An 89,867-nucleotide genomic window follows, 5' to 3' on the forward strand; every position below is an offset into this window, starting at 1 on the left:
CAAGGGAGACCAAATATATATTACGTTAAGAATTTTATCTACAAAGATGAAGAAAGTGATTCCAGAGGTGCAAAAATTGCATCTCTGGAATGAGAAAGGGGAGAAGAAGCAAAATGAAATTTGAGTATTTTAACGGAAGGGAGCCGGCATCAAACTGCTATATGGTAATTCCCAAATGCTTTAATACTGATCCGGAATTGAACAAAATATCTGTGAATGCCAGATATGTGTATGGATTGATGTTGGATAGAATGAAGCTTTCTGCAGTGAACAATCTTGTTGATAAGGATGGAAAGACTTATATCTTCTACGATTGGGAGGATGTTCACGAAGCTACAGGCCTTAGCAAAAATACAGTTTATAAGCTCTTTGATGAACTTGATACAGACAAAGGAATTGGTCTTATTGAACGGGTGAAAATGGGGCAGGGCAGACCATCACGTATTTATGTCATGAGGATTGTTGAAGCTGAGCAAAATGTGAAATCAAATGGACGTGAAAACCAAAACTTGGAAAATGTTCAGAAATTCAAAATTAGGGATTCAAGTAAAAAAGAGAATAATTCTGAATACCAAAAATTGGATATCGATAGTGAAAATAGGGATTCAGGAGTCTCTGATCTTGGTGCTACAGAATACCAAGAATTGGGACGCATTAATAAAAATAATAATAATAAAAATAATTATAATAATAATCTCATCCGTATCTATCCCAGTAACACTATGTCGGTAAAGATTGATGCAATGAGATTGAGTGACGATGAAACAGCTTCAAGACTCTATGTCAGAGAAAACATTGGTACCGACTATCTCTGTGAATGCTTTCCGGCTGATGAGGGAAAAATACGAGGCATTGAGGATTTGCTGGTTGATGTACTGACTTCAAATAGGCCGACTATGAAGGTTGCTGGCGAGGACAGGCCCACAAATATGGTCAAGGGACGGCTTATGAGGCTTACTTCGTCCAAGTTAGAAACTGTCATTGGCAAATGGGGTGAGCTGACAAAACGCCCACACAATTCCAGGGCGTATCTTCTGGCTATGCTCTACAACGTCTCAATAACTGCCGATGCTGAGTTTGAAGCAAAGATCCAAGAGGATCAAGTCAGTAATTTTACAGTAACCAGAGATGATTTTGATGGATTGATGGAGGGATGAAAGATGATGTTATTAAAACTTTTGATGAAAGTAGTACTTTTCCCACTGTTTCTGATCATGTGCTTTATCAAGAGCTGGGTAGGTGTCCTGTCCAAGATAGGTTGCGTGATCTTAGGCCTGTTCTACCTGCTCATGCTGATAATAATCGTGATGTACATTAGCATGAAAATGTGGGATGCAGTGTTTATGGGGGTTGTATTCTCGTTTGCAGCATTTCTTCTGACATTTGGCGCGGTTGCAGTGGGTGTTGCGATAGAGGATATTACAGACAAACTCAGCAATATACTGGCTTCATGACGGAGAGGGGGGAATTGTGATGAACTTATGGGATGTTAAGGGAGTACCGCAAAAAGGTTGGAAATGTGTGGGAGTAATTGATGTTGGGGATGAAAACTCATCCAGTGATGAAATTGAATACGAGCAGTGTGAAATGTGCGGAAATGAGAAGATCCGATATGTGCATATCATGAAGCATGATAATTATTTCAGGGAACTGAGAGTAGGCTGTGTATGCGCAGAGAGGATGTCCGGGGATTATGAGAATCCAAGAAAGGCTGAGAATGCTTTGAAAAACAAGCTTCTTCGAAAGAAGAATTTTCTGAAGAAGCCCTGGAAGTATAATTCGTTAAAGGGCTCATATAGCAAGAAATATAAGGGAACATACATTACTCTTGTGAAAGGGAGATATGATAGTTGGGGGATATATTGTGATAAATACAGGTTATGGCAGGTCAGAGGCCAAAAGATAAAGGACTTCAAAGCTGCAGAAGCTCTGGCATTTGAACTATATGAACTCTGCTATAGGCGGCAGGAGACAATGGCTGCATAAAAGATTATGGCGTATATTCTTTATATGTATATTTTTGTATAGAGCGGTGTGCATTTATTTGCACATCGCTTTTGATAAAATGTGGATATATAAGCGATTGCGGGATGTCGGTTTTTCTAAAACTATTATTAAAATGGTTGGAATTTCAACAATTATTGTTCTGTTAGTAATAAAATAGTATATGTGGGATTATCCGATTTTCAAAATGAGAAAGGGGATAAATACATGGCAAATGATATTGATTTTGGAGCAATGGTTCAGCAAATGAGAGATGCAGGAGTGCGCATTCTTACAGATAAATCTGAACTGGAGCTGTCAGAGGCTTATGTAATCTTGGGAAGCAGATCATCGGTAAGATACCTGCAGGGAGAAGCTGATGGTATAAATGGATATGTTGTTCTGTGTGCTGAGGATGAGGTGGACATGAACCGCTTGTGTTCTGCATTGGATAAGCCATATTATGATACAGACGATGAAAAAAGGCCGTATAAAGTGCCTTTTGAGGTAGAAGAGCTCCAGAAGGTTATAAATATTCTTAAAATGAACTCTCTAAACGTGGCGAGTGTGGAGCGTTCAGTAAATAAAACTGATATAAGATTAACAGCGGAAAAGCATACGAGAGCGAGGATTCCTAAGAAAAGCGCTGAAGAGCGTGGACCTATGAAATGGGTAGTTTCTGCAAATGCAGGATTTGATACGATTCGGGCATTTGGCGAAATGAGAACGTTGGACTGGAAGCAGTATAACTGCAAATTTAAGGTAGATGACATTGTTTATATCTATTTTGGCTTGCCTGATCAAAAGATACGCTTGAAATGTAAAGTTGTAAAAGCTGATTTACCACATACAGAGATAGACGACAGAAAATATATTATTGGTATTGAAGATTATGAGCTTGAGTATGAATATGAGCCTTTTTATGAAACTACTATGCAGCTGACTGTTCTGGCAGAATTTGTAGAATCTGATTTATTTGGATTTGGAGCGTTAGCTGAACATGGAGTAAAAGGCACAATACGTTCTCCAAGGACTATTACAGGTAAAGTACTGGAGTATATTGATTCAATTGATGTTCCGGAAAATATAAAGAATAATTTTGAAGAGTAAATAATAACAGAGGTACTGTCATGGATGAGAAAAAAGAGGCTGCTCGTAAGAAATCTCTTGGAGAATTAGGAGAATTATTTGCTATAAAGGCACTCGTAGATGCTGAGTTTGATAAGATACGAAATCTAAATGATGTTCATATGAATGAAGCATTTGCAGACATTTACTGTGAAAAGGGTGCTAAGAAGTATGTCATTAGCGTGAAAGCCAGGAATAAGTACCAGCTTGACGGGAAACTTAATTCAAGGTATGGACTGGGAACTAATGCATATGAAAAGGCAGCTACCACAGCAAAAAAGTATGATGCTGAACCATATTGGATGGCTATTCAATTTGATGAGCATTCGTATTCGGTATATATGGGGTCTTTGGCTTGCCTTGATGGAGCAAATGCGATTCCAGTGAACAAGTGTGAAGCTGGTACGATTGGAGAAACGCTGGTTCATGATAAGAGACATTATTTTGATTTTGATTTTTATAAAAACAATCAGTGAATTACAGTTATTTATGAGGAAATAATTTATGAAGGAACTACAATTACAAGATATACAAGACAATCTGGTAATTATTAAAATAAACCAGTCATATAGAGTTGGGATGACCGCTCTTGAATTGTATGATGTTACACGAGGATCTTGGAAACGCAAGATTGACAGTGTGAAAGATGCGGAGTATGCGCTTGCTGTCAGTGATAGTAAGGTTGTTGAAGTTTACAGAATTGAGGAATGGCTTCCGTCTGAAGAAGTAATTAGGGAAACCATTCCCTATGATCCTGAAAAGGTTGCAGGAAGGATCACATTCAATGGTGAAGTTGCTGAAGAGGTAATCAGAACAAGATATATTGATTCGTCTGTGAAATCTCTGTTTAAGTGGGGAGAAGCGGATCCTGTAAAAATGATATACAAATACAATCCTGATAGTGAAAGCAGAGGGAAAATTGATATTTTAGATGCTTCACAGAATATAGAGTTTAAGTCGATTTTTGAAGCAATAAATGCCTGTGTAGGTACTAACTATACGGGGTGGATGAAAGCCTGTTATCCTTCCTCCAACGGAGACTTTAAGTTTAGGATGTGGTTTCCTAAGCTTGCAAGAATAAAGGATGGAGAAAAGATTTCGGCTGCGTTTGATTGCATAAATACCATTTCGGATGATTGGAATCAGGTAGTGTTTGAGGACTTAAAACGGAGCCCTGATTATGAAGAAGATCCTGAGAATATCTATAAGGGATATGATCTTATATTTGCTAAGGACGCAGATGGAGGATATCTGTTCAGAGGCGTGTTTGTTTATGATGAGGCTAATAGTAAAGGTAATAGATTTGTTTCTAAGAGAATTGCTACAAAAGTACGCTTGATTGGTGATCCTGCAGAGGATATTGAGCTGTTGGATAGAATTAGCGGAAAGGATATTAACATACCAAGGTCTCCAAAGAGAAAATCTGAAACGTCTGAAGGAATTAGGTATGTCTGCGCTAAATGTGGTTATAAGTTAAAGAAAGCTCCAAGATGTCCTAACTGTGGACAGCTTATTGATTATGGTAATGAATAAAGGGATGGATTATGAGTGAATCTAAAGCATATGAAGTGTTGAAAAATAGCGAAGAGCTACTTCCGGATAAACATGATGGAAGTTATGAGATGATGCGCTTGTTGATAGCTGAGTATGCGCGCTTGGATGATCCAGATGTATGCGACACTGATGATCTTAACGCGATCTATGCTATGGCTATAGGAACGTGGAAGTCTAATATTGAAAAGAAGAAAGATTATATTGATAAGACACATCTTTCTGATGAAGCTAAAGATAGAATGCATCAGGTACTTGATGAAGTGTGGGATAATGCGTGCTTTGACAAATATTCCAACGTTGACAGTGACGCAAAGGGTAATGTTAGTGTTGGAATGTTCGGGACCGCCTTTTTCGTATTTGCGGATACAAGTGGTGATAAGGCAAGAGAGTTTGTGAAGCTGTGTATTGATATATATAAAAAGGATGGGGGAGAGTTTGAGCGAGCAGAAACGCTTCTTTCTCAAGGAATCAAAGGAATGCAGGCAGCTTCTGCGTCAGTCATACTTCATTGTTTGAAGCCATATGTGTTCCCAATAATAAACAATAGAGATAGTAATACAAAGATTTATAAAGATTTAGGATTGGCACTTGAGAAGCCTGAGAGTCTTGTTACGTATATTTCAAATAGCAAAGTAATAGAGAAATTTCGAAATGAGAATTTTTCTTTTAAGAATTACAGAAGGATAGATTTAGTGGCAAACGAATTATTCGGAGAGTTCTGGCCGTCATTAAAGGAATATGATCCTGGAATTACTAAAGAAAAATATAAGGAAATGCTACGGGATCCAGAAGTGACAAATGATGCTAGGCGAGAAGTGATTTATAGATTCTATCAAGCTGGAGGACAGGCTACATGCAAACAACTTGCCAATATGTATGGCAAGACTCCTACATATTACAATTCAAATGCTACTAACCTCGCTAAGAATATCTTAAAGGAAACCAATTGTCCTATCTTACCAAGAGATGAAGAAAATAGCAGATATTGGCCAATATTGTTTGTTGGAAGAAGGACAACAGCAGAGGAAGTAGGCACATATCTGTGGAAGCTGAGAGAACCGCTTAGCGATGCGATTAAAGAACTTATTGATGAGGGCGTAATAGAGGAAAAAAACATGAATGTAAGTGCAAGAAATTCAGTGAAATCACTAAATACAATACTATATGGACCTCCCGGAACAGGAAAGACGTATTCTACAGCAAGCTATGCTGTATCTATTTGCGATGGAAAACCTATTGAAGAACTTGGCGATAGAGATGCTATCATGGCACGGTTCAATGAGCTTAAAGCTGAAAAAAGAATAGTATTTACCACTTTTCATCAATCCTATGGCTACGAAGAGTTTATTGAAGGAATTAAACCCCAACTTGATGGAGAAGATGGTGGAATAGGGTATGAATTAGCTGATGGCGTGTTTAAGGAATTCTGTAATGAAGCACGGGCAATAAAGGTACATACTAACGGCACAGCTCTAATAAAGGAACAGCCAAGAATATGGGGCATGATTCTGGGAGGAACTGGGAAAACAAAACTTAAAGCAGAGTGCTTTTTAAATAATGAGATACGTCTTGGATGGGATGAGGTGAAAGACAGCGATGTTGAAGGTGATTTCTATGGTGATGAAAACGCATCGTGGAATGGTAAACACATGGTTTTTGATTTCAAGAATACCATGGAAAAAGGCGATGTTGTTGTTGTCGAAAAGACCAACAAAAGTATTGATGCAATTGGAGTAGTTACAGGTGATTATGAATATGATGAATCACGAGATCATTATGCTAGAAGCAGAAAGGTGGAGTGGCTTGTTAAAGATATAGATCAGGATATGGTTAGTTTCCTTCCTAAAGGGAGAAAACAGCTGGCAAGATTTTCGCTTTTTGCCTTTGACTATATCGGTATGGACACTATATCTAAGATATTGGACAACTATCTTCAAGAGCCACTGGTTGAAGTGGAAAAAGAAGTTCAGCCGTATGTTTTCATAATTGACGAGATTAACAGAGGCAATATTTCTAAGATTTTTGGAGAACTTATTACTCTTATTGAGGATACAAAGCGAGAAGGTAATTCAGACGCGGCAAGTGCGTTTTTGCCATACTCAGGTGCTGAATTTAGTGTCCCAAGCAATGTGTATATTCTTGGAACAATGAATACAGCTGACAGATCTATAGCATTGCTTGATACAGCACTCCGAAGAAGATTCTCATTTATAGAAATGATGCCTAATGATTCGGTACTTGAAGAAATAAATACAATAAGTGGAGAGACACTGGATGTTTCACGAATGCTTAGGACAATTAATAAGAGGATAGAATTCCTTTATGACAGGGAGCATACAATTGGCCATGCATTCTTTATGGGATTAAAAGATACTCCTACTAAAGAAAAGCTGGCAACGATTTTTGAAAATTCAGTAATTCCTTTACTTCAAGAGTATTTTTATGAGGATTACCAGAAAATTCAGCTTGTACTGGGAGATAATGCAAAGACTGATGATAGCTTGAAGTTTATTGTTAATACAGAAGTGCATCTTGATCAGACATTTAAGGGGAATGTTGAGGAAATCGTAGATGAAAAGCCTATGGAGTATAAGATTAACAAAGACGCATTTACAAATATAGAAGCGTATAGGCAAATAATGTAAATATAGTAGGGCAATACCATGAATAAACCTTTTGAAGTACAAGAATTCGATTCAATTGTCGGAAATAAGGAATTTGAGCATAACAGCAAATATAAATATATGGACGAGGAAGCTTTTGCTGACCTCAATAAGTTCGTGCGCGAATTTACGGCAAATGAAGACAATGCGGATGTTTTGGATTTCATGAAGGTTGGGCTGAAGCGCAACGTTGGAGATGTCATAACCATCAAAAACTATGTTGGTTTGATTCAGATGAAAAATGGCTTTCAGGTTCAGATTTTACCCAAGATTTATTTTGATGAGACAGATGAAGGTAATAAAAGGACGAAGACTATTTTCCTAAATATGCTTAAGAGTATGAAGGATTTTCCTGGCAAGGCTTTCAATACTGCAAGTCTGAAAGTAGACAGGATGAATCTGTATGAGTTGTTTATCAATATGTATCTTCAGGAGGTAAGAAAACTTGTTAAGCATGGATTAAAATCAGCATATGTTGTTGTTGAAGACAATCTAAACTTCTATAAAGGGAAACTCATGGTCAACCAGCATATAAAGGCCAATCTTGCTCATAAAGAGAGATTTTATATGGCCCATGATGAGTTTTTGTTAGATAGACCGGAAAACAGGATAGTTAAGTCTACTTTACTCAAGCTTCAGGGATTAACTGGAAGTGCTGAAAACAGCAAGGAAATTCGCCAAGCTCTTTTGGCTTTTGAGCTTGTTGAGCCTTCAAAGAACTATGATGCTGATTTTGCCAAGATCACAATAGACAGAAATACAAAAGATTATGAATCATTGATGCCGTGGTCGAAAGTGTTTCTGATGAATAAGAGCTTTTCAACCTTCTCAGGCGAAACTACTTCACGCGCGTTACTTTTTCCAATGGAATCAGTATATGAAAGCTATGTCGCGCTGAAAATGAAGAAAGTTTTCGGCTCTGATGGTTGGCATGTTTCAAGTCAGGACAAAGGGAAACATCTTTTTGAGGAACCAAACAAAAAGTTTAAGCTAAGGCCTGACATAGTGATAAAAAAAGATAAAAGAATAATCATTCTGGACACAAAATGGAAAAAGCTTATCCCTGATCCGAGAGTGAATTATGGAATATCCCAGGCGGATATGTATCAGATGTATGCATATTCCAAGAAATATAATACCTCAGAGATATGGCTATTATATCCTCTCAATGCTGATATGAAAGGCAAGGATAATATATATTATCTGGCTAATGATGAAGAGAGTATTGTTACTAGAGTCAACGTGTTTTTTGTTGATGTTGCGAATATAGAGAGCAGCTTGTTGGAGCTTAGGAATCGTATAGGTTGAATCAAAAATGGGAATTACAAAAAGTGATTTCATGAGAGGTGTTCAATGTCCCAAGATGCTTTGGCTGGATAAGCATAAGCCAGGACTAAGAATAATATCTCCAGAAGTACAGAGACGGCTTGACGCAGGAAATGATTTTGGAGACAGAGCTATGGCTATGTTTGGCCCATATGAAGAAATGACGATTCTTAAGCCGGGCACTCAATTTCCAGACACGAAGGCTATGGTGGCAAAGACAGCAGACCACATCTCCAGAGGAACAAAAGTAATATGTGAGGCAGCCTTTTCTTATTACAACAATTACTGTGCGGTTGATATTCTGAGAAAAACTGAAAGTGGGTATGATTTCTATGAAGTGAAGAACTCGCCTGTGGTGAAGGACCAGTTTATCAAAGATACAGGCTTTCAGTACTATATTCTTAAAAAGTCAAAAATAAACGTTGGGAAGATATTTGTAGTAACGCATGGAAATGATGAAGAGAACCCTTTTGTTATCAATGAAGTGAGTGAAGAAGCAAAAGCATATTATAAGTGGATTGATGAAAATATTTGGGAGCTTAACCGAAAGCAAAAAGAAGCAGAAGAACTGATGGTAGAAGTAGGAGAACAGTGCAGTAATCCATATGAATGCTGGTACTATAATTACTGCCACAACCAATGAGGTGACAAACTATGTATGCTACCGGGAATAAGAAAATGCTCAACATGCTCATTCTTGAAATTCTTAGGCATTACACGGATGAGAATCATGCTTTGACACAGCAGGATATCATAAAGCTTTTAGATAAGAATTATGGTATGGCCTGTGACAGGCGCTCTGTTAAAGCAAATGTGCTCTCTCTTAAAGAGCTTGGGTATGATATTGATATGGAAGATGGATATCGGCTTTTAACAAGAGAATTTGATGATGCAGAGCTGAGAATCCTTATTGATAGTGTACTTTTCTCAAAGTCAATTTCTACTAAGCAGGCAAAAGATTTGATTAATAAGATCCAGGGACTTGCTAGCAACTACTTTAATGCAAAAGTATCTCATGTTAGTAATCTTCCAGAGCTTAATAGGACAATAAATAAGCAAGCTATGTATGGCCTTGATACGCTTAATGATGCGATTGCATCTAAGCATCAAGTGAGTTTTATGTACAACGATGTTGGAACAGACTTTAAGCTTCATCCTCGTTGGAATATGCATTACATAGTGAATCCTTATCAGATTGTTGCGTGCAATGGCAGATTCTATTTGATTGGAAACTATGATAAGTACGATAATGTTTCGCATTTTAGAATAGATAAGATGACAGATGTGAAGGAGCTTGACACAAAAATCAAGCCTATGAAGAAGGTTGAAGGGCTTGAACATGGGCTTAATCTACCAAAACACATGGCAGAACATGTATATATGTTCAGTGGTCCTGCAGTAGCTGTTAAGATTGAGACCATAGCAGGGATGTTTACGGATATTGTCGACTGGTTTGGAACAGATGTAAAAGTGCTTGAAGAAGATGAGGATAAGTTAGTTGTTAGAGTAAACTGCAATGAAGAGGCTATGAGATATTGGGCTATGCAGTATGGGACTTGCGTTGAAGTGCTTGAACCCGAATCGCTGCGAAATCAGATTATTGCTGACATAAAGGACATGCAAAAAAGGTATAGCGACTGATTGTATCAAGTATATCAGGCTTTATTAACATGTACAAAATAATGAACATCACTTTTGATATTGTAATGATACCAAAAGTGATGTTTTTTTGAGCTTTTTTTGGAAAAGAAGTAAGCCATTAAGGAGGGATAAGAACAATGGCAGAATGTTATGAGGCAGCGGGCGCTGTTGCAAAAAGAGTACTGGAGTCAATAAAGAGTTATCGAGATGGAGATTACAAAGATCAATATGTGATTCGGACAGGATATCAACAGATTGACGATATTATTGGCGGTTTCCATTCTGGAGAACTGGCAGTAATTGCTGGTCGTCCTTCAATGGGTAAAACTGCTCTTGCCTTGAATATAGTGAGAAAAATCGCTATTACTGGCGATGGTGCTGTTGGATATATATCACTGGAAGATGGGGAAGATGTTATTTTAGAAAAACTTCTTACCATGGATTCGATGATAGATTTTACAGTTATACGTACAAAAGATTTGTCTGAGAAGAATATGAAAGGACTTGAGGAGAGCGCAGATAGAATAAGTAAGTCAAAAATTTTTATAAGTGATTGCAGAAATGCAGATATCAACTCGGTTTGCTCGGTTTGTGATGCTATGAAAAAAGACAATGATATACAGATTGTATTCATTGATTATGCACAGCTTATAAAGGGAAAAAGCGATGGCTCAAGGGCATTGGAGATGGCAGAAATTCTTGATAATCTAAAAGAGTTGGCGTACAGCTTGCAAATTCCGGTTATTCTCATGTCTCAGCTCTCTCGTGAAGTAGATACACGCATGGACCATAGACCCACAATAACGGACTTTCCTGTGAAAGAAGTTGTTGAGTGCATGGCAGATACCATGTTGTTCCTATATAGGGATGATTACTATAACCGTGAGTCCGATATGAAAGGAATTGCTGAAGTTATAGTAGCCAAGCACTGCAATGATCGTGCGGGAACTGCTAAGTTGGTATGGAATCCAATAAACTACATGTTCTGCTAACTTGGGCTAACTTAGGAATCTTAGGAATCCATGTTCGAAAATATAGGTGTGATTATTGGACAGCTTAGTGATTAAGATATAGGTATCAGATGTAGGAACACCTTAGAGATGAAGGGACAGGAGCGGACTTCATCAGACAATTGTTGGGAACACATAGTTGGGGAGATGGCAGAAGCTGTCTTCCTTTTTGCTCAAATAAAGGAGTTGTCTTATGACTGAGATGCAGGCAAAACAGATCTTAAGAGAATACTATGAGAATGTGTCAGGCGGTGATGGATTCATGGTGGTAGAGGCGCTGGAATACCTGATTGAAACCACGAAAGATCCTAAATATATGCACGAACTGGCTTGGTATTACGCAACCATCAAGCGTGTCGATTTGGAAGAAAAATATCTGTTGATGGCTACGGAATATAACTATGGTATGTCATTCATGGAGCTGGGCTATATATACTACTATGGACAGAATGGTGTAGTTGATTACAAGAAAGCATATCAGAGCTTTAGTAAAGGAGCGAAGCTCTGTGAGGCGCCCGATAAGTATTGGTGCATGTATAAACTGGCTGACTTTTACCACAACGGGTACTATGTCAAGAAAAATGAGGATAAATACCGGAAGATGATAGAGGGATTATATTCCAAGATGCGTTTTCCTAAGTATTTATCAGAACCATTCCCAGAGGTTGTATATCGGCTTGCAAACATTCGTATAGAGGATAAAAAGATATCTGATGCGGTATATCTATTGGAGTGTGGCAAAGAGTTCATGCAGGAACGTCTTAGAGTTGAGCCATTCTGGGGGCATATCGAATTGATGGGATTGATAGTAAATACTCTTTATGGAGTAAGGAACTTTGATTATGACGACATTGTATTTTGGGATCTCTTTTACCTTGTAGACAGACACAAGGATATAAGCTTTAAGTATCAGGGAAATATCTACAAGATTGAAACTGACAACAGCCAGGCAGAAGTGGCTATAAAGTTTGGCGATGTCTGGTATAAATCAAAACAGGATTTCTTCGAGAAAGCCAGAATAGATGAGAAACTGTTGACCGCGATTTATGAGGATTTGTACAAGTTTGAGGTGGCGTGATGGATGAGATGTTCAGAATAAAAAAAGATTCCTATGAAATGTATGAAGAGTTGCTTTTGCAGCGCGATCAGTTAGAACGCGAAGCTTCTTCTATCCGGATTTCTTACATGAAGGAGTTTGGAGAACTGATTACAGAGGACTTTAACCTTAAGGTAGAGTGCATCAAGAAAAAAAAGACGATTGCATACTGTCAGCAAGCAATAAACAGAGGACAGATACTGGATATGCAGGTTATAAATGATGCGATTGCAGAAGATATGGAACTTTATTATATGGAGCTGGCTAAACTTTCCAATGAATGTGAACTAGCTAAAGATGCAAAGGTTTCTTCTTCCAGCAAGGCGGACAGGGCGAAAAAGATATATCGCAGAATTGCCAAAAGAATTCATCCTGATATTTATCCTCAAACAATGGAATATGATGAGCTGATAGATCTTTGGGAAAGGGCTTTTGTGGCTTATCACATGCTTGATGCTGATGAATTAGCTGATATAGAGGTTCTGGTAAATAAGTTCCTAAAGGAAATCGGGGAAGAATCATTTGAAATAGATATTCCTGACATGGAGGAGCGTATCGAAAGGCTTGAGGCAGAGATCAATGAAATTATAACAATAGAGCCGTATATCTATAAGGATATTCTTGAAGATGAGATTGCAGTTGCAGAAAAGAAAAGTGAACTAAAGGCAGAAATCATTGAATATAAGCGGTATTTGGAAGAATTGTCTGAAATACTGAACAATCTGTTGGCGGAAGGAGGCGCTACATTCATATGGAAAATGAACTGACTATTGGAAAAGAAAATGTTTTATCACTTGTAACAAAGAAGGGTGTTGGCGATCTGCTTAAGCCACTTTCAAAGGAAATATTCCTGTTTGATTCTTATGTTGCTGGTACAACGCATCTTAAGGACGAATCAGTCCTTGATGAAATCCAGGCCGGAGATAAGCTGACTCTGCAGCGTGAGAATAATAAGTTTGATGAGAATGCCATTCTGGTACTTACTTCTGAAAAGAAAAAGCTAGGGTATGTCCCAGAGAAGGATAATATTGTTTTTTCAAGACTGATGGATGCAGGAAAGCTTTTGGTAGCAAGGATTACGGGCATAGAGCAGAAAGGCACATTCAGACAGGTAAATATAGGAATATATCTTGTAGATTTCTGATGAGGTTTTAGGAATGAAGGATAATCCGAGAGAAGTACAGATATGGCAGACTATAAGAGGTGAGAGGCCTGATGATATAAACGATACAGGTGAAGAACTTTACTATGCAGGGTGGCAATATGAATATGGAATGAACGGATGCAAAGACTATGGTTTGGCGCTCAAGGCATATGAAATGTCTGTTTCAAAAGGTTATCTAAAAGCTATGACAGCTCTCGGAAATATATATCTAAAGACCGAGGATTATGATCAAGCATATAAGTGGTATCTGGAAGCAGCAATAGCATCGGAAGATAAGGAGGCTGTATTCAACATTGCTCTAATGTATCATGATGGAGATTATCTGAAACAGGACAGGGATAAAGCGCTGCGGATGTTCGAACATGCTTATGAAATGGGATGTGAGAGAGCCTCTTACTATCTTGGAATGTATTATGAGAATGGTATAGGCGTTTCAATAGATCAGCGCAAAGCGCTTGAATACTATATGGTGGGGGCTGATAAGTATGAAGAAGACTGTAGGGATGCGGTCAAGCGATTGAAAGGTGATGCCTATGGAAATCTTAGGAAATGAATTCGATATTATGGAGCTTATTAAAGAAGCTGAGAAAGGGGACAGTAGTGCGGTTGAAGCACTGACAATGGCCAGAGCTTTAAGTGATGAGCTGTCTTCTAATGCTGATTTTGAAAAGCTACTGCATAAATATTATAAGAGAATGGCGGCACGAGGGGACGGTAATGCACTTTTATATATTGCGCAGGATTATGAGAGAGGAAAGACTGTTCCTCAAAACATTCATAAGGCAATAGAGTACTGCGAGCTTGCAGTAGGACGTGGCAAAAGAACTGGTTATGAATTTATAGCTGAAATGTATATGAATGGAAAAAGTCTGCCAGTAAATTATAAAAAAGCTTATAAATATCTGATGAAATCTCTTTATTTTAAGGGGGAGAGAGGCAGCTTGACTTCAGATATTGGGTACTATCTGCTGGCAGAGCTGTACTTTTTTGGCCTATATGTGAATAAGGATCTTGAGCTGGCCAAGGAATACTATTCAGAAGTGGTGGCAATGGGATTTGATTATGGCGAGTCGTATTATTGGTGTTCTAACTACAGGATTGGACAGATTTATGAGCAGTTGGGAGATGACGTTAATGCGGAAAAGTACAAGAACAGAGGAATGGAGTTTTATAACTGGGAAGATGATTTGGACAGTGTTGCTATCGAAGATCTGTTGACCAGATATCCTTGAGATATTGAATGAGGGCTGTTTTATGTGGACAGGAAAAAAGCTTAATGCGGATTATCCAATACTCTACGAGATAGAAGTGTGCTGTGATACAGAAAAGTGCGATGTTATCAGCCGAAAATATCCAATTGACTACGTTGATGAATGGACTGTAAAGGTTGGAAGCGTTGAGTATTCTAGATTTGATATGGCTGCAGTTAAGGCGGTTAAAGTAACTGATAGGAATAGAATTCATGTAAAGATTATGTACCTTTCAGAAGATCAGACGCAAGAGTGCCTCGGGGATATACATTCATGGATTAAAAGGTATGGTTCTCCGGAAGTGATAGGCATTGCGAGTGGAACTGATTGTTTCAAGGGATTATAAGGTTGGACTATGCTTGAATTAAAAATTGGGAAAAACAGTTGGGAACCTCCAAAGCTTGATGATGAGGAGGTTATGCGGCTCATAATGAAGAAAGTTCCATTGACGAAAGAAAATCATGAGCAGCTGTTGATTCTTAGGGTGAGACCATATGTTGATGTGCTTTATGTGGATTATAATTACCGGGGTGATGAGGGAATAGGCAGAGCTGAACGCTTTGTTTTTCGAGAGAATTATGTGTGGTCATCAGAGCGGGAGCAGTTGTTTGTGGAACTGTGTTTGGATAACGTGAACTGCAGATACAAGTACGGTCTTATTGATGAAATATATGATTATTATAATGAACTGCATCCGGAGTGGAACTTGCGCAGATACTATACGGATTCTATCAGAGTTCTTGACCACATTTATCATTGTATGAGGAAAAACTCGGTAAAAGAGCTTCTTTATAAATGTAATTTGGATATGCTTGCGAAGCACTCAGATGATATCGATGATCTTAATTTGCTGGCTTCAAGCCCTTCAGAAGTATACGATGGTGTGCCAATGAAGATCCTTAGGACGCTTAACTGTGAAGTTGGCGGAGAGATGCTATGTTACGATGAGTATAGAAAATTGTTTAAGGCTCTAGGACGGAGTTATGGTGAAATATACTCTCAGCCATTGAATGATGCTCAGTGCGGATATATAAGGCATTTGCATGAAAGAGAGCTTACACCAAAGGAAATAGGCAGGATATATCTGAGCCGCAGGTCTGAGCTTTCGTATTTGTGGCATCCGAGGCAATTTAGGGATTTCCTATGCAAAGTTCAAGGAACGGAAACATTGTCTGATCTTGCAAAGATAGATCCGCTATACGGTAAGTGCTTAAGGATTGGGGAAGATGACAGCGAGATTTGCGAGATTCAGTTTTACCTACTGCAAGGTCGTGAAACATATAATCATAGTGTACGAGTATCAAACAGAAAGCGTGATTACGATTGGCAGGAACGCAACCACGGCTATGTTGTGAGATATCCGCAAACTATAAATGATTTTTGCAGAGAATCTGTATATATGGGCAACTGTTTATTGGGATATGTGGATGCGTTTATAAATAATGCTACAACCATAATGTTTATGAGAAGAGTCGATGATGTAAATACCCCTTTCATTACCATTGAAATATATGATGGCAAATTGGCTCAGGCTTATCACCGATTTAATGAGGATTGTACGCCGGAGGAGGCTCAGTGGATCAGAGATTATTGCAAGAGACATAACATAGGGCTTGGTCAGTTTGAGTTTAATAGAGAGCTGGATTTGGCAGAGTAGATGGAGAATGGATATGAGTAGACTAAAGGACATGATGTTTGAAGATTACGATGATTTGCCTGAAAAAACTGAGGATATAGAATCAGCTGATGAAGAATACCCCAAAAAGCTCTATGCTGATGGATAAGCGTAATGGCAGAATAGAAGAGTATTGTAAGTCGAATGGTATTTGATGAACATGACGATAAAATACACAATTAATGATTGGAATAGTATAATAATAGGCAGGAGTGGTTATTATGGCTTCTTAGAAGACAATAGATGAACATAAATGGAGGTTTGGCATGGGATTGTTTAGCAGAGCGCCGTCAGCTACTGAAAAGAAAGATATCAATGCGACTATTTCGAGAGTGGGAACTTGTTTTAAACGGTTAGAGTCGGTAGATTCGATAGATAAGTATTTTACTGAGTACGATAAGTTTATAAATGACTATAACACATTACGAACCTATGAAAGGCAAAGAATAAAATTTAAGGTGCCGCTTACTAAAATTTACAATGAGGTTGAGGCCGAAATACCTAGAATAGAAAAGGATGTAGTATCGAGAGGGTATGATAGGATGCAGCGTGATGCTGCAAAAGTGACTACAGAGAAAAGTAAGCAGAATAAGGCTAATAAATTCTTTGATGAACTTGAATATTATTATCCAAGACTGCGCCCTACAACTGTAGAGTATATAAAATCTCTTAAGGCAAATTGTGATTTGATTAAAGTGCAACCGCAAATGAGCGCACCGAGGACTCCTGTGGGGCATCATTTTTGCACACAATGTGGAGCAAAGCTGGAAGAAGGTGCAACTTTCTGTGGCAAATGTGGAACTAAGGTATAAGGAGGAATGCTATGTTCATTTCTTTATCCAAGACAATAGGAAGAGTTGGCGGTTTTAGGATTGGAGTGGGAAAGAGAATAACATCCAAGAATGCATGGTGGATGTTCCTGATACTTGCTGGCGTATATCTGTGCCAATTTTTCTGGTATATGATGGTTGTGATGTTTTGGCTAATGTATGCCATGCTATATGGGATGTGGTGGCTGATGAAAGCTATGGTTAAAGGTATTATTGCACTATTTGCAGGAGGTGCAGTGGTGGCTGGAAAAGCAGCTGAAAAAGCTGTTGAAGCAAAACGCATCAGCGATGCCAATACTATAGATACAGCTCGTATTGGCACGGCCGAAAGGCTTAATACATCGCCAGTATTAAATACTAATACGACATATACGCAGCCTATTACATATGGAGATGCTAATCAAGCTAATACAGCTGCTACAAATACGAAGAAGTTTTGCCCAGAATGTGGCAAACCAATAACTCCAGGAAATAAATTCTGTATAGGATGTGGTAAGCCAGTTTAATGATACGATTTGAAAAGGATGGAAGAAGGGAATGGGCTTATTTGATTTTCTAAAAAGTAATGTGGCTTCTAATATATCGTCGGCCATGGGTAAAAATTCTCCAAACGCATATGTTGATTCAAGTACAATATCACCGGATGAACGACCTTTTTATAAGCCCGACAATTATTATACTTTCTATTCATATCCTGGTACTTCGATGGCGGTGAGGGTTGTTCCGTTTGAAGAGCGAAAACAGACAACATATCCTTCTGCGAGAGGTTTATATGTTGCAGAAATATTGTTACTAGAGTACTGCAATGATGGGAAATATCCTAAGCCTAGCTCAGGGTATCCGGGCTTTTGGTGGTTTAAATATGGTATAAGAGATGTTGGTCATGCTCTAGAGTCTCTTGAAAAACGAGGATTTTTAAGATGGGCTCCTAAATATCATGGGCTGAATAATCTAAAAGCAGAGGAATTAAAAAAGATTTTAGATCAGGCTGGATTGGACACTAAGGGGAAGAAAGCAGATTTAATTGAGAGAATATCGTCTGAGATTCCAGAGGATAGATTGGCGATTCCTGAATATGTTCCCAAATATGAGCTTACTGAGCTTGGAAAAGCTGAATTAAACGACAATGGGTATGTCCCATATATGCACAATCATAACCATCTTACAACAGAGGATGGAAAATTTGGAGAGACATTCACTGTTTGGGATATAAATAAATACTTCCCTGACGGCAACGCCAAGGAATGGAGACATACTGTTGGAATAATTGAAAAGAAACGTTTTGGTGTTGATATGGCCAATGCAACTCCTGCGGAAAAGCCAGATAAAAAAGAAAAGGAGAAAGATTGCTCAGATCAACGTGATGAGATGAGAGCATATCTTGCGCAGCATCAAGGAGAAATAAGTAGGGGAATACAGTCCGGTAGTGATGGCTTTAAAGAAGAGTCACAGGGCCTTGATTATAAAGCAACTGGAAGAGATAAAGAAGCATTAGTTAAGCTTTATGTTGCAATTGGCAAAAGATTTGATGCTCCAGCGTTGTATAGAGAGACTGCTAAACTACTTCGAAAATATGCGATGTACGAAGAAGAATTGTCCGTATTGAATGTGGCTCTTGATGAAATAAAGGTTGAGGGACGACATAAAGAAGAGTTATCTAAACGCAGAGAAAAGGTGCTTGCCTTGATTAGCAAGAATAGCTGATTTTTGAAATGCAGATTGGTATGTTGTATGTGTGGTTCAGGCCACAATCCCATAAGTATCAATAAGCCTCCAGAAGTACGAACCACTTCTCTTTTCCTCATCAACGCTGATGTTGTTTCTGTGCCTCATCTGGTACTCATCATGACCGACAATATAGAGAACGGTATCGTAGAGAGTGCCAAGATCGGTCTGGTAGTGGTATTCCTCTTCGATATGATGCTTGTGGTAAAAGGTATAGCCGCCATATTCATATACAAGCTTCCAGCAGTGACCGGTATTGTTGGATTGAAGCTCCATGCTTTTGCCATCTCTGGATAATACAGTGAAATACTGCTTTTCAGGATCATAGTTGATTTTACCGGATTTGAGGTTGTGCTTTGAAAATGGGACAAAAAATGTGTACTGCATTGACTGCAGATCTTCGAATGTAAACATAGATATTCCTTTCGTGAAAATAGTAATAGTACTTGTGTGTTTGTGTGTAAGTGTGTGGAATGAAGATTATTACGATCGTAATAACCGCGTCTGTGAATTGACGCAGGAACTAATTTACCAAAAGAGAAATCTTATGTAAAGACTTTTTGGAGAAGAAATATTGGATTTTGAAATACTATTTCTAAGGAATCACAAATTCGGTGAAATGAAATTCTACAACCAGAAAATAACATATGATATTACCCTAAAAGTACCCGAATGGACACGAAAAGTACCCGATTAGACACTTTCAGACTCTTTTCATCGTTTTTTAGGCATGATATTATTATAATGCGCCAAGTGATACGGATTACAAAATGAAGTCCGAACCACGAGGCGTTTTTCTTTTGCAAAAGAATACAGTATTGCCCCGGCACTGTGTTGTGACGAATGAGTCATGACCAGTGCTTTTTTCGTGTCAAAAATTATTTGAAAAGAGAGAGGAAAACAACATGGATTTTGAAACATTTAAGGACAATCTGGTAAAGGACGTTAAGGAAGCACTTGATGCAAGAACTGGTGGCGACACACTGGTAGAGACCAGAACAGTAGATAAGATGAATGAGACCTACGATGCGATCACGGTAAAGCCTGAAGACAGCATCATCGGAGTAAATCTTAACGCAACAGCTCTTTACAAGGAGTATGAGGATGGAAGATCTTACGATTCTATTGTAGAGGGAGCTGCTGATGTGGCGGACAACGCTCTTAAGTCCAGACCTGAGTTTGATGTGGATGCATTCAGTGATTACAGCAAGATGAAGGATTCACTTGCCATGGAGGTTGTTTCGAAGGACAGAAACGCAGACCTGCTTGAGACTGTTCCTCATAAGGATATCGAGGACATGTCAGTGGTTTACCGCTTCGTGATCGGAGATACAGCCCAGGGCACAGGAACAATCCTTGTGACAAATCAAATGATCGATAATTACGGAATCACTGCAGACCAGCTTCATGAGGATGCTGTGAAGAATGCTCCTGAGATCAGACCTCTTGTTATCGAGGGCATGGCAGAAGTGCTTGCAAAGCAGATGGGTGTTGAGGACCTGGAGATGCTTGGTCTTAACATTCCACCTGAGCAGGAGCAGATGTTTGTCGCTTCCGTAGAAGGAAATGTTCACGGAGCCGGAGTTCTTGCATATGAGGACTTCATGGATAAGGCTTCTGAAAGAGTGGGTGGGCAGAGCTTCTTCATCTTACCAAGTTCTATCCACGAGCTTCTGATCATTCCTGATAATGGCAACTTCGACCTCAAGAGCCTTGAGAACATGGTGAAAGAGGTAAATGCCACAACTGTGGATCCTGCAGATCAGCTCACAGACAACGTATATCACTACGATGCTCAGGACAAGATTTTTGAGCTTGGTGGGAAGTTTGTAGAGCGCCAGGCTGAAAAGGAAACAAAGATCCACGAAGCTTCAGAGAAGAAATCACTCCTTGGAGACCTTAAGGCAGCTAAGGACGAGGCGGCAAAGACACCTCATAAGGAAGCTGCTGACATTGGAACCAAGACCAAGGGTGAAGCAGCACTCTGATAAAACCATTCCCTAATACGGGGATAGGATAACGGCGCTGGGCTAATGTGCACATTAGGCCTGGCGCTGTTTTAAAGACATTTTCTAAGAACGGGGAGAGAAGAAGATGAGTAAGCATAAAGGAAGAGAACGACAGAAGGCTAAGAAAAGATGGGTTGAGGAAAGGAAAGCGCTGAACAGTGCAAGGCTAAGCTGCAAGGATCTTAATCCGATTCCGCAGGGAGACATTAAACCTCAGAATTGCAGGACTCCCTGTCCTTATGGAAATGGAAGAACATTCTGCTTTCCATGTATGGCTAAGATCATGGATGAGCATAGAGAATCAAGAAAGGCGGCTTAAAAATGGAAGAGCTCAAGATAAAGATAGAACTGGATCCGGTTAATGACAGAATTATCCAGTTCCCCGGCAACAGAAGAGAAATAGAGAGTGATATCAGTAATCCGAAGGCCCTTGTGGTAGGAACAGACGGTAATTTCCGTACAGTGAACACCACGGAGCTTGACAGAATACTGGAGGATCTGGGAGATGATGGTCTGGCATATTCGCTCAGCAAAGATTATGTCATGGTATTTTCGAGCAGGGCTATAGTCCATACGGAGTTTGGAAATTATCTTGTGGGAAGTGCCGTGTTCATGAAAACAGGCAGGGATTCCAGGGTAAAGGAGCTTTCCGAGCTGGATGTAAATGTGATAAGGATGCTGTTTGAGAAATGTCTTGTAAATCTCAACTGCGCTGCAGTCATCTTTAAAGCATTTCCTCTGAATCATGACTATGGTGAAGCTGCGTGAGGTAACTGCCTATGAATAATGGTGAGACTTCAAAAGAAGCTGTAAGGTTTGTGATAAACGTTGCCAGAGTTTCTGGAAGTGGACTCATAAAGGGAATAAAAATCTATATGAGGAACCATGAAAAGAGACACAATGCTCCAAAAGAAGGTAAGCAGACAGTAAAGGAACTCATTAAACAGGGGCAGGGTGCTTCAAGCATGGAAGTAAGCGGTGAGAGCATCGGTACTTTCAAGAAGATTGCAAACAAATACGGAGTGGATTTTGCGATTGTAAAAGACAAGACAGCAGATCCGCCACGTTATATGTGCTTTTTCAAGGCTAAGGATATGGATGCTATTACAGCTGTGGTAAAAGAGTATTCTGCAGAGATTGTGAAAAGAGGACAGAAGAAAGAAAAGCCCAGTCTTGTGCAGCAACTCCGTAAGCTTAAGGAAGAAATTTCAAAGAAGCCCCGCAAGGAAAAAACGAGATTTAAGGAGAAAGTCAGATGAACAGAAAGCTGAAGAAGAAAATTATCCTTAATATCCCGTATGTTGCGGTGGGTCTTTTCTGTACCAACCTTGGCGAAGCATGGAGGATTGCCTGGGGAAGCAATATGTCTGAGAAAGTCCAGGGGCTAGTCCTGTATGGTGGCTTGAGTAAGGCATTTTCAAATATGCTTCCAAGTCTTCATCCGTTTGACCTTTGCGTTGGCATAGCTTTTGGAGCAGGACTGCGGCTTGCAGTCTATATCAAAAGCAAGAATGCCAAAAACTTTCGTCACGGAAAAGAGTATGGATCAGCACGATGGGGGAATCAGGAGGACATAGAGCCATTTGAGGACCCGGTGTTCGCCAATAATGTGATTCTTTCACAGACAGAGCGCATTACCATGAACAACAGACCCAAGGATCCAAAGCTTGCGAGGAACAAAAACGTCCTTGTGGTAGGTGGTTCCGGTTCTGGTAAGACAAGGTTTTTCATAAAGCCGAACCTCTTACAGTTCCACAGTTCCTATGTTTTGACTGATCCTAAGGGAACCGTCATCAATGAAGTTGGTAACGCTTTTGTACAGGCTGGCTACAGAATAAAAATATTCAATACTGTGAATTTCAAGAAGAGCATGCATTTCAATCCGTTCCAGTATATCCATTCGGAGTCTGACATATTGAAGCTCGTAACAACACTCATGGCAAATACCAAGGGTGAGGGCACTCCCGGAGATCCTTTCTGGGAGAAAGCCGAGAAGCTGCTTTATACAGCACTTATCGGCATGATCTATTATGAGGCTCCTGAGGAAGAGAGGAATTTTAATACACTTGTTGAAATGATCAATTCCATGGAGGTAAGGGAGGATGATGAATCATTCCAGAATGCAGTGGATATCCTGTTTTCAAGGCTTGAGAAAAAGAATCCTGATCACTTCGCAGTAAGGCAGTATAACAAATACAAATTAGCTGCCGGAAAGACCGCAAAATCCATTTTGGTTTCATGCGGTGCAAGGCTTGCCTGCTTTGACATTGAGCAGGTTCGTGAAGTTATGAGTTATGACGAGCTGGAGCTTGATACGCTTGGGGATAAGAAGACGATACTGTTCCTTATCATGTCAGATACGGACAGTACTTTTAATTTCCTTATCAGTATCATCTACAGCCAATTGTTCAACCTTCTTTGTGAAAAGGCCGATGATGTGTACGGTGGAAAGCTCCCTGTGCATGTACGCTGCCTCATTGATGAGGCGGCGAATATCGGCCAGATACCTAACCTGGAAAAGCTCATGGCTACCATACGAAGCCGTGAGATATCAGCAGCGCTGGTTCTGCAGGCAAAGTCACAGCTGAAGGCGATATACAAGGATAATGCAGAGACCATCTGTGCAAACTGCGATTCGCAGATATTCCTTGGCGGATCCGAGCAGTCAACGCTTAAAGATATAAACGCTACTCTCGGAAAAGAGACCATTGATATGTACAACACAGGTGAGTCAAGGGGAAGTCAGCCAAGTTACAACATGAATTATCAGAAGCTTGGACATGACCTTATGAGCATTGATGAGCTTTCCGTAATGGATGGCTCAAAATGTATCGTGCAGGTAAGGGGCGTAAGACCTTTCCTGTCAGATAAATATGATCTTACGCAGCATCCGAACTACAAGTACACAGCGGATGCAGACAAAAAGAACTGGTTTGATGTGGAGAAGTACCTTAGCCACAGAGTAGTTCTTAAACCTGATGATGAATATGAAGTCATCGAGGTAACAGATGAGGACTAAGATCCATTGCTGTGTCGATAAAGGGCATGGCTCTAAAGGTCTTTTCCTATAAAAGCCTTTAAACAGGCAGGTGTGGCCACACGCAGGAAATCAGTCGACGGATTTTCTGCAGCAACTATCAACCGGCACTCAAAAAGGAGAGTGTCGCTAACCAACAAAAAATATTGGAAGGAGGATGCCAGAAACGCAGTAATATAAAGCTATGCTGCGTTTTTGGTTTTCAAAATCATGGCATTTTTTCAGAGTTCAATCACAACATTGCAGACAATCGTAATTGCCCTTGGCGCAGGCCTTGGAGTATGGGGAGGTATTAACCTTCTTGAAGGTTATGGAAATGACAATCCCGGGGCTAAGTCACAGGGAATGAAGCAGCTTATACCCAGTTTGTTGGAACACTAAATACGAAAGGAAAAGCATAATCCAGATAGCCGTAGAAGTGTAGGTAAAATAATAGCTATTTTTGAAAAGTTCATACAGTAATTGCCGTGAGAACGGACTTTCAAAAAGTCTTAATGAAGAAGATTTCATTGAGGCTTTTTTATTTTGCATTGTTACGGCAGTTACCGAGGGGAAGTTTTCCTCCTCTTTTCTTCCCCTCCTTCCCTTTTCTTTCCTTCCTTCTTCCCCTAGAAAGAAGAGAAAAAGAAAGAACCAAAGAAAAAGAGAATAAAGATATACCCTATTTACTAACTAATCTTATCCTATCCATCCTATCTTATCTCTTCTTTTCGTTCTTTCCGTGCCGGAAACTACATAGCAGACCAAGAGGGCAGTCAGAAAGGAGCAAAAACATATGAGTAGCTTGACCAAGACGGAACAGGAGACAGTAATCAACTTCAATGTGGCAGAAACAGAGGCAGTTGTCTTTACCAGAGACAGAGCAGTTATGCGAAAACTTGACTCGTTAGTTACCGAGTTCCCAAGTGTGTATAGGTGCATAAAGGCAACAGATATCGACAAGACCTATGTTATGCCCAAGCAGTACGTTAGTTACCGTAAACCTAGACGCATATCAGCGGCTAGAAGGAAACAGATCCAGCAGCAAATGCAGGACATCAACAATGCAAAATGAACGGAGGTTATCTATGAGCGAGACAATCTATGGCTATGCAAGGGTTTCTACCCGTGAACAGAACGAAGACAGACAGATCCTTGCATTAATGGAGATGGGAGTGCCCCAGAGCAACATCTATCTAGACAAACTTTCAGGGAAGGACTTTGAGCGCCCGCAGTACAAGAAACTGCTTAAAAAGCTCAATGATAATTCTGTACTGTATATCAAATCCATCGATAGGCTAGGGCGTAACTATCATGATCTCAGTGATCAGTGGCGGATCATTACCAAGGAAAAGGGGGCTGATATTGTAGTTATTGATATGCCGCTTCTCGACACAAGGCGTGAAAAGAGCTTGTTGGGAACGTTTATCAGTGACCTTATTCTTGCCCTGTTGTCATACGTGGCAGAGACCGAGTACCAAACCATCCATCAGAGGCAGGCTGAAGGGATTGCTGCTGCAAAGGCAAGGGGAATAAAGTTTGGAAGGAAGCCTTCTCCGTTGCCACCAAATTTTCACGAGGTGTATCAGAGGTGGAAAATGGGGAAAATAACAGTTAAGCAGGCTGCATTTGAGTGTGGAATGCCACAAGCAACATTTTATTACAAAGCAAGGGGGTATCAGAAAGCCACCATTTTAAATGACTGATTATTTCTAAGAATGTGTACCTTCTTGGAATTTTATAGCAATTGCCTGCCTTCCATTAATATATCATATTTCGTATATTTCTTTTGTTAAAATTGTATAAACATGTCAACCATGCGGTTTACAAGTGAGTTGATTGTTGTGTCGGGATTATAAGAATCACCCATCCAAGAAGGTACACTTTATTAAACAAAAAATACTAAAAAACCAAATAAATACATAATGCTGTTTTGAGGCTTAGAAAGGAGAAATCTATGCCGGGATCGATATCAGAATACAAGTGCTTGTGCGCGGATAGAATAAAAAAAGTTGGAATAATAGTTCAAATAATTAATTCCATTGTCGGAGTGATTTTACTTTTTGCTCTATTTGATGATTGGAATATGATGTGGCTCTATGCTATTGTCAGTTGCGTCGCACTATGTGTTTCTGGTTATGTTACAAGAATTCTGTGTGACTGTCTGTCTGTAATTACAGAAAATCAATATTTAGATTACATGAATAGGAATATTCATTCTGACGTGGCAAAAAAGGATGCTTCTGAACAACTTCCTGAATTATAAAGGAGATGCTGTATGAGCGAAAGATTCCAAGAGTTAGGAAAAATACATAAAAATTTGTATTACGAAGGCAGCCCTGTGATAATTGAGGCTGGTGCGTTATATAAAGATGCTGAGAATTCTGAAGTCCTTGTACAGGTAAAGCTGAGAAATATTAGCGATAAGCATATTTCTTCATGCAAAATATTAGTTAGATCATTTGAAAATAACGGTCAACGATTAGGCGATGATATTGAACATTCTTTTTTGGATCTAGATATAGCAAATGGTGAGACTTTTGGTGAAAAGGTGCCTATATATCTCGCTGATTCAAATACAAGAATGATTTCTGTTGCCGTAAGTGAGATTGTTTTCAAGGATAAACAGATATGGAGTTCAGATGAAAAATCTGTTTGGAGTCCAGTTGAAGAACCGAAAAAACTAATAGATGAGCTAAAAGATGAAGAGTTAGTTCAACAATATAAAGTTGAAGTCGATATTGATGCTGAGTATGTCCCAGAAAAGCGTAGGGGATTATTTTTGTGTGCTTGTGGGGCAATTAATCTGGATAATGTAGGACAGTGTCATAACTGTGGTAAAAGTTATGAGATGTTACGTGAAAAGCTGAACATTGAGGAACTATCTAAAGCTTCTAAAGAACGATTAGCTAATATAAAAGTTGAAGAAGATTTAAAAAAGAAAAAAGAGCTCGAAGCAAAAGCAAAAACAAAAAAAGCTGTGATTATTTGTGCGGTTTTGCTGGCTATTATTTTCGTGGCATTTATCGGAATTGACTTTTCTAAGTATCAAAAAGGTGTAGGCTTACTTAAGGCCGAGAAGTATGACGAGGCTTTAGCTCAGTTCCAAAAAGTGAAAGTGATTGACACATCTTCACAAATAAAACAAATATATCAAGCTCAGAATTATGCTGAAGGCATTAAATGCATAGAATCACTGCAGTATTCTAGGGCGATAGAATATTTTTCTCTTTGTGGAGATTATAAAGATGCAAGGCAAAAAGCAGACGACATACGTCCGTACGTTGCTATTGAAGAAGCATCAAAAAAGATGATAGAAGGGGATTTGATAAAAGCCAGAGAATTATTGGAAGGTGTCCCAGAAAATATAAAAAGCGATGTGCCAGAAGTTTCACAGTATATTGGCTTGATTGATGAGGCAATAGGTTCTGGTTGGGGTGGAATATGGGAATTCCCTACTGGAGTAGGTGATCCGATTATGTATTATGTTGATTTAAAGATTATAGGTGGAGAGATATATGCTCAATTTACAAGTCATAATATTAAATTTGATCTTGATTTAGATATGGGAATGGGCAAAATCGAAGGGAACGTTGTAAATATACCAGGTAAGGATTATACACCAAGGCTTATTTCCAGCAAGAGGATGTCGGTTTATGGAGATGACGATACAGACGGAGAATTTTATAAAACAGAAACATTTGAGCAAATGTGGCAATTAAGAAATATGGATAAATAGATTATTTGAGGAGGCCTACTATGAAAAGGACAGTAGCATTGTGCATTTTTGTTATGTCACTTTTGGTTTCTGCATGTGGGAAAGATTACAATAAAAACGATTTTAGTTCTGTGATAAAAACTATCTCATGGAACATGACAATGGAGGATATAGTCTTATTAGAAGGGACACCAGATGACACACATGAATCTCTTGGGTCTACATTTGCCGAATACGAAGGCAAGCTTGATGGATATAAAGGTACATATATCTATAGGTTTGATGAAAATGGAACCTTAGATTTTATTAAATTCAGGTTTGAAGAAGGCTATGATGCAAATTCGTATATAAATGCTTTTATTGAAGAATATGGAGAGCCAGATAAGAAAAATGATTATTCTGATGATTGGTATGGGTTGGTGCAAGGTGAAAAAGCATTATTTGCATATACCAAGGACACCATGGTAGAAGTTGATAAAGTAGATTAAAAAGCATGAAGAGGCATACGCTGATAGTTTTTTGACAGATAGTCAAGAGAATTGGAGATATATACGATGAAAAAAAGCGTGACATATATAGATACTGAGACTGCTGCGGCTATCTTTGGCGTTACTAAAAATACTGTTACAAATTATTGTAGAAAAGATGAGATTAAAGGTTGTAAAAAAGATGATAAAGGTAGGTGGCTGATTCCGGTTGATTCAATTAAGCCACTGACAAAGAAAGAGAAGATAACAGCACTACAAGGAATACTGATTGTAAAAAACAATCCGAATGAACGTCCCCAATGGCTTGAAAATGAAACCAGTGTGAAAGGATTGGAATTATCTCTCAAGTACCTTTTTGATAACGGTTATATTTGTAATTATAAGCAAAAAAGAAAGAATGCGATATTAAAGATTGATAAAATACAATTAACTAATAAAGGGATGGATTTAGCTTTAGGTGGTGGGGGTAATAAAGCTCTAAACGTTGCTGTATCAACATTTAAAGAGTTGTTAAATCTGGTGACGCCGATTGCATCACTATATTTACAATATAAGTCATTGAGATAATGAATTAGTACGTAAAGTAGAATATAGAAAAGGAATGTGAAAGATGAATAAAATTGTCAAAATTAGAAAAATTATCGTAGTTGTAGCAACGATGTTGATAATGTGTAGTTGCGGTAGTTCCAATGAAAGTGGCATCGTAAAAGAATTTCAAAAGTCTCTGCTAAGACCTGAAACATTTACTATAAGAGATGCATGGACTTTAGATGGTTCGGTGCGAACAAAGGAGTTCTATGAGGATCTAAAATCTCTTTACAAAGATGAAAAGGCATATGAGCGGGATTATGCTGAACAGACAAGAGATTGCAATTTTATTTTACTGCATTGTACATATGAAAATGCAGGAGGTGTGATGGAAGAACATTATGTATTATACGATAAGGATACTGATAAATATACAGATTATTCAATGAGTGATATTACTGATATAGGTAGCAAAGTAGGTACAATACCAAGCGGAGAACAGTTTGTATTTGACGCAGCAGGCGATTACTTGGACAGTTATGATTACGGAAATAAGCTTACAACATGGACAGATAGTCAGATTGATAGTTTGAACAAAACTTTGAAGAAATAAATCTAAATCACTTCAGTATGAAGCAAAGAGGATTATTCCAAAACGGAATAGTCCTTTTTTCTTTGTTCTGCAGGACAAAAGATAAATTTTATTGAAGGGAGGCGATCTATATTGATAGATCCAACTGTAACAACTAACAAAGGCGTTGAGAACGCCGAGAAGAATCTCGAGCAGGCTAAGCATAGGCTTGCTACCGAGAAGAAGAAAGCTAATGACGCTCGTAGGAGAATTGAGAACCGTCACAAGTATATGATGGGTGGCGTTGTTCACAAATATTTTCCTGAGTGTTTCAGCTTTGAAGAGGGTGAGATGAATGAAATCCTCAAAGCAGCATTGGCAACACAGGAATGCAAATCTGTGATAAATGCCATCAAGTCCAGAGCAAGAAGTCAGGCTGTGAAATCAGCAGAAAGCGAGGTGAACTCATGATGACCCGAGTACCAACCATTCCCACCACTTCTCTTTCACCCAATTTATTGGGTGCGCACAGATGTACCATCTCCGATGGTACGTGCGCTCTACCGAGGGTCTCCTGCGGAGGGCGTTGCCCATGTTGCCCATGTGCAATAGGGGCAGCTGTGCTTCCCCTACAGCGCAGAGAGCAGCGCTTACCCCATCGTTCATCCTCTAGACGTCATAGCCATTCTACAAGTGGCTATGAGGTTACGAGGATAGTTCGCCTTTCAGAGCACTATGGGGAACGTGAACGCTTACGTTCTGCTCTGAAGGCTATGCGTGCGGCAGAAAGGAGGTTGGCTGATGCCAAAGTTTCTGAGCACACGCATATCAGTCGTTTCCCGAGGAGGAAGTAAGGGAGGCGGATCTGCTGTTGACGCTTCGGGTTATATTGATCGTGAGAAGCGTTACAGTGAATATGATGGGCACACCTATTATCCTGATGCAAAGGAAGATCTTGTTCACAAGGAGGTTGATATTCCCGAAAATGCACCAAGGGAATATCTTGATCCTTCCATTCTCTGGAACGAAGTTGAGAAGGTGGAGAAAGCCAAGAATGCTCAGCTTTGTAGGATGATGAAAGCCTCTTTGCCAAATGAATGGACTTATGAGCTTGCTGTGGAAGTTGTTAGAAAATATGTCATGGAGAACTTTGTTTCCAAAGGCATGTGTTGTGACTGGGCAATTCATGATTCAGTCAACAAACATGGACAGCGTAATCTGCATTTTCATTGTTTGATGACCATGAGATCCATGGATGAAAATGGCAAATGGCTGCCCAAGCAGCGTAAGATTTATATCCTTGATGAGCAAGGCAACAAAATCCGTCAGGGCAAGAACTATAAATGCAAGACAGAGCATGTTACCGATTGGGATGACAAGGGTAAAGCCAAGGAGTGGAGAAAGAATCTTAGCGACCTGATCAATCAGACCAATGAGGCTATTGGTGTTGGTGAGAAATGGGAGCACAGGTCTTTTAAAGAGCTTGGGCTTGATATCCTTCCTACGATTCATCTTGGAAGTGAAGCTAATGCGCTGGAAAATAAGGGAATCCATACAGAGCGTGGCGACTATAACCGCAAGGTCATGGAGCTTAGAGGCGTTGCCAAGTATATCAATGTCATGTCAGCGACAATTAACTCTATCAAGGATACTGCTAAGAGGCAGGCTGCAACAGTGAAAAATGAAATCACTGAACTTATTGATAAAGTAGTGAAACGTCATGGACGCATGCAGCTGCCAATCATAAGCGGTAAGTATCTAAGGAAGGTCTCTCATAGAGAAAAGCTTCAGGATCCGGATGTCATGAAAGGCTTTGCGGAGAAAAAAGGTATTACCACTTTTGATGAATTACAGGCATATATTGATGAGCATGGAGCTGTCTATGACAAACTTGCGGCAGATCATGACAAGGGTACTGCGAGAGTTGATGTTCTTAGTGCCAAGATATCAGCTTGGGAGAGATATAAAGGCTTCATGGAAGTTTATAACAAAAGCCAGAGCCTGAAAGGTCTAGCTAGGTTGAAGTTTGACAAGGAGAACAGGGCAACCCTGGACGCTATGCCTAAGGAATATGAAAGATTCCGAAAGGTAATCCCAAAGGGTGAGAAGATCACTCCTGATGCATGGCGAAAGGAGATAGATAAGATCATTGATGGACAGGATCCGATTTTGGAAAAAATGGTTGGCGAAGTCTATGATCTTGCTTATGCAGAAGTCATTGGGTACAACAGAGACAATGAACAGCGTGAGCATATGAATGAAGTCAAGCAGAAGGAAAGAGAGCAGGAGCGCTCACACAAGCCACAGAGAAAGCACAGTTATCAGGAAAGATGATTGTGTTTTTTATATTATTGTAAATGTATTTTCACTGTGTTATAGTCTAATAGACTTGAGGTCGCAGCCACTTGAGGTCGCAAATTGCGACCTCAAGTTTATGAAAGTTGGGAGATGCATTAGATGGCAGCTAAGAAGGTAAAAACACAGAAAGATACAGCTATTTCAACTCAGAACAATAATACCGAACTGAAAAGTAACACAGACATTCAGAACATGATTTATACTGTCAGGAATCAGCAGATCATGCTTGATAGCGATTTGGCAGACATGTATCAAGTTGAGACAAAGCGTCTTAATGAGCGTGTTAAGAGGAATATTGAAAGATTTCCGGAGACATTCTGTTTTCAGCTGACCAAAGAAGAATATGATAACTTGAGGTCGCAATTTGCGACCTCAAGTGAGGAGTATGGTGGACGTAGATATTTGCCTTACGTATTCACAGAACAGGGAATTGCTATGCTTTCAGCAGTTTTGAATAGTGAAGTAGCAATTAAAGTCAGTATACGAATCATGGAAGCATTTGTTGAAATGCGAAGGTTCATGGCAAATAACGCTATGCTTTTTGAAAGGATAAGTGCGGTAGAACTTAAGCAATTAGAGTTTCAGAAGAAAACCGAAGAGAAGCTTGATGAAGTATTTGAGTATATCGCGGATCATGCCGAATCAGAGCAGAAAATTTTCTATGACGGTCAGATTTATGATGCATTTAGCCTTATAGTTTCGCTTATAAAGAAGGCTGGTAAGACAATTGATCTTGTGGATGGCTATGTTGATGTTGTGACGTTAAACATTCTGGCAAAGAAAAAGAAAGGTGTTAACGTCAATGTTTATACTTTTCCAAAGACTAAGCTGAGCCAGACAGATATAAGCAATTTCAATGCTCAATATCCAAATCTTACAGTGAAATACACTAATGCATTTCATGACAGATTTCTTGTTGTTGATGGAAAGACCGTTTACCACATCGGTGCTTCAATAAAGGATGCCGGTAAGAAGTGTTTCGGAATTACATTGATACAGGATAATGATATGGCAAATGACCTTATCAACAGGCTCAAAAAAATAAAATAATTGCTAAATGCGCATGAAGCAGTAGATCAATAGAACGGTCTGCTGCTTTTTTGTGCCTTAAGAACACGATAATCCGATAAGAACAGTAGAACATACTGTTTATTTCTTTTACGTTAGGAGGTATTTCCATGTGTAAGACAAGTTTCAAAGTGACGGTTTTTTATGATGGCACGAGGACTGCCAAGGAAGTCCTCAATGATGCTATTGCAGCAAAGGTAAGAAGAAAAATTGATAACGATATAGAGATTCTAGAGGGAAAGGACTATAATCAAGATAATACTCAGGAAATAATTTATCCGAGTCTATCTGGATTATGCGGGTAAATGAGTATGAGAATGTCGAATGAACAAATGGAGGAACTCCTTGCACCAACTTACAGAGTGGGAGTGTATTGCAGGCTTTCCAAAGAGGATGATGATATCCGAGAGGGAGAAAGCCAAAGTATATCCCATCAGCGTGAGATCATAGAGGGGTTCTGCAAGAAGAAAGGGTGGCGAGTAGAGGACGTTTATACTGATGACGGCTATTCAGGTACAACTTCGAATAGACCGGATCTGCAGAGACTTTTGAAGGACATCGAGGACAAAAGAATAAATGTTGTTGTCACCAAGGACTACAGCCGTTTGGGAAGAGATAATCTTTTCACTGAGAACCTGCGTGAGATATGGTTTCCGAAGCATAATTGCCGCTATGTTGCTATCAACGATAACATTGATACCATGTACGAGGATGAGTATGCACCATTCAAGGCAGTTATCAATTCACAGTATTCCAAGGATATCTCCAAGAAGGTTCACTCATCATATATGAATCAGGCTGAAAAAGGCAGATACACAGGTGTTGTACCGCCCTTCGGATATCTAAAAGATCCAGAGGACACATATCATCTTGTGATTGATGAGGAAACAGCTCCTTATGTCAAACAGATATTTGATTGGGCGTTGGATGGGCATGGAACAGCTTATATCAAGCGCAGACTTGAAGCTAACAAAGTACCTTGCCCCACATGGTGGAACAGAAAGCGTGGTTTCCGTAACCATTTTACCAAGTGGGAGATCCAGGATCCTGAGAACGGCAAGTATGTATGGGATGACTCGGTAATTGGCGATATGTTAATAAACCCTGTTTACTATGGTGCAGTAGCATCACAGAAAAAGAACTATAAGTTCAAAGTCGGGGTAATTAACGAGAAAAAACCAGAGGAATGGATTATTGTTGAGAATACCCATGAGCCTATTGTGGATCAGGACTCTTTTGATATTATTCAGCAGAAGATCGAGTCAAGAAAATGCAGCCGTGGTGATGGTACGTATTCACTGTTTGCAGGACTTATCAAGTGCGGAGAATGTGGGAAGGCTCTTACAATCCGCAAGACTAATGCAAAATATCCACAGGATATATATGCATGTGTGACCTACAACAGACATGGCAAGAACCACTGCACACAGCACCGTGTTGAGTATGATACTCTTTACAACATTGTTTTTGACGAGATCAAGAGCCTTGCAAAGCAGACAGTTGATGCAGAAGAGGTAGCAAGAAGCCTTGCAGATGCCTATGAGCAGGAGCGTGAAGAACAGAAAGAACTGTTGGAGCGCAATATCGCCAAGGCTAAGAGCAGGATCGAGACCTTGGACCGCATGACATCTAAGCTGTATGAGGATCTTCTTTCAAGTAAGATATCCGAGAGCATTTTCGGATCCATGATTGAAAAGACCAAGACAGAGACCGAAGATCTTGAAAAGCAGATTGCAGCAGACGAGAAACGCCTTTCTACAAACGACAGTGAGAGCGGTAATGCAAGAAAATGGATAGACCTTATCAAGGACTATGCAGATATTACTGAGCTTGATGCCGACACCCTTAATCGTCTGGTTAAGCAGATAGTTGTTCACGAAGAAATAACAGAGGACGGAGATAGGAACATCTCAATGGAGATCCATTACAACTTCCGTCCAACAGATGAATCTAAGACCTATAATCTTTCTGAGGTAGCTGAGGCAAATTCTGATGCCAAGGCTATGCTAAGACAAATTCTATAAACTTCTACGGTACAGAGTAGCTATAATTCTAGCTACTTTGTACACCTTAATATTTCCATCAAATTTGGTATAACACAGCTGATGGCTGGTGGCGGTGTTGCTCTTATCGGAACAACAGTAGTTCCTCTTCTTGCAGGACTTCTTTGATTTAGATCCTGCAGGATAATTACAACTGAATATTGGAAAGTAACTTTTGTGGACTGGTCATATGGGAAATCCCATAGCCAGTCCTTTTTTGATTCAACAAACAATTAAAAGTCCAGCGGTAAGCTGGCAGAAGAAACAGGAGGGATATTTTGGAAAGAGTATGGCAGGAACTGGAAGAACATCTCAAAGAGTACATAATCCCTTCCCTTATGACGCTGTTCCAGACCATGTTTGGATATGTGAATGATGAAGTCAGTGGTATTGCTTCTGATGTTGCAATGACCCCATCGGCTTTTTCGCCATCGGTCTTTGGCATGGTAAGGAATGTTTCAGAAAATGTGATAATGCCGATTGCGGGCATAATACTGACGTTTGTTGCGTGTTATGAGCTGATACAGCTTATCATCAGTTACAACAATCTGGCGAACTTCGAGACATGGTTTATCTTCAAGTGGATATTCAAGACAGCAATTGCGGTAGAGATCATCACGCATACCTTTGATTTTGCAATGGCTGTATTTGATGTGGCTAATCATGTGATATCAAGCGCGGGTGGAGTCATAGCTGCTTCCACAGCAATAGATTCCTCTGCACTTTCATCACTGCAGTCCACGCTTGAAGCCATGAATATTTTTGAACTTTTCGGACTGTATTTTCAGGTGTCCATCATCTTCATAACAACCCTTATATTATCCAAGATAATATTCGTGATCATTTATGTGAGGATGATCGAGATCTATATGTACGTTTCCATGGCTCCAATCCCATTTGCAACATTCGGAAACAGGGAGCAGAGTGCTATGGGAATGAACTACGTGAAGAGTCTATTTGCCCTTGGTTTCCAGGGATTTTTAATCATGATATGTGTCGGTATCTACGCGGTACTTATACAGTCCATAGCATTTTCAGGAGATATAGTCGGATCCCTCTGGGGAGTTGTAGGCTATACGCTTCTGCTTGCATTGTCTCTGTTTAAGACAAACACAGTTGCAAAGTCGGTATTACAGTGTATTTAAAGGGAAGGAGTAATAATGGCAGCTTCGTACATAAGCGTGCCAAGAGACTTAACAAAGGTCAAAAGCAAGGTGTTCTTGAATCTGACCAAAAGACAGCTCATCTGCTTTTCAGTGGCGGCACTCATAGGAGTACCGTCATTTTTCCTGATAAAGAGTGTGGCTGCGGTCAATGTGGCAGTAATGGGAATGATGGTACTTATGATGCCGATATTCTTTTTTGCCATGTATGAAAAGAACGGAAGACCTTTGGAAGTTTATCTTGGCCATTTTATACAGGCCGTTTTCATAAGGCCAAAGAAACGTCCGTACAAAACGGATAACTATTATGCAGCACTGGAGAGATGTGCTGCTACGCAGAAGGAGGTGGAGAAAATTGTTCGTGCTTCCATGGAAGAAAAAAGATAATTCCAGGGAATTTAAAATGCCCGAAGGATTATCACGAAAACAACAGGAAGAAGTAAGAGTAATTATAAAAAATGCAAGGAAGGACGATGGGACTCCAAGATCAGCCCAGCAGACACTTCCTTTTGAGAGAATGTTCCCGGATGGTATCTGCAGAGTAGGAGGGGATTTCTACACAAAGACGATACAGTTCCAGGACATCAACTACCAGCTTGCACAGCAGGAGGATAAAACGGAGATATTTGAGGAATGGTGTGGATTTCTGAACTTCTTTGACAGTTCGGTGCAGTTCCAGCTTTCATTCATGAACTTCGCAACAGAGATAGGAGATTTTGAGAAAAAGATTGCTATTCCACATCAGGAAGACGGATTCAATGATGTAAGGGATGAGTATTCCGGAATACTCTTAAAGAACATGCAGGCCGGTAATAACGGACTTACCAAAGTAAAGTACATTACTTTTGGGATCCATGCGGATTCAATGAAGTCCGCGAAACCAAGGCTGATCCATATTGAAATGGATATCCTTAACAATTTCAAACGTCTGGGAGTAATAGCTGAGACTCTTAACGGAGCACAGCGACTTGAACTCATGCACAGACAGACTCATATGGGAGATAGTGCAAAGTTCCATTTCGACTGGAAGTATCTTGCTGGCAGCGGTCTTTCAGTAAAAGACTTTGTGGCTCCAAGCTCATTTGAGTTCCCTAATGGAAGATATTTCAAAATGGGGGATACATGGTGTGCCATGAGCTTTCTTTCAATCGATGCTTCCGATGTGAGCGACAGGATGCTTGCAGATTTCCTTGGAATGGAATCAAGTCAGATCGTCACAATGCATCTTAAGTCAGTAGACCAGAACGAGGCTATTAAGACTGTAAAGCACACAATCACTGAGCTTGACAGAAGCAAGATTGAGGAACAGAAAAAGGCAGTAAGAGCCGGATATGATATGGAAATCATACCAAGTGATCTTGCGACTTATGGAAAGGATGCAAAGGCACTCCTTAAGGAATTGCAGTCACAGAATGAGAGAATGTTCCTTCTGACTTTCCTTATCATGAATACAGGAAAGACAAAGGAAGAGCTGGATAACAACTTATTCCAGGCTTCATCCATAGCACAGAAGCATTCCTGCAATCTGATAAGACTTGATTTCCAGCAGGAGCAGGGCTTTGTAAGCACACTTCCTCTTGCATATAACGAAGTTGATATCCAGCGTGGTATGACAACTTCGAGCACAGCTATTTTCGTGCCTTTCACCACACAGGAGCTTTTCCAGGATCACAGGGGTGCTCTTTATTATGGACTTAATGCTCTTTCAAACAACCTTATCATGGTAGACAGAAAGATGCTTAAGAATCCTAACGGACTTATCCTTGGTACACCTGGTTCCGGTAAGTCTTTTGCTGCAAAGAGGGAGATTGTAAATTCCTTCCTTGTAACAGACGATGACATCATTATTTCGGATCCTGAGCAGGAGTACAAAGCCCTGGTGGATTACCTTGGCGGTCAGGTAATAAGGATCAGTCCAACATCAACGCAGTATGTAAATCCGATGGATATCAACATGAACTATTCTGATGATGATAACCCGGTCATGCTGAAGGTTGATTTCATCCTTTCACTAATGGAGCTTATCATGGGTTCAAGGGATGGTCTGCAGCCTACAGAAAGAACAGTCATCGACAGATGTACAAGGGCGGTTTACAGGAAGTATCTTGAAAATCCTGTGCCTGAGAATATCCCGATATTGGAAGACCTTTACAACGAGCTTTTAAAACAGGATGAGCCTGAAGCCAAGTATGTTGCAACTGCTCTTGAAATCTATGTAAGTGGTTCGCTTAGCGTGTTCAACCACAGGACAAACGTTGACATCAATAGCAGACTCGTTTGCTACGACATCAAGGATCTTGGTAAGCAGCTTAAGAAGATAGGAATGCTTATCATTCAGGACCAGGTATGGGGCAGGGTCTCAGCCAACAGAGAAATGGGAAGATCCACAAGGTACATCATGGATGAGATGCACTTGCTATTACGTGAGGAACAGACTGCAGCCTACACAGTGGAAATCTGGAAGAGATTCCGTAAGTGGGGCGGCATCCCGACAGGCGTTACGCAGAACGTCAAAGACTTCTTAGCAAGTGCTGAAGTTTCCAACATTTTTGAAAACTCAGACTTTATTATCATGCTTAATCAGGCTATTGGCGATAGACAGCTTCTTGCCAAGCAGCTCAATATAAGTCCGCACCAGCTTTCGTATGTAACACATTCGGGAGAAGGCGAAGGACTTATTTTTTATGGAAATGTCATTCTGCCATTTATAGACAGGTTCCCTAAGGACACCAAGATCTATAAGGCGATTTCCACCAAGTTCTCAGAATCTTCTGAGGATAAAGCTGCTTAAACAGACAGGAGATGAGTTATGGAAGAAGGATTATACACAAGGAATCCTCCGGGTGAGGAGGATTCTGCATCTCCGGAGGATAAAGCTCCGAGAGTGCATGGAAACAAATTAAAGAATAAGGATTCTGCCAGAAGATATTATGAACAGAAGCTCCGCACCGGTAAAGCTGATAACAGCATGACACCTGAGGAGAAACAGCACAGGGACAAGATAAAGAAGCAGACACAGAAGAAGGCTGCAGAGGTCGAAAAGACAAGGAAAGCTGAGGAAGCAAAGAAGAAGGACCGAAATGTGAGTAAAAGTTCGGGAAATCTATCGGATGCAGCATCGAAAACCGCAGCTGGAGTCGGAGTCATGTCTGATGTTGTGAATTCCACGGATGATGGTAAGAGCGAGAGTGCTGTTGCCGAGGAAGTATTTGATATTGGCGGATATGTTGCCAGCGGTGCAGTCAGTCACGTTACTTCGAAGGTAAAAAGCGGTAAGTACAGCAAGAAAGTACATGGGAAAAGAGAGCTTTCTGGCGGAAGTACAGATGCCGCAAAGGAAAGAGCCAGAAAAGAACTTCAGAGGAAAATGATACAGAAGCAGGCCAAGGCTGCAGAAGGCGGTGCCAAGTTTGGTGAAAAGGTAGGAGAAAAAACCAGGGATGTAGTAAGTGCAATCGGTGAGTGGATGAAGAACTTTGCCGAAGAGCATCCCGTAATCAGCATAATCGTGGTTCTGATACTTCTTGTAGTACTTGTGTGCGCTGGATTTCTTAATTCCTGTGCAGCAATCGGATCCGGAGTAGGCGATGTGACCATAGTAACCTCTTATACTGCAAAGGACGAGGATATCCTTGCGGTAGAAGATGATTACAAGGAACTGGAAGCAGGGCTTCAGGACGAGATAGATGAGATTGATACGGATGGATATGACGAAGTTAATTACTATCTTGATGAAGTAGGGCACAATCCATATCAGCTTGCAGCGATACTTACTGTGATTTTTGAGGCTTATACAAGGGATGAGGTCCAGGCTAAACTACAGGAAATCTTTGAACTACAGTATGAGATCACTACGGAAGAAGTTGTTGAGACCAGAGAAAGAGAGGTCGAAGACGTTAGGTGGGTTGAGGATGATTCCTACGAAGATGGTGGATATTGGGAAGAGTATACCTATACCGAAGAATATGAGTACTACATCTTGAATGTCTATCTTGTAAATCACACCCTTGATGAAGTGGTTGAAGAGCTTGGCTTCACTGATGATGAGATGGCACGTTACGAAGTGCTGCTTGAGACCTATGGTAACAAGAAGTATCTCTTTGGCGAGGAAGATTATTACAACATCCCCGATGATCATCCCGGAGACAGAGACGACTATCATGTGCCGGGGGAATACCTTACAGATGAGCAGTTTGCAAGGATGCTCCATGAAGCTGAGAGCCATCTTGGAACACCTTATGTCTGGGGCGGTTACAGTCCTTCGGGATTTGACTGCTCAGGATTTGTGAGCTGGGTAATAAATCACTGCGGTAACGGATGGAACTTTGGAAGACTTACTGCAAACGGACTCAGGGCAAGAACAGACTATGTTCCAGCTTCAGAAGCAAAGCCAGGAGATCTTATCTTTTTCCAGGGCACATATGATACAGCCGGGGCCAGTCATGTCGGAATATATGTCGGCAACGGAATGATGATCCATGCAGGTAATCCTGTGAAATACTCATCGATCAACACGCCATACTGGCAGAGCCATTTCCTTGAATTTGGCAGGATTGGCGGTTAAGGGAGGACAGATATGTTTGAGAAACTGAATAAACTAAGAACTGAGCATGAAAAGGCCAAGGCAAGGTTAGAAGAAGCCAAGGCAAAGTATGAGGAAGCAGAAGAAAAGCTAAATGCAGAGCTGGCTACAAGCATACTTGATGTGGTTGCACGAAAAGACTTCACACCGGAACAGCTTGCAGAGCACCTTGGTGTAGCTGACAAGGAAAAGGCAGCTTTATCCAAGAGTAAGAAGAAAGAAGCAAAACCTACGAAGGATGATGATGCCGAGCCACTGCCTTTTACAGATGATACAGATGCTCGTGATACTGAAAATGATGGAATTATGGAGGATATCTTAAATGAAAGTTTTTAAGTTAATAACTGCCAAGGCAAAGGTACTTGGCTGCTCAGTGGCTCTTATGGGGTCACTTTTTTGTTTTACACCGGTAACTGCATTTGCAGGTGGATATGACTGCACCTGTGAGACCAAGTGTACTGAGGATCATGTTGATGAAAACTGCAAACTTTGCAAAAAGGACTATCGTAACTGCGAGGGCAAGGAGCCTGAGATAGAGGAAAAGTGGGGACCACTTACTCCGGATGGAAACATGGAACTTGTTGATGATTACGGAAGTCTTGAAGCCGGTGGCAAGCAGTTCATTACTGTAATGACCAAGAACGGCAATTACTTTTACATCATTATTGACCGTGATGATGACGGTAATGAGAAGGTTCACTTCCTCAATATGGTTGATGAGTCAGATCTTTTATCTCTGATGGATGATGACCAGGTTAGTGAATATATCAAAGTTACAGGAATAGGTAAGGAAGAGGAAAAAGAGCCTGAGGTTGTAAAGCCAGAGCCACAACCTGAACCGGAGCCTGAACCCGAACCAGTGGAAGAAAAGCCTGAGAAAGAGCCTGTGAATGTGACAGGAATCATGGCAATCATTCTTATTATTGCACTTGGCGGTGTAGGCGGATTCATGTATTACACATCAACAAAGAATTCAAAGAAGAAGTCCAGCGGTGAGGATCCTGATCAGGACTATGAAGACGAGGACTATCTTAAGAGCATGAGTTCAGATGATGACGATGATGAGATCCAGCTTGATAACGAGCAGACTGATGAGTCTTCAGGTGACAGAGGTGATGAGTGATGGCAAGAAAGTCAAGATATGTTGCATATGCAAAGAAAGCAAAAAGTAGCGTGAAAGGGGTAAAGAAGCAGGAGCCGATAAAGGCTCCTGTTGGCGATAAGGGCGAAAGAAAGTAAGAGGACAAGCTTATGGATGAAAAAAGTGCAAAAAACGGCAGTGAATACCAGCGCCCATCCAATGAAGAAAAGCTGAAAGAGCTGACAGACAAGCTGCAGGATGGCGTAAAGGCAGTCCGTGACAGTGCAGAATACAAAAAGCTGCTTGCAACAATGGCAAAGTTTCCGCATTATTCCCTGAACAACTGCATGCTCATAGCGATGCAGAAGCCCGATGCAACTCTATGTCAGGGCTACAATGCCTGGAAAAAGATGGGGCGCTATGTAAGAAAAGGCGAGAAGGGCATTAAGGTCATAGCACCAAGTCCTTATACAATCCAAAAGGAAGTGGATGTGCTGGATTCAAAAGGTCGCCCTGTTCTTGATCAGGACGGGGAGCCTGTGAAGCAGACAAAGGAACTCAATCTCATGGGATTCAAGGCAGAGACAACCTTTGATATTTCACAGACGGAAGGAAAAGAGCTTCCGAGAGTCGGAGTTGATGAGCTTAAGGGCAGCATTGATAAGTATGAGGTCCTTATGGGAGTTCTTAAGGATATAAGTCCTGTTCCGATAGGCTTTGAGGACATCAAGAGTGGTGCCAAGGGATATTATCACATAGAAGATAAGAGGATCGCGGTTCAGCAGGGAATGAGTGAGCTGCAGACTCTTAAGACCTGTATTCATGAGATTACTCATGCGATGCTTCACGGAGATACAACTGAGAATATCAGCAAGAATCGCAAGGAACTTGAAGCTGAAGGTACAGCAAGTATTGTGTTATCTTTCATGGGCTATAACACAGATGATTACAGTTATCCGTATCTTTGTGGATATACATCTGATGCGGATATGAAAGAACTCAAGGCTTCGCTTGGAACAATCAGACAGACTTCATCCAGGATCATCAAGAAGATTGAGGATACGCTGGGAGAGATCTACAAGGAGAGAAATCCTGAGATTGTGCCGGATAACGAGCCGGAGAAAGATTCTTCCGGGAAGATGAGGGAGGTTGATGAAAAAGAAATCAGCACCAGCAATAAAAGTCCTATATCAAATGTTGCAACACTACCGAAAGAAAAGGAGATTGCAGAAAGAGCAGCCATACTTGTTACGGAACTAATGAAAGAACCGGGCGTGGATATAAAGCCCATTGAAGAAGTTACGAAATGTTATGGTATTGCTCAGACTAATGCCTGGTATGGTGGCCCTAAAGAGTTCCATTTTCTGTCTGAAAAGGGACAGATTGATTTCATTGGACACACCTATGAATGTGGATATGAAGATTTCAGTGCCACGACAACGATAATGGAAAATGGCAAAGTGCTGTTCGACCTTGATGGCGTATGCACAGGAGCATATAAGATCAGCGTTAGGAATGAAGGAAGCTTTAAAAGTGGAAGTGAGTGCATAAAGTATCTTGAGGAAAAATATAAGAATGAAAGCTTTATTGTGGTGGATAGAGATGGACAAATAATCCCAAAGAAAAAGACCATTGGAACAGTACGTATACTGCCCGATGGTGCCGGAGGAAAGAAACAGTCTCTTTTGGACTCGCTGAAAGTTGAAAAGGAAAAAATCAAAAATAGAATAACCGGAAATACCGGTAAGGATGAAAAGGGGGTGGCAATCTGATGGGAACAGTAGATGAAGGCTGGAAGGATGCGTCCGATTTTGCAGATGAGCTTCCTTTCGGAAATTTTGAAGATGGCAGTGGTACAACACAGGCTTATGAAGCGGATGATATTGTCGGTAACTGTCCTGTGTGTGGCACTCACGTTGTAGAACGTGAAAAGGGATTCTTCTGTAACAACATGGACTGCAACTTTGCACTCTGGAAGAATAACAGATTTTTCCAGGCTATAGGCAAGGAGATGACCAGAGAAGTTGCGGATGACCTTGTGAACGGTGGAACAGTCAAGCTCATTGACTGTAAGTCACAGAGAACAGGAAACACATTCAGTTGCTACGTTGACCTTACAACTGACGAGGAGGGAAAAGCTCATTTCGAGATCCGATTTCCCAAAGGCGGGCGCAGAAGGGAGTGATATTGTTATGGAAAGAAGAACAGGAACACCCATTGAAAAGTGGGATGATGTTAATGGTAAGACTACAGATGCAACGGCTGTTTCTGTAAATGACCTGTCACAGGGCGAGAGGTTTATCCAGCTCCGTGAGAGTACAGGAATGAACAGAACAGAGTTTGCAGATTATCTCGGTATTCCTTACAGAACAATGCAGGACTGGGAACGTGATGCACGTACCATGCCAAATTATGTTTTCGCTCTTATCGAGTATAAGGTTACAGCTGAGTTTGGCTTAAAAGTTCCCCAGGAACTTGATCCTAACACAATCGGTAATGTCAGAAGAAGCCTTGAGGACCAACTGGAGCAGAACGACAATATGATTGGCGATGGGGTGATCAACAATATTGCTCCGCAGAATCCTGTAGAGAACATTAAGGATGACAACGCCAACGGCATTCCTGATGAACAGGAGGAACTTGGTACGGTGGCATCACATGAAAAGAGCAAACCATTTCATGTAAGCGTGGCTGAGAAGGAAGAGAAGACATCTCTTCTGAAGGAGCTACGCGATTGCATCCCGGAACCTTCAGAACGTTCTCACAGGGCATTATCCCCTGAGCTGGTGCTGTGATATGGCAGTTAGTTATGGCGAGAGCATTCTTATCAAAATGACACCGGAGGACATCAAGGCTATAGAAGCCAAGATGGAACAGGCCGGAGTCAAGAACCGGAGTGCATATATCAGAAAGATGGCAAGGGATGGATATATCATCATGCTTGATCTGTCAGACCTTAAAGAGGTGCTTCGTCTGCTCCGTATTAACAGTAACAACCTAAATCAATATGCTAAGAAAGCAAACGAGTGTGGTGAAGTATATCGTGAGGACATGAAGGTGCTACAGTCGCAGCTTGATGAGATATGGGAAGCTGTAAGAGGAATACTTGAAAGATTGGCGAATATAAGCTGAGTTTTGCGGCCATGGGATTTATTCTCATGGCCGCTTTTCTGATTCTTCAAGAAATCTGTTCTTTATAGAAAATTCATTTGAGATTGGGGCTATGTAAATGATATTGTATCTTTATCTAGAATTAGACAGTGATTGTTCAGGATTTGTGATCGATGATACTATTTGATGATTTACCGTTGGACAAGGAAATATTGGATGCATTAGCTGAGCTGAAAATCAATTATGTATTTCAGCCTATTTTTCGTGCAGATGGAAAGACGATATTTGCAAGGGAAGCTCTCATGCGTCCTTTAGACATGTCAGTCATGGAACTGATTGAAGACTATACTAAAAAAGATAAGCTCCACATACTTGAGATCGCAACATTCTTTGGAGCTTTCCAAGAATATGAGCTTAGAGGATACACAGAACATATCTGCCTCAACTCTTTTCCTTCAGAATGCTTTTCACCATCTGAGACAAAAGCATTTGCAGACTATTATGGGGATCCAAGAGGTGTAGGAATTATTGAAATTCTTGAATATCCATACATCTCTGAGTTTGCCTGCAAGATGAAAAAGGGAGATACTAAGGGACAGCGACTAAAGATTGCAGTAGATGATTTCGGAACTGGCTTAAGCGACATGAACCTTGTAAATATGTACGAACCTGACATAGTAAAGCTTGACCGGGACCTGATTTCTGATATAGACAAGATTCCTGAAAAGCAGGAAAAAGTTAGGAACCTTTTACAGGAATTCCATTCGAGGAACATGCTTGTAGTAGCTGAAGGCATAGAGAGAAAAGAAGAATTTGATTATCTGGTAGATCTCGGGATAGATCTTTTCCAGGGATTTTACCTTGCAAGACCGTCATAATTACTTTATGTGACATTGAAATGAATATTTCAGATAAGAAAGTTTAAGTGTATCTCAGGTGAGATGCACTTATTTTTTATGGAGAAAAAACATGGCAGCAACAAGACTAATATCATTGCATATGAACAAGGGAAGGACTCTGGCGAAGTGTCTGAAGGACAGAACGGATTATGAAATGAACCCGGATAAAACAGAAAAAGGGAAATACATTTCATCTTATGCCTGTGATCCGAAGACTGTTGTGGAAGAGTTTCTTTTATCCAAAAGAGAATATGAGCAGAAGACCGGTAAGCATCCTAAGAATGATGTGATTGCATATCAGATTAGGCAGTCCTTCAAGCCTGGGGAGATAACACCGGAGAAAGCAAACAAGATTGGATATGAAACAGCCATGAGGTTTACCAAAGGCGATCATGCTTTTATGGTTTCAACTCACACGGACAAGGCTCATATTCATAATCATATTATCTTTAACTCAACTGCCCTCAGCGGTGACAGGAAGTTTAAGGATTTTCTTTTGTCGGGCATGGCACTTGGAAGACTTTCCAATTTAATCTGTATGGAGAACGGATTATCTGTTATTGCTCCACAACCTTATCACAGTAAAACAACATATATCCATGAAGAAAGAGGACCTACCTTCAGGGACAAGCTCAGGGAATCAATCGATGTGGCTCTTTCCAAAAGGCCAGGCTCTTTCGATGAGCTGTTATCTGAATTATCAAAACAGGGCTATGAGATAAAACGTGGCAAACATATTTCAGTTAGGGGAAACGGTCAGCAGAGATTTATCCGCTTCCGTTCTCTTGGAGATGGCTACACAGAAATAGATCTGCAGAAAAAGTTTGAAGGTATTGAGAAGGGAACAGCTCCGAAAGAAGAGACACCAAAGAAAACAGAGAAACCATTTTACAGGGATGAAAAGTTTGATCTTCTGATAAATATTCAGGACATCATTGCCCAGGGAAAAGGTCCTGGCTATGAGATGTGGGCGAAGAAGTTCAATGTAAAAAATGTCATGAAGGCAATTCTCTTTTTCCAGGAGAAGGGACTAAGGACTTATGCTGAGCTCGAAAAAATGGCAGGAGATACCTCTGATAGATTCTCTCAGCTCTCCGATGACATCAAAGGGTACGAGAGTAAGCTGAAGAAAATCTCAGAACAAAAGAAAGTCATAAAGGATTATTCAAGTACAAAAGAAATTTATCAGCAGTACAGGCAGTCGGGCTACAACAGAAAATTTTTTGAAGAGCATAAAGAAGAGATTATGACTCATAAAGCAGCGAAAGATGCTTTTGATAAATACCAGGGTAAGTTTCCGTCATACAAAGAACTCAGTGCTGAGTATGACAGAGTGCTTTCGAAAAAAAGAGCTGCCTATGCTGAGTATAAGGAAGTCAGAAAAGATATGCAGACATATCAGACTGCAAAGTATGACATTGATCAGATACTTGGTATTGGAAAAGAACAGGAACAGAATAAAAATCGTGAACGCTCACGATGATCTTTGGGGGACAGTCCATAGTGGCTGTCCCTTTCTACTAAATTAACAAACGTCATTTGCCATCTTCTTGGCGAGAATTCTTTCAGCTCCGGAAGGAGCGTAGTCAGATTTTAATCTGAGGCGAGGGGATTGGGGATGTGCCCCAACAAGTGAGTTTCGGGAAGGTATATACCGAAACCCCACTTGCCACTTTACTCTACCCCTTTGGGGATGGGGATGACGCGCGGGACTTTTGAGGGAGGAACAAATAAAAATGATCAGGGGAAAACAAAACGGAAGCCAAAAATACGAAGTTATATATGCGGATCCGCCATGGAGGTTTCGGGTCCGGACAGAAAAAGGAAAGGGAAGGAGTGCAGAGAATCATTACCCGACAATGAAGCTGGAGGATATCTGCAATCTTCCGGTTAAAGAAATTGCTGCAGACGATTCGATTCTTTTCATGTGGGCAACGTTTCCGAATCTGAAAGAGGCGTTTGATGTGATCGATGCCTGGGGATTCGATTACAAGACCGTGGCCTTCGTCTGGGTGAAACAAAATAAAAAATCGGATTCACTTTTCTGGGGCATGGGTTATTGGACAAGATCCAACACTGAGGTGTGCCTACTTGCAACCAAAGGTCATCCGAAGCGAATCAACTCAGCAGTCCATCAGGTTATCATCAGTCATATTGAAGAACATAGTAAGAAGCCAGCAGAGACAAGAGATCGGATCGTAAAACTTGTAGGTGATGTCCCTCGGGTGGAACTCTTCGCAAGACAAAAGACTCCAGGGTGGGACACCTGGGGGAATGAAGTTGAGAATGATCTGGAGCTGGTGGCATAAAAACGGAGAGCCTATATAAGCTCTCCGTGAATTAAAATCTATTTAAAGGTTACCTTGCGTTTCCGTAAGGCCATACGGTTTTGATTTGCTCAAGCAATGTTCCTAGACGATTGTCAATTGAGGCTTCGTTCCATTCGCCATATGAAGAAAAATCAAAAGTTTTCAATCCGAGAGCATATTTGTTATATCCATTATCGCCTGCAGCGCCAGATTTCTTTACATCAAATTCTCTGTTTTTAATGGATTTGTTGAGGCCTTTTGCTAATAGAGTCTTGTTTCCTAATAGACCGATATGATAAATTCTATCGTCTCGCTTTTCGGTTGAGTCTTCATCAAGTGGCCAATATGTATTCCAATCTTTTGGCATAATATGTTCCAGATCATAAGAATCGAGAGGGAGTACAGATGTACTTTCCATTCCAGGCTCTCTTAATCCGGTTTCTAATAGATATAACATACCTTTTGCCTGGGCATTAGTATGATCGTATGTGATTAGGTTCTCTAAATCATGATCTGTGGGTAATCTGTCTTCAGTTTCTGCACCATCCATAATATTTTTATATAAATCATCGAAAGTGACTATTTTGTTAGTTAGAAGAGTTTTAAATTTCTTGTTGTAATTCTTTGTCCAATCATGACAGAGCATTCTGCGTACTATATATGTCTCTAGATAGCCGAAGATTTTATCGGCTTCTTCTGGTTTTGCATTTTTCAAAACATATAAGCAATATGGTAAAAGAGTTGTTGTGTCTAATCCAAAGAATACGATATTCAATCTATCTATTGAGTTCTTGTTTGAGTTTAATACTTCGTTTTTAATATCGGGCTTGATAAACTGGCGGTAAATCATTGCGTAGGAAATAAGGTCATTAATAAAACCAGTTTTCATTGCTGGGTTGTTTATAGATGGCCCAAGATAGTCCTTGTATACGTTGAACAGAGATTTGTATCGTATGTCTTTATCAACATAAATATTGATGTATGAATAAAGAAATGTATCTAGGTTGCTATGCTTTTCTCTGCTTCCAACGATTGTATCCCAAAAGTCCTTTTCGGATTGGTCTTTTTCAAAGCATTTTTCCCAAGTATCTTTGAATAAGTCTAGCTCATCGTGGGAATATAGGGCATTTTTAAGTAGCTCAGCGGTAGTAAGCCTAACTCCTAGAGAGTTTATTGTATCGAATATTTGTTGCTCATCATCCTTGGCTTCCAGATCGATAGGGATAAAATAAACACATCTTAATAAGGTGTCGATGTCATAATCGTCTGGTATTATATTAGCTTGAAAATACTGATATGCTTGAAATACATTGTTGTTGGCGAAATCTTTTTTGATATTGTCTGTTAATTCCTCATGATTAACGAGAATATCGAAAATGGGTTTATCGGTATGGTTGTGGCATAGTAAGATTTCGTTTTGCCTGTTAAAGAAAATATCTTTAAAATCCTTGTCGTACTTATCATTTTTTAATGCCAAAACCAGAGAAAACAAGATTAACGTGGTAAATCTTTGTTGACCATCAATAACTGAGCGCAGATCACCATATCGGCTTCCACTTGGAGTGGGTTTTTGTTTCATTATATATGTACCCATAAAGTATTCTTTTTGATTGATGCATATTTCTCGAAAATCATCTAAAAAACGCTTCCAATTTTCTTCGTCCCAAACATAGCTTCTTTGGAAGTAGGGGATTTCTAATAGTGTGGATCCATTGAAGATCTGTTGAATCTTTTTCTTTTCCATTCTTAAACCTCTCGTGTTAATTAGATTGCTATGTATTCAAATGCGCCAGTGATGCCTAAGCGACTAAATAACCATTACATATATTTTAATACAAAAGGCATATTAATGGGTGCTTTTTCATTCAGAGGTGGGCGGATAATTGTAACTCGTGTTCAAACCGTGTTCAAACCGTGGATGGAGTCCTTTTTATTGGATAGGTTTAAGAGGCATAATAGTATTGTGGAATATGAGGCAGCTTACGATTGCACGCTTAAAAATCTGATAGGACACCATTAAAATCTGTCAGGAAACGATTGAATTTAGCGAACGCGTAATTGTTGGATGACTAAGTGAGTATAATATGATATCCTTATTAGTGGTTGATATGCATTTATGATAACGGTTCGGAGGAGACCAGAATGCAGATAAGTTATAAAAAATTATGGAAGCTTTTGATTGATAAGGATATGTTGAAAAAAGATTTGGCTGCAAAAGCAGATATCAGTTCTACTTCAATTGCAAAGCTTTCCAAGAATGAAAATGTAAATACAGAAATATTAAGAAAAATATGCACAGCTTTAGAATGTGACATTTCAGATATTTGTGAAATGATTGAAGAAAAATAAGACAGGAGAGTAAGGTTATGAAAGTAGTATCGTTTTTTAGCGGAATTGGGGGATTGGATAAAGGCTTTTCTGATGCTGGTTATGAAGTGGTATGGGCAAATGATTTTGATAAATATGCGGTAGAGACATACAAAGCAAATTACGACAATACTATTGTTCTCGGGGATATCAACGCCATAGACTTAGATGAAATACCAGATTGCGACGTAATAATCGGGGGATTCCCTTGCCAACCTTTCAGCATGATGGGAGAACAGCGAGGATTTGAAGATGCTCGTGGAACTTTATTCTTCAGAATCGCAGAGGTTATAAAAGATAAGATTGATAAAGGCCATAAACCCAAAGTTATTGTTCTTGAAAATGTAAAAGCGTTACGTACACATGATCATGGAAGAACATTTTCTACTATAAAGAGAATTTTGGAAGAGGATCTAGGATATAAAGTCTATGATGAGATTTTAAATTCTGCTGAACACGGTGTACCGCAAACAAGAAACAGGACATATATAGTTTGCTTTGCCAATGAAGATGTTGAGTTTTCTTTCCCGGAGAAGGAAGATCTTACTAAAACATTGCAGGATGTTTTGGAACAAGATGTGGATCCTAAGTATTTCCTTTCAGAGAAGATACTACCAACTATTCTGTCCAATGGGACAGGAGGCTATCATGCAAAGTCAGAGATAGATTTAAAAGTAGCAAGACCTTTGTGTGCAACTATGGCAAAAATGCACAGGGCATGTCAGGACAATTATGTAACGCAGAGAGGAAAGGTGAGAAGGCTTACTCCAAGAGAATGTGCACGTCTTCAAGGCTTCGATGATTCGTTTGTGATTCCTGTTTCGGATTGCCAGGCATATAAGCAATTTGGAAATGCTGTTACAGTTAATGTTTCAAAGGCAGTTGCGGAGTCGGTTAGGACAAGTCTTGAAAATGTGGGAGAGTGGGCATAAATATTATGAATTTCCAGAACGATGTTACTGAGATTGTTTCATTTATAAATAGTGGATTAGAGAATAGTGCTGACAGTTATGAAAACACTTTGAAAAAGTTTACTACTGAGACTGGAGAAAAGTATTTAGACGAAAGAGCAGCTTATATACTAGACAATATTGAATCAGATGATGAATTGAAACGGGCATTTCTTAGACTCGAGAAGTATTGTCAATGTGTGAATGAGTGTGAAAAGTGTGTTGTAAAGAAGTATTGCAATACCTTTATCAAGATGGTGAGACATGCAGCTGATTTAGATGCTTTGCAGATGGTCGATTTGTTCTGTGGAGCAGGAGGCCTTTCTCTGGGGTTCTCACAGGAAGGCTTCGTTACAGCCCTGGCAAATGATATAGAGGAGTGCTGCGTTGATACATATGCGCACAACCACCCTGAGACACCCAGAGACCATATAGTGCTTGGTGACATCAGGTTAGTAACTGATCATTTAGAAGAACTGCTGCAAGGGAAAAATGTGGATATAGTTGTTGGCGGACCACCATGTCAAGGATTTAGCATGGCAAATAGGCAGAGACTAATCGACGATCCCAGAAATCATTTATATAAAAGCTATGTCGAGATAGTTAAGCGTGTACAGCCCAAGTTCTTTGTCATGGAGAATGTTAAGGGCATGTTATCAGTTGCAAGCCAAGTAAAAGAGGATTTTAATAGCATTGGATATGAAGTTGAATATCATGTGCTTAATGCAAAAGACTTTGGAGTACCTCAGAATCGTGAAAGATTGATTTATATCGGAAACAGGATGGGCGTTGATAATGGGAAGATTTTTGATGACATTTTTGCATTATCGAACAGTATTCCGGATCATGTTCTTGGGGATGCCTTATATGGGCTGAGACCGTTAGAAGCATTAAGAATAAAAAATGCAACGGAACTGGATACTAAGGAGTCCGGCTATAAAATTGAGAAAAATCAAACGACAGATGTTAATGAATATGTTGATTACATAAATCAAGGAAGAGAGTGCGGAATCACTTTAAATCATAAGGCTCGTTATAACAATGATCGTGATATTGAAATCTTCGGAAGGATGTACCAAGGGGATAAATCCGATGATCCTAAAATTGCAGACATAATGCCATATAAAAGGCGGAATGGTATTTTTAAGGACAAGTATTTTAAGCTTGAAGAGAATAAAGTTAGTAAGACGATTACAGCACATATGAAATTTGACTGTAATATGTATATTCATCCTACGCAGGCTAGAGGACTAACTCCTAGAGAAGCTGCAAGGATACAATCGTATCCGGATGATTACTATTTTAGAGGTGCGTATACAAAGACATATATGCAGATAGGTAATTCTGTACCACCATTGTTAGGAAGGGCAATCGCAAGCTGTATCAAAAAATATATATAGGGGGCATGACTAAGGATGGCTAACCTGGGTTTGAAAGTATCAGATGTCATTAGCAAATTCTATGATGTAAGAGAAGACGATAACATTAGGGGCATGTATGAGGTGAGAAAAAAAGGTGATCCTAATGGAGATTTGCTATGGTATTTTTTCTCAAGTAATAATGCAACGTATCATAGTTCGGGAAATGACTGTGTAATCAGGGATATCAATCAGAGCAATTCTAAGTATATTGATCGCCTTATTGCGGCATTTGAGAAAGCAAAAAATAAGGAAAAAAAGATTTTCTGGTTAGTCCTTGTCTATGGAGAAGGAATTGGATTGGTTCCTCAAGAGATGGAGTGGATGGCATCTGTTGAAACAAAGGTGGATTTCAATTCAATAACAGCCAGCCTCAGAATGACAAAGTATCCTAAAGGAAAAGGGATTGCTGGCGAATGGGAGCCATGTTGCAAGCGTGTAGATCAGGATAAGTATTTTAATACGACCTTTATGAGCTGTAAGGATGAAGAAGGCGAATTTACTGATGCATATATGAAAGATTACTTTGAACTATATGATAATCGTCCTTATCGTGATCTGATTGAGGTCGAATACACTCCTGAAAATGATAACGAGGATATTTTTAAACATAACCTGTTTGGGATTCATATCACCGATAAAAATGATGCTCTTTCTGAGGATAATCCGCATGTATGTATTGGATGGTCAGACATGGGAGATATGTCTGGCATAAAAACAAGAGAAGGACTTGCTGCAGAGTTCGATAAACATTATTCGAAAAATGCTCGAGGAAAGGGGCAGGATGTTGGACAGCTTTGGAGATTTCTTAATGATGTAAAGGTCGGAGATTATATTATTTATGCTGAGAGCTCCGTCTTTCATATAGGTAGAATCGAATCAGATTACTATTATGAGGAAGTTTCTCGGGACGAACAGGATCCTGATTATACTAACAACAGAAAAGTTAAGTGGTTAAAGACAAATATTAGCAGAAAAGATATCTCAGAAAACTTCCACAAATCACTGATGACTGCTATGTCAATATTTTCTATCAATGATTATAAATCAGCAGTTTATGAATTATTACGAGGCACTTATAAGAAGGATGAATTGTCTGTAGAAGGTGAGAGGATGAAACCAAAGTATAAAACAAATGTACATGCTTCGATAGAAGATAGAAATAGAATAGTGTTTGGCGCGCCTGGAACAGGAAAGAGTTTTTTGTTAAATGAAGATAAGGATAAGCTTCTTGGTACGGATAACGACAATTATGAACGAGTTACTTTTCACCCTGACTATACCTATTCCCAGTTTGTCGGAGCATATAAGCCAATCATGGCTGCTGATGGTGAGTCTATAAAGTACTCCTTTGTCCCGGGCCCTTTTATGAGAGTATTTGTAAAAGCAATTCGAAGCGGGTTATCTGATAATCCTAAACCATTTTTGCTTCTTATCGAAGAAATAAATAGAGCGAAAGTTGCAGCAGTATTTGGGGATGTATTCCAGCTTCTTGACAGGGATTCTGACGGCGTTAGCGAATATGAAATACAAACTACAGAAGACATAAGAAGATATTTGGAAAAAGAATTTGAAGGTCAATCAGTTGATTTTGACAAGATAAGAATTCCGGACAATATGTTTATTTGGGCAACCATGAATAGCGCTGATCAGGGAGTTTATCCTATGGATACAGCTTTCAAGAGAAGATGGAATTTTGAATATCTTGGAATTGATGAGAAGGAAAAAGATATAGAGAATATAGGCAAAGTTAGTATTGCCAAATATGATGAGCCTGTTGTTTGGAACAGACTTCGCAAGGCAATTAATAATAAAATGTCTAGAGACTTTAATATCAATGAAGACAAACTTATGGGACCTTTCTTCCTTTCAAAGAAAGTATTAGATTCTGATGAAAATGGAATGATTAAAGATCCGGATAAGTTCAAGGATGCATTCAAGAGCAAGGTAATAATGTATCTTTATGAAGATGCGGTTAAGCAGAGCAAGAGAAAATTTTTTGATGGATGCGATAGCAGCAAGTATTCATCGGTATGTGAAGCTTTTGATGTGATAGGAATGAATATTTTTGGAGCAAATTTCATAAGCAGCTATTATGAGCAAAAAAGGGATGATGCCGAATGAGGATGATTTCCAGATTCGTCAGGGAACAGAGACGATATACAAAAGATGAATTAAAAAAGAGATTCGATTTTGACAGTGAAGAAGCGCTGGAAAGATTTATCCGTACACTAAAGACATTTGGTGTTCTTAAGAGTGTAAGAAATACCGATGTACAACAGGAAATGTCTGATATTGCCGATGAAGATATAGAGATAACTGATGGGTCTGAACAGAGCGGTGTTTGCTTGTATGTCTTTGTGTACGTTGGTGTAATCACATGTGGAAGAAGAGTAATAAAGGTATATCCCAAATATCTGCTATCAAAGTATTCTGAAGAAGAAAAAATAGATAAAATGCGCCGTATAGTAAAGGTTCTGGAACGGTACAGTAATTCAGAAGAACAGATAATAAACATATATAATGGGGATGGAGATAATAAAAGCTTTAATCTTCTTGCCGTTATACTCTTTCTGCTTAAAGATTATTTTGAGTATGGAGTATATACAAACAGTGAAGAAATTATTGAAGTAAATGGAGAAGGTGACATTCTATGGGGAAAAACTATAGATGAAAGCTTTGCATTGCTCTCTGAGAACAAGCCATATTACATGGAGTTGTATACGAGGAAGACAGTTGATGATGATATGGATTATTTCAAGCGCCTTCATGAATATGTTATTACAGAATGCTCAAAGCAGCTTAAGGAAGCTGAACTGACCGAACTGTTTGGGCTGGAAACTGCAGAAATATCCGATGCTGAAATGGATGATTTTGGCGACAAGGAATATATTCTTGAAAGGATCTTCAAAGAGCTCAATGTTCAGTACAATACTCGTAAACAGATTCTTTTAAAAACAATATACGCATACATATCCCAGGATAAGAAACTGTTTGATGATAATTCCGGATTTAGCATGTATGGCACTACTGCCTATCATGCTGTTTGGGAAAAAATGTGTGCAGAGATCTTTGACAATAAGCTGCATAAGACTTTGCGTCAGCTACAGCTGATTAAGCTGCATGCTACTCAACCAAGACCCAAGGTCGATTACATGATTGACGGTCAGTTGATTGAGGTTATAGGGAAACCCATCTGGGAAAATGAAGAAAAAGAAATAAGTGTTCCGGCACAGGAAACACTAATTCCAGATCTTATTACTTTTTATGAGAAGGATGGAGAAAAGCAGTTTATCATCTTCGATGCGAAGTACTACAACATAACGTTGGAAAAAAGACATGGAAGTGATGTGATCAAGGGAAATCCCGGAGTGGGTGATGTTACAAAACAGTATCTATATCATTTGGCATACAGAGAATTTATAGATGTATTTGGCTTTAATAAAGTAAGAAACTGTTTCCTTATGCCGACGGAAGGCGATGAGATCATAAAATATGGCAAGGTAAGAATGCCTATACTTGAGCAGATCGGACTGGAAAATATACAGATCAGGCTTCTTCCAGGAGATAAGGTTGCGGAAATGTATCTTGCTAATCAGAAAATGGATATAGGATTGCTGGAATTGTAATAATGCTTCGAAGCATATGTGTGAGGCTGACATGGCAGATGTTTTGACACCTGAGCAGCGCAGAAAAAACATGCAGCACATTAAAGGCAAGGACACTAAAATAGAGGTTATTCTGCGCAAAGAATTATGGAAAAGAGGATACCGGTATAGAAAGAATTATGATAGGCTTCCGGGACATCCAGATATCGTCATCACAAAGTATAAAATTGCTATTTTTTGTGATGGCGAATTTTTTCATGGGAAAGATTGGGAGATATTAAGACCAAGGCTTGAAAAGAGCAATAATAGTGAATTTTGGATCAGTAAGATCTCCAGAAACCGTGAGCGTGACAACGATATAAACAAGAGGCTTTTATTTGAGGGATGGACTGTCATTCGGTTTTGGGGAACGGATATTAAGAAAAAGCCTGAAGAATGTATAAAGGTTATAGAGGAAGCTATATTCGATAGCAGAATAGATGATATAGAAGAGTAATTTGTTTTTTTTTAGAGGTTTTGATGGATAAGACAGAATTAATACAACATTGGAATTATTTCTGCTCTTTAGCGGAGCGGTTGGATGAAACAAAACATTACATTGATCATGGACTAATTGAACATGATGGTGAAATCGAATTAGTACATGGAAAAGTCTATTCAGATGTTTTTAAGCAGATTATTGTATTGGCTGCATCTGAGTTTGAAATTATGAGCAAGGCATTATGTGTTTTGCATGGACAGCAAGTCAAAAAGATAGTAGATATTAGCGATGCTATACTGAATCAGTATCCTAAGATAATAACTTTTGAGGTTAGTACACCTTTTTGGATTAATACTCCTTTACAAGAATGGAGAGTAAGTGTTGTAAATAACGGGAATAATCGTAAAGTCCAGGGGCTTGATTGGTGGTTTGCGTATAATGCAATAAAGCATGATGAAGCTCTATCAATTCAATCAGCGACGCTTCAAAATGCCATAATGGCGCTGAGCTCTTTATATATTATTAATCTATATATTATGCATGAAATATTTGGGAATATGGAGATCATTTTTACTTTTCCTTGTGTGTATTTTAGATGCAAATATTTACCACATCCAATTAGTAGTGGAGATGGTTTATTGCCTGATTTTGGAGATTGTTCACCAAGCGAAAAGTTTAGGAGAGATTGCCCAGAGTTATTTAGATAAACTACATTTTAGTATTTTAGAAGGACAAGATAATGATTGATAAGGAAAGCGCACGTAAGATTTTGCAGGAGAAGCTTGCTGAAAATCTTGTTATAGTGGATTCCTTTGAGAGCCCGGATGCATGGTGTTTCGGGCTTGGACTTATTAATGATGATGGTAAGATTATGCCACTCATGGGAAACAGCACTATAAGGATCAGCAAAGAAACAGGGGAAATGGAGTAAGAAGAGTTTTGATGGGAAAGACAGCTATTGTGTACTACAGCAAGCATCATGGAAATACTAAAAAGGTACTTGATGCACTAAAAAAATATGATCAGGAGCTTGTGCTTATCGATGTTACAGAAAAGCATGAGGTTGACCTTACAGGTTATGGCAGGATTGGATGGGCTTCCGGCATTTACTATCTTAAGTTTGCGGAGCAGGTGCTGAACTTTGCCAGAGTGAACTTACCGCCTAATAAGGATGTCTTTTTCATTGCCACAGCCGGAAATCCTACTGGTGGTATTTTCAACGCAATCTCAGAAATAACAAAGGGTAAACATTGCAATGAACTTGGCAGATTTACTGCAAAAGGATTTGACACGTTTGGCCCTCTGAAAGTGATTGGTGGCATTCAGAAAGGCCATCCTACTGAGGAAGAGTGTCAGGCAGCAGTTGAGTTCTATAGGAATCTATAGTGATAACAGAAAGTTTATGAGGGAAACTATGAGTAGTGAACGAGATTTGACAAAGGATATGCTGGATGAGCTGAAGCGTAGCGGAATTGTTGCATCTTATAAAGATTTTGAGGCCAGGACACAGCGGCTGATAAGCCTAAATGATGGATTTGGAGAGATGCTGGATTTTATACCAGATTTTATAATGATAGATCTTTTAAAAGAATTCAAATGTGAATTACTAGGGCAGACATACAGCAATATGGATGAATTGGCAGATGGAATTCTTAATTATAAACATGGTAGCGTTCAGCTAATGAGGAAAATAGCTAGACATTTTTTTGTGTTCAATCCTAATACAAAGGAATTTGAGCTGGATAAAGACTTCGTGGGATTTACTCCAGCACAGCTAGAAAAAATGTCACAGTGGAGTAAGCAGGAGTTGATGGATGCCGATATAAATCCATCAATGACGGTTTATGAAATAGATGCTAGAGTCCGTGAAACCGGGAAAAGAAAGAGCATAAGAGTTACGGATGAAGAATATAGAATGATACATGCATATAGCGTTGCAGATGATGCGGTAAAGAATAAGGTAAGAGAATTACTAAGATTACAGTGAATATATAAAGATTTGTCAATTTGAAGTCAATGATAAGTGTCCAAAAGTATGCTCCAAATTAAAAAAGACAGCCGTTTGGCTCGGTTAGGGGATTTTATCTAGAATAGATCCCAGGCTCTCGACTGTCTGTGGATACTATATCAGATAATGGATGTTTTGAACAGTTCATATAAGAGACATTTTTGGATCATATAAGAAACTTTTTCAACGGAGGAAAATGAAATGAAGTATGTCGGGATAATGTTTTTTGCAATTGCCGTGTTAGTGCTGCTTATTGGTATGATTACTCCTGCAGGAATAGGGAGCTGTGCTATAGTTGCAGTAATACTTGCTGGCTTAGGAGCATTCATTGAAATTAAACGTCAACAAATACAGTAAACATGAAAGAGCGGTCTGCATTTGCAGGCCGCTCTAATAAATTATAAATCAACTGATCCATTGATGTCGCCATTGGCAACATAGTAAATCTTGCCTTCTTCAGGCTTTATGTAAATGCTGATGTCTTTTAGGTCGACACCCTTATTGGCTTTCTTGAATCCAGCCTGTGCTTTCTTTACGCAGGAAGCTTCTGTAAACTCGAGATCCTGATACTGGAAAACTGCTTTAACTTTTGGTTCTTTAGCAGGCTTTTTTGTTGCAGTCTTCTTGGTTGTAGAAGCTTTAGTAGCTGTTGTAGCTTTAGGAGCAGCGGCTTTCTTTTTTGTTGTAGTCTTAGGTGCTGCAGTTTTCTTTTCTGTAGCTGTCTTGGTTGTTGCAGTTTTCTTTGGTGCCATGAATACCTCCTCATAGAAACAATTAACATGTTCTTATGTGATAAATTATAAACGTTATTTTAAACAAAAGAAATAGCGTTATTATCATTCAAGCCTCTATTCTGAGGATTTTATCATTTTCAGTTTATCCAAATATAGAGTACATCAGCAATGATTATTTATCCCTGCTGCAGCCCCTCCGAAAATGGTGTCATCTTTATTGGACTAGACAAGTGCTATAACAGTGGTATAAGGGGAAAATATGCCTGGCATGATGACTGGACTGGAGGTGAGCTGACCGGCAGGAGGGATTCTTTGGATCTGGTATGAAATCAAGATTGACTTACGTAGAATCCTTAAGAATAGTCTTGCCTACATATTGTCGGACAAAAAGCCTTTTTCTTATCACCGGCCATTTCTACCATACTTATAGAGAGGGCTTATCAACGTGTACAACAACATATATAGCAGCGATTATACCTGGTTCTACGGAGCCAGGTATTTTTTTGCCCTTCAAGGAGGTGATGAGAGATATGGATGCAGTTTGAAACCCTGTGAGGGGGAAGTAGTACACCCTGTTAGTGCAAGTTATGACACCCTTACAGTGCAGTATAAGACTCTAAGGGTATTAAGGTTACGTGATTTAACGTGTACATTATTACGCAGAGGAAAAAAGTATGGCATATAAAAAAGCAATCAAAAGAAAGATTGTTGATAAGCGCCCGAACAATATGCGCGGAGAAAATTTTAAAAAGATAGTAGGGGATAATCTGACGATTCTGCAGGATACTCTTGGATGGACAAATTCACAGATGGCAGAACTTCTCGGAATGGCGGAGACAAGCTATGTGAAAATCAAGAGTGGTCTCAGAAGCCTCACACTTGAGAAGGCTGTAATTTTGTATTATTCGTTAGATGTAAATCTTCATAGGCTGGCAGCCAATGATAATTCATACAAGATGTTAATATCAGAAGATCCCAAAGCTCTTTCAGGAAAGAAACCTTTTGATTTTGAATCAGGGCTAAGTGACTTAATAGCAGATATTCAGAATTCAGACAGTTACTGGGAAAGAGCTGAGAAGATTCTGTATGTTTACAAATCTTTTGGAGATATGCTGGCAGTGTTAATGAGCCCGGATTACAAAAAGAATAAGGGCGAGATAGTAGATTAAGAGTTATTTGTTGTTGTATCGTATCAGAAGTTTAGGCAGTAAGAGTTAGTCATCAATTGAACCAGAGAGAACAAGAAGTAATACTCTTGGACTCTCTGGTTTTTCTTTGCATTAACATGGATGTTATTAGGGGGAATTGTAACAGTTGTTTTTCTTAGTTAAGGGAGGAATCAAAATGATGCACAGATTAACGGCACACCAGCTTGCCATTGAGATTTGCAGAAAGGAGAAGCTAGAATATTTTTCTGTACTGATGCTGGCAAAAATGTTACTTGAGAGGTACTGCTATGCTTATGGGCAACCATCAGATATGAGTCCTGAGGAGATAAAAAAGAACAAGCAGGAAATAAGAAGGAAGTACATAAATATCATAACGAAGAAAGGACGCTTTAAGAATGCGGACTATGGTGTTTTTATATGGGAAGTGGTAAAAGCACCATGGTTTAGGGAAAAGTCAGAGATGATCCTTGATGAGATAGAGAAACTTCTTGATGGAGCTATTTCAGAAGGGGATTATGATTACGAAAAAGATAAGGATCATGAGGGGAAAAGGCTACGTATCATTCTTAAAGAGAGATTTCTGCGTGGAAAGAACAATATAAAATCTGAGGAGAAAATAGGCACAATGATAGGAGTTTGCCGGGCAACTGTTTTCCGTAAAGAACCTGATGCCATTGTTTTATTTGGCGCGCTTATGTGGAGCTATGCTATGCGCAGGGAACTGGAGGATATCGATGCAGGGGTGATTTCATCTGAGGTTGAAGGGGATGAGCTAGCTGATACCTGTATTTCAGCAATGGAGCCTGTAACAGAATAATTTTTTTGATACCAGAGCAGCTATGGAGAAATCTGTAGCTGCTTTTTCAATGCGACTAAGATGCGACAAACATGAGACAACCATGAGACTGAGATGAGACTGGCATGCGACTAAGGTTAGACTCTGATTAGACAGTATTGCGACAAAGATTAGATTGAATTTAGATTTGGATGCGACTGAAACAGCCTTATTCTGTGGTATTATGCTCACTGTCAAAAAAAGAAGGAGGGAAAAGAATTGTTGGGACGAGTGATTATCAGCATTTGCGGTCCTCCATGAACGAGTTTCTTCTATTATATAAAGCACTTACTTTTGGAAAGGAATTTATCATGGAGAAATTGTATGGAAGAACCGTTGGAGAAAGGATAAGGATCCTAAGGGAAAGCGCTGGAATCCGGCAGGAAGATTTAGCTAAAGACTTTAAACTTGCTAACGCTGGAGTGGTTTCATTTTATGAAAATGATAGAAGACCGCTTCCAACAGATATAGTCGTTGCATACTCAGATAAGTTTGCAGTATCTACAGACTGGATCCTAAAGGGTGATGCATGTTAGCAGCATGTTTTCACACTATACAAATCTTATAAGTTTTATACAGATTGTAAAGTGACCTTTGATGCCGCAGGACTTACAATTAATAATGTAGAAAAAGTTCTGCGGTTTCAAAAGGGGGAAACAGTAATGGGAGCAAGAATGAACGCAAGTATTCTCGATAACTATAGGAAAGCTAATGATGAAAAAAGGATAAAGATAGTCCTTGATCATTATTCTAGTTTCATGCCATATGTAAATGCTTATGAAGCGGGGCTTATCAGAACTATAAAAGCAGAACGGGAATATAACAGACGAGTTGCCCTTGGGGATCCCGGTGTGAGAGTCCAGACTTCTAACATTGGAAACCCTACATCCAGCGAAGGTGATGAGGATATGATAGTTCGCCAGGCGGTCAGAGCTGGAGACTATATGACTGCACTTCGTGGTGCGGATAAGTTTGAAACACATAAGTGGGAGATTCTTTTGCTGAAGGACATGAGAGAGATCTACGGGCTTGTAGAAGAGCAAATTGGTTCTTTGGGTGATGAAAAAGATGTATTCAAAAGATACCTCAAACGTGAGTTCAAACTTGCTGCCATTGCTGGTACTGAGGGGGTCACTTCTGAGGCAATGAAGAAGAGATTTGGAACCTTAAGGAAAGACGTGGTAGATAACTCTCTTAAGTGGCTTAAGGAGCAGAGACCTTACTCATATTTGGAACAAAAAGGAGCATAAGGAAATGAGTAATCAGTTGGAGATGGTAAAGAGGACGCGTGGAAATACGAAACGTCTATATACATATGAAGAGATATCACATCTTATTGCAGGGGATAAGAGAACAATAAGAAAGATGGCTGAAGCGTGTGGTGCATACCACTATATAAACAGGGCTACAGTGTATATTGATTATCCAATATTAGAAGAATTTATTTTGTCACATAAGAATCGGTAACGTATGAATAAGACTTGGCAGATTCAGATTAGTTCTTGCTACAGCGCTCGAATAGAGTCATAATAATATTGTGCTGAAGTACTTTTCATGAATTACAGCCAAGTCTAATTTCATAAAACGTCTTTAACTTTGCAGAAAGGAATCAAATGGGCAATGACATTGCTACAGTAAAAGAGACTAAAGCAAAGGCGACAAGACTGATGCGACTCAAAGAAGCTTCGGAGTATTTTAAGGTCGGCAGAGCAACTATGAAAAAGTTGGCAGAAGCCTGCGGAGCTTATTATCCACATAGTAAGACGCTTGTTTTTGTGGATCCGGAACTTGTAGAGGAGTATTTACGTACCGCGAAAAAACGGTAGTTATGGAGGAAGAATGGCAAATTCAAGAAAAGACTTGAAAGGTAACACCCTCTTCCGCGGAGAACATCAGAGAAAATCAGACAAGCGTTATATGTATATCTACACCGATCCTATCGGCAGGAAGAAATACATATATGCAGATAATCTGTTAGAACTTAGACGGAAAGAGGATAAATTAAAAAAGGATCAGCTGGATGGACTAGATATCTATGCTGCAGGCCTTGCAACCATCAATTCTACATATGACAGATACATTTCAACAAGGATAGACCTGAAGGATTCGACACAGAGCAACTACGAATATACTTACGAGCGTTATGTCAGAGATGACTTCGGAAAAAAGAAACTTGTTGATGTAAAGTATTCCGATGTGTTGCAGTTCTACACCTTTTTACATTCGGAAAGGCATCTTTCATTTTCTACTATTGAATCTGTAGATGGATTGTTGCATCCAACATTCGAGTTGGCTGTAAGAGATGATATAATAAGAAAGAACCCGACCGAAGGAGCAAAGAGAGAACTTGCAAAGAGACTTCCTAAGACGGAAACGGAAAGGCAGGCACTTACTCCAGAGCAACAAAAAGCCTTTATGGAATATGTTGCTATGAGCCCGGTGTATTATCATTGGTGGCCGCTTTTTACTGTACTTCTTGGAACGGGAATGCGAATTGGAGAATGCACTGGCCTTCGGTGGCAGGACATCGATCTGAAAGAGGGATGGATAGATGTTAATCATACACTGTCGTACTACCCTCAGAAGGGTTCACGCACATCAAAGCTAAGGATTTCAACACCTAAGACCAAAGCAGGTTGTAGAATAATCCCTATGATGGATGCTGTTAAAGAAGCATTCCAATTTGAAAAGGAAAACCAACTTGCAGGCAAGGGGTACAATCAGACTGTAGTAGACGGATATTCGGGATTCATTTTCCAAAACAAGTATGGCTCAGTAATGAGTGCTGCCTCAGTTAATAAAGCAATTAAAAGAATCTACAATGATTACAATCATGAGGAAGAGATTGACGCTGTTAGGGAAGATAGGGAACCGATAATACTTCCGCATTTTACATGCCACTATCTGAGACGTACATTTGCTACAAGGCTCTGTGAGGTGGAAGACAATCCAAAAGTGATCCAGGCAGTGATGGGACACAGACAGATTTCTACTACATATGAAATCTATGCTGATTCGTCAGATCGGAGAAACAAAGAATCAATCAATAAGCTTGCAGCAAAGCTTAATGGCGTTTTCTAAAATGGTACTCCGAAAAGAATTTTTCTGACAAACCAAAATTGACAAAACAACATTCTGACAAACGAGCATAATTAGTCAAAGGAAAAGCGCAAAAGTCTACGGAAAGTATACGCTGAAACAAGTACGAAATATCGTGACTGATACAGCCTTTGACAAACAGCTGACAAATCTGTGGGGAAGTCAAATGAACGTAGATGTTCTCAAATGCATAACCCCAAAAGTACAGTAATGAAGATAGATGCTCGTATATGATCTCAAATGCTTCCAGATGCTTAAGCGGTCGAAAAAATCCCTACTTTAAAATCTTTAGATAAGTGATAAATAGTTATTTAGGACCCGTAGGGACCGCTTTCTTGAAAGAAAGCGGTCCTTTTTGCGTTATGAGACGTTTTGGCGAAAGGATTAAGATAATGCTAAGATAAAAAAATAATGACAAATCAAAACAAATCAGTGCAGAGTTGGCTGAAATCAGTGAAATTTCAGTCGGTTCTGTTTTTTGCTATATATTAAATGCAGATAAGCTAAGGAATGAATTAAAAACACTAAGATAATAAAAAGGGGGAGAGCAAATTGATCTCGATTAGTTTTTTACTGACAGCACTTGTTATCGTACTTATTCCGGGAACTGGTGTGATTTATACAATCAACACGGGTCTTACACAAAAAAAGAGAATTATGCTGGCTGCGGCTTTTGGTTGCACGCTAGGAATAATTCCTCATATTGTCGCATGTGTTTTGGGTTTGTCCGCAATCATGCACATGAGCGCGAAAATATTTTCGGTAATAAAATATGCCGGAGCCGTTTACCTCATGTATCTAGCATGGAAGACTTGGACATCCGCAGGACAGCTTGAACTTGATGAAAATAGATTTGCGACAACTTCACTAAAAACTGCTGCGCGGGGTGTTGTTTTGAATCTTCTGAATCCAAAACTGACTTTATTTTTCTTTTCGTTTCTGCCACAGTTCATTCCTTCAGATACCGTTGACAAAATTGATTGCATGATCGTGTTAAGTCTGGTTTTCATGCTTATGACTCTGATTGTTTTTATTATATACGGGCTGATCGCAGGTGCTTTGCGTGAGCTGATTCAAAGGCGTAAACCTATTATGAAGAACATCGAACGGGGATTTGCATTGTCTTTCGCCGGATTATCGATAAAACTTGCGCTGGAGGATTAATGAGAGATTTATTGATCATAATGAATTTGAAATCTGATTTTAATCTGATTTTAATCTTTCAAAAATCTTAAATTAATCTTGTATGCGTATCATTTCAGATGTCAAATGAACAAACAATATTTGAATATCTGAAAGGAAGGTAGTAAAAATGGAAAATTTTGAAAAGGTTGAAAAACTCAGAGAGAAGACAGGTGTATCTTACGAGGATGCAAAGAACGTTCTGGAGCAGAACAATTACGATATGCTTGATGCAATCATCGAGCTGGAGCACCAGGGTAAGGTAGCTGAGCCAAAGGCTGGCACATATATTTCCGGAGCTAGTCAGGAAAATGAATGTGTTAAGAAGTTTGAGCTCGCTCAGAGACAGTACGAAAATGACTGCAAGAACAGTCATATCAAGGAAGGATTCAGGAAGATTGCAGAGTCCTGCAAGACAGTACTAAAGAAGAGTCTTGAGATTGACTTCTGTATAAACAAGGACGGTGAGAAGATTACAGGTGTTCCGCTTCTTGTACTTATCCTTCTCTTAGTTGGATTTTTCTGGGTAACACTTCCACTGCTGATCATAAGTCTTTTCTTTGGAATAACCTACAATTTCACAGGTATGGACAAAGTGGTTGTAGATGTTAATGAAGTTTGCGACAAGGCATCTCAGACTGCTGAGATCATTAAAAACGAATTCAAAAAGGATGAAGAAGAAAACTGATGAGTAAAATTCTGATCGTAGAAGATGAAGCACAGCTGGCACGTTTTGTCGAGCTCGAGCTTATCCACGAGGGAAATACCGTGGATAAGGCCGAGGATGGAAGAGTCGGTCTTGATATGGCTCTTTCAAACGATTATGATCTGATTCTTTTAGACGTTATGCTACCCGGCATCAATGGCTTTGAGGTACTCAGGAGGGTCAGGGCAAAAAAGGAAACTCCTGTTATCCTTCTGACTGCAAGAGATGCAGTTATGGATAAGGTTTCGGGCCTTGATGCGGGAGCTGATGACTATATCACCAAACCTTTTGCTATTGAGGAGCTGCTCGCACGTATCAGAGTAGCTCTGAAAAGAAAAGGTGGTACATCCGCTGCTACAAGGCAGCTTTCAATAAATAACGTGATGATAGATCTGGACAGGCATGAAGTCAGTGCAGACGGAAATCCCGTTGAGCTTACCAACTACGAGTTTGAACTTCTCAGGATCCTTATGGAGAACTGCAACATAGTCTTGGACAGAGAGCGTCTTATAAACGAGATCTGGGGCTATGATTATGATGGTGAAACCAATGTTGTTGATGTATATGTAAGACATCTGCGCACAAAAATAGATGACAAATATGGCATCAAGCTTATCCAGACAGTCAGAGGTGTCGGATATGTTATAAAAGAAGGCTGACTATGAGTAATGTAAACAAACGTACATCATCAATCGCCAGAGGTATAAATGCATCGTTCTGGTTTAGTAAACTGAGCGCTTTTTTTACTGTGGATCTGCTTATCATTTTAGTATCTTTAGGCCTATTTGGTTACCGCAGCTGGAAGACGATTCCAGAAGATGAGGTTGTTCGGAGATTTTCATTAACCGGCCATAGCTACAAAGATGTTATGCTCAATTATTTTACTGACAGCTCGCAATATAGCTTTTCCATGAGCGAATACATCATATTTGTCGGGATCATACTTATCGCAGTAATTGCCTATCAGTGGCTTGATCTCATTATGTCTTTTTCCCATACTGCCAGGATCAGAAGGAAGCTAAGACCTCTGAACGAGCTGGCGCTGAAGGCGGAAGCTATCAGTGAAGTGCCGCTGGATACTACGAAATTTGAAGAGCTGGAAGAGGCTATTTTAAAGGTCCCAGCCGATAAAACCGGAGCAAAGATATCTACAGGTGATCAGGACCTTGCAAGCATAGAAGCTGCACTTAACAGTCTCCTTTACAGAATGCAGGAAGCAAGAATACAGCAGGCAAGGTTTGTTGACGATGCATCCCATGAGCTTAGGACTCCGATTGCGGTCATTCAGGGCTATGCCAACATGCTTGACCGCTGGGGAAAAGACGATCCAGCCGTTCTGGAGGAATCGATCACAGCTATCAAGAACGAATCCGAGAACATGAAAGAACTCATCGATCAACTGCTTTTCCTGGCAAGAGGTGACAACGGACGTCAGAAGTTGTCCATGGTTAAGATAGATCTCTCTGATGTTATGAGAGAGGTGTGGGAAGAATCTGCGATGATTGATCCTGACCACAAATATATATTTGAAGATAGTGAGAACTGCTTTATTACCGGAGACACGGCCATGATAAAGCAGTCCGTCAGAATATTTGTCCAGAATGCTGCCAAGTATTCGGATAAAGGTAATACTATCAAGCTTGCAGTTAATAAGTCGGGCGACAAGATTATTTATACTGTTCAGGACGAAGGAATCGGTATTGCAGGTGAAGAGCTAAGCCATATCTTTGAACGTTTCTACAGGTCCGACAAGGCCAGAAATTCGGCTACAGGCGGTTCCGGCCTTGGTCTTTCTATTGCGAAGTGGATCATCGATGCACATAATGGAAATGTAGAAGTCCTTTCACGCCAGGAGATTGGTACGAGGATCACAGTGTCTTTTGACAGCTATAGTGAGGAGACTTAAGGAAAGGTACTGATAAGTGTTTAGACTTAGTCCTGCCAGAGGAAAAGGGTAGGCAGTACGGTATTGCATAAAAATTAAGGCTCCGCTACAGTAATGTGGCGGAGCTTTTTCTGAAAATGGAGAATAAACCGTTAGTTTTTGCTCAAACAATCATGTATTCCCTTCCTCCAATTTCTTATACTGTATTTACCAAGTAAACGTGATTCTAAAAATGAGGAGGAGCGCCAATGAATACTTATATGAAATGGATTCTTTTCACATTGCTGATTGTGTATGTTGTTTCACCTGCAGATCTGATGCCAGGACCGGTAGACGACATTTTGGCTATACTGTTATATCTGGCTGGAAGTAAGAGCAAGCAACTGGCACTCGACAAGAGAGACAATGACCAGATCGAAGTAGTCGATACTGATGGAAAAGAGCTATAACAAAAAGGAAAACCATCTCCTACAATGATGTTTACATAGTACAGGGCTCCGGAGCGCAGGCGCTCCGGGGCTTTGTTTTATTATTGTGCTCTTGATACGAGGAAATGCTATTATAATAGTTAATGTGATTGTTAAGAAGGAAGCGTAGATGCGATATGTATATAGATTTTAAAAAGCTTATGAATTCCGAGGAATATGATTTCCTCAGGACCAACGAAAGACTTGGAAACAGAATAATGCTCCTTGGTCTTGGTGGGAGCTATGCATATGGAACCAATAATGATAACAGCGATATTGATTTCAGAGGTGTCACACTTCAGATGCCATCTGACCTTTTGGGACTGACGGAGTTTGAACAGTATGAAGATGACAAGACTGACACTGTGATCTATGGCTTCAACAAATTGGTGAAGCTTCTTTTGGAGTGCAATCCGAACACCTGTGAAATGCTTGGTCTTGACGAGGATCAATATCTTATTAAGTCAGAACTTGGTCAGGAGCTTATAGATAATACACATATCTTTTTATCAAAAAGAGCTATCAAGAGCTTCGGAGGTTATGCAGATTCACAGCTTCGCAGACTTCAGAATGCAATAGCCAGAGATACCCTAGCCCAGAGCGACAGGGAGAAGCATATCCTGAAATCTGTAATGCATGCTCTTGATGATGTGAACAGAAGATATTATGGGAAAACTGATGGCGGCTTAAAGCTATACATAGATAAGGCAGAGAATTCCGAACTTGATACTGAGATATTTATTGATGCCAATTACAAACACTTCCCACTTCGCGATTACGAAGATGTCTGGAGCGTCATGAGAAGTGTTGTCCGTGATTATGACAAGATTGGCAAACGCAATAAAAAGAAAGATGATAACCATCTTAATAAACATGCGATGCATTTAATAAGGCTCTTTATGATGGCAATAGACATTTTGGAAAAGGGCGAGATCATAACTCATAGAGCTCATGACCTTGACACACTTCTTGCCATCCGCAGAGGAGACTTCATGGAAGCAGATGGAACATTTTCTGCAGCCTTCTTTGAAATACTCGATGAGTATGAGAAGAAACTTGACGAGGCTGCAGCAAAGACCACTCTGCCTGATAATCCAGATATGGAAAAGGTTGAGAAATTCGTAGAGCGCATCAACAGATATGTAGTGACGGGAGAACTTGAATGAGAGATATTTTAAAAGAGATAGATGAAAAGCTAAATGAAATTGAAGAAAAAGAAAACGTGAAGATCCTTCATGCAGTGGAATCAGGAAGCAGAGCCTGGGGCTTTGCATCACCAGACAGTGACTATGACGTCAGATTCGTATATGTCAGAAAGAGGGATGATTATCTAAGGCTTGATGAGCCAAGAGATGTTATTGAATGGCAACTTGATGAAGTCCTTGATATAAATGGCTGGGATCTTAAAAAAGCTCTTAAGCAGTTTGCAAGAGGAAATGCCACATTGTTTGAGTGGAGTGGTTCACCGATAGTCTACCGAACAACACCAGAGTGGAAGAAAATAGCTGAAGTGTCAAAACAGTATTTTTCAGAAAAATCAGCTGTTTACCACTATTATGGAACAGCCAACGGGACTTTACATGATTATCTTATGGGAGAAACTGTCAGGTATAAGAAGTATTTCTATGCGTTAAGACCGCTGCTAGCTGCAATGTATATTGAGGAAAATCACGTAGCTCCTCCAGTTCTTTTTGATGAGCTGCTTAAAATGAACCTGCCCTTAGAGCTTAGAAGCGCCATCGACGAACTTCTTGAAATTAAGAAAAAGACTACTGAGAAGGAAGAGAATCCTCAGCTCCCGGTAATCAGAGAGTTCATAGAAACAGAAGTGACAAGACAGAAAGAGATAGCGGATAAACTTGAAGATGATCATAATCATGATTGGACTGCACTAAATGAGCTGTTTAGAGAGGTTGTAGGCTGCTAATACGTTTGCAAGATAATTTCTAAGCATTAGATAAAAGTATATTTAAAGTCCATTCTCAGAGTATACTTAACGTATTTGGGGAGAATAAGTTCGATAATTAAGTTCTCATTTTGGGACATGTTACATGCTAGATGAGGCTCAAATCTGGATTCTGGATTGTGAGATTATAAACATATACCGGTCTAAAAAAAAAAAGTTTAAAAAGCGAATGGAAGCAACCACGCTAAATGATAGCTTTAGCATGCTTATTCAGATGGTTGTCATCCTTTTTCTTGTTACGCTTTCCAATCTTGTCATAGTCACGGACAACACTTCTCATCACTCCCCAAGCATAGATGTTGTTTTGGGGTTTAATATCACTGAGATTTGCAGGATAGTAACATAAATATTGAACGATAACATAATTAATGTTACTATAAAAGAAAAATGTTATCGAGGTGATATTATGCTGGAAAACGCTTTAAAAAAAGCCTTTGGTATAAACTGTCATTTGGAAAAAATCAAACTAAAAGGGTTACCTTTATACATGGTGTCTGGAAGAGTCTTCTATAGTGCTGTAATGGGAGATGCATCATTTTTGATTGTCAAATTGTCAGACCGGGAGAAGTTTGGCGTTGTGGCATTCAAAAAGCAGCTTTCTCAGTATATGGAAAAGACAGGGCTTAATGTGGCATTTTGCTTTGATGACATCACAAGAGTACAAAGAGATGCGTTGATAGCAAAAGAGATTCCGTTTATTTCATTACCGGATCAGATTTTTTTGCCTTTCCTTGGGGTAATGCTTAGTAATAACTTAAAAAGAAAAATGATTGTGTCTACAGACAAAATGATGCCAGCAACGCAATGCCTTTTTCTTTATCTGTTATACAAAAGTGGAAATGACTTTTTCATAAAAAAGCAGGCTGCAGATGATCTTGGATTGACAAAAATGTCAATTACCAGAGCTTCAGAGCAACTTAAGCAGATGGACCTTATCAGAGAAGAACGTGTAGGAAAAGAGATAAGGATGGTTCCTAACTATAGAGGGCGTGAGCTATTTGAGGCAGCAAAGGATTATCTGATCAACCCTGTGCAGAAGATTGTCCATACAAAGATTACAAAAGAAGAAGGATTGTTCATCGCCGGAGAAACGATGCTAAGCAGACATAGCATGCTTGCTGCACCAAGCGAGGATGTATATGCTGTCGTTAAAGGCAGCGATATTGTGAGTGGCTTTGAAGAGATAGATACGAGATGGCAGGATGATATTACGACGAGTAGGGTAGAACTTTGGAAATATGATCCGGGACTATTTGCAAATAACGGCGAAGTAGATCCGGTATCACTTGCCATGAGCCTGTCAGACAATGCGGATGAACGTGTTGAAGGCGAATTACAAAGCTTTTTGGAGGAGTATAAATGGTAGCGGGAATTGATTCTTTTAGAGATAAATTCAGAGGATTTGAAGATTGCTACACAGTCATTGGAGGAGCAGCCTGCGATATTCTTATGTCGGAGGCTGATATTGATTTCAGGCTGACCAAAGATATTGATATGATTCTAATCTTAGAGGATAAAAAGGAAGAGTTTGCAAAAACCTTTTGGGAATATATCAAGGAAGGCAAATACAAATGCGGCTGGAAAAACAGTGATAAAATGCATTTTTACAGATTCACTGAGCCGATTGATGGATATCCTGTGATGATAGAACTGTTTTCAAGAAAGCCTGGGTACAATCTTGAAGTCGAAGAAGGGATTATACCAATTTATATAGATGATGATATTTCCAGTTTATCGGCAATTCTATTGAACGATGATTTTTATGATTTTATGTTAAAAGGGCGAAGAGTTGTTGAGGGTATCAGTGTTTTAGGTGCTGATTATATAATTCCTTTTAAAATGTATGCCTGGGATGATCTGAAGCGAAGAAAATCAAAAGGGGAACATGTTAATGAACGCGACTATAAAAAGCATAAGAACGATGTGTTCAGGCTTCTTCAGATAGTTGACCCTGAAGTAAACATAGAGACCGAAGGACTTGTTCGCGAGAGTATTGAAGCGTTTCTGACAGAAGTTGTATCAGAGCCTGTCAGGACGGAGCAGCTTGGATTACAGATATCTATGGAGGATGCTTTAGAAATCCTTCGTTCAAAGTACTTATAAGAACAATAAATAGATAAGTGTATTAGATTTATTTCTTTTTGCGATTAGATAAGAGTAGCCCTGCAAGCAGCGTACGAAAACAAAGAGGTATATGCTGCGATAGGCGACAGTGGAAACATTATCTATGTGAACAAAGAGAAGAACGTTTCTGTGGGTGTTACCTGAACATTTAAGCCTAAGCCACTGTCCACAGGGACTTGATATTCCGTATTTTATCTCTCTTTACAATGAGCACCTTCTCACAACTCAGGACGGCGGTATGGGCTTTATCGCGCCCATGGCTATTGCCGCAATCCCTGATGACAAGAGGCCTTCAGCGTGCCTTCACTGCCACAGCTGCGAGCAGGTTTGCCCACAGACTATCAAGATTTCCGACATGATGTCTGATTTCGTTGAAAAGATTGGATGAGCTTGGACGACTGGTTAGAAAAAATTAAAAGATTTAATAAAAAAGCTGTTGACTCTAACATTGTGTCAGACATTAAGGTAATAGTGAGCTCAGAAAATACATCCATGGAGGTAAGAAAAAAGTGCTAAAAATTGGAGATTTTTCAAAATTATCCAGAGTAAGCATCAGGATGTTGCGTCACTATGATGACATTGGATTGTTGAAACCTGCGGAAATAGATACTTTTACCGGGTATCGTTATTATCAGGAGGAGCAGCTTTTTACTATCGGAAGAATAACAGCGCTTAAAGATATGGGATTTTCCCTTGCTGATATCATCCGAATCCTTGAGAATTATGAAGATAAGGAGAAAATAGAGGCTTTTCTGTTAGAAAGACAAAAAGAGCTAAAGAAGCAATCCGAAGAGACACAATACAAACTGATGCTTCTGGAAACAGCCCAAAAGAGGCTGAGAAGGGAGCAAAGTATGAGTTATGATGTAACAGTAAAAACTATTCCAGAGAGATATGCAGCCACAGTGCGAATGATCATTCCAAGTTATGAGGATGAACAGAGGGCATGGAGCGTACTTCATTCGGAGTGCGGCGGAAAAGTGGTGCCAGCAGATCCGTGCCTTGCGGGCGCTGAGTTCTTCGACGATGAGTACAAAGAAGAAAATGTCGATGTTCGTATCTGGATGACAGTCAAAGGAACCTATGAGAACACAGAGCATGTAGAGTTTCAGACTCTTCCAGCGGTAAAGGTGGCAAGCTGCATCGTGAATGGAAGCTACACACAGCTTACAGATGCAACTGCTACAGCAATGGCTTGGATCAGAGATAATGGATATACAATGAATGGACCAATGTTTTGTATCTATCATGTAAGTCCAGCTCAAACATCAAACCCAGATGAACTGGTGACAGAAATCTGTTTTCCGGTAGCGTAAAAATCAAGGGTATCACTCGCTTGAACGCGAGTGATGCCCTTTCAATTTACGCTTCGTTGACAAGTTTTCCTGTCATGTGTTCAGGCGTAAGTTCTAGGCACTGAACCCGTGGCAGGGCGCTTGTTAGCTCTTTTTTAAGGTATTCCTCATCGTCTGTGAACTTCCTGCAAAGCTGGGTGCAGATTTCTCTTGCCTTTTCAGGGTCATCCACAAGTTTCATGCGGCCAAAGACAACAACGCTGTTGATATTAAGCGCCCACTCGCCATCTTTTCGATAACCCTGGTCGTAAACGCAGTAGCTGACCTTATCGCAGGCCTTGATGGCGTCAAGCTTGTGGCCCTCCTTGGCACCGTGGAAGTAGAGCTTGCCATCTTCCTCACAGTACCAGTGATCTAATGGGATTCCGTAGGGATATCCGTCATCGCCAAGGACTGAGAGAACCCCTCTTGGCTCGTTTTTTAGTATCTCGATGCACTTTTCATCAGGTATCTGCTGAGCAAATCTCCTCATTTTTCTGAACATAAATCTCACTCCTTCGCAAGTAGTTTCAAACCGATTATTCCGACCAGAATTAGGATAACACATATAACCTGGGGCACGGAGAGCTTTTCCTGAAAAAGAAATACTCCAAGCACCGTGGTTCCCACGATTCCCATGCCAGTCCACATGGCGTAGGCTGTGCCCAGGGGCAGCTGCTTGAGGGCAATGGACAGGAACACAGCGCTGGCGATGTATCCAACTGCTGTTATCACAGATGGCAAAAGAACTGTGAACCCATCAGAGTATTTCATGGCGATGGCCCATCCGATCTCAAACAGCCCTGCCAGTAACAAAATGATCCATTGCATAAATATAACCTCCATATTATCTGCAAAAAAATCGCCATTCCCCCATCTGCAAAGACCTAACGATGGAGAAATGACGTTGTTCCAGCTACTCGGTAGCAGCTGGCGTCGTTTGGATTTAGTTAATGTTTATTTTAAGGGAAAAGAAAGGTTTGTCAACCACGTGCTATAATGGAACAGTCAAATGCCAGAAAGCTTGAGAGTAAGGCAATATTTGATTGCGAATGAGTGAAGCAGGGGGAGAATTGAAACGTGGATGTTAAATATCTAAAATGGCTGAATCTGTTACCGCTTATCATGTTTTTCATAGTGGATAAGCTGAGAGGAACGCTGATCAGCAGATATCTACTTGTCACGATCATTTTACTTGGAGTTCTTAATATGTGCCTGGCAAAAGGCATGAAAGAGTATCTCTTTTTCTCGCTTTTGTTGGTTCTATCAACTGCCGGAGGAGTGGTTCTTTACACACTGTATTACTACAATTTTGTCAGCGCTGACTTTGAGACGCCGATTGTTGGTGTGTTTGTTATGCTGCTTTATGGTGTTTTAGCGGCTGTCGTTGCTGCGGTTGGAACGGTTGTGGTGGTGATCAAGGATAGGATAGCTGAGAAGAGGGTATCAAAAGGAGTGGGAGTGTGATTGGCACGATACTTTGCCATGACTATCACTTATTCGTATATAATAATATCAAAAGCATAGGAGGTGTTAGGATGGATAAGAATTCTAAGCTTACAGATGAAGAACTTAATAAAGTAAATGGCGGAATGAAGATTGTTGTCATAAAGGACATGAAGAACTTAAGCAAAATCCTTCCGTTCCTATTCCGCATAAAAAAGAAGGAACAGCCTTCCAATAAGGAGGGTTGAGATGACCAGTTGCTAAAAAGGCAATGGTTGTTTGAAATAATAAAACGAAGTCAGATGATTGAAGAGCTCTGAAGTGCAATGCTTTGGGGCTCTTTTGTATGATACAATACTTACTGGGGAGAATTAAAATTATGAGATCAGGGAAAAAGAACTGTGCCAATACCGTAAGTCAAATACTCTTCCCGACACTCAAGAGTTTGGATAAATAAGAACATAATAGACCACTTTCTTGAAAGAGATTTCAGGGAGGTGGTTTTTTATGCAGTTCCGTCATGGAACAAAGAATTTAAGATTCTTCTTGAAAACAATTTTTAATTCGATTAGTCTCTTCTTAGGACGTCCGAATCTTACCTAAGAGGAGGCTACAAATGAATAAAGAAGAACTACATAGTTATATTTCCGAGAGTAAGGGAAATGAGAGTAATATCTGCCAGATTTGTGCCATAAGAGATGAAGAAATAGTATATGAGGATAGCTGGCGAGGGTTTAAAGCAGACGATCCTGTAAATGTCAATTCTGTGACTAAAGGTGTTATGGCAATACTTGCAGGCATTGCAGCTGATACAGGAGCCATTAAGAGCCTTGATGAAAAGGTCATAAACTTTTTCCCGGATTATCAGGTCAAGAGAGGTGAAAAAACAATATACGATGTCACAATAAAACACCTTCTTACCATGACCGCTCCCTATAAGGGAAAGTCTGAACCCTGGAAGAAAGTGTGTACTTCCGAGGATTGGACTAAAGCAGCGCTGGATTTTCTTGGCGGACGCAGCGGAATAACCGGAGAATTCAAATATGCAACTCTTGGAATACAGATACTTGCCGGGATTATTGAGAGAGCAACAGGAGAGAAATGCATTGATTTTGCTAACAGGTATTTGTTCGTTCCGATGGGAATCCCGGAACACACCATCCATGGAGACAGCAGCAAAGAGGATCAGTTTGACTTCTTTATGAACAAGGGACCAAGGAAGAATGAGTGGTATTCGGATCCTCAGGATACTGTTACCGCAGGCTGGGGCCTTTGTGCATCGGGAAGAGACCTTGCAAAGATAGGGAGTATGGTCTTAAACGAAGGGGTATATGGCGGAACTCATATAGTATCAGCAGAATGGATAAGGCAGATGCTCACCCCTTATCAGAAGCTTGGTGAACGCTTTGGCTTTATGGAATACGGATATCTGTGGTATAAACCTTACGAAAACAAAGAGGTATATGCCGCGATAGGCGACAGTGGAAACATTATCTATGTGAACAAAGAGAAGAACGTTTCTGTGGGTGTTACCGGAACATTTAAGCCTAGGATATTTGACAGGGTGGAGTTCATAGAGAAAAAAGTACTTCCACTGATAGTGTGACATATTTACAATAGACAAGGATGTTTGGTTATCTACATAGCTAAATAAGATTGGAATGAAATATAATTCTGGTTCAGCCCGCCTCATCTGAAATAATAACTCAAAAACCGCATAAATACAGGCGTTTCCCGCCCATACTTTATTGAATCAGGTGATTCTTTGGCGTATCATAAATAACGCATAATAAAACGATTTTTAGTGAATCGAGGTGGGGTTAACATGAAAACAAGTCTAAAGAAAATCATCAGCGTATTATTAGCAGCTGCAATATGTTCTACAGTTTTTCTTGCAGCAAAGCCTTTAGAGGTTAAGGCCGCAGGCGAAATGACAATTGTAGGAACCATAGTTAAGACCAGGGACTACTATAATGTAAATGGACCTGTTGTTGTTTATGCATTTATTCCAGCAACTCTTACAGAAGTACAGATTGGCAAAAAGACTGTTGAGCTTACAGTGTGCGGAGCAGGAACAGATACAGCAACACTTGGAACCAACGATCTTAGCAGTTTTGTTGGCGTCACAAGAGCTTATACAGGCCAGTTTGGAACAAGCGGTACTGGACCATTCAAATATACATTTGCGATCAGTTCAGTAGCAGATACTCCTGCAGTAGATTATGTCACAATAATGACTAATCATCTCACAAGCCTTGGATATATCAATGTAACCTGTATCGAGTATGCTCCAGGCGAGGTGGCATGTACGGCTATGACTCCTGACTTCCGGGGTAACTTCTATTACTACATGCACAATGGCGTTTGGGGTGAACTCAATGCTGTTATAGCTAATGCTGATTTCACAGCAACGGATCTTGGATATGGCGTTGAGGGCTATGCTCAGGCTGGAAGCTTTGGAAAAGCCCAGAAGGTTGCAACAATCTTTGCTCAGTACCATTCAGGTGCGATCACTAAGGATGCAGCGCAAAAGAGCCTTAACGAACTTCAGTAATACTTACAAAAGAATAATCAGTTTTATTGCGGGCGCCGGTTTTCCGGTGCCTTTTATTTTCTCTCTTTTTATTTGGGAAAAGAGATTTTCCACTAAGGAAAATTTTTCACTCCTCAATTGGATAACTGTTATGTTACAATATAACTGGCTCCACGTTACAATTTACTCATAACAAACAAACTTTAATAAACGTGGAGAAAAGAGATGGCAGAGAAAACTACTGAAAAGAAGAATTATAAAGACCTGTTAAATGAAAAGGAGTACAGCAAACTCCTACTTTCAAACCTTGTAAATAGATTTGGAGATTCACTGGATGCCATCGCATTTACATGGCTCATCTATCACATCACCCAGAGCGCATCATGGGCAGTTCTGATCTTCGGACTCAATGTTCTTCCCAACATTATCGTGCAGCCTTTTGCTGGACCGATAATTGAGAAGATGGACAAAAAGAAGATCATTGTACTTACACATCTTGCAAGAGGAATCATCATTACCGGGTTCGTGCTGATCTATATGTACGGTAAGGCTAATCCCTTTATCATGGCGGGATTTACACTTCTCATCACAACTATTGAATCATTCAACCTTCCTGCAGCGGGAGCTTTTGTTCCAATGGTTGTTAAGAAAGAAAACCTCTCTCATGCAATGAGCCTGAACTCAAGCTTATCAAGCGCTGTTTCACTTGTAGGAACAGGGGCAGCAGGAATCATTATCGCGAAGTTTGGTGTGCAGTTCACCATGATGATCGATGCAGCTACATTCTTTATCGCCATGATCGGAATCCTTTCGATCAGGAACTATGAAGACAATAAGCCAGCTGCAGAAGAGGCTAAAAAAGAGCAGAAGGCAAAGAGCGATTTTTCATACAAAGCAATGCTCAAGGATGGATTCAAGTATGTCCTTGGAAACAAGCTCCTTGTAAACTTCGCAGTAATGGCAGTACTTATGAATTTCCTTCTTGTTCCGCTTAACGCACTTCAGGCGCCTGTTGCCGAGGATGTGTTTGGACTTGGAAGCGAGCTTTTGAGCGTTATGGGAATGGCAGCTTCTCTTGGAGCAATCATTGGTTCTGCGATCACTCCTGCTCTCATCGAGAGATTTAAAACCAAGAACATTCTCTTTTCCTGCGGCGTTTTAATGGGAAGCTTTATGACATGTGTAGCCCTTGGACAGTTTGTGTCAGGCATGATGATCGCAGGTTACATGATCGGAGGAATATGCTACTTTGTAATGTCAGGAGCTGCTTCCGTTCTTTGCGGAGTTGTCAGCATCCAGTTTGTAAATGTTTGCGATAGGGCTTATCTTGCAAGAGCTGGCGCGGTTATGGGAGCGCTGTCTGCAGCAGCAATGCCATTGGCATCAATCCTTGTGAGCTGCGTACTTGTTAAGCTCAGTCCACTTGTTCTGATCGTAGGATGCGGAGTGACAACCGTGGCTCTTATGATAATTGTAATGTTCAGCAAAATGGAATTCGATGCAAAGAAAATAGAGGTACCTAATGCAGCTTAAACTGGCGGAGAAGATCAAGAACTACAGAAAAGAGATGGAGCTGACCCAGGAGGGACTGGCTGAGGCGATAGGTGTAACTGTGGGCGCAGTGTCCAAGTGGGAGAACGGCAATAACGTTCCGGACATTTTGACGCTGATGCAGCTTGCAAATTTCTTTAACATCTCCATGGATGAACTGCTTGGACTTGAGCTGACATCCAAGAACGTTGATGATATGTGCGCCAAGGTTGAGGAACTTGCAAGAGACCATGAGTATGAACAGGCTGCCATAGAGGTCAATAATGCGCTGACGAGATTTCCAAACAACTTCAAGGTTTTGCTGACATGCGCAAATCTGTACTACTACAAGTACATGCACTGGATGGAGAAAAAGGACTCGGAGAAGGCCATATCATATTACGAGATGGCGCTGGATCGGATCAAGCAGAACACGGACCCTGACATCTCTGAGTATTCCATAAAGGGAAGGATTGCTTATCTGTACCGTGAGACTGACCCTGAAAAGGCCATCGAGCATTTGAAGCAGATAAACTACGGAGGAACCAACAATGTTTCAATCGCCATGATCCTTTTGGACCAGGGCAGAGTTGACGAGGCTTTCGAGTACTTCTCTTACGCCATCATAAAAAGCTTCACAGAGCAGTTAAACACGGTGTTCTATCTTGGCGGTGCTTTTTCTACAGTTGGGAAAAAAGCGGAAATAAGAAAAGCCCTTGAGATGCTAGATGTTGAGATCAAGTTTGTGGAGGGAAGCTTCATCGATGGCAAGGTTAGCTATTGCCATAAGACCAAGGCGCTTCTTTATATTGTAAAGGCGTGTCTTTATTCAAGGCTCGGCGAAACTGAGGAAATGAACAAATGCGTCAAGAAGGCATACAAGCTGGCCCGGGAGTATGACACCGCTTGCGATGTGGACGATCTAAATTCCAGTATCAAATTTCTTTTTACCAAGAGCAAGATCGTAACTCATGATACAACGGGAAAAGGAGCTATCGACAGCATCGACAATATTCTTCAGTACAGGTTCAGAGGGAATGACGGTAAGATCCCGAGGCAGATCGCTGCTGTAAAAAAAGCGTGGGACGCCCTAAAATCGTAAGACCCCCAAATATAGAATTTAAGCATAGTGTTTAGAAACTTTTTCTAAATACTATGTTTTTTTTATTGGATATTTATTTCCATTAATGCGTATAATTAATCAACAAAGACTGATAAATTCAGTCTATTTAACATATGGCAATTTAATTAACTGACAACAATAACGTTCCGGAGTAGACCCTATGGGAAAGAACCTGAAAAAGACCATCAACCTCACATTGTGCATGGCGCTCATAGCCAGTACCCTTGCGGGGTGTGGACTATTTGACAACATAGGTAAGAAAAACGATGCGTCTGTTGACCTTAACGAGGTCCAGAGCATTTCTTATGATGCCACCAAAGAATATGAAGAGGCGCTCCAGAAGTTCAACGCAGGGTGCGATGGCGCAGCGGTCATAAGAGATGACAGGAGCATAGAAGATAAGCAGATATCCCTGGTGCTCCTTGGAACAGAGGACACTGTCCTTACAGAAAGAGCCATGGAGCTCCTTGAAGATCACAAGTACAAGGCATCCTTTGCCCTCACTGCAATTGAGGCGGCAGAGGATGATGAAGTCATAAAGACCATCACGACGAAGGGCCACGAGATTCTGGACAACGGCCTTAACTCCACCGACGATCCAGAGAACCTCTCCGATGAGGACCTGATCTATCGTCTTGCAGCGTCCAAAAAAGTCTTCTCCACCCTGATGGAAATTGGCCCAAACAAGCTCTTTCTTAACACCACCTATTATCCGGATAACGTGAGAAAAGCCGCAAAAGCCTGCGGTTACGATAAGCTCATCTCCCCAACCTCCGGAAGATTCCTTAATGGCACCAGCTTTGCAGATAAGACCAAAGCCGAGGAGTACGTGGGAAGGCTCGAGAGCGGATCCATCGTGGTATTCAAGCTAAAGGGCGCAATCGACACCCTGGAGCTGTCTCCAAAGCTAGAGAGTAAGAACCCTGCTCTGGACAAGCAGCCTGACGCTGTCATCACCACCACAGAAGATAGTGATGAGAAGGACGTGATCACAGTCCTGTCATGGCTCCTTGATGCCCTGGACAAAGCAGAGTACAAGCTGGTTAAGCTCGACTCCTTTAAAGCCCTTACCGACGAAGAGTATGTGGCTTCACTTCTTGAAAACAACGGCGACCTAAAAGCCCAGGAATATACAAGCGTTCCAACCCTTGAAAACGTGGGTGCGCTGGCATTTAAGGGTGTGTGCGAAGATCCGGAAGACATGAAGGATCTTCTTAAAACCCTCTCAGACTCCAGGTTCAACGCCACATTTTTCCTAAACTCCGATGACATCGCCCAGCACCGCGAATCCGTAGACCTTGCAGTAGATGGCGGCTTCTCCATGGACCTTAGAACCGCCAACACTCAGGACTACAAGGGAAAAGAGATCTACGACATCTATGAGTCTCTTGGCGCAGACATCCGCACCATGCACAAAGAGCTGATGATAAAGCCCCGCTATCTCATGACAGAGGGCACCACTCCAGACAACCTAAGCTACGCCTGCAGCATTTCAGGTCTTGGCATCGTTCCATTTACAGAGGGCATGAAAAGAGATCCCGGCAGAATATCCTGCATCGACCTGTCCAAAAAAGAAAATGTCGCCAGAACCAAGACCTTCATCACAGAGTGCAAGAAAACCGGCTACAGCCTTGTGGACGTCACAGAGCTTATAAAGAAAGCCAACAAGATCCCTGAAATAGACGAGATCACCCTAAAGGCTCTTCGCGAAGAGAACGACGGCAGGAAAGCCGCCCAGAGAAACATGATCTACACCTCTGAAAAGGCCATGAGCATGATATTCTTTGGCGTAACCAACAAGGTTGTCCTTGAGGACGTCCTTGGGATCCTCAGATCCAGAGGCTACAAAGCTACATTCTTTGTAACACCAAACGAGCTTATTAACTGCGACCAGCAAATAAACATGATAATGGAAGATGGCTGCGAGATAGGTCTTGCCTATGTTTCCAAGGGCGAGGACAAGGACGACTTTAACACCGTCGCATCAAATATCCTTGGCGCGCAGCAGTACGCCACATGGAAATATGGCATAGAGCCCAATCTGGTGTTCCAGCCCTTCGGAACTCCTACAGATGAGGTAAAAGAGGCTATCTCTGCCGCAGGATGCACCTTCGTCGGCCACGAGTACGCCCTGGTGCAGTCCAAGTACCAGGATGCCACTGACGCCGCCAGCTTCTACGGCCAGGTGAGCTCCAAGATCGACGCTCACAGAGGCAGCATCGCCTACTTTAACATGAACTACTTCACTGCCGACAAGGACCTTGAGGAAGAGGGTGCAAACACCCTTCTTGGAAGCCTTCTTAAGCGCTTCATTAACGGCGAGATCAGATCCCTTACCTACACTGACGTCTACGGCGAAGTTGCAAAGAGCACCATCTACAAGGTCAAGACCTTCAGCGCCCTTGCCCATACTTCCTACTGCTATGCACCAGGCAGGACCCGCAACAACGAGATCGCAGACAACAAGAATGTTCTCGCAAATATGGCAAGCGCCCAGGAGCAGAACAGCTACATGGCATCAAGGTATATCGGAAACTCAGATGTCACCGTGATCCCGGGCTTTGCAGATTCGGACATGAAAATGTTTGATACCTCAGGTAAGATCACGGAGGATAAAGTTCTTTTCCTGACCTTCGATGACTGGGGCAATGAAAAAGACATTAACGAGCTCCTCTACGTTCTGGACAAATACGGAGTTAAGGCGAACTTCTTTGTAAGGACCAACAACGTCAAGGGCAATCCCAACGTCCTTAGAGCCATCGCAGTTGACGGACACCTCGTTGGTTCCCACTCTGACACCCACTTTGAAGCCTGGAACGTCGAGAAGGACGACGAGGGCAACTACAAGTATTCAACCCTCTCAGATGAAGACGCCGCCAAGCTCCGCAAGGAAGTGGTTGTCAGCTACAACACACTTAACAGATACTGTGGCGATGTTGTGGTAGATGGGAAAAGAGCTCTTTCCACAATCTACAGACCACCAACCCTGGCGGTGAGCCGCGAGGGAATGTACCAGCTCTTTGACGTTGGTTATTCGTATATAGTAAATGGAGATTTCAGTAGTAAAGACTACCAGATGAACTCAGTTGACGAGCTTGTCAGCGAGTTTCGATACGGCATGAAGACCTGGCATGGAAACGTTCCTGTAGAAAACGGAAGCTGCCTGATCATGCACATGTCGCCAACTGCCAAGTACACAGCAGAAGCACTGGATATCATGATACCTGAATGGCAGAGCCAGGGGTACAGCTTTGCAAGGATCGACGACTATTTAAGATAACGGGATCGCCTATGGAATTTCTAGACAAATTCAGAAAAAAAGAGAATATTCAGGACGTTCTTGTGACGGAAAAACAGGACAGGCGTCTTTTGTCCCATGTTCCGGATGCTACCCACAGGCGCAGCAACACTGACAGACGAGCCCACGACCCTGACAAAAAGATCGACCGCTACGAGGACTATATCCTCGAGCAGGAGTCCGGCATCAGGTACACCACGGGCTTTGAGGTGAGCCTTAAGACCCTCCTTAAGGACAAGGTAAAGAGGCGCTGCAAGGGACACGTGGTAGACATCTCTAATACAGGTATGCTCTTTGAGCTTCAAAAAGCGGACTACGAAGCCCTTGAAAATACCACGATGTTAAAGGCAAACTTCAGGGTTCTCCCTGGCAGCATGCCAGAGGGCAACGAGATGAGCGTAAGACAGAAGGTCAAGGTGGTAAGGCGCTTTGAGACCCCTGAGGGCAAGTGCATGTGCGCTGTTACCTTTACCAAGCACCTTCACAACTACGCCGCCGCCAACAAAGACAGATACATGCTGGCTGCATCCTCGCTCCTTATGGCATTTACCGTATCTTGCGTCCTTTTGATGAGGGCGGAGAGCATCATCTACTTTAAGTTCAACAAGATGCTCTACCTGTACAGTTTGATAACGGCAGTATTTCTTTTGAGCAGATATATCTTCGGCGCACTATACAGGCCAAAGAAGATCGATCCGGATTACACCCCGGGCGTTACGATCCTGGTGCCCTGCTTTAATGAGGAGCAGTGGATCCACAGGACCATCACCAGCTGCATGAACCAGGAATATCCGATCGACAAGCTTGAGGTTATCGTAATCGACGACCATTCCTCAGACCATTCCGTGGACAGGATCAAAGAGATCGTTGAGAGGATACAGGCCGAGGCGCCTGAGATCTATCACGCAGACGAGAGACTTTCCTACTTTGTACAGCCCAGAAATATGGGTAAAAGAGAAGCTCTCGTTGCCGGAGCTGAGAAGGCAAAACACGATCTTGTTGTGTTCGTGGATTCTGATTCCTTCCTTGACCCTTTCGCCATCAGAAACATCGTTCAGCCCTTCAAGGACCCCAAGATGGGCGGCGTTTCCGGACGAACTGACGTAGCCAACACCTACACCAACGCCCTGACCAAGATGCAGGCGGTTAGATACTACGTGGCTTTCCGAGTAATGAAGGCAGCAGAAGGAATCTTTGACTGCGTATCCTGCTTGTCAGGCCCTCTTGCCTGCTACAGGAAATCAATAATCCTGGGCAACAAGGATTCCTGGCTCAACCAGAAGTTCCTTGGGCAGAAAGCTACCTTTGGCGATGACAGAGCCATGACGAACTTTATCCTGCGTCACTACAGGACTACATATCAGGATACCGCTGTATGCCAGACCATCGTTCCAAACAGGCACAGCGTGTTCCTCAAACAGCAGATGAGATGGAAGAGATCCTGGCTTCGTGAATCCCTCATCGCTGCCACCTTTATGTGGAAAAAAGAGCCTTTCGCGGCGGTTACTTTCTACATGGGCCTGGTGGTTCCCATCGCCGCGCCAATTGTTGTTTTGTATAACCTAGTTTACGTTCCGATAACACAGCACATTTTCCCAACAGCTTTTTTGCTGGGACTGTTCCTCATGTCCATGATGATGAGTATGGCGCAGCTGCTCCTTAGAAAGAGCTCCACCTGGATCTATGGCATGATGTTCTGTATCTACTATGAGACTGTGCTCCTTTGGCAGATGCCTATCGCCTGGTTTACTTTCTGGAAGGCAACCTGGGGAACCAGAATGACCCCGGAGGATGTCATCGAGCAGGAGAAAAAGAAACAGAAGAAGGAAGCGAAAAAACAACGCAAAAAAGGCGGAAAGTAAATGTACAAGATAGAGAGCAAAAAAGATGTAAGAAAGTTAATAAGTTCTGCGCTGCAGCTACTGGTCCTTCTTGCACTGCTGGCATTTACCATAGGTCATCTGTTTACCTTTTCGACTTATGTTCCCTACAGAGCTGATGACAGCAAGGTGGTTTCAGGAAGTGACCACGGCTTTGTTGCGCTGTCATACTTTGGCGTTGACAGGCAGGATGCCTCATCAAGGATCTCTGAGGAGAAACTTGAGGAGCAGCTTAAGGCTCTTTACGATCTTGGCTACGTCACCATCACCCAGGACGACATAGAGCGCTACTATAAGGAAGGCAAGCCCCTGCCGGATAAAGCTCTTTTCCTGATGTTCGAAGACGGGCGCCACGACACATCGATCTACGCCCAGAAGATCATGGAAAAGTACAACTTCAAGGCCACCATGTTTGGCTACGCGGATAAGTTTACCAACAAGGATTCATTCTTCCTGATGCCTGAGGACCTTAAAAAGCTTGAGAATACCAGCTTTTGGGAGATCGGAAGTAACGGCTACAGGATCAGCTATATCAACGTTTTCGACAGGTACGGACGCTACCTTGGCGAGCTAAACAGCAAGCAGTATTCCTCAATGTCTGGCTACCTTGGCAGGGATTACAACCACTATCTCATGGACTTTATCAGGGACGCCAACGACATCCCCAAGGAGACCAACGCCCAGATGAAGGCTAGGATCCAGGGCGAGTACGAGCTCATGAAAAAGGAGTATAATGACGGCTTTGGCGAGGTTCCAAAGGCCTACATCCTGCTCCACTCCAACACCGGAAGCTTTGGCGAGAACGACAAGGTCAGCGCCGTGAACCAGGAAGCCATCATGAGCACCTTCGCCATGAATTTCAACCGCGAGGGCTACTCCCTGAACGTCAAGGACAGCAACATCTACGACCTGACAAGGCTCGAGCCCCAGGCCAGCTGGTACACCAACCACCTGCTTATGCGCATCCGCGATGACCTCCCTGAGGCTGACCAGGCAGGGATTACCTTTGTTGATGGCTACGCCCCTGAAAAAGAAAATTGGGAAACCCTAAAGGGTGCTGCAGAATACGACAAAGACAAGGAACTCATAGTTCTCACTTCTCTTCCTGAGGATACAGGTGCGCTTCGTCTTAAAAAAGAAACCCCTGGGGAAATCTCTTTTTCAGCAAGGCTTCTTGGAAATAAGCTGGGCTGCCAGTCTGTCTTTTTCGGAAGTGATGACGAGCTTACCAAGGGCATCGAAGTTCGCCTCATGAACAACGTGCTCTATCTCATAGAAGACGGCGAGGTTCTTGAGGAAGTTGACCTCTACGAATTTGATGGCAACCCCAAAATCTCAGTGGAAGAGGACAAAAGAGATTCTCTCGCCGGAGAGTACTCGGTGTTTGCAAGATATGCTGTAAGCCACGCCCAGTCAACAGAGTATAAAAAGCTATCGGACGCCGCAGCAAATACCAGCGTACGTTCAGTTGCAGAGGGCGCCGAGGAGTACAGGCCTGAAATGCAGATCAGTACCCGCGGAAACAGAAAGCTCGATGTGACATTGAAGGGAAACGAGATCACTGTTAAAATTGATAATGAGAACGTTTGGGAAAACCACAAATTAAGCCAAGAGCCTTCCGGCGGATTGTACCTTCGCGGCGCATGGACAGAGTATGGCTACAGCCAGAGGAACGCTTCTGATGACGTATATGACGCGGTTTTCCAGAGCGTAGAGATCAAAGATCCTACCACCAACGAAGTTCTGTATTCCAACAGGCTAAAGGGCTTTGATAAGTTCCTGCAGGCTGTAAGGAGCTTCTTTACAAAACTTGTGAACTGGTTTATCGACAATATCTGATGGGGTTAGTGAAAGGAGCAGGCGGCTTGGGCGCCGCCACGTGGTTGTATGAATAAAAAACTTATTGGAGCAGTTTTGGCAGTTGCTTCCTTTTATGGAATAATGGGCTGCGGAAGTCCCTCAGCAGATGGCGGAAGCGATGCGGCTTTCATCATAGAGGATAAGAGCGCCCATGTGGTGTCAGCCTACGAAGATACCAACGCTGATGCCGCTTCTACACAGGGCGCTTCTGACGGCGCAGGTTCAGAGGCCACATTCGTGAGTAATCCTGACTTTGGCGTGTGGTACCCCTACTGGGACTACGCTACCGCCACCCAGGAGCTCGATAACTATGGTAGTCGCGTAAACACCATCAGCTTCTTTGCAGCATATTTCGATGTAAATAGCAAAGCCTTTATCCCTGAGAATACCACGGAGACCTACAAGCAGCTTAAGAAGGCAGGCAAGCTAAAGGGCAAGACCACTTACCTTACCTTCGTTAACGACAAGCTTCTGGCGAAGGGCTCTTCGCTTAAAGATACACAGCTTCTGTACGATCTCATCGGAGATCCGGACAAGGCAGCAGCCCACGTTGACGAAGTTGTAGCTCTTAGCAGACAGCTTGGCTGCGATGGAATTGAGATCGACTACGAAGCCATAAAAAAAGACAACACGCTGTGGGGGCACTTCAACACCTTCGCTACCCTCCTGGCCCAGAGATGCCAGGCAGAGAGCATCCCACTTAGAATAGTATTTGAGCCATCTGCACCAATCGGCAATTACACCTGGCCATCAAACGCAGAGTACGTAATGATGTGTTACAACCTAAACGGCTACGGAACATCCGCAGGCCCCAAGGCAAACATGGAGTGGCTACAGACCCTCTGCAGTAAGATGAAGACACTTCCAGGCACCGTGAACATGGCACTTGCAACCGGTGGCTTCGACTTCTCCGCAACCGGCGAAGTCAAGCAGATTAACTACTGCGACGCTGTTACCCAGATGAAGGCAGCAGGCTCCACAGCCCAGCGTGATCCCGCCAGCGCAGACATGCACTTCTCCTACACCGATGCTAGCGGCATCTCCCACGAAGTCTGGTACGCCGACCAGGAGACCATCGAAACCTGGATTAAGACCATCAACACCTGCGGCATCAACCGCATCACCATCTGGCGTCTCGGCGGCAATATCGCCTGACACGCTGGCGCGCGGAGGCATTGCAGTTTCGGAATTCGCCTGCTATTACGGAAGGCACCACGCGCCTGTCATACGGTGGTATGATTCATGAATAGAATAGTGTATTATTCGGGCGCCGTTCGCGGCGCCCTTTTATTGCGCGATCACCAATCACTAGATGTCCGCGATGAGCTACGCCGCCATAATGGAAGGCGCGCCCCGCGCCTGTTCTGCGGTGGCTGTTCCAGCGATAAGCCGCGCCGCTGGCGGCGCACGTATTCTTGACTATTTGCGGCGTTCTTGCTACGATAGGCTCTGCACATTGTGTTGATGTGTGGGGATTTCTATTTTGACCGCCTCTGCGGTCACTGTGCATTGTTCTGATGCGCAGAAAATTCCATTTTATACCTTCAGAGAGAGAAATGTCGCGTGAAGGCATACTTTTTTGATGTTGGCGAATGACCTTCTGGGGAGAATATACCTTCAACAGCCAAAACCAGTCTCTGAGGGCATACTTTTTTGATGCCGGCGAATGACCTTCTGGGGAGAATATACCTTCAGCAGCCAAAATCACTCTCTGAGGGCATACTTTGAGATGGTCAAACCGACAAGCTCTCGAAAATGTATACCCTAAGAGAGAAAAACTCTGTCTGAAGGTATACTTTGCACTAGTCAAGTAAAAGTAGACACAGTTTCAAAAAAACTCCACACTTGTTTTTAAGCATAGTACTCCCTGTACTG

The 89,867-nt window shown here is 41.0% G+C and carries 95 protein-coding genes and 3 pseudogenes (1 of these 98 only partly in view); 92 read left to right on the top strand and 6 right to left on the bottom strand.

The genetic code is table 11. The features are described from left to right. The 22 genes from D6855_RS14175 to D6855_RS14275 all read left to right on the top strand — a co-directional run. A protein-coding gene (locus tag D6855_RS14175) for a replication initiator protein A (RefSeq protein ID WP_120742231.1) crosses the window boundary here: on the top strand, window positions 1–93 show its 3' end. The gene continues 303 nt to the left of window position 1, outside the view; only the last 93 of its 396 coding nucleotides appear in the window; its start codon lies off the left edge, out of view; its stop codon occupies window positions 91–93. Window positions 94–113: 20 nt separating this feature from the next. Further along, entirely contained in the window at window positions 114–1,157 is a 1,044-nt protein-coding gene (locus tag D6855_RS14180) for a DUF6017 domain-containing protein (RefSeq protein WP_158589548.1), read from the top strand. A gap of 3 nt (window positions 1,158–1,160) precedes the next feature. Further along, window positions 1,161–1,454, top strand: a complete 294-nt coding sequence (locus D6855_RS14185) for a hypothetical protein (protein ID WP_120742235.1) — start codon at window positions 1,161–1,163, stop codon at window positions 1,452–1,454. A 19-nt stretch (window positions 1,455–1,473) separates the two neighbouring features. Next, window positions 1,474–1,986, top strand: coding sequence for a hypothetical protein (locus tag D6855_RS16720; protein ID WP_158589549.1), 513 nt, complete (start codon window positions 1,474–1,476; stop codon window positions 1,984–1,986). Between the two features lie 225 nt (window positions 1,987–2,211). Next, on the top strand, window positions 2,212–3,093 hold the full coding sequence (locus tag D6855_RS14190) for a hypothetical protein (RefSeq protein WP_120742237.1): 882 nt from the start codon (window positions 2,212–2,214) through the stop codon (window positions 3,091–3,093). 20 nt (window positions 3,094–3,113) lie between these two features. After that, entirely contained in the window at window positions 3,114–3,587 is a 474-nt protein-coding gene (locus tag D6855_RS14195) for a hypothetical protein (protein ID WP_120742239.1), read from the top strand. A gap of 28 nt (window positions 3,588–3,615) precedes the next feature. Continuing rightward, window positions 3,616–4,644: a hypothetical protein gene (locus tag D6855_RS14200; RefSeq protein ID WP_120742241.1), complete on the top strand. Its 1,029-nt coding sequence runs from the start codon at window positions 3,616–3,618 to the stop codon at window positions 4,642–4,644. 11 nt (window positions 4,645–4,655) lie between these two features. Continuing rightward, complete coding sequence (locus tag D6855_RS16965; protein WP_120742243.1) at window positions 4,656–7,310, top strand: AAA family ATPase; 2,655 nt, start codon at window positions 4,656–4,658, stop codon at window positions 7,308–7,310. An 18-nt stretch (window positions 7,311–7,328) separates the two neighbouring features. After that, entirely contained in the window at window positions 7,329–8,636 is a 1,308-nt protein-coding gene (locus D6855_RS14210; protein ID WP_120742245.1) for an McrC family protein, read from the top strand. Between the two features lie 7 nt (window positions 8,637–8,643). Continuing rightward, a complete protein-coding gene (locus tag D6855_RS14215) occupies window positions 8,644–9,297 on the top strand; it encodes a hypothetical protein (protein ID WP_120742247.1) in 654 nt (217 codons plus the stop codon). 11 nt (window positions 9,298–9,308) lie between these two features. Continuing rightward, window positions 9,309–10,295 carry a helix-turn-helix transcriptional regulator gene (locus D6855_RS14220; protein WP_120742249.1) on the top strand — a complete coding sequence of 329 codons (987 nt, stop codon included), beginning with the start codon at window positions 9,309–9,311 and terminating at the stop codon, window positions 10,293–10,295. A 137-nt stretch (window positions 10,296–10,432) separates the two neighbouring features. After that, the gene (locus D6855_RS14225; RefSeq protein WP_120742251.1) at window positions 10,433–11,287 is read left to right on the top strand and encodes a DnaB-like helicase C-terminal domain-containing protein; all 855 of its coding nucleotides are present in this window, start codon (window positions 10,433–10,435) and stop codon (window positions 11,285–11,287) included. Window positions 11,288–11,498: 211 nt separating this feature from the next. Next, complete coding sequence (locus D6855_RS14230; RefSeq protein ID WP_120742252.1) at window positions 11,499–12,383, top strand: sel1 repeat family protein; 885 nt, start codon at window positions 11,499–11,501, stop codon at window positions 12,381–12,383. Further along, window positions 12,383–13,168, top strand: a complete 786-nt coding sequence (locus tag D6855_RS14235; protein ID WP_120742254.1) for a hypothetical protein — start codon at window positions 12,383–12,385, stop codon at window positions 13,166–13,168. Before D6855_RS14230 ends, D6855_RS14235 begins: the two co-directional genes overlap by 1 nt. After that, window positions 13,153–13,545, top strand: coding sequence for an HIRAN domain-containing protein (locus tag D6855_RS14240; protein ID WP_120742256.1), 393 nt, complete (start codon window positions 13,153–13,155; stop codon window positions 13,543–13,545). Before D6855_RS14235 ends, D6855_RS14240 begins: the two co-directional genes overlap by 16 nt. 13 nt (window positions 13,546–13,558) lie before the next feature. After that, window positions 13,559–14,119, top strand: a complete 561-nt coding sequence (locus D6855_RS14245; protein WP_120742258.1) for a tetratricopeptide repeat protein — start codon at window positions 13,559–13,561, stop codon at window positions 14,117–14,119. Next, window positions 14,100–14,798: a tetratricopeptide repeat protein gene (locus tag D6855_RS14250; RefSeq protein WP_158589550.1), complete on the top strand. Its 699-nt coding sequence runs from the start codon at window positions 14,100–14,102 to the stop codon at window positions 14,796–14,798. Before D6855_RS14245 ends, D6855_RS14250 begins: the two co-directional genes overlap by 20 nt. Window positions 14,799–14,820: 22 nt before the next feature. Beyond that, on the top strand, window positions 14,821–15,162 hold the full coding sequence (locus D6855_RS14255; protein WP_120742262.1) for a hypothetical protein: 342 nt from the start codon (window positions 14,821–14,823) through the stop codon (window positions 15,160–15,162). A 9-nt stretch (window positions 15,163–15,171) separates the two neighbouring features. Beyond that, the gene (locus tag D6855_RS14260) at window positions 15,172–16,473 is read left to right on the top strand and encodes a PcfJ domain-containing protein (protein ID WP_120742264.1); all 1,302 of its coding nucleotides are present in this window, start codon (window positions 15,172–15,174) and stop codon (window positions 16,471–16,473) included. Window positions 16,474–16,757: 284 nt separating this feature from the next. Next, the gene (locus D6855_RS14265; RefSeq protein WP_120742266.1) at window positions 16,758–17,303 is read left to right on the top strand and encodes a zinc ribbon domain-containing protein; all 546 of its coding nucleotides are present in this window, start codon (window positions 16,758–16,760) and stop codon (window positions 17,301–17,303) included. A gap of 11 nt (window positions 17,304–17,314) precedes the next feature. After that, entirely contained in the window at window positions 17,315–17,827 is a 513-nt protein-coding gene (locus tag D6855_RS14270; protein WP_120742268.1) for a zinc ribbon domain-containing protein, read from the top strand. A 31-nt stretch (window positions 17,828–17,858) separates the two neighbouring features. Continuing rightward, on the top strand, window positions 17,859–19,025 hold the full coding sequence (locus D6855_RS14275; RefSeq protein WP_120742270.1) for an SAP domain-containing protein: 1,167 nt from the start codon (window positions 17,859–17,861) through the stop codon (window positions 19,023–19,025). A 36-nt stretch (window positions 19,026–19,061) separates the two neighbouring features. Here D6855_RS14275 and D6855_RS14280 read toward each other — a convergent pair whose 3' ends face one another. Continuing rightward, a complete protein-coding gene (locus D6855_RS14280) occupies window positions 19,062–19,460 on the bottom strand; it encodes a hypothetical protein (protein ID WP_120742272.1) in 399 nt (132 codons plus the stop codon). A gap of 491 nt (window positions 19,461–19,951) precedes the next feature. Between D6855_RS14280 and D6855_RS14285 the strand changes: the two genes are divergently transcribed. From D6855_RS14285 to D6855_RS14440, 31 genes and pseudogenes are all read left to right on the top strand, one after another. Beyond that, window positions 19,952–21,034, top strand: a complete 1,083-nt coding sequence (locus D6855_RS14285; RefSeq protein ID WP_120742274.1) for a DUF5688 family protein — start codon at window positions 19,952–19,954, stop codon at window positions 21,032–21,034. A gap of 106 nt (window positions 21,035–21,140) precedes the next feature. Next, on the top strand, window positions 21,141–21,374 hold the full coding sequence (locus D6855_RS14290; protein WP_120742276.1) for a hypothetical protein: 234 nt from the start codon (window positions 21,141–21,143) through the stop codon (window positions 21,372–21,374). Window positions 21,375–21,376: 2 nt separating this feature from the next. Further along, complete coding sequence (locus tag D6855_RS14295; protein ID WP_120742278.1) at window positions 21,377–21,823, top strand: hypothetical protein; 447 nt, start codon at window positions 21,377–21,379, stop codon at window positions 21,821–21,823. 11 nt (window positions 21,824–21,834) lie between these two features. Then, window positions 21,835–22,314, top strand: a complete 480-nt coding sequence (locus D6855_RS14300) for a PcfB family protein (RefSeq protein ID WP_120742280.1) — start codon at window positions 21,835–21,837, stop codon at window positions 22,312–22,314. 167 nt (window positions 22,315–22,481) lie between these two features. Beyond that, window positions 22,482–24,074 (top strand): annotated as a pseudogene (locus D6855_RS14305) (VirD4-like conjugal transfer protein, CD1115 family); the annotation flags it as partial. A gap of 228 nt (window positions 24,075–24,302) precedes the next feature. After that, window positions 24,303–24,473: a Maff2 family mobile element protein gene (locus D6855_RS14310; RefSeq protein WP_120742418.1), complete on the top strand. Its 171-nt coding sequence runs from the start codon at window positions 24,303–24,305 to the stop codon at window positions 24,471–24,473. 394 nt (window positions 24,474–24,867) lie between these two features. Further along, window positions 24,868–25,146 (top strand): hypothetical protein, encoded by a 279-nt coding sequence (locus tag D6855_RS14315; RefSeq protein ID WP_120742284.1) that lies wholly within the window; start codon window positions 24,868–24,870, stop codon window positions 25,144–25,146. A 13-nt stretch (window positions 25,147–25,159) separates the two neighbouring features. Further along, on the top strand, window positions 25,160–25,777 hold the full coding sequence (locus D6855_RS14320) for a recombinase family protein (RefSeq protein ID WP_120742286.1): 618 nt from the start codon (window positions 25,160–25,162) through the stop codon (window positions 25,775–25,777). A gap of 572 nt (window positions 25,778–26,349) precedes the next feature. Beyond that, window positions 26,350–27,810 carry a hypothetical protein gene (locus D6855_RS14330; protein WP_120742290.1) on the top strand — a complete coding sequence of 487 codons (1,461 nt, stop codon included), beginning with the start codon at window positions 26,350–26,352 and terminating at the stop codon, window positions 27,808–27,810. Between the two features lie 20 nt (window positions 27,811–27,830). After that, window positions 27,831–28,277: a hypothetical protein gene (locus D6855_RS14335; RefSeq protein WP_120742292.1), complete on the top strand. Its 447-nt coding sequence runs from the start codon at window positions 27,831–27,833 to the stop codon at window positions 28,275–28,277. Between the two features lie 66 nt (window positions 28,278–28,343). After that, a complete protein-coding gene (locus tag D6855_RS14340) occupies window positions 28,344–28,844 on the top strand; it encodes a helix-turn-helix domain-containing protein (protein ID WP_120742294.1) in 501 nt (166 codons plus the stop codon). Between the two features lie 43 nt (window positions 28,845–28,887). Next, the gene (locus D6855_RS14345; protein ID WP_120742296.1) at window positions 28,888–29,418 is read left to right on the top strand and encodes a hypothetical protein; all 531 of its coding nucleotides are present in this window, start codon (window positions 28,888–28,890) and stop codon (window positions 29,416–29,418) included. A 111-nt stretch (window positions 29,419–29,529) separates the two neighbouring features. Then, complete coding sequence (locus tag D6855_RS14350; RefSeq protein WP_120742297.1) at window positions 29,530–29,847, top strand: hypothetical protein; 318 nt, start codon at window positions 29,530–29,532, stop codon at window positions 29,845–29,847. A 330-nt stretch (window positions 29,848–30,177) separates the two neighbouring features. Beyond that, entirely contained in the window at window positions 30,178–31,710 is a 1,533-nt protein-coding gene (locus tag D6855_RS14355) for a MobA/MobL family protein (RefSeq protein WP_120742299.1), read from the top strand. A 216-nt stretch (window positions 31,711–31,926) separates the two neighbouring features. Beyond that, window positions 31,927–32,784 carry an ORF6N domain-containing protein gene (locus D6855_RS14360; RefSeq protein ID WP_243111963.1) on the top strand — a complete coding sequence of 286 codons (858 nt, stop codon included), beginning with the start codon at window positions 31,927–31,929 and terminating at the stop codon, window positions 32,782–32,784. Between the two features lie 128 nt (window positions 32,785–32,912). Then, on the top strand, window positions 32,913–33,107 hold the full coding sequence (locus D6855_RS14365; protein WP_120742306.1) for a hypothetical protein: 195 nt from the start codon (window positions 32,913–32,915) through the stop codon (window positions 33,105–33,107). A gap of 6 nt (window positions 33,108–33,113) precedes the next feature. Next, window positions 33,114–34,826, top strand: coding sequence for a recombinase family protein (locus D6855_RS14370; protein ID WP_442861351.1), 1,713 nt, complete (start codon window positions 33,114–33,116; stop codon window positions 34,824–34,826). A 66-nt stretch (window positions 34,827–34,892) separates the two neighbouring features. Then, window positions 34,893–34,973: pseudogene (locus D6855_RS14375) on the top strand (Maff2 family mobile element protein); the annotation flags it as partial. Between the two features lie 149 nt (window positions 34,974–35,122). Continuing rightward, window positions 35,123–35,989 carry a VirB6/TrbL-like conjugal transfer protein, CD1112 family gene (locus D6855_RS14380; protein ID WP_120742308.1) on the top strand — a complete coding sequence of 289 codons (867 nt, stop codon included), beginning with the start codon at window positions 35,123–35,125 and terminating at the stop codon, window positions 35,987–35,989. 15 nt (window positions 35,990–36,004) lie between these two features. Then, on the top strand, window positions 36,005–36,394 hold the full coding sequence (locus D6855_RS14385; RefSeq protein ID WP_026495882.1) for a PrgI family protein: 390 nt from the start codon (window positions 36,005–36,007) through the stop codon (window positions 36,392–36,394). A 16-nt stretch (window positions 36,395–36,410) separates the two neighbouring features. Further along, window positions 36,411–38,798: a VirB4-like conjugal transfer ATPase, CD1110 family gene (locus tag D6855_RS14390; protein ID WP_120742424.1), complete on the top strand. Its 2,388-nt coding sequence runs from the start codon at window positions 36,411–36,413 to the stop codon at window positions 38,796–38,798. Window positions 38,799–38,816: 18 nt separating this feature from the next. Next, on the top strand, window positions 38,817–40,571 hold the full coding sequence (locus tag D6855_RS14395) for a C40 family peptidase (RefSeq protein ID WP_120742310.1): 1,755 nt from the start codon (window positions 38,817–38,819) through the stop codon (window positions 40,569–40,571). A 12-nt stretch (window positions 40,572–40,583) separates the two neighbouring features. After that, on the top strand, window positions 40,584–40,925 hold the full coding sequence (locus D6855_RS14400) for a DUF4315 family protein (protein WP_120742312.1): 342 nt from the start codon (window positions 40,584–40,586) through the stop codon (window positions 40,923–40,925). Next, a complete protein-coding gene (locus tag D6855_RS14405; RefSeq protein ID WP_158589551.1) occupies window positions 40,912–41,712 on the top strand; it encodes a DUF4366 domain-containing protein in 801 nt (266 codons plus the stop codon). Before D6855_RS14400 ends, D6855_RS14405 begins: the two co-directional genes overlap by 14 nt. Window positions 41,713–41,840: 128 nt before the next feature. Further along, window positions 41,841–43,442: an ArdC-like ssDNA-binding domain-containing protein gene (locus D6855_RS14410; protein ID WP_120742314.1), complete on the top strand. Its 1,602-nt coding sequence runs from the start codon at window positions 41,841–41,843 to the stop codon at window positions 43,440–43,442. Then, entirely contained in the window at window positions 43,442–43,855 is a 414-nt protein-coding gene (locus D6855_RS14415) for a hypothetical protein (protein ID WP_120742316.1), read from the top strand. Before D6855_RS14410 ends, D6855_RS14415 begins: the two co-directional genes overlap by 1 nt. 7 nt (window positions 43,856–43,862) lie before the next feature. After that, window positions 43,863–44,465 (top strand): helix-turn-helix domain-containing protein, encoded by a 603-nt coding sequence (locus D6855_RS17105; protein ID WP_330546980.1) that lies wholly within the window; start codon window positions 43,863–43,865, stop codon window positions 44,463–44,465. 1 nt (window position 44,466) lies between these two features. Beyond that, complete coding sequence (locus tag D6855_RS14425) at window positions 44,467–44,802, top strand: plasmid mobilization protein (RefSeq protein WP_120742318.1); 336 nt, start codon at window positions 44,467–44,469, stop codon at window positions 44,800–44,802. A gap of 152 nt (window positions 44,803–44,954) precedes the next feature. Further along, window positions 44,955–45,659, top strand: coding sequence for an EAL domain-containing protein (locus D6855_RS14430; RefSeq protein ID WP_120742320.1), 705 nt, complete (start codon window positions 44,955–44,957; stop codon window positions 45,657–45,659). 91 nt (window positions 45,660–45,750) lie between these two features. Further along, entirely contained in the window at window positions 45,751–47,163 is a 1,413-nt protein-coding gene (locus D6855_RS14435) for a relaxase/mobilization nuclease domain-containing protein (RefSeq protein ID WP_120742322.1), read from the top strand. Window positions 47,164–47,416: 253 nt separating this feature from the next. Beyond that, on the top strand, window positions 47,417–47,989 hold the full coding sequence (locus D6855_RS14440; RefSeq protein WP_120742324.1) for an MT-A70 family methyltransferase: 573 nt from the start codon (window positions 47,417–47,419) through the stop codon (window positions 47,987–47,989). A 49-nt stretch (window positions 47,990–48,038) separates the two neighbouring features. Here D6855_RS14440 and D6855_RS14445 read toward each other — a convergent pair whose 3' ends face one another. Further along, window positions 48,039–49,733 carry a DUF262 domain-containing protein gene (locus D6855_RS14445; RefSeq protein ID WP_120742326.1) on the bottom strand — a complete coding sequence of 565 codons (1,695 nt, stop codon included), beginning with the start codon at window positions 49,731–49,733 and terminating at the stop codon, window positions 48,039–48,041. A 398-nt stretch (window positions 49,734–50,131) separates the two neighbouring features. Between D6855_RS14445 and D6855_RS14450 the strand changes: the two genes are divergently transcribed. The 11 genes from D6855_RS14450 to D6855_RS16725 all read left to right on the top strand — a co-directional run bounded on the left by D6855_RS14450 (window position 50,132) and on the right by D6855_RS16725 (window position 59,178). Then, the gene (locus tag D6855_RS14450) at window positions 50,132–50,338 is read left to right on the top strand and encodes a helix-turn-helix domain-containing protein (protein ID WP_092046172.1); all 207 of its coding nucleotides are present in this window, start codon (window positions 50,132–50,134) and stop codon (window positions 50,336–50,338) included. A gap of 17 nt (window positions 50,339–50,355) precedes the next feature. Next, window positions 50,356–51,288, top strand: a complete 933-nt coding sequence (locus D6855_RS14455) for a DNA cytosine methyltransferase (protein ID WP_120742329.1) — start codon at window positions 50,356–50,358, stop codon at window positions 51,286–51,288. Window positions 51,289–51,293: 5 nt separating this feature from the next. Further along, entirely contained in the window at window positions 51,294–52,706 is a 1,413-nt protein-coding gene (locus D6855_RS14460; protein ID WP_120742331.1) for a DNA cytosine methyltransferase, read from the top strand. 15 nt (window positions 52,707–52,721) lie between these two features. Continuing rightward, complete coding sequence (locus D6855_RS14465; RefSeq protein WP_120742333.1) at window positions 52,722–54,848, top strand: McrB family protein; 2,127 nt, start codon at window positions 52,722–52,724, stop codon at window positions 54,846–54,848. Next, complete coding sequence (locus tag D6855_RS14470; protein ID WP_120742335.1) at window positions 54,845–56,353, top strand: LlaJI family restriction endonuclease; 1,509 nt, start codon at window positions 54,845–54,847, stop codon at window positions 56,351–56,353. Before D6855_RS14465 ends, D6855_RS14470 begins: the two co-directional genes overlap by 4 nt. A gap of 31 nt (window positions 56,354–56,384) precedes the next feature. Further along, entirely contained in the window at window positions 56,385–56,828 is a 444-nt protein-coding gene (locus D6855_RS14475) for a very short patch repair endonuclease (RefSeq protein ID WP_120742337.1), read from the top strand. Window positions 56,829–56,851: 23 nt separating this feature from the next. Continuing rightward, window positions 56,852–57,520: a hypothetical protein gene (locus tag D6855_RS14480; protein WP_120742339.1), complete on the top strand. Its 669-nt coding sequence runs from the start codon at window positions 56,852–56,854 to the stop codon at window positions 57,518–57,520. Between the two features lie 32 nt (window positions 57,521–57,552). Further along, window positions 57,553–57,744, top strand: a complete 192-nt coding sequence (locus D6855_RS14485; protein ID WP_120742341.1) for a hypothetical protein — start codon at window positions 57,553–57,555, stop codon at window positions 57,742–57,744. 11 nt (window positions 57,745–57,755) lie between these two features. Further along, a complete protein-coding gene (locus D6855_RS14490; protein ID WP_120742343.1) occupies window positions 57,756–58,199 on the top strand; it encodes a flavodoxin domain-containing protein in 444 nt (147 codons plus the stop codon). Between the two features lie 28 nt (window positions 58,200–58,227). Then, the gene (locus D6855_RS14495; protein WP_120742345.1) at window positions 58,228–58,800 is read left to right on the top strand and encodes a hypothetical protein; all 573 of its coding nucleotides are present in this window, start codon (window positions 58,228–58,230) and stop codon (window positions 58,798–58,800) included. Between the two features lie 222 nt (window positions 58,801–59,022). Continuing rightward, window positions 59,023–59,178 (top strand): hypothetical protein, encoded by a 156-nt coding sequence (locus D6855_RS16725; RefSeq protein WP_158589552.1) that lies wholly within the window; start codon window positions 59,023–59,025, stop codon window positions 59,176–59,178. Window positions 59,179–59,219: 41 nt separating this feature from the next. Here D6855_RS16725 and D6855_RS14500 read toward each other — a convergent pair whose 3' ends face one another. Then, on the bottom strand, window positions 59,220–59,573 hold the full coding sequence (locus tag D6855_RS14500) for a DUF6465 family protein (protein WP_120742346.1): 354 nt from the start codon (window positions 59,571–59,573) through the stop codon (window positions 59,220–59,222). A gap of 656 nt (window positions 59,574–60,229) precedes the next feature. Here D6855_RS14500 and D6855_RS14505 point away from each other — a divergent pair. The 14 genes from D6855_RS14505 (at window position 60,230) to D6855_RS14570 (ending at window position 70,825) form a co-directional block, all read left to right on the top strand. Beyond that, on the top strand, window positions 60,230–60,724 hold the full coding sequence (locus D6855_RS14505; protein WP_120742348.1) for a hypothetical protein: 495 nt from the start codon (window positions 60,230–60,232) through the stop codon (window positions 60,722–60,724). A gap of 175 nt (window positions 60,725–60,899) precedes the next feature. Then, window positions 60,900–61,541 (top strand): hypothetical protein, encoded by a 642-nt coding sequence (locus tag D6855_RS14510; RefSeq protein WP_120742350.1) that lies wholly within the window; start codon window positions 60,900–60,902, stop codon window positions 61,539–61,541. A 275-nt stretch (window positions 61,542–61,816) separates the two neighbouring features. Next, complete coding sequence (locus D6855_RS14515; protein ID WP_158589553.1) at window positions 61,817–62,095, top strand: helix-turn-helix domain-containing protein; 279 nt, start codon at window positions 61,817–61,819, stop codon at window positions 62,093–62,095. 126 nt (window positions 62,096–62,221) lie between these two features. After that, window positions 62,222–62,809 (top strand): hypothetical protein, encoded by a 588-nt coding sequence (locus tag D6855_RS14520; RefSeq protein WP_120742354.1) that lies wholly within the window; start codon window positions 62,222–62,224, stop codon window positions 62,807–62,809. Between the two features lie 4 nt (window positions 62,810–62,813). Continuing rightward, window positions 62,814–63,026, top strand: a complete 213-nt coding sequence (locus tag D6855_RS14525; protein ID WP_120742356.1) for a hypothetical protein — start codon at window positions 62,814–62,816, stop codon at window positions 63,024–63,026. 146 nt (window positions 63,027–63,172) lie between these two features. Continuing rightward, a complete protein-coding gene (locus D6855_RS16730; protein ID WP_026495897.1) occupies window positions 63,173–63,385 on the top strand; it encodes a DUF6462 family protein in 213 nt (70 codons plus the stop codon). A 13-nt stretch (window positions 63,386–63,398) separates the two neighbouring features. Further along, window positions 63,399–64,640 (top strand): site-specific integrase, encoded by a 1,242-nt coding sequence (locus tag D6855_RS14535; RefSeq protein ID WP_120742358.1) that lies wholly within the window; start codon window positions 63,399–63,401, stop codon window positions 64,638–64,640. Window positions 64,641–65,210: 570 nt separating this feature from the next. Further along, entirely contained in the window at window positions 65,211–65,822 is a 612-nt protein-coding gene (locus tag D6855_RS14540) for a LysE family translocator (RefSeq protein ID WP_120742360.1), read from the top strand. Between the two features lie 148 nt (window positions 65,823–65,970). Then, the gene (locus D6855_RS14545) at window positions 65,971–66,528 is read left to right on the top strand and encodes a UBA/TS-N domain protein (protein WP_120742362.1); all 558 of its coding nucleotides are present in this window, start codon (window positions 65,971–65,973) and stop codon (window positions 66,526–66,528) included. Further along, window positions 66,528–67,205 (top strand): response regulator transcription factor, encoded by a 678-nt coding sequence (locus D6855_RS14550; protein ID WP_120742363.1) that lies wholly within the window; start codon window positions 66,528–66,530, stop codon window positions 67,203–67,205. Before D6855_RS14545 ends, D6855_RS14550 begins: the two co-directional genes overlap by 1 nt. Before the next feature lie 2 nt (window positions 67,206–67,207). Further along, complete coding sequence (locus D6855_RS14555; RefSeq protein WP_120742365.1) at window positions 67,208–68,452, top strand: sensor histidine kinase; 1,245 nt, start codon at window positions 67,208–67,210, stop codon at window positions 68,450–68,452. A gap of 227 nt (window positions 68,453–68,679) precedes the next feature. Continuing rightward, complete coding sequence (locus D6855_RS14560) at window positions 68,680–68,880, top strand: hypothetical protein (RefSeq protein ID WP_120742367.1); 201 nt, start codon at window positions 68,680–68,682, stop codon at window positions 68,878–68,880. 155 nt (window positions 68,881–69,035) lie between these two features. Further along, a complete protein-coding gene (locus tag D6855_RS14565; RefSeq protein WP_120742369.1) occupies window positions 69,036–70,064 on the top strand; it encodes a nucleotidyltransferase domain-containing protein in 1,029 nt (342 codons plus the stop codon). Further along, entirely contained in the window at window positions 70,061–70,825 is a 765-nt protein-coding gene (locus D6855_RS14570) for a nucleotidyltransferase domain-containing protein (RefSeq protein ID WP_120742371.1), read from the top strand. The genes D6855_RS14565 and D6855_RS14570 overlap by 4 nt, the downstream gene beginning before the upstream one ends. A gap of 226 nt (window positions 70,826–71,051) precedes the next feature. Here D6855_RS14570 and D6855_RS17185 read toward each other — a convergent pair. Further along, a pseudogene (locus tag D6855_RS17185) lies at window positions 71,052–71,153 on the bottom strand (nucleotidyltransferase); the annotation flags it as partial. A gap of 117 nt (window positions 71,154–71,270) precedes the next feature. On the opposite strand from D6855_RS17185, the gene D6855_RS14575 reads away from it, so the two are divergent. The 4 genes from D6855_RS14575 to D6855_RS14590 all read left to right on the top strand — a co-directional run bounded on the left by D6855_RS14575 (window position 71,271) and on the right by D6855_RS14590 (window position 74,304). After that, window positions 71,271–72,230, top strand: a complete 960-nt coding sequence (locus D6855_RS14575) for a MarR family transcriptional regulator (protein ID WP_120742373.1) — start codon at window positions 71,271–71,273, stop codon at window positions 72,228–72,230. Further along, a complete protein-coding gene (locus tag D6855_RS14580) occupies window positions 72,224–72,967 on the top strand; it encodes a hypothetical protein (RefSeq protein WP_120742375.1) in 744 nt (247 codons plus the stop codon). Before D6855_RS14575 ends, D6855_RS14580 begins: the two co-directional genes overlap by 7 nt. A 154-nt stretch (window positions 72,968–73,121) precedes the next feature. Continuing rightward, the gene (locus D6855_RS14585; RefSeq protein ID WP_120742377.1) at window positions 73,122–73,376 is read left to right on the top strand and encodes a hypothetical protein; all 255 of its coding nucleotides are present in this window, start codon (window positions 73,122–73,124) and stop codon (window positions 73,374–73,376) included. Between the two features lie 121 nt (window positions 73,377–73,497). Beyond that, entirely contained in the window at window positions 73,498–74,304 is an 807-nt protein-coding gene (locus D6855_RS14590) for a MerR family transcriptional regulator (RefSeq protein ID WP_120742380.1), read from the top strand. Between the two features lie 46 nt (window positions 74,305–74,350). Here the strand turns inward: D6855_RS14590 and D6855_RS14595 are convergent, their stop codons facing one another. Together D6855_RS14595 and D6855_RS14600 are read right to left on the bottom strand one after the other, a co-directional pair. After that, complete coding sequence (locus tag D6855_RS14595) at window positions 74,351–74,827, bottom strand: pyridoxamine 5'-phosphate oxidase family protein (protein ID WP_120742381.1); 477 nt, start codon at window positions 74,825–74,827, stop codon at window positions 74,351–74,353. A 5-nt stretch (window positions 74,828–74,832) separates the two neighbouring features. Continuing rightward, window positions 74,833–75,153 (bottom strand): DMT family transporter, encoded by a 321-nt coding sequence (locus D6855_RS14600; RefSeq protein WP_120742383.1) that lies wholly within the window; start codon window positions 75,151–75,153, stop codon window positions 74,833–74,835. Between the two features lie 249 nt (window positions 75,154–75,402). Between D6855_RS14600 and D6855_RS14605 the strand changes: the two genes are divergently transcribed. The 10 genes from D6855_RS14605 (at window position 75,403) to D6855_RS14650 (ending at window position 89,147) form a co-directional block, all read left to right on the top strand. Beyond that, on the top strand, window positions 75,403–75,789 hold the full coding sequence (locus D6855_RS14605; protein ID WP_243111962.1) for a hypothetical protein: 387 nt from the start codon (window positions 75,403–75,405) through the stop codon (window positions 75,787–75,789). 71 nt (window positions 75,790–75,860) lie between these two features. Beyond that, entirely contained in the window at window positions 75,861–76,016 is a 156-nt protein-coding gene (locus D6855_RS14610) for a bacteriocin (protein WP_120742385.1), read from the top strand. 368 nt (window positions 76,017–76,384) lie between these two features. Further along, window positions 76,385–77,374, top strand: a complete 990-nt coding sequence (locus D6855_RS14615; RefSeq protein WP_120742387.1) for a serine hydrolase domain-containing protein — start codon at window positions 76,385–76,387, stop codon at window positions 77,372–77,374. A gap of 219 nt (window positions 77,375–77,593) precedes the next feature. Beyond that, entirely contained in the window at window positions 77,594–78,322 is a 729-nt protein-coding gene (locus D6855_RS14620; RefSeq protein ID WP_120742389.1) for a hypothetical protein, read from the top strand. 204 nt (window positions 78,323–78,526) lie between these two features. Further along, window positions 78,527–79,834: an MFS transporter gene (locus D6855_RS14625; RefSeq protein ID WP_120742391.1), complete on the top strand. Its 1,308-nt coding sequence runs from the start codon at window positions 78,527–78,529 to the stop codon at window positions 79,832–79,834. Continuing rightward, window positions 79,824–80,933 carry a helix-turn-helix domain-containing protein gene (locus D6855_RS14630; protein ID WP_120742393.1) on the top strand — a complete coding sequence of 370 codons (1,110 nt, stop codon included), beginning with the start codon at window positions 79,824–79,826 and terminating at the stop codon, window positions 80,931–80,933. Before D6855_RS14625 ends, D6855_RS14630 begins: the two co-directional genes overlap by 11 nt. A 181-nt stretch (window positions 80,934–81,114) precedes the next feature. After that, window positions 81,115–84,234, top strand: a complete 3,120-nt coding sequence (locus tag D6855_RS14635) for a polysaccharide deacetylase family protein (RefSeq protein ID WP_120742395.1) — start codon at window positions 81,115–81,117, stop codon at window positions 84,232–84,234. An 11-nt stretch (window positions 84,235–84,245) separates the two neighbouring features. Further along, window positions 84,246–86,114, top strand: a complete 1,869-nt coding sequence (locus D6855_RS14640; protein WP_120742397.1) for a glycosyltransferase family 2 protein — start codon at window positions 84,246–84,248, stop codon at window positions 86,112–86,114. Beyond that, window positions 86,115–87,971, top strand: coding sequence for a polysaccharide deacetylase family protein (locus D6855_RS14645; RefSeq protein WP_120742399.1), 1,857 nt, complete (start codon window positions 86,115–86,117; stop codon window positions 87,969–87,971). A gap of 48 nt (window positions 87,972–88,019) precedes the next feature. After that, a complete protein-coding gene (locus D6855_RS14650) occupies window positions 88,020–89,147 on the top strand; it encodes a glycosyl hydrolase family 18 protein (RefSeq protein WP_120742401.1) in 1,128 nt (375 codons plus the stop codon). Window positions 89,148–89,867 lie beyond the last annotated feature (720 nt).

It is taken from the genome of Butyrivibrio sp. CB08 (assembly GCF_003625485.1).
Classification (GTDB): Bacteria; Bacillota; Clostridia; order Lachnospirales; family Lachnospiraceae; genus Butyrivibrio.

Bases quoted from the DNA above. Each gene is read 5' to 3' on its own strand.
- D6855_RS14495 (WP_120742345.1), top strand. From the start codon at position 58,228: ATGAGTAGTGAACGAGATTTGACAAAGGATATGCTGGATGAGCTGAAG.
- D6855_RS14265 (WP_120742266.1), top strand. From the start codon at position 16,758: ATGGGATTGTTTAGCAGAGCGCCGTCAGCTACTGAAAAGAAAGATATC.
- D6855_RS16720 (WP_158589549.1), top strand. From the start codon at position 1,474: ATGAACTTATGGGATGTTAAGGGAGTACCGCAAAAAGGTTGGAAATGT.
- D6855_RS14505 (WP_120742348.1), top strand. From the start codon at position 60,230: ATGGCATATAAAAAAGCAATCAAAAGAAAGATTGTTGATAAGCGCCCG.
- D6855_RS14185 (WP_120742235.1), top strand. From the start codon at position 1,161: ATGATGTTATTAAAACTTTTGATGAAAGTAGTACTTTTCCCACTGTTT.
- D6855_RS16730 (WP_026495897.1), top strand. From the start codon at position 63,173: ATGGGCAATGACATTGCTACAGTAAAAGAGACTAAAGCAAAGGCGACA.
- D6855_RS14565 (WP_120742369.1), top strand. From the start codon at position 69,036: ATGTATATAGATTTTAAAAAGCTTATGAATTCCGAGGAATATGATTTC.
- D6855_RS14535 (WP_120742358.1), top strand. From the start codon at position 63,399: ATGGCAAATTCAAGAAAAGACTTGAAAGGTAACACCCTCTTCCGCGGA.
- D6855_RS14195 (WP_120742239.1), top strand. From the start codon at position 3,114: ATGGATGAGAAAAAAGAGGCTGCTCGTAAGAAATCTCTTGGAGAATTA.
- D6855_RS14220 (WP_120742249.1), top strand. From the start codon at position 9,309: ATGTATGCTACCGGGAATAAGAAAATGCTCAACATGCTCATTCTTGAA.
- D6855_RS14550 (WP_120742363.1), top strand. From the start codon at position 66,528: ATGAGTAAAATTCTGATCGTAGAAGATGAAGCACAGCTGGCACGTTTT.
- D6855_RS14280 (WP_120742272.1), bottom strand. From the start codon at position 19,460: ATGTTTACATTCGAAGATCTGCAGTCAATGCAGTACACATTTTTTGTC.
- D6855_RS14425 (WP_120742318.1), top strand. From the start codon at position 44,467: ATGGCAGTTAGTTATGGCGAGAGCATTCTTATCAAAATGACACCGGAG.
- D6855_RS14405 (WP_158589551.1), top strand. From the start codon at position 40,912: ATGAAAGTTTTTAAGTTAATAACTGCCAAGGCAAAGGTACTTGGCTGC.
- D6855_RS14230 (WP_120742252.1), top strand. From the start codon at position 11,499: ATGACTGAGATGCAGGCAAAACAGATCTTAAGAGAATACTATGAGAAT.
- D6855_RS14310 (WP_120742418.1), top strand. From the start codon at position 24,303: ATGGCATTTTTTCAGAGTTCAATCACAACATTGCAGACAATCGTAATT.
- D6855_RS14570 (WP_120742371.1), top strand. From the start codon at position 70,061: ATGAGAGATATTTTAAAAGAGATAGATGAAAAGCTAAATGAAATTGAA.
- D6855_RS14315 (WP_120742284.1), top strand. From the start codon at position 24,868: ATGAGTAGCTTGACCAAGACGGAACAGGAGACAGTAATCAACTTCAAT.
- D6855_RS14645 (WP_120742399.1), top strand. From the start codon at position 86,115: ATGTACAAGATAGAGAGCAAAAAAGATGTAAGAAAGTTAATAAGTTCT.
- D6855_RS14485 (WP_120742341.1), top strand. From the start codon at position 57,553: ATGATTGATAAGGAAAGCGCACGTAAGATTTTGCAGGAGAAGCTTGCT.
- D6855_RS14410 (WP_120742314.1), top strand. From the start codon at position 41,841: ATGGATGAAAAAAGTGCAAAAAACGGCAGTGAATACCAGCGCCCATCC.
- D6855_RS14390 (WP_120742424.1), top strand. From the start codon at position 36,411: ATGCCCGAAGGATTATCACGAAAACAACAGGAAGAAGTAAGAGTAATT.
- D6855_RS14415 (WP_120742316.1), top strand. From the start codon at position 43,442: ATGGGAACAGTAGATGAAGGCTGGAAGGATGCGTCCGATTTTGCAGAT.
- D6855_RS14320 (WP_120742286.1), top strand. From the start codon at position 25,160: ATGAGCGAGACAATCTATGGCTATGCAAGGGTTTCTACCCGTGAACAG.
- D6855_RS14490 (WP_120742343.1), top strand. From the start codon at position 57,756: ATGGGAAAGACAGCTATTGTGTACTACAGCAAGCATCATGGAAATACT.
- D6855_RS14395 (WP_120742310.1), top strand. From the start codon at position 38,817: ATGGAAGAAGGATTATACACAAGGAATCCTCCGGGTGAGGAGGATTCT.
- D6855_RS14510 (WP_120742350.1), top strand. From the start codon at position 60,900: ATGATGCACAGATTAACGGCACACCAGCTTGCCATTGAGATTTGCAGA.
- D6855_RS14215 (WP_120742247.1), top strand. From the start codon at position 8,644: ATGGGAATTACAAAAAGTGATTTCATGAGAGGTGTTCAATGTCCCAAG.
- D6855_RS14630 (WP_120742393.1), top strand. From the start codon at position 79,824: ATGCAGCTTAAACTGGCGGAGAAGATCAAGAACTACAGAAAAGAGATG.
- D6855_RS14625 (WP_120742391.1), top strand. From the start codon at position 78,527: ATGGCAGAGAAAACTACTGAAAAGAAGAATTATAAAGACCTGTTAAAT.
- D6855_RS14225 (WP_120742251.1), top strand. From the start codon at position 10,433: ATGGCAGAATGTTATGAGGCAGCGGGCGCTGTTGCAAAAAGAGTACTG.
- D6855_RS14475 (WP_120742337.1), top strand. From the start codon at position 56,385: ATGGCAGATGTTTTGACACCTGAGCAGCGCAGAAAAAACATGCAGCAC.
- D6855_RS14370 (WP_442861351.1), top strand. From the start codon at position 33,114: ATGAGAATGTCGAATGAACAAATGGAGGAACTCCTTGCACCAACTTAC.
- D6855_RS17105 (WP_330546980.1), top strand. From the start codon at position 43,863: ATGGAAAGAAGAACAGGAACACCCATTGAAAAGTGGGATGATGTTAAT.
- D6855_RS14455 (WP_120742329.1), top strand. From the start codon at position 50,356: ATGAAAGTAGTATCGTTTTTTAGCGGAATTGGGGGATTGGATAAAGGC.
- D6855_RS14245 (WP_120742258.1), top strand. From the start codon at position 13,559: ATGAAGGATAATCCGAGAGAAGTACAGATATGGCAGACTATAAGAGGT.
- D6855_RS14200 (WP_120742241.1), top strand. From the start codon at position 3,616: ATGAAGGAACTACAATTACAAGATATACAAGACAATCTGGTAATTATT.
- D6855_RS14470 (WP_120742335.1), top strand. From the start codon at position 54,845: ATGAGGATGATTTCCAGATTCGTCAGGGAACAGAGACGATATACAAAA.
- D6855_RS14595 (WP_120742381.1), bottom strand. From the start codon at position 74,827: ATGTTCAGAAAAATGAGGAGATTTGCTCAGCAGATACCTGATGAAAAG.
- D6855_RS14520 (WP_120742354.1), top strand. From the start codon at position 62,222: ATGGGAGCAAGAATGAACGCAAGTATTCTCGATAACTATAGGAAAGCT.
- D6855_RS14345 (WP_120742296.1), top strand. From the start codon at position 28,888: ATGAATAAAATTGTCAAAATTAGAAAAATTATCGTAGTTGTAGCAACG.
- D6855_RS14335 (WP_120742292.1), top strand. From the start codon at position 27,831: ATGAAAAGGACAGTAGCATTGTGCATTTTTGTTATGTCACTTTTGGTT.
- D6855_RS14465 (WP_120742333.1), top strand. From the start codon at position 52,722: ATGGCTAACCTGGGTTTGAAAGTATCAGATGTCATTAGCAAATTCTAT.
- D6855_RS14650 (WP_120742401.1), top strand. From the start codon at position 88,020: ATGAATAAAAAACTTATTGGAGCAGTTTTGGCAGTTGCTTCCTTTTAT.
- D6855_RS14610 (WP_120742385.1), top strand. From the start codon at position 75,861: ATGGATAAGAATTCTAAGCTTACAGATGAAGAACTTAATAAAGTAAAT.
- D6855_RS14285 (WP_120742274.1), top strand. From the start codon at position 19,952: ATGGATTTTGAAACATTTAAGGACAATCTGGTAAAGGACGTTAAGGAA.
- D6855_RS14400 (WP_120742312.1), top strand. From the start codon at position 40,584: ATGTTTGAGAAACTGAATAAACTAAGAACTGAGCATGAAAAGGCCAAG.
- D6855_RS14435 (WP_120742322.1), top strand. From the start codon at position 45,751: ATGGCAGCAACAAGACTAATATCATTGCATATGAACAAGGGAAGGACT.
- D6855_RS14360 (WP_243111963.1), top strand. From the start codon at position 31,927: ATGATTTATACTGTCAGGAATCAGCAGATCATGCTTGATAGCGATTTG.
- D6855_RS14300 (WP_120742280.1), top strand. From the start codon at position 21,835: ATGAATAATGGTGAGACTTCAAAAGAAGCTGTAAGGTTTGTGATAAAC.
- D6855_RS14500 (WP_120742346.1), bottom strand. From the start codon at position 59,573: ATGGCACCAAAGAAAACTGCAACAACCAAGACAGCTACAGAAAAGAAA.
- D6855_RS14385 (WP_026495882.1), top strand. From the start codon at position 36,005: ATGGCAGCTTCGTACATAAGCGTGCCAAGAGACTTAACAAAGGTCAAA.
- D6855_RS14560 (WP_120742367.1), top strand. From the start codon at position 68,680: ATGAATACTTATATGAAATGGATTCTTTTCACATTGCTGATTGTGTAT.
- D6855_RS14545 (WP_120742362.1), top strand. From the start codon at position 65,971: ATGGAAAATTTTGAAAAGGTTGAAAAACTCAGAGAGAAGACAGGTGTA.
- D6855_RS14580 (WP_120742375.1), top strand. From the start codon at position 72,224: ATGGTAGCGGGAATTGATTCTTTTAGAGATAAATTCAGAGGATTTGAA.
- D6855_RS14445 (WP_120742326.1), bottom strand. From the start codon at position 49,733: ATGGAAAAGAAAAAGATTCAACAGATCTTCAATGGATCCACACTATTA.
- D6855_RS14460 (WP_120742331.1), top strand. From the start codon at position 51,294: ATGAATTTCCAGAACGATGTTACTGAGATTGTTTCATTTATAAATAGT.
- D6855_RS14260 (WP_120742264.1), top strand. From the start codon at position 15,172: ATGCTTGAATTAAAAATTGGGAAAAACAGTTGGGAACCTCCAAAGCTT.
- D6855_RS14365 (WP_120742306.1), top strand. From the start codon at position 32,913: ATGTGTAAGACAAGTTTCAAAGTGACGGTTTTTTATGATGGCACGAGG.
- D6855_RS14440 (WP_120742324.1), top strand. From the start codon at position 47,417: ATGATCAGGGGAAAACAAAACGGAAGCCAAAAATACGAAGTTATATAT.
- D6855_RS14190 (WP_120742237.1), top strand. From the start codon at position 2,212: ATGGCAAATGATATTGATTTTGGAGCAATGGTTCAGCAAATGAGAGAT.
- D6855_RS14640 (WP_120742397.1), top strand. From the start codon at position 84,246: ATGGAATTTCTAGACAAATTCAGAAAAAAAGAGAATATTCAGGACGTT.
- D6855_RS14635 (WP_120742395.1), top strand. From the start codon at position 81,115: ATGGGAAAGAACCTGAAAAAGACCATCAACCTCACATTGTGCATGGCG.
- D6855_RS14275 (WP_120742270.1), top strand. From the start codon at position 17,859: ATGGGCTTATTTGATTTTCTAAAAAGTAATGTGGCTTCTAATATATCG.
- D6855_RS14515 (WP_158589553.1), top strand. From the start codon at position 61,817: ATGAACGAGTTTCTTCTATTATATAAAGCACTTACTTTTGGAAAGGAA.
- D6855_RS14355 (WP_120742299.1), top strand. From the start codon at position 30,178: ATGCCAAAGTTTCTGAGCACACGCATATCAGTCGTTTCCCGAGGAGGA.
- D6855_RS14450 (WP_092046172.1), top strand. From the start codon at position 50,132: ATGCAGATAAGTTATAAAAAATTATGGAAGCTTTTGATTGATAAGGAT.
- D6855_RS14235 (WP_120742254.1), top strand. From the start codon at position 12,383: ATGGATGAGATGTTCAGAATAAAAAAAGATTCCTATGAAATGTATGAA.
- D6855_RS16725 (WP_158589552.1), top strand. From the start codon at position 59,023: ATGAAGTATGTCGGGATAATGTTTTTTGCAATTGCCGTGTTAGTGCTG.
- D6855_RS14255 (WP_120742262.1), top strand. From the start codon at position 14,821: ATGTGGACAGGAAAAAAGCTTAATGCGGATTATCCAATACTCTACGAG.
- D6855_RS14600 (WP_120742383.1), bottom strand. From the start codon at position 75,153: ATGCAATGGATCATTTTGTTACTGGCAGGGCTGTTTGAGATCGGATGG.
- D6855_RS14290 (WP_120742276.1), top strand. From the start codon at position 21,141: ATGAGTAAGCATAAAGGAAGAGAACGACAGAAGGCTAAGAAAAGATGG.
- D6855_RS14430 (WP_120742320.1), top strand. From the start codon at position 44,955: ATGATACTATTTGATGATTTACCGTTGGACAAGGAAATATTGGATGCA.
- D6855_RS14555 (WP_120742365.1), top strand. From the start codon at position 67,208: ATGAGTAATGTAAACAAACGTACATCATCAATCGCCAGAGGTATAAAT.
- D6855_RS14180 (WP_158589548.1), top strand. From the start codon at position 114: ATGAAATTTGAGTATTTTAACGGAAGGGAGCCGGCATCAAACTGCTAT.
- D6855_RS14575 (WP_120742373.1), top strand. From the start codon at position 71,271: ATGCTGGAAAACGCTTTAAAAAAAGCCTTTGGTATAAACTGTCATTTG.
- D6855_RS14480 (WP_120742339.1), top strand. From the start codon at position 56,852: ATGGATAAGACAGAATTAATACAACATTGGAATTATTTCTGCTCTTTA.
- D6855_RS14210 (WP_120742245.1), top strand. From the start codon at position 7,329: ATGAATAAACCTTTTGAAGTACAAGAATTCGATTCAATTGTCGGAAAT.
- D6855_RS14340 (WP_120742294.1), top strand. From the start codon at position 28,344: ATGAAAAAAAGCGTGACATATATAGATACTGAGACTGCTGCGGCTATC.
- D6855_RS14525 (WP_120742356.1), top strand. From the start codon at position 62,814: ATGAGTAATCAGTTGGAGATGGTAAAGAGGACGCGTGGAAATACGAAA.
- D6855_RS14620 (WP_120742389.1), top strand. From the start codon at position 77,594: ATGAAAACAAGTCTAAAGAAAATCATCAGCGTATTATTAGCAGCTGCA.
- D6855_RS14250 (WP_158589550.1), top strand. From the start codon at position 14,100: ATGGAAATCTTAGGAAATGAATTCGATATTATGGAGCTTATTAAAGAA.
- D6855_RS14270 (WP_120742268.1), top strand. From the start codon at position 17,315: ATGTTCATTTCTTTATCCAAGACAATAGGAAGAGTTGGCGGTTTTAGG.
- D6855_RS14295 (WP_120742278.1), top strand. From the start codon at position 21,377: ATGGAAGAGCTCAAGATAAAGATAGAACTGGATCCGGTTAATGACAGA.
- D6855_RS14240 (WP_120742256.1), top strand. From the start codon at position 13,153: ATGGAAAATGAACTGACTATTGGAAAAGAAAATGTTTTATCACTTGTA.
- D6855_RS14615 (WP_120742387.1), top strand. From the start codon at position 76,385: ATGAATAAAGAAGAACTACATAGTTATATTTCCGAGAGTAAGGGAAAT.
- D6855_RS16965 (WP_120742243.1), top strand. From the start codon at position 4,656: ATGAGTGAATCTAAAGCATATGAAGTGTTGAAAAATAGCGAAGAGCTA.
- D6855_RS14330 (WP_120742290.1), top strand. From the start codon at position 26,350: ATGAGCGAAAGATTCCAAGAGTTAGGAAAAATACATAAAAATTTGTAT.